The organism is Pseudarthrobacter sp. 1G09 (assembly GCF_050038305.1).
Lineage (GTDB): Bacteria > Actinomycetota > Actinomycetes > Actinomycetales > Micrococcaceae > Arthrobacter > Arthrobacter equi.
The window spans coordinates 676,902-787,472 of record NZ_CP188306.1 but is presented as its reverse complement, the minus strand read 5'-3'; the positions used below and the strand labels follow the sequence as shown (position 1 = coordinate 787,472).

Sequence of the window (110,571 nt, the reverse complement as noted above, 5' to 3'; positions counted from 1 at the left end):
GTCCACCCGGCTCAGGCTTGCTCCGCTGAGCTCGGTCACCGTGGCCAGGATGCGGGCCTTGGCCTGCACCGTACGCTGCCAGATGGAACCTCCCACCAAGTCAATCCGCCCCGGCTCCATCGCCGCCTGCAGCGGGGGGACCCTGATAGGCGTGACAAGGGACAAAGCCAGCAGCCCGTCGTCGTCCGCCCAGTCGGCACGGACGTCCTGGGCCTCAACGCCGAACTCGCGGGCCGCCGCGGCCTTGGCGAGGCTGGTCAGCGCCTGCGTGCTGATCCGGTTATGGCCGTTGAGCGCCTGCCCCGGCACTGCCGGCGCCGGCGCGCTCATGACGATGAACGCCGGCCCGTGATGGCGTCAAGGACGCCGCGCAGGTCCAGCTTCCCTTCGGCGGCACGGCCCAGGAGCGCTCCGATGGCCATGAAGAGCAAGGAGACCAGGAAGCCCCAGAGTCCGAACTGCAGGGACATGAAGGCAACAAAGGCACCCATCGCGATGCCTGCCACGGTGAGGTTCACAGCAATGCCTCCCTTTCCGGAGAGCCGGAGACTGCCGGTTTGACGGGCGGCGGCACGTAGACGTCGGTGACCTCCACGTTCACCTCAATGACCTGAAGCCCTACGAGTTCCTCCACGGCCCGGTAGACCGCGGCGCGGACCTGGTTGGCCAACGAATGCAGGGGCGTGCCATAACTGGCAACCAGGCTGATGTCGACAGCCACCTGCGTTTCGCCGACTTCCGCCCGGACTCCCGTGGCATGGTCGGTGCTGCCCACGGCGTCCCGGATGGCACCCAGCGCCCGGGACGGGCCCGAACCAAGGGAGTAGACACCGGGGACCGCCCTGGCGGCGATACCGGCAACCTTGGCCACGGCGGTTTCGGAAATGACGGTGCGGCCCGGCCCGGGCACCGCAGCGGGAACCGGCACGGCCCCGCGGTGGACACCCGGTGTGGGTTGTGGGTTCTGGTATTCCATCAGGCACTCCCCCTTCTTTTGTTTCCAACCCTATCCCCAGCCTGCGGTGCTGTGCTGGAATCGCTCCGCGACAGGTGCAGTGGAATCGCGGGGATGTCGGTGCGGGGCATGACAACAGTTGAGCGGGACAGTTAAATGGCCCAGGCGGGGAGGCCCCCAAGGACATCCCCGCCTGAGCGGTGCCGCCTGGATCAGGCGGCGGAAGCGGCAGGTGCCGCGGTCTTGTTACTTGTAGAGGCCTTCGCCGCCAATGCGCTTGTTGGTGGGCAGGTAGCCGAACGGGCCAAGGCCGTTCTGGCCGAAGCTGCGGTCCACCTGGGTCACGCCGTTCTTGAAGTTGATCTTGACGGTCGGGGACAGGGATCCGCCGCGGACGCCGTTGACGTTGTCGATGAACGACTGCACCAGGCCGTTGGGCTGGACGTAGTGCGAGTATGCCTGGAACTGCCGGCCATTCTGCTGGCCCGAGATACTTCCACTCGGGTTATTGGCCGGAAGGTTGAGGTCGGTGGGTGAGCCGAGCGCCAGGCCGCTGTTGTTGACCGGCTGGTAGTCGGAGCGGATTCCGTCGCCCACGAAGCCGTAGACGCCGTCGGGACCGCGCATGCCGTCCGCGTACGTGAACTGGTGGCTGATTGTGTACAGGTAGTACTTGTTCTTGCCGTTCTCGTTCTGGATGAAGATCTGCGGGCGCTCAGTCTGGTCGTTAACGCAGTTGGCGGACAGGATCGGCGGCAGGAAGGACCACTTGGTGAGGTCCTTATTGTCGGCCACGGCCAGGCCCACGTTGGCGGTCTGGTAGTGCGACCCGGTGTTCTGGACATCGGTCAGGCTCTCAGCGTGCGGATCGCCCGGCTGGTAGCCCAGGTCCTCGCCCTTGCACTGGTAGTCGCCGCGGTTTCCGGCGGTGTTGCCTTCAAAAACCATGTAGGTCTTGCCCGGGTGGGCCGGGTCAGCGAAGGTGTACGGGTCGCGGAAGGCGAAGCCCGGGTTCTGGGCTTTGTTCTGGTACAGCTTGCCGTCCGGTTCCAGCAGCTTGGTGTGCTGGAAGCCGTCGAACGTCACGCCGTTCTTATCGGCATGGATCTTGCCCAGTGCCTTGGCGATTGCGGCGTCGGGAGCGATTCCGCCACCACCGGCGTTGCGCTCTGCCACATCGTGGAACGTGGTGGCGGTGTAGAAGACGTTGACCTGGTTGCCCTGCATGAGGCGGGTGGAGCCGGACCATTCGGTGTTGCCGATGGACGTGTTGTCCAGGAACAGGTGTCCGCCGTAGTTCCACTTGTCTTTGGCCGGATCGGCGTTGGTCTTGCGGAAGAAGTATCCGATGCGGGCGTTCCAGTGGCGCTGGTCGAAGCCGTAGCCGGCGTGGCGGTCGGCCACCAGGGAGAAGATGACGTCGTAGCCCTTGTAGCTGATCTGGTTGGCGTTCTCATCCGTCAGGGACCAGGTGTCCCAGACCCAGACGTCGTCGTTCATGGCGGGGAAATCTTCAGGGATTTCCGGCATGGTGACGTCGGGGCTCATGGAGTTCTGGCCCGGTGCAACGGAAGTGTTGCTCTGCGCCATGATCTGCTTGGCGTCCGCACGGGTCCACTTCGAGGTGAAGTCCGACGCCGGGTCGACAGCCTGCTGCGTGTGCTTGGTGGGGAGGGGGAAGCCGGGCGTAGGCGACGGGAGCTGCTGGGCGGCCGGCGGGTCAGCGGGTTCGTTGGCCTGCGCCGAGGGGACGGCCAGGAAGGCCGAGGCCGCAACGGACGCCGCCAGGGCTGCGGCGGCGGTCCGCCACCGCAGCTTCCGGGGTGGTTGGGGGTGCTTGTGCATTTTTGCTCTTCTCGCGGAGTTCAAACTGTTCGTGGAAGGCGGGCGGATGCCCTGGTTCCCCACACTCCGGCGGATCCCCCGGCGGCACGGCAGGCGTCGTCGGGGACGCCTTTGTAACGGGGGGCGGGACTTGGGTGGAGTCCCGAAGCGGGCCCTGGCGACATCGGGGCGACGTCCGGGCCGGTGTCCACGCTAGGCAGCGCCGGGAGCACATTTCAAAACGTGTGTCGGCGCTCGAAAACCTAGTTCGACTCATATGTGCAAGCGCTTACGCAATCTAAGGCGCGCGCGTGCCACAACGATTTTTCACAGTCAAATGTTTCAGATGTCTGACAAATCCTTTTGCGGCTCCCCTGTCACAGGGGACTCGGCTGCCCCGGCGGACCGGGGCAGCAGGAGGGTCAATAGAGTGGTTCGGCGGCAAAGACAGGTAGCGGGCACTCATGCCGCATTAACCCAACAAATATATTTTGGGAGCAGTCGGCCAGCCAGAGGCTGGGATGGCAGACAGCAAACGCCCGTTCCGGTTTCGATCGGGCCATTCCGGGTAGGGGGTGGGCCGGCAAGCCGCTGTTCTGAATCGAGTTAATCGCATGGAACGATCAATGCAGCGCGCCCCGAAAGGCCAGCCCCTGCAAAAAGCCCCTCCACCGGCCAAAGGCCGCTGGAGCATCCCCACGTTTTCCGGGCGCCGGCTCCGGGGCACATTTAAAACCGGCCGGACCGCTGCCACCGCGGCGGGAACAGCTTTGCTGGTCCTGTCGACTTTTGTCAGCACTGTAGCCCTCGCCCCGGCCGCCCACGCTGCCGATCCCGTGGTGGTCACCCTGACCTTCGATGACGCGCATGCGGACCAGCTCGGTGCCGCGGCGTATATGAATGCCAAGGGCCTGAAGGGCACTTTCTATGTTCCCTCTGGCTTCCTCAATGCTGATGCCGCCTACATGTCAACGGCCCAGGCCCTGGCCCTGCAATCGGCCGGTAATGAGATCGGTGGCCACAGCGTCACCCATGCCGACCTTGCGTTCGCCGACACCGCTGAGGTCACCCGGCAGATCTGCAATGACCGGATCAGCCTGAGGGACCTGGGCTTCCGCATTACCAGCTTCGCCTATCCGTATGCCTCGTCGACCCCGGCCATCGAAGGCATCGTCAACACATGCGGCTACAACAGCGCCCGGGGCCTGGGCGACATCGCAAGCCACATCGCGGGAAGCGAAACGTTCCCGCTGGCCGAGACCATGCCTCCGGCAGACCCGTTCCTTACGAAGGCGCCGGACCAGATCGATAACACGTGGACCCTCCAGAACATGGAAGACCTGACCCTCAAGGCCCAACCGGGCGGCGGCTGGATCCAGTACACGTTCCACCACATCAATAAGCCTGAGGAGCCACTCAACGTCACCACTGCGAACTTCAACGCATTGATCGACTTCCTGGCGGCTGAGCAGAGCGCCGGGCGGGTCATCGTCAAGACGGTGGACCAAGTGATTGGCGGCGCTGTCAAGAACAACACCGCGGGGCCGCAGCCGCCGGCGCCCCTGACATCAGGGAATCTCATTCGAAACCCGGGTTTCGAAACAGCCGGCCCCATTGCGGGGGACGCCCCCTACTGCTGGGTTCCTGGTGGATTTGGAACCAACACCTACACCTACAGCACGGTGACGGCAGCCCACACAGGCACGGCCGCCCAGCAGGTGGTGGTGTCCTCCTACCAGAGCGGGAATGCCAAGATACTGCCCCCACAGGACACGGGTCAGTGCACCCCGACCGTGACACCGGGGCAGCGGTACTCAATGTCCGCCTGGTACACGTCAACGGCCAACACCCAGTTCGAGATCTACTACAGGACCGGCACGGGTAGCTGGCATTATTGGACATCGAGCCCATACTTCGGGCCGGCGTCCACGTTTACCCAAGCGACGTGGACTTCGCCGCCGGTCCCGGCAGGCGCCACCGCCATGACCCTGTCGCTGACGATGTTCAGCGCCGGGACACTCGTGACAGACGACTACAGCCTGACCAAGTATGTGCCTGAACCGGGGGCATTCCAGTCCATGACGCCGGTGCGCCTGCTCGACACCCGGTCCAGCGGCGGCCCCGTTGCTCCGAAGGGAACCGTGTCTTTCCAGGTTGGTGGTAACAGCGGCATCCCCGCGAACGTTGCAGCCGTGACCTTCAACCTGACCGTTACGAATCCAACGTCCAACGGCTTCGTCACGGCCTTCGCGTCGGGCACCACACGGCCCAATGCGTCCAACCTGAACTATGACACTGGGCAAACCGTTCCCAACAGTGTCACTGTGCCGGTCGGCGCCGACGGCAAGGTCACGCTTTACAGCGAGTCGACTGGCACCGCCAACCTGATTGCGGACGTTTCCGGCTACTACGCGGCAGGAACAGCTGTTGCAGGTGGAGCCTTCCGCCCAGTAGCCCCTGCGAGGTTCCTGGACACCCGGAACACGGGCACCCCCGTGGCACCGAAGGGCAGCGTGTCGTTTCAGGTGGGCGGCAACAGCGGCATCCCGGCAGGCGTTTCGGCAGTGACCTTCAACCTCACTGTTGCCAACTCCACCTCTAACGGATTTGTCACCGCTTATGCCTCCGGGACGTCCATTCCCACGGCATCCAACCTCAACTATGACAGGGGCCAGATTGTGCCCAACAGGGTCACGGTTCCGGTGGGAGCGGACGGAAAGGTGTCGCTGTACAACGAGTCCACCGGTACCGCGCACCTGATTGCGGACGTTTCCGGTTATTACATGTCAGGCCCGGTTACACTTCCCGGCATGTTCCAGCCGATAGCGCCCACCCGTTTCCTGGACACCAGGTCCGGCGGCCCGGTGGCTGCCAACGGAACCATCTCTGTCCAGATCGGCACGGTCAGCGGGGTTCCGGCAACGGCCTCGGCGACCATCTTCAACCTGACCGTGGCCAATCCGACCAGGAACGGCTTCGTCACGGCCTACCCGTCCGGCGCGTCCCTGCCGAACGCCTCCAACGTGAACTACGCCGCCGGGCAGATTGTCCCGAACAGCGTCACTGTTCCCCTCGGAGCGGATGGCAAGGTCAACCTCACGAACAGCTCAACCGGCACCACGCATCTGATCGCAGACGTCTCGGGATATTTCCTCTGACAGACGCAGGAAGCCAGCCACGCTGAGCATGTGAACTGCTCCTCGGCAGAACCTGATATCCAGGTTCAATTGCCGGGGAGCAGTCATGTTGAGGTGCACTGCCCGCTCCGGCGGCCACAAGTCACGCGCTTGTCCGCCAATCCTTCCGTTGAAAGCTCTGATGCGCGGACAAGGCCGGGACTGACTTCACAGCAGCTCCGGAAGTCCAGTTGCGAAACGGCGTTTGAAGGTGCGGTTAAAGAAGAAAAGCACCAGTTCATAAGAACTGATGCTTCCCAGTGGTGGCTCCGACCGGCGTCGATCCGGTGACCTTTCGATTTTCAGTCGAACGCTCTACCAACTGAGCTACAGAGCCTTGGTGACAAGTCACCATGACCGCCGAAATCTCTTCCGACAACCAGAGCGACCCTGACGGGACTTGAACCCGCGACCTCCGCCGTGACAGGGCGGCGCGCTAACCAACTGCGCTACAGGGCCTTGCTTTTCTTGCTTCACAGTATCTCTACTGCTTTTTTCAAGGCTTCCAGCCTACCAGACATTTTTTGTCTGTTTGACCAGTTCCTTGCGTACCCCCAACGGGATTCGAACCCGTGCCGCCGCCGTGAAAGGGCGGTGTCCTAGGCCGCTAGACGATGGGGGCCAGAACCTGTTCGGAACAAAATAAAAGGCGTAAAGCGAGGCTTTCCGTCTTTGTCCTTTGCGTTTCTCCGAACTGGACTCAACAACTATAGGGCCTACTCTGCGATTATCCAAAATCGGCCAAAAACCCGTGCCTGAACAGGAAGAACGGGTGAAGATGGACGGATGGATGCTGTCGCAGCGCTCAACGAGATCGCCTTCTGGCTGGAGCGCGGCCGCGCTGCCACCTTCAAGGTCCAGGCGTTCCGCAAGGCCGCCGCGGCCATCAGCGCCCTGCCGCCGGATCAAGTGGCTGCGCGGGCGCGGAACGGCCGGCTGAAGTCAATGAAAGGCATCGGTGACCGGACTTTCCAGGTGATCCAGCAGGCGGTGGACGGGGCCGTCCCGGACTACCTCGCTGACCTCCGCGAGAAAGGCGCACAACCGCTGGCCACCGGCGGAGCCGCCCTCCGAAAAGCCTTGCGCGGCGACCTGCACAGCCACAGCGAATGGTCCGACGGCGGCTCCCCCATCGACGTGATGGTTGCCGCCGCGGAGGTTCTGGGCCGGGAGTACCTGGCCCTGACCGACCACTCCCCCAACCTGACCATTGCCAACGGCCTTTCCGCCGAACGCCTGGCGAAGCAGCTCGACGTAGTCGCCGCCATCAACAACGGCAGCAAGGACGTCGGCCCGCACGAGAGCACGGTCCGGCTGCTGGCGGGCATCGAAGTGGACATCCTGGAATCCGGTGAGCTGGACCAGGACCCGGAGCTGCTGGACCGGCTGGACATCGTAGTGGCCAGCGTCCACTCGAAGCTTAGGGCAGACCGTAAAACCATGACCGCGCGGATGCTCGGCGGCATCCTGGCACCGCACACCAACGTCCTGGGCCACTGCACGGGCCGGCTGGTGGAAGGCTCGCGCGGCACCCGCCCCCAGTCCGACTTCGATGCCAAGGAAATATTCGCCGCCTGCGCCGAGAACAATGTTGCCGTCGAGATCAATTCCCGGCCGGAGCGGCAGGACCCGCCGGATGACCTGATCAAGCTGGCCCTGGAAGCAGGCTGCCTGTTCTCCATCGACAGCGACGCGCACGCGCCCGGGCAGCTGGATTTCCTCCAGTACGGGGCCGAGCGGGCCGAACGCAATGACGTGCCACTGGAGCGGATTATCACCACCTGGCCGGTGGACAAGCTCCTTGACTGGGCGGCCACGTAGATCCCTCCCAGTCAACTTGACGTCGGCGGCGCTGACGTGCTGCGTCTATTTGACGGCGTCGGCGAGTTTCTGCCGGAAATCGGCTTTGGTGGTGAGCGTCAGTTTCTCGCCGTTGAGGAAGAAGGTGGGCGTCCCATGGACGCCCACCGCCTCGCCGTCGGCAATGTCCGCCAGGACGCGCTCTTCGGTTTCCTGGTCAGCCACGGCTGCATCGAACTGCGCCAGGTCCAATCCGAGTTCCTCCGCGTACGTGCGGAACAAGGGGGCCTGTGACTGTTGCTGCCCGGCCCACTGCGGCTGGGTGTCGAACAACCTGTTGGCCATTTCCTGGTACTTGCCCTGCTGGCTTGCCGCCTCGGCAGCGAGCGCCGCCTGGCCGGAGTTGGCGTGGGCCGCCAGCGGGAAGTGCCTGTTCACGAAGGTAATCCTGTCGCCAAACTCGGCTTTGAGCTCTTCCACCACGGGATGGATGGACCCGCACGCTGGGCATTCGAAATCCAGGAACTCCACCAACTGCGCCTTTTCCACGGCCGGCGCGGTGAGGCGGTAGCTGTTCTCCCGGACGAGCTGTTCGGACCCCGATCCCGGCGCGGGCGGAGCCGCATCTTGCTCCTTGGTCGCGGCGAACACGGCGTACCAGGCCACTCCACCGATGACGGCGGCTGCCAGCACAATCCAGATCACTGTCCTGACGAGGCGTGCGGCATCACGGGGTGGGGCAGGGCTTGAGACCATGTTTCGCATCCTAGCCGAGGCCGGGAGTGGCCCCGCCCCTCGGCCAGCTCCACTTTGGCAGGAAGTTGGCCAGACGTGGCCGATTTCCGCCAGCCCGGGCCCGGCCTGCGCGACTAGATTGGGCTCATGCCTTCCACTACCCCTGTCAGCAGTCCCGCTTCGGCGTCATCGGCGGCCGCCCCGGTCAAGGCCCTGGGCATCGCTGCCATGGCGGTCACCGTGGTCCTGTGGGCTTCGGCGTTCGTGGGTATCCGCGCCATCGGCCCGCACTTCTCCCCCGGCTCCCTGACGCTGGGCAGGCTGGTGATTGCCGCCGTCGTACTCGCCGCCGTGGCGCTGCCGAAAATACTGAAGACCCGCCTCGTGCCGCGGGGCCGCGAGTGGTGGCCCATCCTGGCGTACGGGGTGATGTGGTTCGGAGGCTACAACGTGGCGCTGAACGCTGCCGAGCATGTCCTCGACGCAGGTACCAGCGCCTTGCTCATCAACGTCAATCCCATCCTGGTGGCCATCATGGCCGGCATCTTCCTTAAGGAAGGCTTTCCGCGCTGGTTGCTCATTGGCAGCACCATCGCTTTCGCCGGCGTCGCCCTTATCGCGCTGGGGTCCGGTGCACCCGGCCGGCCAGGGGAAAGCGCGACGGCGGACATGGCCGGCGTGCTGCTCTGCCTCCTTGCCGCGGTGCTCGCCGCAGTCAGCGTCATCATCCAGAAGCCGGTGCTGCGGAAGTTTCCCGCTGCCCAGGCCACGTGGTTCGGCATCCTGGTGGGCGCGGTATGCTGCCTCCCCTTCGCCGGGCAGCTGGTGTCCGAGGTGCAGGCCGCACCGCCTGCGGCAACCGCGGGGCTGGTATACCTGGGGATCTTTCCCACAGCCATTGCCTTCACCACCTGGGCCTACGCGCTGTCGCTGGTGGACGCAGGAAAGCTGGCGGCCACCACCTACCTGGTCCCCGGAACTACGGTGCTGATTTCATGGCTCCTGCTGGGCGAGATCCCCACGGCCTGGGGCCTGGTGGGCGGGCTGGTGTGCCTGGTGGGCGTCAGCCTGACGCGCCGCCGGACCCGCACCCGCCGCGGCGCTGCCGGTGGGGCTGCCGGGGATGTTTCATCGCAAAATCCGGCCGTCCCGGGGGACGATCGGGACTAAAGTCGAGGTATGCCTGAAAGCCTTCCGCCCGGTCTCCCCATCATCCCGGAGGGCCCGCACGAACCGCGGGGTTTCACCATGTCCCCGGACGAGTTCGAGGCCGCCGTCTCCGACGCCCTGGACAGCATCCCAACGAAGCTGGCGCGGGCCATGGACAACGTGGCCGTCTTCATTGAGGACGACTACGAACCGCGCCCGGGAGACGACCCCGACACCGTGCTGCTGGGCCTGTACGAGGGCGTGCCCCTGACCGAACGGGATTCCTGGTGGGACGCCGGATCACTGCCCGACCGGATCACGATATTCCGCGAACCCATCCTCGATATCTGCGATTCGCGCGGGGATGTCATCCACGAGGTGGCAGTGACGGTGGTCCACGAGATCGCACACCATTTCGGCATTTCGGACGAGCGGCTGCACGAGCTCGGCTGGGGCTAGCCTTGTAGGCATGGGACACGACCACAGCCACACGCACGGAATCACCGCCACCGGGCGGCACCGCAAACGGCTGGTGGGCGTCCTGGCGATCACGCTGAGCGTGGTACTGATCCAGGTGGCGGGCGCCTTCCTGTCCGGATCACTCGCCCTGCTGGCGGACGCAGGCCACATGCTGTCCGATGCCGCGGGCGTCACGATCGCCCTCCTGGCCGCCTGGATAGCCGGCCGGCCCGCCAGCGACCAACGGACCTACGGGTACCAGCGCGCCGAAGTCCTGGCCGCCCTGGCCAACGCGCTGATCCTGATTGTCATCTCTGTGGTGATCTTCACCGAGGCCATCCGGAGGATCGGATCCGCGCCTGAAGTCCACACCGACATCATGCTCTTCGCCGCCATCCTCGGCGCCATGGCCAACCTGGTCTCGCTGCTGATCCTCCGCGGCGCCCATCAGGAAAGCCTTAACGTCCGCGGCGCCTACCTGGAAGTCCTGGGGGATCTGCTGGGCTCCTTCGCCGTGATCATTGCGGCCGTGGTCATCATGTTCACCGGCTACCAGGCGGCCGATACGATCGCCTCGGTCATCATCGCCCTGATGATCCTGCCGCGCGCCTGGAGCCTGCTGCGGGACGTGGTGGACGTGCTGCTGGAGGCCAGCCCCAAGGGTGTGGAAGTGCAGATGATCCGCGAACACATCCTTTCCGTGGACGGCGTCACTGACGTACATGACATCCACATCTGGACCATCACCTCCGGAGTGCCGGTCTTTTCAGCCCATGTGGTGGTGGAGGACGGCGTTCTCAATGCCCGAGGCGCCGACCAGCTGCTGGACAAGCTTGTCACCTGCCTGGGTTCCCACTTTGACACCGACCACTGCACCTTCCAGCTTGAGCCGGCCAGCCACTCCGAACACGAGGAACGCCAGCACGCCTGACAACACGCCGCACAACCTGCGGCTGTAATGACACTGTTGTGATTATTGTTATTGATGTGACAGCTGTTGCTTCTGTGCAGTGGGTGACGTAGCCTCGGACTGCTGGCGAGCAGCCGAGGCGTACCTCCGTGTCACCATCAGGACCTCACTCCCAGCCCCAACTGCTGCGAGGTTCCAGTCCATGTCGAGGTTTCTGCCTGCATCGCTTTTGCCCGGGCTTCGGGCCGCGTCCTGCCGGAAAGCGGCAGTGCTGTGCGCCGCCGTCGTACTTCTTGGATCCGCAGGACTGCCAGCAGCAGCGGCCCCGGGCCCGCACCTGCCCGCCGCGCCGGTTCCGGCAGCGCCCGCCCTTCCCTCCCCTGAAGACATTGCTGCGGCGAAGGCCAGCGAGGCGGCAACAGCAGACCAGGTCGCCGCGATCGAACGCATTCTTGGGGACGCTTCGGACGCCCAGCAGGCGGCTTTTGCTGTGGCAATGCAGGCAAACAACTCCTACAGCGAAGCCCTGGTGGAGCTGCAGCAGCGGTCGGAGGCCGCGTCCGTGGCCGCCGCCCGGGCAGCAGCCGCGCAGGAGGAACAGGACAAGACCCGCAAGCAGGTGGGACAGCTGGCCGGTGACCTCTACCGGAACGGCGGCCTGAACCCAACGCTCGGGACCCTTGTCAGCGGCACCGGCGAGAGCCTGCAGCAGGCTGCAACGCTTCAGGCGCTGTCCGCCGGCCGCAGCCGCGCCTTCGAGGCGGCCGACGCTGCCGCCACCGCCTCGCAAACCCTGACGGCTGCGGCAGGAGACGCCACGAAGGCAGCGGATGAAGCGGCCCGGACCGCCGAAGCACGGAAAACCGGCGCCGAGCAGGCCAACGCCGCCCAGGCCGCGGCCGTGGCGGATGCCCGTGCCCGGCGGACCGTCCTGGTGGACCAGCTCGCGCAGCTGCGCAACACGACAGTGGAGCTCGAATCCGCCCGGGTGGACGGGCTCGAACGGCAGCGCGAGGAAGCGCGCCTGGCTGCCGTGACGGCCGCGGCCAACGCAGCGGCGGCCACCGCGAGTTCCCAAGGCAGTGACGCCCGGGCTGGTGAAACCCTAGCAAACCAGGGCGGATCAGCGGCCGCGCCCGCAGCCGTGGCTCCAGCTGCCCCGGCGCCGGCTCCTGCGGCACCGGCGCCCGCCCCCGCTGCTCCGGCTCCTGCTCCGGCTCCTGCTCCCGCTCCGGCCCCAGCCCCGGCGCCCGCACCTGCACCCGCTCCGGCCCCGGCGCCCGCCCCTCCTGCTCCTGCTCCCGCCCCAGCTCCCCCGACTACCGGCGGCGCCACCCTCGAAACAGCCATTTCTGTGGCCCTCAGCAAGGTGGGTTCGCCGTACTTCTACCAGTGGGGCGGCACGGGACCCACCGGCTTCGATTGCTCGGGGCTCGTGCAGACAGCCTTCGCTGCCGCCGGGAAGTACCTGCCGCGGACCGCCGGCCAGCAGTACGCTGCCGCTCCCGTCCATGTGCCCCTCTCGCAGGCCCGCCGCGGCGACCTCCTGGTGTGGGGCTCCGGACCGGATTTCTACCATGTGGCCATCTACCTGGGGAACGGCCAGGTGGTGCAGGCGCTCAACCCCCAGGAGGGAATCGGAGTCACCCAGCTCAGTTCCATGGCCGGGATGCAGCTGCACCCCTACGCGGCGAGGTACTGAGCACCCACGAAGGGATACCACTGCGTCAGCTGAGGACGTCCTTGGTGGTGAACCGGGCGTAAGCGAGCGCACCGAACACGGCAATGTAGCCGGCCTGCAGCAGCGCGTTGCTGCCGAGTGAATCCCAGAGGACCGGCTGCCGGAGCATGTCGCCAAAGCCCAGCCAGTAGTGGCTGAACAGCCACGGGTGCAGCCACTCCAGCTGCGGCAACTGGTCTGCTATCTGCGACACCACGGAAACCACTACCGTGGCCGCCATGGCCCCTACCGGAACCACCGTCAGCGTGGACAGGAACAGGCCGATGGCCGACAACCCGGCCAGGGACACCGCCATGTACGCCGCGATCAGCAGCATCCGCACCGCGGCCTCCGGAGGCTGGATCACATCACCGGACAGCAGGGTGACAGGCCCCACCGGGAACAGGGCGGCCCCGATCGCGGCACCGGCCAGCGCCACGGTCAGGGGCGCCACGATGCAGAACGCGAGTGCCGCCGCGTACTTGACCAGCAGCAGCCGCACGCGCCCGGCGGGAGCCACCAGCAGGTACCGCAGCGTGCCCATGTTCGCTTCGCCGGCAATGGTGTCGCCCGCCACGACGCCAACGGTAAGCGGCAGGAACAATGGCACGGAGACCAGCATGGCGGTGAAGGCAACAAACAGCCCGTTTTGCGTGATGCGGTCCAGGAATGCCGGGCCCCGGCCCGAAGGGACTCCGGAGGAGAGCCGTACGGCCACCGCGATCAGGATGGGAATTGCTGCCAGGGCCAGGAGGAGCGCCCACGTCCGCCGGCGGCCAAACAGGACCTTCAGTTCGGACTGCATCAATGAGAGCCCGGACCAGCGCGGCACGGCATCTTTCTGTGTTCGGGCCGAACCGGGGATGTCCGCCGGGATGCTACTGGGCAACGTCGAACCCCTCCCCTGTCAGTGCGACAAAACGGTCTTCCAGGCTTTCGCGTTCGACGGCGAATCCCCGGACCCGGACCCCGGCCGCCACCAGCTGCGCCACGATGTCCTCTGCAAGGATTTCCCCGGACTGGGCCTGCGGGGACCCGTCAATCCGTGCTGAGGAGGCACCGGAGGCAGGCACCAGGGCAGCCAGCAGGCTCTCCCCTCCAGGCTGGGCATCGCCGGCCTTGCAGTCCAACCCGAGGCCCGCCAGCACGTTCCGCGCCTGTCCCCCGTCCGGCGTGAGGAGGCGGACCCTGGCGCTGCCGGTCCGGCGGAGGTCGGCGAGGGAACCCTGGGCCACCAGCTTCCCGGAGCTCATGACGGCGGCATGCGTGCACATCTGGTCCACTTCGGCCAGCAGGTGGCTGGAGACGAAGACGGTGGTGCCGTTATGCGCCAGGGAGCGGACCAGGTGCCGGACTTCCCGGGTGCCCTGCGGGTCCAGCCCGTTGGTGGGCTCGTCCAGCACCAGCAGGTCCCGGTGCGAGAGCAGTGCGTTCGCAATTCCCAGGCGCTGCTTCATGCCCAGCGAATAGGCGTGCACCCGTTTGCTGGCAGCATGGGCCAGGCCCACCTGGTCGAGCGCACGCTCCACCCTCGCCCGGCGCGTTGCCGGCACCGTGTGTCGCGTGGCAGCGTCCAGCCGGTGCAGGTTCGCGGCCCCGGACAGGAAAGGGTAGAACGCCGGCCCTTCCACGAGTGCCCCCACGCGCGGCAGCACCTCGTGGAACCGGCCCGGCATTTCCATCCCCAGCAGGTTCACCGTCCCGGCTGAGGCCGACGCCAGGCCCAGCAGCATGCGGATGGTGGTGGTCTTCCCCGATCCGTTGGGCCCCAGGAAGCCGAACACGGAGCCCGGCGGCACTGCAAGGTCCACGCCGTCCACAGCCACTTGGTGGCCGAACTTCTTGGTCAGCCCATGGGTCTCAATGGTCAGCCCGTAGCTTCTTTCCGGGTCCGGAGGGCCCGGAGTCACGGGGCCGCCGAAGCAGCGGCCTGCAGCCTGTCCGGCGGAACCATACCCGCGAAAACGCGGCCGTCATCGGTGATGAGCACGTTGAGCAGCGCCGTGGACACCAGCCGCCCGCCGGGAACGACGACGGCGGCCTGGGCCAGCAACGGATCCTCCAGGAAGGAATTGGCGGCCGGTGCGCCCGCTGCCGCGGCAGGCAGCCGCAGGATGGTTCCCCAGCCCTGCCCGGTGACGGCCGGATGCTCAGGGCCCACGCCGTCGCCGGCATGGTCACCAAAGTTGTGACCGCCGTAGGTCTTCTGCCCGGGGTCAGGCACCTGCAGTTCCTTCACAGTGCTCCCCGGGGGCGGGGAGAACGTGAACAGGGAATCGTCCGGTGTGCCCAGGGACAGGGCGGTGAATCCCAGGCGGAAGGCGGGCGTTCCGGCACCGCGCGCTGTGACCTGGACAGCGAGCGGCATTCCGGTTTCGCCGTCCACAGCGATGGCCACCTGGCCCACCAGGGTGGCTTCGGACCGGGGCTCAAGCAGCAGGTTGTAGGCCGCCCGCCCGGCTACTTCCACGTCGGCTCCCACTGTCACGGCGGTGGTGGGGTCCACTTTCTCCAGCAATTGCCGGGCGAGGTCCTCCGGCGTCGGCATCATGGATTCCGACGGCGAACCGGGCTGCGCAGGGGCAGCGGGATCTTCACCCTGGGCCTGTGGCGCGGCAAGCGGCAGATCGGCGGCGCGGGCCGGCAGGGTCAGATGGGCGGCCGAGTTGTCCTTGGAGGAGTAGAACCAGACGTCGCTGTCCCGGCGGACGATATCGCGTTCGGCAAGCCTGTCCACCACCTGGATGCGGGCTTTGGCGGTGCCGTCCATGTAGACGCGGGCGGTGTGCTGTCCGGAAAGGAATTCGACCACGGACGCGGCGCCTCCTGCGGACGCGGGGTCGGAGGAAGCACCTGTGGAGGGCAGGGCGGGCAGCCCAAGGTCCGAGGACTGCTCAATGGTTCCGGAGAAGGCCTGGGTGTGGTGCGTGGCCGCCAGGGCCAGCACCTCTGCGGGCGTCTTTTGCGGGAGCGGGTCACCGGCGTTTGCGGGCAGGGTCCCTGCGAGCGCGGCGGCGGCGATCACCACCGGCACTGCAAGGGCAGGCAACCATCGCGGCCAGTTGCGGCCGCTGCGGCGGTTGCCGCGCAGTTGGAACGTTGAGTCGGTGCCCGTGGCGGATCCCGTGGTCTCGGAGCCCATAGCTCAAGGTTACGCCTGTCAGCGTCCCGCCACACGGGCTATCCGGGCCTGCTCCGGGAACGGACGCCACCGGCGCCGTACCGCGACCGAACCGGGCGGGAAAACTACGCGGGAACGATGGTTCCAGCGCCGCCGTCCACCGTAATTTCCTGCCCGGTCGAAATCCTGCCGGTGGCGTCCGGCACCCCCACTACCGCCGGGATCCCGTATTCGCGGGCCACCACGGCACCGTGCGAATTGGCGCCACCCATCTCCATCACCAGCCCGCCCGCGGTGAGGAACAGCGGGGTCCACCCGGGATCGGTGGACGGCGCCACCAGGATCTCGCCCGGTTCGAGGTGCGCCCCCACAGGGTCCAGGATGACCCTGGCAACTCCCGTGACCGTTCCGGCGGAGGCCGGGCTGCCCATCAGGGCACCTTCGGCGATGCCGCCGTCAGCCGTTTGTGCCGCCTCCGGCTCGGTCCCGTCAGAGAGCAGCACCCGGGGAATGTGCCGCCGCCCAAGCTCCCTGTCATAGTCAGCCCGGCGCTCCGCCACCAGTGCGCGCAACCGTTCCCTGGGCTGGCCAGGGCCGGTTCCGGCACCACCTCCGGCGGCCATGTCCAGGGCCTCGCTTACCTCAGCGAAGTCGAGGAAGAAGATGTCCCCAGCCTGGTCAAGGGTGCCTGCCGCCTCGAGTTCCGCCCCCACATGCTGCAGCTGCCGGCGTACCTCTGCCAGTCCCAGCACCAGGTGGTATTTGGGCAGTTCCCGGAGTCCCGCGAAAAGCCGGGCCCTGCGCAGCGCGGCGCGGACCAGGGCTTCCCGGATCCGCCCCCGGGTGCCTGCTTCGGCAGCCAGCCGTTCCACCTGGGCCTCGGCGGCTTCGGCGGCGTTGCTGAACTGGACCTCGGGTGCGAGGTCCGGGTCCTCCAGCCGGAGGTAGTTCGCCAGGACCCCCAGGATATGGGCGGGGTCGTCGGACCAGCGGGGCATGCCGACATCGATCTCGGCAACGGCGCGGTGCCCGTACCTGTCGAGGAACCGGCTGAGCCCGGCCTCCAGCCGTGGCGGAAGGCCGCCTTCCCGGTGGGCCGCTGCCAGCGCCGCCGTGCCCTTCCCTGCCAGGAATGCACGTGACCCAGGATCGTCCCGGATGGCCGCAGCCAGCCGCCAGAGCTCCAGGTCCATGTCCGTGGTGACGTTGTTGGGCAGCCCGCGGAGCACGCCCTGGAGGTCATCCCATCGGTTTCCGCCGAGCAGCTTGCCCGCCACTCCCAGCATGCCGAACCCCAGGGCCGCGAGGGGCAGGATGGCGGGAACGATGGTGAACAGCCGCCGCTGCAGGAGGCCCTCGGCATGCGCCAACCGATCCCTGGCTGAGGGCCCGCCCCCTGCTTGCGCCGTAGCCCCCAGGTCGAGTTCGAGGGCGGCTTCGAAGTCCCGGGTGAACCGGTCAAGGCGCCGGAGCGCGGCCTGCGGGCGGAAGATCCCGCGGAGGACTCCTTCGGGCACACGGGCCCGGGCTGCGGCGGGCAGGACGCGGCGCAGCAGCGGCACGGGCGTCCGCAGTGTGATAGCGAACGAGGGGTCGTCGAAGAGCCGCCGCATCACCGTCGCGGAGCGGGCTTCCATGACGTCGAACACCCGGGGAAGGATTGCCCGGCCCGCGGTGCTGCGGATGGGGGTGGTGAAGTCGATGAAGATCCGCTGCCCGGCATCGGCGTACACCGACGGCCCCTCACGGGGGTCTGTGACGGGAATTTTCGCGGTCCGTGCCACCGACGAAGCGATCTGCCGGATGGCGGCCCGGCCCATCGGAGTGATGGGCCGGGTCAGGCCCTGGGCGAGGCTGAAGCACAGGTACGCCCGGGTCCCGGGGGCACCGTCCCGGCGGCGGGGGACGGGGTACAGGGTGGTGATGGGCCGGGACTGCGTGAGCCACAGCGCGCCGCCGCGGCTGATGGCCCACTCGAGGTCCTGCGGCGTTCCGAAATGCTGCTCCGCTTTCAGGCCCAGCCGGGCCAGATCCACGGCTTGCCGGTCGGTGAGGCAGAAGCCGGTGTGGTCCGTGGCGTCCACAGTGTGGGTGCCGCCGCCCGGTACGGCGAGAACGGCGATCTTCTTGTCGCCTTGCCGCCGCTCCAGGACGCGACCGGCAGCCGGGTCCACCACAAAGTGGTCCGGATTGACTGCGCCTGACACCACGGCTTCCCCCAAGCCCGGGCTGGCATCGATGACGGCCTCGTTCCGGCAGCCCGTTATGGGGTTGGCGGTGAAAAGGACCCCGGCCGTCTCCACGTCCGCCATCCGCTGCACCACCACCGCCAGGGCCACCTCGGCAGGATCGATGCCCAGGCTTGCCCGATAGGTGGTTGCCCGGTCGGTCCACAGCGACGCCCAACAGTTCCGGACGGCTTCCAGTACCGCCGCGGCCCCAACGACATTCAAGTAGGTGTCCTGCTGCCCGGCGAAACTGGCAAAGGGCAGGTCTTCAGCGGTGGCTGACGAGCGGACGGCCACGGGCACGTCCGGCCCCATCTGCCCGTAGGCGCGTTCGACGGCGGCGCTCACCTCCGGCGGCAGCAGGGCGGACACGACGGCGGCACGGGCCTTCGCGGCCAAGGCGGGAATATCCAGTGCGGGAGTTTCCGGGGCTGCACTGTCCGGTTGGCTGAGCCCACCCTGGGCCGCCCGAAGGGCCGCATGGACGGCTGCCAGCTCCGGATTTACCGCGTCCGGCCCCCCGGTCACCAGCCGGTAAGCGTCCGTGGTGAGGCAGAAGCCTTCCGGCACAGGAAGCCCGGCGGACAGCAGTTCACCCAGGTTGGCGGCCTTGCCACCCACCTGCGCGAGCATTTCAGCGCTGAGTCGGCGCAGGTCCACCACCAGGTCCGCGCCGGACGCGGCAGCGGGCCCGCCGCCTTGGGAAGATTCCGGATGCTGCATGATCGCGCCTCCATGTGTCCGCAGCTGACGGGCCCGGCCGCGGCGGGATCAGGCGGCGTCGGCGTCGCCCAGGATGGGTCCGAACCTGGGCCTGTCGGCCAGGCGGGGATCCGCGTGGTCCGGGACCACCATGACCGGCCCCTTGGCGTGGTGCAGCACGCCGTCCGATGTGGAGCCCAGGAGCATGCCGGTGAATCCGCCGCGTCCACGGGTGCCGAGGACCACCAGTTCGACGTGCCGGCTCTCCCCCACCAGGACGTCCACGGGCGAACCGTCCTTCAGCTCGGATTCCGCGTCAAGGCCGGGATAGTGGCTGCGCAGCCAGGCCATGCCCGCGTCCAGCGTGACCTGGATTTCGGCAAACAGCGCCTTACGGTCCATGGGCGCTGGCACCCAGGCCAGCGAACCGCTGTACTGGGGAACGGCGCACACTACCCGCAGCTTTGCGCCGAGGCGTTCCGCCTGGTCCGCGGCGTCCAGGACCGCAACCCGGGCCTGCTCGGAACCGTCCACGCCCACCACCACCACGTTCTCCACGAGCTGGTGCCCGGACTTGGCCTGCTCGGCCAGGACGCGCCTGTCCTCGGTGGTTTCACCCAGCCGGTCCGAACAGATGAGGGGCACGGTGACGGTGGGGCACTTCGCGTGCGCGGGCAGGGCGCTGCTCACGGAACCCAGCAGCCGTCCCACAAAACCGCCACGGCCGCGGGTCCCGAAGACCAGGAGTTCGGCGGTTTCCGACATTTCCAGCAGCACGCCCGAGGCGTCGCCGTTCTCCACTGAGGCGCTGACATCGATGCCGTAACCCGCAACCTTCTCCATGGCCTGCTTCACGATGGCCTCCGCACCCTCCCGGATGACGGAATCGTCCACCGTGGCGTATCCGCCGTCCAGACCGGAGGCAGCAAAGATGGGCACCGAGTACGCGGTAACGATGTGCAGCGGACGACGGCGGCGCTGCGCCTCGCGCGCGGCCCACACGAGGGCGCACTGGCCATGGTCGGAGCCGTCCACGCCCACGACGATTCCTTCGGGTGCGGCGGACGTGCCACCATCCCGCGCCGGGTCCGGATGCAACTCTTGTGCGCCCATGGGGCCGCCTCCTTGCGCTACTGCCTGATGTTCCGGCCATTCTGCCAGAAAGTGGAACCCTCCCCGTGCACCCCCGGCCGCTGCCGGAACTGTGCGGGCAAGCACCGCTTCCAGTTCTCACTATTCCGCGTCCGAAGGACCATAGCAAGCCTGCTCAGGCGCGGGATCCACAGGTTATCCACAGTTTTTCCACACCCCTTGGGAAAGCGTGTTCTGCGGCTGAAGAATGTTTACGTTTTGGGCTATCCACGGCCGGATTTGTTCTGTAGTCTTCTGGACATTGTTGGTCCGGGACGCCGACAGTAACTTCCGTTCGACGGCTGCCCGGGACCACTGTGCGGCCTTGCATTTGGGGCAACGGGACCGCGCCCGCCGGCGATGACGCCAGCACCTGCAGAAATGTCGAAGGAGGGAAACAGCAGTGTCAAACGTGCCTGGAATTGCCGGAACCGAACAGACCACCACCGTGATCATTGGCACCGGGCTGTCCGGACTCGCTGTGGCGGCCGAGCTGCGCCGCAGGGGTATCGACTCCATCGTGGTTGACGGCCTGGACACCTTCGGGGCCACGCCGCCAGCGGTCACCACCTCGCTCCAGCGCATCGACACGGCGGATTCCGCGACGCTCCAGGAGCGCAACGAAATCCTGCGGCACCTCCGCAACTACGCCGCCAGCCACGACGTCGATATCCGCAGCACCCGGGCCGTGCAGCTGACCCAGGTGGACGGCAGACCGGAAAGCACAGCAAGCCCGCAGTGGGAAGTGCACACCCCCACCGGCGTGCTGTTGGCGGACCATATTGTCCTCACCCGCTGCGCGCAGAGCCAACTGCGGCGCATGATCAATGACTTTGGCATCGCTGTTGGCCGGAACCTCGCGGCAGCCATGCGTGCCATCGGCATCTACCTGGTGGGCGTGGGAGAGCTGATCACGCCGTCACCCAAGGAGGTGCTGCGCCAGGCAAAGACCGTGGGACAGGCCATCTCCGCCAAGGTCAAGCCGGACAGCCCGGCCTTCCCGGCGACGGGAAGCCTGGCCGTGCTGCCCTGCTAGCGGCCTGCAGAACGCGCCGGAAGCAGCAACCTCCCGGCAGCGGGGTTCTTACTCGCTGTCCGGTTCCTCATCGCCGCCGCCGGAAAGGCGGCGCCTGGCCAGGACCGCCAACGCAACCAGCAGGCCTACGGCCACCACGGCAAAGATGACGATGCTCCACTGGAACGGCTGCCCCGAGCTTGCCGGTTCGGCAGGCGCTGTGGCCCCGGGCTGGGCGGTGCCCGCCCCCGGTACGGCGCCGCCCGGCGTCGTACTGGCACCGCCTGTGGCTGCTCCGCCGGCCCCTTCCGCCGCCGCGGCCGCCGTGAACGTGAACGTCCCCTCGATGGGGTGGGAATCGGAGCTCACCACACGCCAGGCCACCGTGTACCCACCGGCCGGGCCGCCCGGGCGCAGCTTCTGCGACGCCACGTTGTCCACGATCTCCACCGCACCATCGGCCCATTCGGCGCCGGCGGCATCCTTGACCGAGATTGACGCCCCGATGCCCAGCGGCTTGTTGTTGAAGGTCACCGAAACCTTCCCGGGCGGCACCGGGACTGACGCGCCCTGGGCCGGGCTGCTGGATTCTGCGGCGTCGTGGGCGGCTGCCGGACCAGCCAGGCCCAGCGAGGCGGCCAGGACGGCGGCTCCCAGCAGAAGGGCGCGGAAATGGCGGAAGGGACGCATGGTGCACTGCTCCTTGTGTTGGCTTCCTTACAGACTAGGTGAAATTGGCGGCCGTCCCGCCGCCTCCCCAATAGGATGCAGGTAGCCCCACATCATTCCCCGGAGGACTAATGCTTAAGCAAGGCTCTGCCCTGGACCGGTATTTCAAGATCACCGAACGCGGTTCCAACCTCTCCCGCGAGATCCGCGGCGGGTTCGCCACCTTCTTCGCCATGAGCTACATCGTGGTGCTGAACCCCCTGATCCTGTCCGGCCCGGACTCCAGCGGCACCACGCTGGGCTTCACCGCGGTTGCTGCCGTGACCGCGCTGGTGGCAGGCATCCTCACCATCCTGATGGGGGCATGGGCACGGCATCCCTTCGCGCTGGCCACCGGCCTGGGCGTCAACGCATTCGTGGCGGTCACCGTCGCCACCAACCCTGGGCTGACGTGGCCGGACATGATGGGCCTGGTGGTGCTGTCCGGCGTGACCATGCTCATCCTGGTCCTCACGGGCTTCCGCACCGCGGTCTTCAAAGCCGTTCCGGACGGGCTCAAGACGGCGATCGTGGTGGGCATCGGCCTCTTCATCGCCCTGATCGGCCTCGTGAACGCGGGCTTCGTCCGCCGTATCCCCGACGTTGCCGGCACCACCGTCCCCGTGGGCCTGGGCTTCGACGGCAAGCTGCTTGGCTGGCCCACCGCGGTGTTCGTGTTCGGCCTGGTGCTCACCATCGCCCTGGTGGTCCGCAAGGTCAAGGGCGCCATCCTGATCGGCATCATTACCTCCACCGTGCTGGCCGTCATCCTGGAAATGACCCTGCACATCGGCCCCAGCGTGCAGCCGGACAAGCCGTTCAACCCGCAGGGCTGGTCCCTGGTTTCCCCCGCGTTCTCCGAGTGGGCCGCGCCGGACCTTTCCCTGATCGGCAAGGCCAACCCGTTCGGCGCCTTCGAGCACCTGGGCTTCGTGGCCGCCACGCTCCTGGCCTTCGTCATCCTGCTCAGCATCTTCTTCGACGCCATGGGCACCATGGTGGGCCTGGCGAACGAGGCCGGCACGGTGGACGAGCACGGCAACATTCCCGACGTCGACCGCGTCCTGCAGGTGGATGCCCTCGGCGCCATCATTGGTGGCGGCGCGTCCGTGTCCTCCAACCAGATCTACGTTGAAGCCGGCGCGGGCATCGGCGAAGGCGCCCGGACGGGCTTTGCCTCGATCGTCACCGGCCTGCTGTTCCTGGTGGCCATATTCTTCACGCCGCTGATCAACCTTGTTCCGTTCGAGGCAGTTGCCCCCGCCCTGGTGGTGGTCGGCTTCATGATGGTTTCGCAGGTAGGCAAGATCGACTGGCAGGACTGGGGCATCGCCATCCCGGCGTTCCTGACCTTCACCCTGATGCCCTTCACCTACTCGATCGCCAACGGCCTGGGTGCCGGCTTCATCAGCTTCGTGCTGATCCGGACCGTGCAGGGCAAGGCCAAGGAAATCCATCCCCTGATGTGGGCCGTGGCCGCAGCGTTCCTGCTGTTCTTCGCCATCGGTCCCATCGAGGCCGCCCTGGGCATGCACTAGCCCACCGGCCCTCAGACCGGCGTGTTGGGTGCCAGCCCTTCGTCGCCGGACACCGCACGGGCTTTCTTTTCCCGCAACCGGTCAAGCCGGTTCATCAGGGGCGAAGTGGTGGCGCCATGGATCACGATGGACATGGCCACCACCAGCCCAATGAAGCCCCACAGCCATTCCGCCTGCCCCGGGAAACTGCCCTTCCCGAGCGCGTAGGACAGGTAATACAGCGAACCGATTCCGCGGATGCCGAAGAAGGACAGGGCAATCCTTTCCCGGGGGCCGGTCTTCCCGCGCAGCAGGCTCAGCCAGCCCGCCAGCGGGCGGACCAGCAGCAGGAAAGCCAACGCCGCGAGCACCTCGGCCAGGCCCATACCGGACAGGAGTCCGCGGGCGATGGCCCCGCCCAGCAGGACCAGGATGACCACCGTCATGAGGCGCTCCAGCTGCTCCACGTATGAGTGCAGGACGCGGTGGTAGCCGTGCGTCCGTTCGGCGGCCCTGATGGTCACTGCGCAAACAAAGACGGCGATGAACCCGTAGCCCTCCACCATTTCGGTCAGCCCGTACGCCAGCAAAGTGGCGGCCAGGGCAACGAAACCCTCCGAGTGGTTGGACAGCCGCAGGCTTTCCTTCCGGGCTGAAAAGAAGAGGCGGGCCAGCAGCTTTCCGGTCAGGAACCCCGCCAGCAGGCCGATGGCCAGCCTCCACAGCACGTCCAGCCCGAACCATTGGGGAAACCACGCCGCCGGGTCCGCGCCGGCGACGCTGATGGCGATGGCGAGATAGACGAAAGGGAAGGCGAGGCCGTCGTTCAGCCCGGCCTCCGAGGTCAGGCCGAACCGCACCTCGTCCTCCTTTCCGGTGCCCTCCTCGTCGTCAGCCGGCTCCCCCACCTGCACTTCCGAAGCCAGCACCGGATCAGTGGGTGCCAGGCCAGCGGCCACGAGCAGCGCAGTTCCCAGGCCGAGCCCCAGGAACCACAGCCCCAGCAGCGTGAGCGCCACGATGCACAGTGGCATGGCAATGCCCAGGAGCCGCCACGTGGTTGACCATCCGCTGCGTCCCACGGGCCGGTCCAGGGCGAGCCCGGCACCCATCAGCGAAACGATCACGCAGATTTCCGAAAGGTGCAGGACAAACTCGCCGTGCGCTACGGGATCCGGGCTGGGCAGGGTGGGGATCAGGGCGAACGCCGCCATCCCGGCACCGAGGAAAACCATCGGCATGGAAAACGGCATGTTTCGCAGCAGCTTGGGCAGCACCGCGGCAACGAATACCGCCACTCCGGCTGCCGCGAAAAGGATGTCGGGGGCTTCAAACACGTGCAGTTCTCCGGCTGTTCGTGCGCCGGGCGGGCGCAGGCAACGTGGTGCGTCCCGGAAAGGGGATGCTCCACTTTAGCCCCTGCTGCCGGAGCGCCCTGTTTTCCACGCACCATACTTTCTGCCCCTGCCTGCACAGGCAGGCTTCTCGCATTCCAGACAGGACGACGGCGGTCCTGCTCGCTTTCGCGGCGGCCATGCGGTGAGCTTGGAGCATGGCTTCCTTGACCCCCGACGTCGATACCCCACCCAGCGCCTGGACCGGCAGGTTTGATGGCGACGGGCCGCAGCACCGGCGCTGGTGGCAGGCGGTGGAACCCTGCGCGGACGCGGCGGCCAGCGATACCAACGGCCAGGCCGGAGTTCTGGCCGACGGCCGGCCGGCGGTCCTGCTGGGGTTCTGCAGCGACGAAGGAGTCCGGCGAAACAAGGGCCGTCCGGGTGCGGCCGCCGCGCCCGCCGCGATCCGCAAGGCGCTGGGCCCGCTGGCTTTCCACCTGGCCCGGGCAGTGCAGGACGCCGGCGACGTCACGGTTCCGGGCCCTGACCTGGAAGGCGGCCAGGCCCGGCTGGGCAGCGCTGTGACGGCCCTGCTCGACGCCGGCCACCTGACGGTGGTGCTGGGCGGCGGCCACGAGACCGCCTACGCCAGCTACCTCGGCGTCAGCGGGTCCGGTGCCGTACGGAACGGCCGCCGGCTGGGCGTCCTGAACCTCGATGCCCACTTCGACCTGCGCGACGAACCCATTCCCAGTTCCGGGACCCCGTTCCTCCAGATGGCCCGCGCGGAAGCCCGTGCCGGCCGGGATTTCCGGTACGCCGTGGTGGGGATTTCCGAGGCGAACAACACCCGGGCCCTGTTCGACACCGCGGACCGCCTGGGGGTCCGCTACCTGCTGGACGAGGACTGCGAAGCGGACCGGGTGGAGGCGTTCGTGGCGTCCTTCCTCGACGGCGTCGATGTCCTGTACCTGACCATCGACCTGGACGTGCTTCCGGCGTCGGTGGCACCCGGCGTCAGCGCGCCCGCAGCATACGGCGTTCCGCTGCCGGTCATCAGCGCGGTGTGCCGGCAGGTTGCCCGGAGCGGGAAGCTCCTGCACTGCGACGTGGCGGAACTGAACCCGGAGTTCGACCTTGACCACCGCACCGCCCGCGTTGCGGCGCGGCTGGTGGACACGCTGCTCCGCTGACCAGCGGTCCCACAGCTCCGCGTTCCAAGACCGGGTTCGGGATCAGGCCTTGGGCAGGTACCTGCGTTCCGGCCGCCCCACCCCGTATTTCAGCCGCACTTCCAGCAGTCCTTCGTCGTGCAGGTACTCCAGGTAGCGGCGCGCGCTGACCCTTGACGTGCCCAACTGTTCGGCAACCTCGGCAGCCGACAGGTCGCCGTCGGCCCCTTTCAAGGCGCCTTCAACCAACTGCAAAGTCTCCACGCTGCACCCCTTGGGCAGCGGCCGCTGGGCGGCAGCGCTGTCCAGGCCGAAGACCTTGTTGACGTCCGACTGTTCGGCCACATCCTTGGACGAATCGAGGCCGTGGTAGGCGCTGCGGTAGTGGTCCAGCCGTTCCTGCAGGTCAGCCTGGGAGAAGGGCTTGATGAGGTAGTGCACGATCCCGCCGCGCAGCGCTTTGCGCACCGTTTCGACCTCGCGGGCGGCGCTGATCACCAGCACGTCAAGCTCCGGAGCCACCTCCCGCAGCCGGTGCATCAGGTCCAGGCCGTTGATGTCCGGAAGGTGGATGTCCAGCAGCACGAGGTCCGGCTGGAGGCGCTGGGTTTCGACGACGGCCTGGGCACCGGTGTGCGCGGCGCCCACCACTGTGAAGCCCGCGGTGCGTTGGATGAAGCCGGCGTGGACTTTGGCCACCATGAAGTCGTCATCGATGATCAGGACCTTGATCATGCGTGTGCACCTTTGTTGAAGCGGGCGGTGAAGACCGCCCCGTTGTCGTTGGCTACCGAGAGGTCCCCGCCGGACCTGCGGCACACCACTCGGGAGAGGGCCAGCCCGAAGCCGCGGCCGCCCTCCCGCCGGGCATCCTTGGTGGTGAAGCCCTGCCGGAAGATGTGGTCCGCGGCGTCGGCGGGAACCCCGTGGCCATTGTCCCGGACCGTCACCACCACCTGCCCCTCAGCGTCTTCCACCAGCACCCGGACGGCTGCCTGCGGGAGCCCGGAGACGGCGTCGAACGCGTTGTCCACCAGGTTCCCCGCCACTGTCACCAGGTCCCGCGACAGTTCCTCGTCCACAGGCAGCAATGACGACGCCGGATCGAGCTGGAGGGCGACGCCCCGCTCGGTGGCGAGGCTGGACTTGGCGATGAGCAGCGCGGCCAGTGCCGGGTCCTTGATCCTGCCCGTCACCTCGTCGCTGAGCCGGGTCCGTTCCACGGTTGCCCCGTTGACGAACTGGACCACGGAATCGTAATCGCCAATCTGGATCAGCCCCGAGATGACGTGCAGCTGGTTGGCGAACTCGTGCGCCTGCGCGCGGAGGGTGTCCGTGGCGGTCCGGGTGGCGCCCAATTCCCGCTCGAGCGCGGACAGCTCCGTCCGGTCTCGCAGGGTGGTGACCGATCCGATCCCGCGGCCCCGCGACTGGATGGGGACCCGGTTCAGGACCACCAGCCGCTCCCCTACCAGCACCAGCTGGTCCGGGTCCGGCTGGTCGCGGGTGAGCACAATCTTCAGTGCCGGGTCCACCGGGAGTGACGCCAATTTCCTGCCCACGCAGTCCGCGGGCAGGCCCAGCAATTCCCTGGCGCTGTCATTGGCCACGGTGATCCGCTCGTGCGGATCGAGCGCCACCACGCCTTCCTTCAAGCCATGCAGCATGGCCTCGCGGTTCTCCACCAGGCCGGTGATCTCACTCGGTTCCATGCCCAGCGTCTGCCGTTTGACCCTGCGGGACAGCAGGAAGGACCCTGCCACACCGAGGACGCTGGCCACCCCCACGTAGGTGAGGAGGTTGGGGACGGCATCGCCCAGCCGCTCCAACGTGGTGGGATAGTTGCGGCTGATGGAGGCGATCCCGATCATCTTGCCGTCATCGTCCAATACCGGAACATGCGCGGACAGCACAGCCGTTCCGTTGGTGGTCAGCACCCCGGTCCAGGCCCTGCCCTCCATGACCCGGCTTTCGCCGAGCGCCAGCTGTTGTCCCAGCAGGCTGGGATCCGACGCGGTCACCACGGTGCGGTCCTTCCGGGCCAGCGCCACCTGCGAGGAGCCGGAGACGATCCGCACCGACTCGGCCACGGCCGGGAGGGCTGAACCGCCCCGCGGTTCGGCCGCCGGAAGCAGCTCACGGACGGCAGGGTTGGCGCCGAGGGCTTCGGCCGCGGACAATGCCCGGCGGCCCTCCACGCGTTCGAAAGCTGCGGCGGACTGGGCCAGCGAGATGGCCACTACAGCCACCAGCACGGCCAACACGATCAGCAACTGCAGCACCAGGTACTGCCCCGCGAGGGACATGCCTCTTCGTCGAGTCACTGTGGTTGGTCCTTTTTTGGCTTCACGCGGCCACCGTTCCGGCCGCAATACGTGGGAACTATATCCCACCTGCCGCGCCACCGGAGCGCGGAAGAATGCGGAGTGGGACTTCGGAAACGTGAACGCAATGTACTTAACTTTCTCTGCGTACACAAGCGTGATCCCGGTCACGGGCACCCCTAGCATCGGAAGCACAAGTCAGCCGCTGCTGATCAGATTTGTTTTGAGAGAAGAGGAACACATGCGCCAGATCCGCGCATTGCGAATTGCCGCCGTCGCCGCCGGCATCGCCCTGATGGCCACCGGTTGCGGTGCCACCGGCAAGAGCTCCACCGGTACGGAAAGCACCGGCGGCGCCGCCGGACCTATCACCGGCCTGCAGATCATGGTCCCCAACACCCCCGGCGGCGGTTACGACACCACTGCCCGCGCCGCTGCCAAGGTCCTGGACGACGCAAAGATCTCCACCAACACCGAGGTCTTCAACCTGGCCGGCGCCGGCGGCACAGTGGGCCTGGCCCGGATTGTGAACGAAAAGGGCAACGGCGACCTGGCCATGCTCATGGGCCTGGGCGTGGTGGGCGCCAGCTACACCAACAAGTCCGAGTCCAAGCTGACCCAGACCACGCCGTTGGCCCGGCTCATCGAAGAGCCCGGCGCCATCATGGTGGGCAAGGATTCGCCATACAAGACCATCGATGACCTGGTGACGGCGTGGAAAGCCAATCCCGGTTCCATCGCCGTGGGCGGCGGCTCCAACCCCGGCGGCCCCGACCACCTGCTGCCCATGCAGCTGGCCGGCGCCGTGGGCATCGATGCCACCAAGGTCAACTACGTTGCCTACGACGGCGGCGGCGACCTCCTGCCTGCCATTCTCGGCAACAAGCTCGGCTTCGCCGCTTCCGGCGCCGGCGAGTACCTGCAGCAGATCCAGTCAGGCGAAGTGCGCGTCCTGGCCACCAGTGGTGAAAAGCGGCTCGACGGCGTCGACGCCCCAACGCTGAAGGAATCCAACATCGACCTCGTCTTCACCAACTGGCGCGGCATCGTGGCCCCTCCGGGCATCAGCGACGAGGACAAGTCCTCCCTGATCGCGGCACTGGAGAAGATGCACGGCACCGAGGGCTGGAAGGAAGCGCTGAAGACGCACAGCTGGACTGACGCATTCATCACCGGTGACGAATTCAAGTCCTTCCTCGGCGACCAGGACAAGCGGGTGGCAGACGTGCTCACCAAGCTTGGGTTGGCGTGAGCTCCCTGACAACAGGCCATAAAGGCCGCGCCGAGCTGGGGGTAGCCCTCCTGCTCGGCGCGGCCGGCGTCATTGTCTTCCTTGACGCCAGCCGCCTGGTCATCACGTATTCCCAAGCTGATCCGGTAGGGCCAAAGACTCTTCCCTACCTGGTGTCTGGCCTGCTGGTCACCTGCGCGGTCCTCCTGGCCATTAACGTCCTGCGCGGCGGCCAGGGCGAGGCGGAGGGCGGCGAAGACGTCGACCTCACCCATCCCGCCGACTGGAAGACCGTGCTGCCGCTGGCTGGGGCCTTCATCCTGAACATCCTGCTGATCGACTGGGCAGGCTGGGTCGTCTCAGGAACCGTCCTCTTCTGGGGCTGCACCTGGGCCTTGGGCAGCAGGCACTACGTCCGCGACGGCCTGATTGCCGTTGGCCTGTCCGTCCTCACCTTCTACGGCTTTTACCTCGGCCTGGGCATCCACCTCCCCGCTGGCCTCCTGGAAGGGATCTTGTAATGGACGTCTGGTCCTCCCTGATGGACGGTTTCGCCACCGCCCTGACTCCCATGAACCTCCTCTACGCCATGATCGGCGTCATCCTGGGTACCGCCGTCGGCGTCCTCCCGGGACTGGGCCCGGCCATGACAGTGGCTCTCTTGCTGCCCGTCACCCAGGTACTGGAACCCACCAGCGCATTCATTATGTTTGCCGGCATCTATTACGGCGGCATGTACGGCGGGTCCACTACTTCCATCCTCCTCAATACTCCCGGCGAATCCTCCTCCGTGATCACCGCGATAGAAGGAAACAAGATGGCCAAGGCCGGCAGGGCCGCCCAAGCCCTGGCGACTGCAGCGATCGGCTCCTTCGTGGCCGGCACCATTGGTACCTCCCTGCTGGCAATGTTCGCGCCGATCGTGGTGCAGTTCGCCGTCAGCCTCGGCTCCCCCAGCTACTTCGCGATTATGGTCCTGGCCCTGCTGGCGGTCACCGCCGTGCTGGGCTCCTCCCGGCTGCGCGGCTTCGCTGCCCTGGGCCTTGGCCTGGCCATTGGCCTGGTAGGCATGGGCTCCGGCCAGGCCCGCCTCACGTTCGGTATTCCGCTGCTGTCTGACGGCATCGACATTGTGGTGGTTGCCGTGGCGATTTTTGCCGTTGGTGAGGCCCTTTGGGTGGCCGCGCATTTGCGCCGCACTCCCCTGGAAGCCATTCCGGTGGGCCAGCCCTGGATGGGCAAGTCCGACTGGAAGCGTTCCTGGAAGCCCTGGCTCCGCGGAACCGCCTTCGGATTCCCTTTCGGCGCGCTGCCGGCCGGTGGTGCAGAGATTCCCACGTTCCTCTCCTACGTAACGGAGAAACGGCTCAGCAAACACCCTGAAGAGTTCGGCAAGGGCGCCATTGAAGGCGTCGCCGGGCCGGAAGCCGCAAACAACGCATCCGCTGCCGGCACGCTGACACCGATGCTGGCCCTGGGCCTGCCCACCAACGCCACTGCCGCCGTCATGCTGGCCGCGTTCACCGGATACGGCATCCAGCCTGGTCCCCAGCTCTTCGCCAGCCAGGGCCCCCTGGTGTGGGCGTTGATCGCCAGCCTCTTCATTGGCAACTTCCTCCTGCTGCTCATCAACCTGCCCTTGGCTCCCCTGTGGGCTAAGCTCCTGCAGATTCCCCGTCCCTACCTGTATGCCGGCATTCTGTTCTTCGCCACGCTTGGCGCCTATTCGGTAAACCTGCAGGCTTTCGACTTGGTGCTGCTGTTGGTTTTCGGCGCCTTGGGCTTCATGATGCGGCGCTTCGGCCTTCCGGTTCTGCCGCTGATCCTCGGCGTGATCCTCGGCCCGCGGCTGGAAGACCAACTGCGCAAGACCCTCAAACTCTCCGGCGGTGACCCGGCGGGGCTGTTCAACGAGCCGATCGCGATCGTTGTATACGTCATCGTCGGACTCATCCTGCTGTGGCCGCTGGTCTTCAAACTGATCCGACGGAGCCGCCCGGTTGCCGCCACCGGAACACCTGCGGCTCCGGCCGGCGGGTCTGCCACCCTTGCTTCCGAGGCCGACGATGAGGTCCACTCGAACCTGAATGCCTTCAGTCCCGACCATAAGGAGACACCATGACCATCGTGGTGGGATACGTCCCGACACCCGAAGGCGAAGCCGCCCTTACCCAGGCGATCGCCGAGGCCCGCAGGAACAGCACCACCCTGCTGGTCATCAACTCCTCCAAGGGTGACGCCCTGGTGGACAACCGCTACGCCCAGGAGCAGGAGATCCAAAGCATCGAGGACCGTCTTGCCACCCAGGGCATCGACCACGTGATCAAGCAGCCGGTCCGTGGCCACGATGCCGCAGCGGAAGTCCTCGACGCGGCCGAGGAGCACAACGCCGAGCTGATCGTGATCGGCCTGCGCCGCCGGACCCCGGTGGGCAAGCTGATCATGGGCAGCGTCTCGCAGCGGATCCTGCTGGAAGCCGACTGCCCCGTCCTGGCCGTCAAAGCGGGTTAGCCGGGCGGGCGGCTACGCACCCGCGCGGTACAGCTCCTGGCGCTGGCGGCCCAGCCCTTCCACCTCTACCTCCACCACATCCCCCGGCTGGAGGTAGGGGAAGCGGCCGCTCAGCGCCACCCCCTCCGGAGTCCCGGTGATGATCACATCACCGGGCTCCAGCCGCATGTACTGGCTGCAGTGGTGGACCAGCGTGGCCGGGCTGAAGATCAGTCCCCCCGTGTTCGAATCCTGGCGCACGTCCCCGTTGACCCAACTGCCCAAGGCCAGGTTTCCGGCGTCAACATCCCCTGCCGGAACCAGCCACGGCCCCAGCGGCGTGGACCCGGGCAGCGACTTGCCTTTGGTCCACTGGCCCGCCGCTCCGGGGATCTGGTATTCGCGTTCAGAAAGGTCGTTGGCCGTGACGTATCCGGCGATGCACTCCCGGGCCTCCTCCTCGGACGCGAGGTAGCTGGCCTCCTTGCCGATCACGATGCCGAGTTCCACTTCCCAGTCGTATTTCCGGGAGTGCGGCGGAATGGGGGCAGGATCGCAGGGTCCAGTGACAGTGTTGGCTGGCTTGAGGAACACCACGGGGATTTCCGGGGGCGCGGAGCCGGATTCGGCCGCGTGGGCGGCGTAATTCATGCCGATGCCCACCACCGAGCCCGGGCGGGCCAGCGGAGCACCAATACGGAGGTCCCCAGCATTCTCAAGAAGTGGCAGTTCCCCTGCCGCCAGGGCTTTCCGCACCCGGTCCAGGCCACCGGCGGCAAGGAATCCGCCGTCCACATCCGAGGTGAGCGGCAGCAGGCTGAAGTACCTGTCCGTGCCGTCCGCTGCGGGAACCAGTGCTGCCGGCTGCTCCTCGCCGGCGTTGCCCAGGCGCATGATTTTCATGGCGGATCTCCTTTGATGGCGGGTTGCGGGCCGGGTGCTCCGTGCCCCTCTCCATCGTCGCGGATTGCCGCCGTGCACCGTGAACCGGCGGTTTGTGACCGGCGTTTAGAAAACAGACATCTGACATCTGGGCAGCCAGGCGGTAAACTGTTGTAGCTTCACGCAAAAACACAGAAAGTTCAGCACATGAGTACAGCTACCTTGGAACGCCGTCCCGCCGCTTTTGGCCTTGCCGAAGCGGCCGCGCACCGGTCCATCGACTTGGAGTTCTCCAGTGCCAGCGAAGTCCATGCCGGACTGGAGCACGCAGTTGCCGAGCTGATCAGCGTGGCGGCACAGGATGCTTCCTGCGGCATCCTGGTGACCCGCCTCTACCCCGGGCGCTACACGGTTGCCCTGGACGAGTCGGTGCCGTTCGGCCAGACGTTCGAGGCCATCGCGGCCTGACACCGCCGTGGCCGCCACTGCGGGCAGACAACTTAAAAACGCGAAATCCCCGCCCTGCCATAAGGCAGTGGGCGGGGATTCCGTTTGGTCCGTTCCAGGGTGCGGGCCGTAGTGCTAGCTGCGGCGCACCTGCACGCCGTCTGACTTGAGGAAGAGCTGCTTCTCCGCCGGCCCGGCAGGTACAAGCCAGAGGACGTTTCCGCTCTGGGATACTTCCTCCACCTCACCGGCGGCTACCACATGCGCATGCTTCATGATCTCGACGTGGTCGCCAACCTGGAGTGATTTCCAGTCGGATACCGCGGCGGAATGGGCATGGCGCCTCGACAGGACTGCCCCACGTGCTTTCATTTGAACTACTACCCCTTTGTATGCGTTCTGCCGTCACAGCGTCTTCGATGTGACTTTCACTACACCTTCATTTCTACTACACTCCGCGTGCCACCGGCCGCTGTGTCGGCCAAAATTCCAACTGATGGACGCGGAGTGCGCAGACGCTGAAGATTCTTCGGTATCAGGTCAGCGATCCGACTGCGGATTCGGCTGCCCTGAGCACGTCGCCGGAGGAAACGAGGCGGTCAGCCGCTTCGAGTTCCGGCGAGAGGAAACGGTCCGTCCCCGGACCGTCTACCACGGTGCGCAACGCGGCCACGACGGCGGTGCCCGCCGGTCCCGGCGTGAGGGCGCCGCCGGACAGCTGCGTGCGCATATCCAACGCCCGGGCCGAGGTCACCAGCTCGATGGCCAGGACCCGGCGGAGGTTCTCCACAGCCTTGCGGAGCTTCCGGGCAGCGTGCCAGCCCATGGACACGTGGTCCTCCTGCATGGCGGAGCTGGGGATGGAGTCAACGGAGGCAGGCACTGCCAGCCGCTTGTTGTCCGAAACCAGGCCGGCCTGGGTGTACTGGGCGATCATCAGGCCGGAATCCACGCCTGGGTCCGCGGCGAGGAATGCGGGCAGACCGTGCGAACGCGCCGGGTCCAGCATCCGGTCCGTGCGGCGTTCGGCGATGGAGCTGAGGTCCGCCACGGCGATGGCCAGGTAGTCCAGGACGTAGGCCACCGGCGCGCCATGGAAGTTGCCGTTGGAGCTCACACGCCCGTCCGGCAGGACCACGGGGTTATCGATGGCCGCGGCGAGCTCGCGGGATGCCACCAGCTCGGCGTGGTCCACGGTGTCGCGGACGGCCCCGGCCACCTGGGGTGCGCAGCGCAGCGAGTAGGCGTCCTGGACTTTGGTGTCCCCCACCCGGTGGGATGCGACGATCGGGGAGTTGGAAAGGACCCGCAGCATGTTGTCCGCGCTGGCGGCCTGGCCCGGGTGCGGCCGCAGGGCTGCGTGCAGTTCGGGAAGGAACACCTGGTCGGTGCCCAGCAGCGCCTCGACGCTGAGCGCGGCGGTGATGTCCGCCGTCGTCAGCAGTTTGCGGAGGTCCGCGATGGCCATCAGCAGCATGCCCAGCATGCCCTCGGTGCCGTTGACCAGCGCCAGGCCTTCCTTCTCTGCGAGGATGACGGGCTCGATGCCGTGCTCTGCAAGCAGCCCAGCAACAGGTTCCTCACCCCGTCCGCCGTAGCGGACGCCGTCGGGCCCTTCCGCCTCGCCTTCGCCCATCAGCACCAGGGCGCAGTGGGAGAGGGGCGCGAGGTCGCCGGAGCAGCCGAGCGAGCCGAACTCGCGGACCACCGGCGTGATGCCGGCGTTGAGGACGTCCACCATGGTCTGCAGGACCACCGGGCGGACGCCCGTACGGCCGGATGCCAGGGTCTTGGCGCGCAGGAACATGATGCCGCGCACCACCTCCCGCTCAACGGCCGGGCCCATGCCGGCGGCGTGGCTGCGGATCAGCGACTTCTGCAGCTGGGTGCGGAGGTCGTTGGGGATGTGCCGGTTGGCCAGCGCCCCGAAGCCCGTGGAGATGCCGTAGGCCGGGATGTCGCTGGCGGCGAGGCCGTCAATGTGGGCGCGGACCTTGGCAACGGTGTCCAGGGCGTCCTGCGAGATGGTCACCTTGGCATTGTGGCGCGCGACGGCGAGCACATCCTCAGGCGTGACACCGGCGGATCCGAGGGTGACGGTCAGCGGTTCGTGGGTAATGGCGGTCATGGTTTCCTACTTCGGTGGTTACTCCCAACTAGGTAGCAGTTGATGTCGTTATGAGCCTTCAAAACGACATCAACTGCGACTCAGTTGGGTCAGCGGGATGATGGTTAGCGCGTCTCGGACATGGGGATGCGGACGCCGCGGTCCTTGGCGACCTCGGCGGCACGGTCGTAGCCGGCGTCGACGTGGCGGATGACGCCCATGCCGGGATCGTTGGTGAGGAGGCGTTCGAGCTTTTCCGCGGCGAGGTCGGTGCCGTCGGCCACGGAGACCTGGCCGGCGTGGATGGAGCGGCCGATGCCGACGCCGCCGCCGTGGTGGATCGACACCCAGGTGGCACCCGAGGAGGTGTTGAGCAGGGCGTTCAGCAGCGGCCAGTCGGCGATGGCGTCCGAGCCGTCGGCCATGGCTTCGGTTTCCCGGTACGGGGAGGCGACGGAGCCGGAGTCCAGGTGGTCACGGCCGATCACGATGGGAGCCTTGACCTTGCCTTCCTTGACCAGGCGGTTGAAGAGCAGCCCGGCCTTGGCGCGCTCGCCGTATCCCAGCCAGCAGATGCGGGCGGGCAGGCCTTCGAACTCGACGCGCTCCTGGGCGGCATTGATCCACTTGTGGAGGTGCTTGTTCTCGGGGAAGAGTTCCTTGATGGCTTCGTCGGTGACGCGGATGTCTTCCGGCTCGCCGGACAGTGCCACCCAGCGGAACGGGCCGAGGCCTTCGCAGAACAGGGGGCGTATGTAGGCGGGGACGAAGCCGGGGAATTCGAACGCCCGGGTATAGCCACCCTTGCGCGCTTCATCGCGGATGGAGTTTCCGTAGTCGAACACCTCGGCGCCGGCGTCCTGGAACTCCACCATTGCCTGCACCTGCCGGGCCATGGAGGCCTGTGCCTTTTTGGTGAACCCTTCGGGATCGGCCTCCGCCTCGGTGTGCCATTCCTCCACCGTGATGCCTTCGGGAAGGTAGGACAGGGGATCGTGGGCGCTGGTCTGGTCCGTGACGACGTCGATGGCCAGCTCGCCGGCCTGGTGGCGGCGGAGCAGCTCCGGGAACACCTCGGCGGCGTTGCCCACGTAGCCCACCGACCAGCCGCGGCGCTCTTCCTTGGCCTTGAGCACCTTGGCGATGGCGGCGTCGAGGTCTGTTTCAACCTCGTCCAGGTAGCGCTTGCCGGCGCGGCGGCGCAGGCGCGATTCGTCGACGTCGATGATCAGGCAGGCACCGTCGTTGAGGGTAACGGCCAGCGGCTGGGCGCCGCCCATGCCGCCGCAGCCGCCGGTCAGGGTCAGGGTTCCGGCGAGGGGTCCTTCGGTGGACCCTTCGCCGGCTGGCGCGGGGCGGCCGGCGGCGTCCTGCCGGGCGTCGGCGAGTTTGCGTCCGACGGCGGCGAAGGTTTCGTAGGTGCCCTGCAGGATGCCCTGCGTGCCGATGTAGATCCAGGAGCCGGCCGTCATCTGGCCGTACATCAGCAGGCCTTCGGCTTCGAGGCGGCGGAACTCGGGCCAGGTTGCCCAGTCGCCCACCAGGTTGGAGTTGGCCAGCAGCACCCGCGGCGCCCATTCGTGGGTGCGGAACACTCCCACCGGCTTGCCGGACTGGACCAGGAGGGTCTCGTCCTTTTCCATGGTTTCCAGGGTGCGGGTAATGGCGTCGAAGGCTGCCCAGGACCGGGCGGCGCGGCCGGTGCCGCCGTAGACCACGAGATCGTCCGGGCGTTCTGCCACCTCGGGGTCCAGGTTGTTCATCAGCATGCGCAGCGGCGCTTCGGTCTGCCAGGACTTGGCGGTGAGCTCAGTGCCGCGGGCTGCTTTGACCGGGCGGGCACCGGTGGTGAAATCGGCGGGTGCCATGGTGGCTCCTTTTCATTGTGTGTCTGGTTCTGCGGAAGTCCGGAATGGGAAAGTTCTTCTGTATCTACTAAAGCCCTTTGGGAACGGGCCTTACAGGGGTTTCAAGGCGGTGCTGTCCGGGATTCCAGACATGCCAACCGCCCGCGTTGCCCTATCACCTCGAGTCCCTGACAAACGGTTTTAGGGACCCGAAGTGATAGGGCAAGTGGTGCTATGTGGCGGGCCGCCCGTGGATGCGGACGGACAGTTCGTTGGCCACTTTTTGCACCCGGGCGGCCAGGACTGGCCAGGAGTCCGGGGCAAGCTTTTCCTCCAGGAAGGTGACAGCCACGGCGGCGGTGGGCCAGCCAAGGTGGTCGGTCACGGCTGCGGCGATGGAGCCGAAACCGGGGGTCACCTCGCCGTGTTCCGTGGCGTAGCCGCGCTGCCGCACCTGGTCCAGGTGCGAAGAAAGCGCCGAGTACTTCATGATGGGCGATTCAGTTTCGTGCCTCGCGGTGAACGCGGCGGCGTTCGGGTACAGAGCGCGGACCTGGGATTTCGGGAGGGCTGCGAGGATGGCCCGGCCACTGGCGGTGAGGTGGCTGGGAAGCCGGACGCCGACGTCGGTCACCAGCGACGGGCGGTTCTTGGCCCGCTCCTCCACGATGTACAGCACGTCCCGGCCGTGGAGGACAGCGAGGTGGGCACTCTCCCCCAACGCGTCCACCAGCGATGCCAGCAGGGGCCGGCCCAGTCGGGAAAGTGGCTCCTGCCTGGAGTACGCGGAGCTCAGCTCGAAGGCGCTGATCCCCAGGCCGTAGCGCTGCTCCTCATGCAGGTGCAGCACAAATCCGTTCGCCTCCATGACCCCGAGCAGGTGGTAGACACTGGATCGCGGCAGTCCCAGCGACGAGGCGATCTGGGAGGCGGCCATCGGGCCGCGGCGGGAGGCCAGCAGCTTGAGGATCCGGAGTGTGTTCTCGGCGGCCGGGACCTTCGACGCCGGCCTGGCATCCTGCGCCGGCTGTTCCGCTGCCCTCGGCATCGCCTCCATGGCAACCATCCGCACTCCCTTCACCGGGACCCGGCCGTGTCCGGGATCCCATACTCAAGCATGCACCGTCAGCGGGGCTGCAGAATGGCTGTTAGGAAGCCAGCTGTCTGGGATTCCGGATAAGCGGGATCCCAGACAGGGCATTCCGTGGCCTAGGCTGGCCAGCATGACCGACTACGACCCGCGCCTCGTAGATTTGTATGACCGGGACAATCCGGATGGGCCCGACCATGATTTCTACCGGACCCTGGCCAGCGAAGTGCGGGCCCGGAACATGGTGGACTTGGGGTGCGGCACCGGCATCCTCACTGTCACTCTTGCCTCCGCAGAACGCACGGTAGTGGGAGTTGACCCGTCAGCATCGATGATCGGCTTCGCCCGCAACAGGCTGGGCGCTGCACGCGTTGACTGGGTGGTGGGCGACAGCAGGAACATCACCGGGACGGGCTACGACTTCGCCGTCATGACCGGAAATGTTGTCCAGGCCATTCCGGGCGCCGACTGGCCCAGGACTCTTCGGGACCTCCGGCGGGCAATGGGACACGGCGGAACGCTGGCCTTCGAAAGCCGGAATCCGGCGGCGCGCGCCTGGGACAACTGGGCATTTGAGGACAAGCGGCGGGACAGCCAGCACGGGCCGTTGCTCGAGCGGAGGATTGTCTCCGCACCGGCACCGGGAGTCGTGGAGCTTCAGACGTCCACCACGTTTACCGCCACCGGTGAATGCGTCCACGAAACGCAGCTGCTGGCATTCCGCGACCGCAACTCCATAGCCGATGACCTCGTCGAAGCGGGCTTTGCCGTGGAGGCGACCTACGGCGACTGGGTCCGTACGCCCTATGCCGATGACGCGCCCATCATTGTTTTTGTCTGCCGCGCCGTGTGATGGGGTTGACGGTTTGCCGGCAAGGACCGCACCTGCCGTGGCTGGACGCCGATGCCCTCCCCGATGCGGACATGTGGGCATCCGCTGATGAGTCGCTCGCGGACATCCTCCAGCTGCACCGGTTCGCCGGCGAGCACAGCGATGCCACCATCGAGGCCCTGCCGCTGGATGCAGTGGGGTCGGTGCCATGGTGGCCCGAGGAACGTCGCCAGGTCACCCTGCACCAGATCCTGGTGCACATGGTGGCCGAGCGGGCGCACCATCTGGGCCACGCCGACATCCTTCGCGAACTGATCGACGGAACAGCCGGACAGCGGACCGGCGATCCCAACCTGACGTCCCGGACCCCGGAAGAGTGGAACACACACCGCGCTGACATCGAAACCGCAGCGCGGGCAGCATCAGCTGAAGGGCGGGAGTAGCCGACAAACCGCATGCGCCGGGCTCGCCACCCGAGCCGCCCGGACAGTCTGAGATCAAAGACACCAAGCCTGCGTGAGGCTCATCACGGCGTCCCCGGAAGTGGTCTGCTGGTTAGCGGCTCCCCTCCCAAAGACGAGAAGGTAAGTGTATGCAACAAGCACCATCCCCAACCCGGAACGAAAGCCGCGCCGGACAGCAGACCCCGGCAGCCGCCGTCGGAAGCGTTCTGAACCGCGGGCTGAACGTCCGCCATATCCGGTTCATGGCCCTGGGCTCGGCCATCGGCACCGGCCTGTTCTACGGCTCCGCTTCCGCCATCCAGAAGGCGGGCCCCGCCGTCCTGCTGGCCTACATCATCGGCGGCGCCGCGGTCTTCATGGTGATGCGGGCACTGGGCGAGATGGCCGTACGGCACCCGGTATCCGGCTCCTTCGGCCAGTACGCCAGCCGCTACCTCGGCCCCCTGGCCGGCTTCGTGACCGGCTGGACGTATGTGTTCGAGATGGCGATCGTGGCCATCGCCGACGTCACGGCTTTCAGTATCTACATGGGCTTCTGGTTTCCGCAGGTAGACCGCTGGATCTGGATCCTGGCCATCATTTGCTTCCTGGCCGCCCTGAACCTCCTCAGCGTCAAGGTCTTCGGCGAGCTCGAGTTCTGGTTCTCGCTGATCAAGGTTGCAGCCATCGTTGCGATGATCGCCGGCGGCGCCGCCATCATCGCCTTCGGTTTCCAGGCCGGCGGCTCCAGCGTGGCACCGGGCCTGGGCAACCTCGTGGAGCACGGCGGCCTGTTCCCCAACGGGTTTGGCGGGCTCCTGGCATCCTTTGCCGTGGTGATGTTCGCGTTCGGCGGCATCGAAACACTCGGCATCACCGCGGGCGAAGCGGCCGAGCCCAAGAAGGTCATCCCCAAGGCCGTTAACACCGTTCCGGTCCGCGTGCTGCTGTTCTATGTCCTCACCCTCGGCGTGCTCATGAGCCTCTTCCCCTGGAACGAGGTGGGAAGCAACGGCAGCCCCTTCGTCCAGATCTTCAGCGGGTTAGGCATACCGGCCGCGCCGCACATCCTGAACGCCGTGGTCATCACAGCAGCGCTTTCGGCCATCAACAGCGACATCTTCGGTGCCGGACGCATCCTCTTCGGACTCTCGCAGCAGGGCCATGCCCCCGCCGCCTTCGGCAAGGTCTCCCGGCACGGAGTTCCGTGGATGACGGTGGTCATGATGACCGCGATCCTCCTGGTGGGTGTGGTCCTGAATGCCGTCATCCCCGAGGACGTCTTCCTGGTCATCGCCTCGATCGCCACGTTCGCCACAGTGTGGGTGTGGGTCATGATCCTCGCGTCCCATGTGGCCATGAAGCGGGAAATCAAGCACAACGGACTCCCGGCGTCGGAGTTCCCCTCGCCGTGGTGGCCCGCGGCATCGGTGCTGACCATCGCCTTCATGGCACTGGTCATCGTGGTGCTCGGCGCCTTCGAGGACACCCGGATCGCCCTCTACGTCGGCGCAGCCTGGCTGGGACTGCTGGTCCTCGGCTACCGCCTGTGGGTCAAGGGTGACGGACGACGGCGGGCCCACCTTGAGGACGAAACGTCGCCGCTGCCGGTGGTGGAGCCGGCCGGGCGCACCCAGGCGGACTGAGCGCGACAACGCAGCGCCAGGGGCTCCTTCCGGGGCTAAGATCAGGCATGGTTCCTGCTTCCAGCCTCCTGGCGTTTGCACTGGCCTCGGTGGTGCTGATCGCCGTCCCCGGCCCCAGCGTCCTGTTCGTGATCGGCCGGTCCCTGGCCCTGGGCTGGAGGGGCGGCGTCCTTACAGTGCTGGGCAATGCCTGCGGCCAGCTGCTGCAGGTGGCTGCAGTGGCGCTGGGGGTAGGGGTGCTGGTGGCTCAGTCGGTACTGCTCTTCAGCGCAGTGAAATTCGCCGGGGCTGCCTACCTTGTCTACCTGGGCGTCCAGGCCATCAGGCATCGGAAAGTCCCCGCCGGTTCCGAAGGCCGCGCAGCCGCCACACGCCCGCGGCGGCTGGTGGCGGAAGGGGCGGTGGTAGGTGCCACCAATCCGAAGTCCGTGGTGTTCTTCGTGGCGGTACTCCCGCAGTTCGTCGACTATCCGTCGGGATCGATTCCCCTGCAGCTGGGGATCCTCGGCGCGGTGTTCCTCGTCATTGCAGTGGTTTCTGACAGCCTGTGGGCGGTGGCGGCCGGAACCGCCCGGGAATGGTTCGCCAGGTCGCCGCGCCGGGTTTCCAGCGTCAAGGCCACCGGCGGCGCGCTGATGATCGGCCTCGGCGGGACGCTGGCCCTGACGGGCAGCAAATCCTAGGAAGCACCCGCACCCCGGCAGGAAGCCTGGCTGCCGGTCCGGCCAGCCTGCCCCGCAGGGAAGCACAGCAAACACAGCAGCGCAGCTGACCTGAGACGAAACGGTGCCCGTCCCCTTGACAGGGACCGGGCACCGTTTGCGTTTGCTAGGCCGAAGCCGCGGCGGACCGGACCGCCTCGGCGAGGGACGTCGTCGGGCGTCCGATCAGCTTCTGCAGATCACCCGTACTGACCAGGAGATCGCCCCGGGCGATGCCCAGGTCCGAGTCTGCCAGGATCTCCGCGAATGCCTGCGGAACACCCACTTGGGCCAGGAGGCCTGCGTAGTCGCCGCTGGGCATGTTGTTGTAGCTGATATCGGTGCCCGTGGCCGCGGTGATTTCCGCGGCGAGGTCGGCCATGCTGAAGGCGTGGTCGCCGCCAAGCTCGTACACCTTGCCGGCCTGCCCGTCGGCCACCAGCACTGCTGCGGCCGCCTGGGCGTAATCCTGCCGCGACGCACCGCTGACCTTGCCGTCACCCGCGCTGCCGGCAATGGCACCCTGCGCAAGGGTCCCGGGCAGCTGCTCCGTGTAGTTCTCCAGGTACCAGCCGTTGCGCAGCAGCGCGAACGGTACGCCTGATTCACGCAGGAGTTCCTCCGTTACCTTGTGCTCGTCCGCCAGCTTCATGCCGCTGGTGTCCGCGTTGGCGATGCTGGTGTAAGCGAGGAGTTCCACGCCGCCCTCGGCCTTGGCGGCCTCGATGACGGTGCGGTGCTGCTCCACCCGCTGACCCACTTCGCTGCCGGAGATCAGCAGGACGCGGGTGGCACCCTTGAGGGCAGCTGCCACGGAGGCGGCGTCCGAGTAATCAACGGACACGACGCGGACGCCCTTGGCTGCGAAATCTGCCAGCTTGTCCACGGAACGTCCGGCGGCCACGATGTCACCGGCGGGAACGTTGCGCTCCAGCAGTGCTTCGAGGACGTGGCGGCCCAGGTGTCCGGTGGCTCCGGTAACGACGATGCTCATGGGTGGATCCTTTCGGGATATTTGCTCTGTCAAAGGTCACAACGGTGCCCCGATGAGATTGCTTCCCGAAAGAGAGTACGCACTTTGAAGTAAGGTACTCACCCGGCCGTAAGGTACTGACCCGGCGGTAAGCTGGTGCCATGGACGCAATCCTCCAGCCCGCTCCCCTTCCGCTCAGTTTTTCCGACGGCGTGTTCCCGGCCGGATGCCCCAGCCGGACCCTTTTGGACCACGTCACCAGTAAATGGGGGGTCCTGATCCTCATTGCCCTGTCCGAGGGGTCGCAGCGCTGGAGCGAACTGCGGCGAAGGGCAGAGGGCATCAGTGAGAAAATGCTGGCCCAGACCCTGAAAACCCTGGAACGGGACGGGCTGGTGAGCCGGGACGCGCAGCCTGTCATCCCGCCGCGGGTGGACTACAGCCTGACGGAAAAAGGCTATGAACTCAGCGCATTGCTGGTGCCCCTGGTGGCGTGGACCTTCGACAATGCCGAAGAGATCATCAACGGCAGGGCATGAAATACGGCACCGCCGCGGGTTGGCCTGCGTCCCCTACAGCCCGATTCCAAAAGGCCGCCAGGTTCCGTGACCTTCCCGTGTCCTCCTCCGGGTAGTGCTGCTTTCAAACCTGAGTACCTGTTACTGGTGTGACTGGTGTGATTAGCGCCTAGCTTTGCAGTAAGGTGCATGCCGGGATTACGAGGACCATCCTCTGCTGGGGAGCGTTCCGGCAGCAGGCACCGCGACTGAGCGGCAGGCTGCCGCCTGGGAGTTGGTACGCATGGATACGAGTGATGTCCAGGACCTGTCCGGCATGGGCCGTCCCATCAGCCTTGGCTCGGCGGTGGCGCTGGGATGGGGCAAGGCGGTTGAGGCACTGCGCCCCCGCAGCCCCTACCGGATCGGGGATGCCGTGCTGGGGGATGATCCCTTCAACGGCAGGCACGAAGGGACAGTGGTGACGCAGGAAGGAACCACCGTTGGCGTCAAAACCGTCCGCGGGCTCTTCTTCTACGACCACCGGCAACTGCGAAGGCTGGACTGACCGCCGGAGCGGCCAGCCCAGCCTGGCATGCAGTGGTTCGGGCACCGGTGCACAGGCAACGGATGCCCTACTTGGCCGACCAGCCGCCGTCCATGGTGTAGCTGGCACCGGTCACCATGCCGGCGTGGTCCGAGGCCAGCCATGCCACCAGGGACGCCACTTCCTCCGGCTCTACCAGCCGTTTGACGGCCGCCTCCGTGAGCATCACCTTGGCCAGGACCTCGGATTCGGGGATGCCGTGAACGGCCGCCTGGTCCGCGATCTGCTTTTCCACCAGCGGCGTCCGGACATAGCCGGGGTTGACGCAGTTGGACGTGACACCGTGCACCCCGCCCTCAAGCGCCGTCACCTTGCTCAGCCCCTCCAGGCCGTGCTTGGCGGACACGTACGCGCTCTTGAACGGGGAGGCGCGGAGCCCGTGGACCGAGGACAGGTTAATGATGCGGCCGAACTTGTTGGCGTACATGTGCGGCAGGGCGGCGCGGACCAGGAGGAACGGCGCTTCCAGCATCAGGGCCAGGATCCGGCGGAACTGCACCGGATCGAACTCCTCGATGGGGCTGATCCGCTGGATCCCGGCGTTGTTGACCAGGATGTCGCAGTCCAGGCTCAGGGTGGCGAGCGAGTCCACGTCCAGCAGATCCACAGCCCAGGACGTGCCGCCCACTTCGTCGGCGAGGGCGGCAGCCGCTGCCGCGTCGACGTCGGCCACCACCACTTTCGCCCCTCGGGCGGCCAGTTCCCGGACGCAGGCCGCGCCGATGCCGCCGGCACCGCCGGTGACAAGGGCCTTCCGGCCATTCAGTTCGTGTTCCATCTCAAAATCCCTTCGTACGCGCAAACTGTCGTGGGGCCGTGGCAGCTCAGCGCGCGGAGGCGTTGAGCAGGCCCTCGCGGGCGACGTCGGCCTTGTCCACGTCCTGCAGCGCAATCCCCTTCGTTTCACGCAGGCTCAGCACGGCGAACGCGGTGATGGCGCAGGCAACCACCAGGTAGATGGCCGTGGGGAGCCAGGAACCGGTGTCCTTGAGCCACTGGGTGGCCAGCAGCGGCGCCAGCGAACCGGCGAAGATTGACGTCACCTGGGATCCGAGAGAGACGCCGGCGTACCGCATCCGGGTGGGGAACAGCTCGGCCATGATGGCCGGCTGGCCGGCGTACATGAAGGCGTGCAGGCACAGGCCGATGGTCACGGCGAGCACGATGATCACGGCGTTGCGGGTATCGAACATCGGGAAGGCGAAGAACGGCCAGGTGGCGCCGGTGATGGCACCCACCAGGTAGACGGGCTTGCGGCCCCAGCGGTCCACCAGGCGGCCCACCTGCGGGATCACCAGGAAGTGGATGACGTGGGCGATCAACAGCGCCAGGAGCAGGGAGGAGGTGTCGTACTTGTGGACGCTCTTCAGGTACACGATGGCGAAGCTGACCACCAGGTAGTACATGATGTTCTCGGCGAAGCGGAGGCCCATGGCCTGCAGGATGCCCTTGGGGTACTTCCGGATGACCTCGCCCACGCCGTAACTGACGGCCTGTTCCTTCTCCACGAGCTCCTTGGCTTCGAGGAAGATGGGGGCTTCGGAGACGTGCCGGCGGATGTAGTAGCCCACGAACACGATCACGGCGGAGAGCCAGAATGCCACGCGCCAGCCCCAGCCGAGGAAGGCTTCGCTGCTGAGGGTGGAGGACATGATGTACAGGACCAGCGTGGCCAGCAGGTTGCCCACGGGCACCGCGGCCTGCGGCCAGCTCGACCAGAAGGCGCGGGTCTTGTTGGGGCTGTGTTCGGCCACGAGCAGGACGGCGCCGCCCCATTCACCACCGAGGGCAAAGCCCTGGATGAAGCGGAGGAACACCAGCAGGGCAGGAGCCAGGTACCCGATATCGGCAAAGCCGGGGAGGCAGCCCATCAGGAACGTCGAGACGCCGATGATCACGATGGTCAGCTGCAGGGTGGGCTTGCGGCCCAGCCGGTCGCCGATCTGGCCAAAGACAATGCCGCCCAGCGGACGGGCCACGAACCCCACCGCGTACGTGATGAAGGCCTGGATGATGCCGTCCAGCTCGTTCCCGGTGGAGGGGAAGAAGTACTTGCCAAAGACCAGGGTGGCGGCCGTGGCATAGAGGAAAAACTCATACCACTCCACCACGGTGCCCACCATGGAGGCGGCCACGATCTTCTTTAGTCCTCCACCCTTTGTGGGGGTCCCGGCGCCCTGGTTGGCCGGGCGTTCTCCTACGCTCACTGGTTTTCTCCTTTAGTGTCCACGTTGACACGTGCTGTGATCTCCAGCACAAGTGACTACCTTGAGTATTGCTGCACAAACTTGCGCCTTCAATGACCAAAGAGGCACCCGCTGTGTGCACAATTGCAGATATGAATGCCAACCCCGATGATCTTTTGGTCCTCCTTGAGGTGTCACGTTCGGCGAAATTCACGACGGCGGCGCAGGCCTTGGGCTTGAACCACACCACCGTTTCACGCAGGATCGCCGCGCTGGAGAAGTCGCTCGGCGGGCGCGTCCTGGCACGGGCGGCGGGCGGCTGGGAGCTCACCGAACTGGGCGAGCGGGCGGTGCGCGTGGCCGAGCAGGTGGAGGAGGTCCTGGCCACGCTGGGACCCGGCGGCCGCGCACCCGACCCCATTACCGGCGTCGTACGCATGACCGCGACGGACGGTTTCAGCGCGTACATTGCCGCGCCCGCGGTGGCCCGGCTCCGGCGCGCACACCCGGGGCTGAGCGTGGAGGTGGTCACCATGACCCGTCGTGCGCTGCAGCAGCGCTCCGGCCTTGACATCGAAGTGGTGGTGGGTGAGCCGCAGGTGCACCGCGCGGAGGCGGTCCGGCTGGGCGAGTACATGCTGGGGATGTATGCCTCGCGCGCGTACCTGGCGGAGCACGGCACACCCGCCACCGTGGCTGACCTCAACGGGCATCCGCTGGTCTACTTCGTGGATTCCATGCTGCAGGTGGACCTCCTGGACGCCCCGCGGCGCCTGGTTCCGGCCATGCGGGACGGGCTCACGTCCACCAACGTCTTCGTCCACGTTGAAGCGACCCGCGCCGGCGCGGGCATCGGCTTCCTTCCCTGCTTCATGGGCGATCTGCACGATGATCTGGTCCGGCTGCTCCCGGACCAGATCGCCGAACTGCTCCCCTACTGGATGGTCCTGCGGCCCGATTCGATGCGGCGCCCGGCCGTTGCCGCCGTGGTCCAGGCCCTGCGCGAACAGGTGACGATGCACCGGGAGAAGCTCCTGGGAAGGTGCTAATCCTCCGGCGGTGCCGGGGGGTCGTGGCGCACCGGGGTGCCTGCAGCGAAGGCGCGGACCTGGGCGTCGTCCCAGATGTGCGCCGGTACTGCGCCGCCCAGCAGCCTGCGGGCCAGTTTGGGATCGTCACCGAAGGGGACGTCGCTGCCGGCCATCACCATGTTCCCGTAGCGCCGCCCCTTGAGCATGGCGGGATCGGCGATGATCAGGGTGTGTTCGAAGGAAGCGGCGATCGTGGCGGCGTCCTCGCGGGCACTCTTCAGGTCCGGGGCGTCCCCGGAATTCACCACGTACACGCCGCCCGGGGCCAGGACCCGGCGGACATGCTGGTTGAACTCGGCGGTAGTCAGCGGCCGCGGCGTTAAAGCGCCGGCGAAGACATCCCGGATGATGAAGTCGCGGGTGTCCGCGGTGAGGGTTTCGGTCACCTCCCGGGCCTCCCCCACCCGGATCCTGAGCAGCGGCGCCTTGGGCAGGTCGAACCAGCCGCGGACGTACTCAGCGAGCTTGCCGTCGAGCTCCACCACCACCTGCCGCGCGTCCGGGTAGGCAGCGGCGAAGTACCGTGCGAGGGAGCAGGCTCCGCCGCCGAGGTGGAGGCCGCGCAACTTCCCCGGGTTATCGGCGGCCCCGCCCCGGGTGGACGAGGCGTCCGATGGCGGCCAGCGGGATTCGATGAGCGCGGCGATCCACCGCATGTATTCGAAGTCGAGGAACAGCGGGTCCGCGAGGTCGATGTGCGAGCTCATGACCCCGTTGATTTTCAGGAGCCAGCCGGTGGAGTTGTCCTGGTCCGCGATCAGCTCGCAGTCACCGGTATCAACGTAGTAGACGCCTTCCACCGGACCTTTGGACCCGGGACCAGGGCTTTCCACGACGCCGGCCGCAGCCCGTCCCCGGCCGCCCGACTTTCCGCGTTTCGCCATTACCCGTGCCCCGCCTCAGTCATGGATCCAACCCTAGTGGAACCGCGGCGGGGCTACTCCCCCGAGCCCTGCAGCGCCGTGGCAGCTCCCTGGCCGCCGCGGATGCGGTTGACCACTGCGGTGGTGGAACGTTCGGCCACGTAGTCCAGGATGGCCACCCGGCCACCCGACTCCTCAACTGCAGGTGTCTCCGCCAGCATTTCCGGCGTGTAGTCACCGCCCTTGGCGTAGACGTCGGGGCGGAGCTGCCGGATCAGCGGTTCGGCGGTGGGGGTGTCGAAAACGGTCACGTAGTCCACGCAGCTCAGGGCCGCTACCACTGCCGCGCGGTCCGCGACGGCGTTGATGGGCCGCCCCGGCCCCTTGAGGCGGCTGACGGAGTGGTCGCTGTTCAGCGCCACCACCAGGACATCGCCCAGCTGTTTGGCCTGGTTCAGGTAGCGGGTGTGGCCGCTGTGCAGGACGTCGAAGCAGCCGTTGGTCAGCACGATGCGCTGCCCCTCGGACCGGTGCAGGTCCAGTTGCTGTTGCAGCTCGTCAGCTCCCAGTGCGGTGTCCGCGAAGGCTGCCAGGTACCGGCTGAGCTGGCTGGTGCTGCACACCGAGGTTCCGGGCTGGTGCACCACGACGTCGGCGGCCGACTGGGCGAGGTCCAGGCTGGCCGTCAGCGGCAGCCCGGCAGAGCGCGCCAGTGTCAGCGCCGCCACGAAGGTATCGCCCGCACCGGAGGCCTGCTTCTCGGCAGCCGGGCGTGCCCAGGTGCGGTGGGTGGCGCCGTCGGGCCTGATGAGCACGGTGCCGTCCCGGTCCAGGGTGACCACCACCGCCGCGGCGCCGGTGGCTGCCAGCAGCGCCGGCGCCTGCCCGGTGACCGTGTCCGCCCGGTCCGGCCCGTCGGGGAGCCGGACATCGAGGAGCCGTGCGGCCTCCTGCGCATTGGGCGTGACCAGGTCCGGCCGCAGCGGTGCCCAGGGCCGAGGGTCATGGGAATCGACCACCACCAGCGGGCGTTTCCCGGCAGTCCCGGCACCGGCCAGCGCTGCCACCAGGCTTTCCTGCACCGGATCCGCGAGCACGCCGTTGCCGTAGTCGCACACCAGCACGGCATCCTGGCGTTCGACGGCGGCGCGCACCGAGGAGGCCAGCTCGGCGAGCGCTTCCGGGGGCACGGTCCGGGCGGCGTCGTCGATGCGCAGCATCACCTGGCCGCCGCTGCTGATCCGGATCTTGGTGGTGGTCACCATGTCCGGGTGGGAGTGCAGGCGCCGGACGTCGATGCCCGCTGCTTCGAGCTGGCGGCGCAGGTCCGCGCCGGCGTCGTCCGTGCCGATGATGCCGGCAACGGAGACCCGGGCGCCCAGGGCAGCCAGGTTCATGGCGGTGTTTGCCGCACCGCCGGGAAAGGAGTCCCGGACAGCGATGTCCACCACGGGCGCCGGAGCCTCCCTGCAGAGCCGCTCGATGGTGCCGCTCCACCAGCCGTCCAGCATGAGGTCACCGATCACCAGCACGCTCGGCTGCTCTGCCGCCAACCGTCCGGGCAGCCATTCGGCGAGCGCCCGCTGGATGGAAAGGTCGGCAGTTTCCGGGTCCAGGTTCATGGCCGGTCCTGTTCGGCGGAGGGCGCCGGTGGTGCGGAGATGTGGACCACCTTGACCTGGCTGAATTCGTCCAGCAGTTCAGGCCCGTAGCCGAACCCGGCTCCGCTGTCGCCGCGGGGCTGCGCTGCGCCGCCCGGGGCTCCGCCGAATACCGCGTTGACCTTGACCGTGCCCACCGGCAGCGCCGCCACAGCCTGCTGGATGTGGGCTATGTTGCTGCTCAGGACGGTGGCCGCGAGTCCGTACTTGCCGCTGCACGCGAGCCGCAGGCCGTCGTCGAACGAGTCCACCACCTGCACCGGGGCAACCGGGCCGAAGGTTTCCTCCGTCATCACCTGCATCTGTGCGGTGCAGCCAACCAGCACGGTGGCCGGGTAGAAGGATCCCGGCCCGTCCGGCAGGTCACCGCCCTCCACAGCAGTGGCGCCGGCCCCGAGGGCTTCGGTGACCTGCGCGTGGACCTCGTCGCGCATCCGCCCGTCCACCAGCGGGGCCACGGATCCGTTGCCGTTGCGCCGCGCGGCCTCCGCCTGGAGCGCCGCGGTGAATGGTTCCGCGATGTCCCGGTGGACGTAGATCCGTTCCACTGCCGTGCAGATCTGGCCGCTGTTGCTGAAAGCGCCGATGGCGGCCTGCTCCGCCGCCCAGGCGGGGTCCACGTCGCGGTCCACCAGGAGCGGATCGTTGCCGCCGTTCTCGCGAAGCACGTGTGCGCCGGTCAGGGCACCCGCCCGGGCAATCCTGGCGCCTGATGCGCTCGAGCCCACGTGCGCCAGTACGTCCACCCCGGCCTGGGACAGCAGGGCGCCAACCCCGGCACCGCCAGAAACGGTGAGGAACACTCCGGGCGGGAAGGCCGGCGCCAGGACCTCGCCGAGCGCCTCGCCCAGCCGCGGGCAGCGTTCGCTCGGCTTGTGGATGACGGTGTTGCCCGTGGCCAGGGCGGCACCGATCAGGCCGCAGGCCACTGCCACGGGGTCGTTCCACGGAGTCAGGAGGACCGCGACTCCGCGCGGCTCGGCCACGGTGTAGTCGGCGGCGAGCCGGTTGCCCCGGAGGCTGTGGCCCCGATGCACCGGGGCCAGTTCGGCGTACTGCTCAAGGGTGGAAACAGCCGCTGCGATGCCGGCCAGCGCTTCCCCCACTGGCCGCCCGGTTTCGCTGGCGTTGAGCCCTGCCAGCTCCTGCGCGGCGGAATCCAGGGCACGGGCCGCAGCCTTGAGGGCGGCCCCGCGGTCCGCAGGAGCGGTGGCAGCCCATTCCGGTGCTGCCCTGCGGGCCACCTCCACGGCACGGTTCACCGCTTCCGGCCCCGCCTCAGGGACTGTCCAAAGGACCTCGCCGGTGCGCGGGTCCGTGATGGTGATGCCGCCGGATTCGGCCGTGTCCCGGCCTGCTGGTGTGTGGATCGCTGTGGTGGGCATGGGGGGTTCCTCCCGTCGTGTGCGGACGTGGTATCTGGCCGGGCTTAGGGCCGGCTTTAGGGCCAGGACCCTTCTTCCTCATGGCAGATCAGCATTTCGCGGACCTCGCAGCCCCGGGGCTGGTTCAATGCGAACAGGATGGCCTGGGCGGTGTTGGCGGGATCGTTCAGGCGTGAATCGTCCTGCGGCTTGTACTGCTCGGTGCGGTCATCGAAGAACCGGGTCTTCATACCGCCGGGGATGATGGTGGTTACGCCGATCTCGCCCCCCGTTTCCGCCGCGAGGGCGTGGCTGAAGCCCACCACACCGAACTTTGAGGCGCAGTAGGCGGTGGCATCGGCCACCGCGCGTTTGCCCAGCGTGGAGGCGACAGTGATGACGCGGCCGTGGTTGGCCTTCAGGTAGGGCAGCGCAGCGCGGACCACGGAGACGGTGCCCATCAGGTTCACCCCGATGACCTTCTCCCATTCCGTGGCCTCCACGTCGGCAAGCTTGCCGCAGCGGTCGATGCCGGCCGCTGTGACCACGCCATCCAGGCCGCCCACCGTTTCAGCCGCCTCACGGACCGCCGCTTCCACGGCCAGCCGGTCCGCCACGTCCACTTCGAACGCCTTCACACCGGACACGCTGCTGATATCGCGGTCCAGCACCACGGGCGTTCCGCCTGCCTTCAGGACGGCTTCGACGACGGCGGCACCCAGTCCGGAAGCGCCTCCGGTAACCAGTACGCGCCCGGGGTTGTTGGCATCTGCAGTCATGGTGTTCCTTTCAATGGAAAATCAAATCGTCGGGTGTTGTGCGGTTGATCAGTTTCGTGCGGCATTGGGTGGATAGAGGAAGTCAGCCCACCTTGGCGAGAGCATCGGCCAAGCCGGTGGTGGACCGTGCCGGGTGGTAGGGAACAGTCACGCACCGGCCGCCCCAGCTCTCCACAAGCTCCGCTTCGGGCAGCCGGGAACCTCTGTAGTCGCCGCCCTTGACCCAAATGTCAGGGCGCAGCCGGTCCAGGGCAGCTTCCGGAGTGTCCTCGTCGAACACCATCACGGCGTCCACGCACTCCATGGCCAGCAGGAGTTCAGCCCGGTCCTGCTGGCCGATGATGGGGCGTTCCGCCCCTTTGAGCCGCCGGACCGAGCTGTCCGAATTCAGGCAGACGATGAGGCAGTCGCCGAGTTCGCGGGCGGCGGCCAGCGAGCGCACGTGGCCGGCGTGCAGCAGGTCGAAGCAGCCGCCCGTAGCCACCACCGTTCCACCGTTGCTGCGGACGCCGCGGGCCAGCAGCAGCGGTTCGGTGGCGCGCCGGAGCGGTGTGGGTCCATCCGCCGGCCGTTCCACCGACGCACCGGTTGGTGCCGATGCGTCCCCGCCGTCGTCCTGGGTCCCGCCGTGGTCCGCGCTCAGGTCCGGCAAGGCAGAGACACCACCGGCGCCCAGGAAGTCGGCGGCATCGTTGACTGCCAGCTCCGCCGCCTCGGGCAGGGCGCTGCCGGCCAGGAGGTGGACTGCCAGGCCTGCAACCAGGCGGTCGCCGGCCCCGCAGGGATCCCGGGCTTCCACCCGCGGCGCCGGAACATCCAGTGGGGCCACGCTGTCCCGCAGGACCAGCACGGCCCCGTCCGAGCCCTTGGTCACCAGGACCGCGTTGCTCTGCCAGCGTTCAACCAGGATGCGTCCGACGACGGCGGCCGGGTCGCCGGGCGCGCCGTTACCTGAAGCGGGGCTTGCGTAAGCGGCGGCGGCTTTGGTGGCCTCCGCCAGGTTGGGCGTTACCACGGCAACTCCCGGTACCGGTTCCGGCCCGGACGGATGCGGGTCCCAGATGACGGGCACCTCGGCCGTGAGCCTGGCAAGCAGGCGGCGCAGCTCCGGGCTGGCCGCTACTCCCCTGCCGTAATCGGCCACGATGATGGCACCGGCTTCCTCCACGGCGCAAAGCATGGCGGGCGACATCTCCGGTACCGGTGGCTTGCCGCATCCCTGGTCGAACCGGACCACCGCATGGGAGCCGGCCCGGACCCGGGTTTTTACCGGTGTGGGGTGGCCGCTGGGGCCGGACACCAGCCGCACGCCGGCGAGCTGGCCGCGGAGTTGCCGCCCGGCGTCGTCATCGCCGAACACCGCCACAAGGGTGACGGGCCAGCCTTCCGCGGCCAGCATCCGCGCCACCAGGCCGGCGCCGCCGGCGCGGCTGCGGATCCCGGAAACGTCCACCACCGGGACGGGTGCATCCGGGCTCAACCGGGTTGCCTCGCCGGAGAGATCCACGTCCAGCATCACGTCGCCCACCACCACGATCCTCATGGCCGGCCTCCCTGCTGCAGGATGGCGGGGCTGTGGCGGGCCACCTCGAGGTCAAAGGCCCGGCAGACGGCGTGCAGGGCGATCAGGTGGCCCTCCTGGGCGTTCGCGTTGAGGGCATCGATCATCACGGCTTCATCGCAGGCGGTGGCCAGGGGGTTTGGCCCTGCACCTGTCAGCGCCCAGGTGGTGATGTTCAAGCGGGACGCGGCCTCCGCGGCGCGCAGCAGGTTGGGGCTTTTGCCGCTGGTGGACAGCAGGACCAGCACGTCGCCGGAGCGGCCGTGGGCCCGCACCTGGCGGGCGAAGACGTCGTCATACCCGTAGTCGTTGGCGATGGCCGTCATGGCGGATGTTTCCGCGTGCAGGGAGATGGCGGAGAACGGGACCCGCTCGCCGTCGAACCGTCCCACCAGTTCGGCGGTGAGGTGCTGGGCTTCGGCGGCGGACCCGCCGTTTCCGGCTGCCAGCAGCCGCTGCCCGCGGAGCATCCGCTGCGCCAGTTCCACACCCCAGGCGGCGAGCCGGCCGCACTGGCTGCGCAGGGATTCCAGGGCGGGAACCACGTTGTCCAGGTGCAGCCTGACGGCGTCGGCGCTGGCGGAATCCACGTACGCAGCGCCGGGCAGCACCGCCGGAAGGGCCGGTGCCATGGCCAGATGCGCCAGGTCGATGTCGCGGAGGGACGATTCAGCAGTCACAGTGCCGCTCCTTCCATGGGGATGGCTGCCGGGCGGGCGGCGGCACCGGCCACCGCCAGCTTGTAGGCCTTTTCGGATTCCGCGGCCACCCGGTCCCACGAATAGCGAACACGCGCGCGGCGCTGGCCGGCATGACCGAGTTCGGTCCGCAGGGAGGGGTTGCCCAACAGCATGGCCAGTGCCGACGCGATGGCTTCCGGGTCGCGGGGCGGGACGTGCAGGCCGGTGGCATGGTCCACCACGGTGTCCCGCAGCCCACCCACGGCCGCGGCCACCACCGGCACGCCGCACGCCATGGCTTCGAGCGGAACGATGCCGAACGGCTCGTACCAGGGGGCACAGACCACGGCATCGGCACTGCGGAAGATGCCGGGCATGTCCCCGCGGGGCACCTGGCCTTCCAACACCACCTGATCCTGGACGCCGAGTTCTGCGGCGAGGTCCAGCAGCCGGCGCACCTCGGGGTCTGAGTGAAGGGCACCCGAGTCCCCGCCGCCGCCAACGATGAGGAGTTCGACGTCGGCAAAGCCCGCCGCGCGCAGGTGCGGCAGGGCGCGGATCACCAGGTCCACACCCTTGCGCGGCACCAGCCTGCCCACGGAAAGGATGCGGTGAGACCGGGGCTTGGCGTCCACCGGACCATCCGGCCCGAAGACATCCAGGTCCACGCCGCAGGGTGCGATGGAAATCTTTCCCGTGTCGATGCCCATGGCTTTGAGTTCGAACACCTCGTCCGAGCAGGTGGCAATGATCCGGTCCGCGGACCGCCCGACGCCGGGTTCAAGCCAGCGGCGCTCGTGTGGGCTGGTGTCCTCGGCACCCTGGTGCCGGCGCTTGACCGTGCCCAGTGCGTGGAAGGTCTGGATGACGGGGACCCGGTAGCCAGTGCCGGCCCGGCGGGCGGCGTCCAGGGCGGCCAGGCCGGACATCCAGAAGTGTCCATGGACCACATCCGGGGGCCGCTGGTCCCAGTCCCGGGCCACGCCGTCGGCCAGTTCACCCATGAACGGCAGCAGCTCGTCCTTGGGAACGTGCCGGGGAGGGCCGGCGTCTACATGGACCACTTCGAAATCGGGCCCTACCTTTACGCGGGCGGGAAGCTCCGTCGCGTCCCTGCGGGTGTACACGGTGACCTGGTGTCCGCGCCTTGCCAGCGCTTCGGACAGTGCGGCCACGTGGACGTTCTGCCCGCCGGCGTCCACCCCGCCCAGGGCTGCCAGCGGGCTGGCGTGTTCGGAAATCATCGCGATCTTCATGCGGTCTTCCTTTCTTGCGCCGGAACAAAGATCTGCCCGTCCGGCCGATGGCGGGCAGAGGGGCTGCGCCCGAGATCCGCCAGGAGCCCGTCCCAGCTGTCCTGGAATTTGCCCAGGCCGTAGCGGGCCAGTGCGGCCTCGCGCGCGGCGACGCCCCGCCGTCGTGCTTCATCCGGGTTGGCGACCAGCCTGCGGGCGCACCGGAGCAGCTCGTCGATGTCCGCGGACACTGCTCCGGCCTCCGGCGGGACTGCCCGGGGAGCTTCGGTGGCGGCCAGGACCACCACGGGCATGCCCAGGTGCATGGCCTCCAGCAGGGACAGGCCCAGGGAAGTCCAGCGCATGGGGTGCAGGTAGACGCGGCAGCGTGCCAGCTCACGGTGGAGTTCCTGCGTTCTCAGGTCGCCGCGCGGGGTGAGCCGGTCCGTTCCGATGCCGGCGGCAGCTGCCAGGCCCTCGGTCTTCATCCCGAACACCTGCAGGGGCGCCACGTCGGCGAAGGCGGGCAGCAGGTCCGTGCCCGTCACCCGGCCGCGGCGCACGGGTTCATTGACCACCACGCCCAGGTCCGGCAGTTCCCCCGTATAGAGCTGCCCGGGGTCGGGGATGCCGTGTTCGATGACTTTGGACAGTGCTGATCCGTTGTCCCACGCGAGCCGGTTGAAGTGGGTCACGTGCACCAGGGGGATGGTGTTCTGGTCCGCCAGCGGGTGCCGGGTGAAGGGGAAATCACCCTTGGGCGTGTTGTGCTCCACGAAGACCGCGGGCAGGTCCACCCCGGGTGTCCGGCCCAGGACCCGGGAGACTTCACTGATTTCTTCCGGCCGTTGAAGCACGACGGCGTCAATGGAACCTGCGTCCAGCGTCGCCAGGTCCACCTCCCGCACTGAGTCCGGCCAGTCCCTGCCGGCGCGGCCCAGGCCCCACGGCCCGCCTTCGGGCAGGACGGGGAGCAGGTACTCGTGCCTGCCGCGGACGAAGGCGTCCGTCCAGGATCCGTGGACATGCCAGAGCAGGATTCTCATCTGTTGCGGGCCTTTCTACGGGTACTGACGTGGGTGCTGAAGGAGCTCACTCCCCCGATCAGGCGTTCAACGGCTGCCACCACTTCTTCGGGAGATACGGCGTCCAGGCAGGGGTGGCCGGGGACGGGACAGATGCGGGCGCGGGTCATCCGGCAAGCCGCGTTCTGGTCTCCCAGCAGCTCCAGCGGCACCCCATACGGTGCCCAGCGGATGGCCGGGACCACGGGGGAAAAGAGGCAGGCCACCGGCGTGCCCACCGCTGCTGCCAGGTGGGCGGGGCCGGTGTTTCCGGTGACCACAGCATCGGCGCCGGCCATGACGCCCGCGAGTGTGTGCACATCGGTCCGGCCGCCGAGGTCCAGCGCGGAAGGACCGGCCACGGTTGCCGTCAACGAGGTTTCGCCGGGCCCGCCGGTCACCACCACGCGGTGGCCGGCGCCCTCGAGGAGTTCGACGGCGGCGGCATGGTGGAGCGGAGGCCACGCCCTGGCCGGCACGGCAGCGCCCGGGTGGACCACCACGTACGGCCCGTCGCCTACGAGGTCATGGACATCCGGGCCGGGATTGATGTGGAGCTTGCCGTCGTCGCCTTGGGGAAGCCTGAATCCCGCGGCTTCGGCGATGCCCAGCGCACGTTCGGCTTCCGGCTGGTCTTCGGGAAAATCCTCGCCGGGTTTGAGCCGCACATCGAGCAGGGAACCGGCATAGTCCGTGGAGGCGCCCGTGATCCGCTCGACCCCGGCCAGCCGGAGCAGGAGTGCCAGCGGCAGCGGGGACTGGTGGAACGACGTGAGAATGACGGCTTCGGTAATCCTGGAGTTGCGGACATACTCGATGAGGCGGTCCGCGTGGGGGCCCGTCATTTTGGGTGCCGGGTTCATGATCCACGGGCTGTCCCAGCTGTAGACCTCGGCGGCGCCGGGCAGGAGTCCCGCAGCAGCCTCACCCTGCCGGCCGCACAGCATCACCACATGGTTCGCGCCGCTGCCGTCCGGGATCCGGCCGTTGGCGACTGCCCGCACAGCGGGTCCGGCCAGGAGGACATCTCCCATGCTGTCCAGCCGCGCCACCAGCACCCGCCCCATTACGGTGCCTCCCGGAGCAGGACGACGGCGCCGGCCAGGTCATGTGCCACCAGCCGGGCGGCAGCCACTTCCTCTGCCCTGGTCACCGGGGTGGGTACCAGGACTCCGGTGGCTCCCGCAGCCTCGGCGGCCAGGACGTCTGCGCCGATGTCGCCGATCAGGGCAGCTTCGGATTCGTCAATGCCCAGCTTCCTGCAGGCGCTGTGAACCATTCCCGGAGCGGGTTTACGGCAGGCACAGCTGTCCTGCTCCGAATGAGGGCAGACTTCCCACACGTCGAAAGGGCCCAGAAGTTCCTCCACCCTGGCGTTGACGCTGGCCACGTCGTCCTCGCTGATGAGTCCGCGGGCGATGCCGGACTGGTTGCTGACCACGCCCGTGGCGATGCCGTCCGCCCGCAGGCTATCCAGCACTTCCCTCGCCCCGGGCATGGGCCGTACCAGGGCCGGGTTCCCGTTGTAGGGGACATCGACCACCAGGGTTCCGTCCCGGTCGAACAGGACGGCGCGGATCTTGTGAGTTGCGGAGCTTCCCATGTCAGTCCTGTTCCCTCCTGCTGCTGCTCCTAAACAGGCCATCGTTGTTTCGGGCGCCGGACAACGATGTGTCCGGCCCGCTGAACAGGCAAGATAGGAAATCTGTGGCGTGGCGCGCCCCGGCCGTGGCAGGGCCCGAAGTCAGTGCGGTCCAGTCACTGCGCCGGCGGCCGGCCAGATCCGCGGCGCCGGGCAGGTTCCCGATGGGAGAGTCCGGCTCGTTGGGTCTGCACCCGCCGCCCGGAGGTTGCAGTGCCGGGGCATTCGCCGGACGGCTGGTCGAGCCGGGAGCTGTTCTCGAGGCGGCGCTGGAGTTCCACCAGCACCCGGGCCAGCCGGCGTGAAACCTGCATTTGCGACATGCCCAGGCGCTTGCCCAGTTGCACCTGGGTTTCCTCGCAGAAGTAGCGGCGGTAGAGGAGCTCCCTGTCCGCCGGGTCAAGGTCAAGCATGGCATCGCGCAGGCAGGCCAATTCCTCCAGCCGTTCGAAGGGTGTGTCCGGGCAGGCGAGCATCTCACCGATGGACGGCGCGTCCGAATTCGGATTGACCGCATCCAGGGAGTCCGGGTGCATGCTGCTGGACGCCGACATGGCTTCCTGCACCGCTGCGGGGTCTGTCTCCAGTTCCCCGGCGAGCTCCTCCACGCTGGGAGTCCTGCCCAGCGCCTGGGTCAGTTCCGGTTCGGCCCTGAACATCCGGGTGCGCAGGTCCTGGATGTTCCGCGGCGGCCGGACCACCCAGGTCCGGTCACGCAGGTACCTCTTCAGCTCCCCGGTGATGGTGGGGGCGGCGTACGCGGGAAAGCTCTCGCCCTTGGACCTGTCGAAACCACGGGCGGCCTTGACCAGTCCCAGGTAGGCCACCTGGTTCAGGTCCGCCCGCTCGCGGCCGCGGGCTTCGAAGCGCGCAGCCAGTGCTTCGGCGAGGTCCAGGTAGCCCAGGACCAGGTCGTTTTCGAACGTTTCCCGCAACTGCCCCGATCTGGCGGGCGGATCGTGGCGCGAAGCGGGTGTTTGCGTCGGCGTGGACTGGGGGGCGTGGACGAATGGAGCGTCCATGGCAACTGGAGAGAAAGATTCTGGCATTGACGTTGGTTCCCTCGGGGATGGTTCCGAAAGCCTGCGGCAAGACTTAGAAGCAGCAAATCATAAGCTTGCTTATAAAACAATCCTTCTCGGCGATAGGCTCGTCTGGTACGCAGTTCTGTCCACCTTGCGTCAGGAGCACCCTCATGCGGATCGTCATCACCGGAGCCAGTGGAAACGCCGGCACGGCCCTCCTGCGGAACCTCCAGGGCCGGCTCGCCAGGAAACCGGGGAGCCTCCAGCTGGCCGGAATCAGCCGCCGCCCGCCGGATACCAGCCAGGCTCCCTACGCAGGGGTGGACTGGCACACCCTCGATGTGGGGCTGGAGCAGGACCGCCAAAAACTGGAAGCAGCGCTGGAAGGAGCTGACGCCGTCGTCCATCTGGCCTGGCAGATCCAGCCAAATCGGGACCTGGAGCAGCTGTACCGGACGAACGTCGTCGGGACCAGGCACGTGCTGGACGCAGCCAGGGCCGCGGGTGTGAAGCAAGTGGTCTGCGCGTCCTCGGTGGGCGCTTACAGCAAGTCGTCCAAGGACGGGCGCAGGGACGAATCCTGGCCCGCCCAAGGGATGCAGGGCTCCCACTACAGCCGGCACAAGGCTGAACAGGAAGCACTGCTGGACCGGTTCGCCGAGTCCGAGCCCGGCGTTGCCGTGGCCAGGCTCCGCCCGGGCCTGATCTTCCAGGGCGACGCCGGCAGCGAAATCGGCCGGTACTTCCTTGGCCCGGTGATTCCGCGGCTGCTGCCCGGCAAGCTGCGGATTCCGCTGCTGCCCGCACCGGACGACCTGGTGTTCCAGGCGGTCCATGCCGATGACGTGGCCGAGGCTTACTGGCGCGTGGTGGACCAGCGGGCCAGCGGAGCCTTCAACATCGCTGCCGAACCGGTCCTGGATCCCCAGGAGCTGGGCCGGATCCTTGGCGCCAAGAGAATCCTCCCCGTGCCCATGTGGCTGCTTCACCGGGCCGCCGGGCTGGCGTGGCGGCTGCGGCTTCAACCCACCGATTCGGGGTGGGTGGAGATGGCCGCCGGAGCGCCCGTCATGGACACCCGGCGGGCACAGCGGATTTTGGGGTGGGAGCCAAAGACCTCGGCTGTGGACGCAGTCCGGGAAGTGCTGGAGGGCATGGGTACGGGGAAGGGAGTAGCTCCCTCCCCCGTTCTGAAACCGCGAAGCGGCACGTAGCCGCGACGGTTCCCCCGCTGCCTAGATTCCGTCGCGCGGATTACGCTCCCCGTGCCGGATTTCGTCTACGCCGGCGTCGCCGGGCTGCCGGTCCCGTTCGTCCAGGCGCGGATCCCGCTCGCCTGGGCGCCGCTCATCACCAAGGGTCCGGCCGTCGGCATCGGCTTGCCCGCTCGCCGGCGCTCGATCGTCAGCCTCGCGGCTGCTTCCCGCGTGGTCGCCGTACACCGGGTCGCCGTGCGTGTGGTCACCAGGCCCGCCGGGCGCGTCTGACTGGCGTGGGCGCTGCTCGCCGTCATCGGCCCTGCGCGCCCGCCGGCCGGCGTCGTTCGTGACGTCGGGATCGATTTCGTCAGCCTTGCGTGTGTGATCGTCTACCTCGCTGCGGAGCGAACCTGCCTCGCGGGCTTTCTCGTCGGCTTCCTGGCGAAGGCGTGCGGCGTTGACCTGAGCCTGCTCGGCGTCAGCGCGTGCGCGGGCAGCCTTGGCCTCACGTTCGCGGGCATCGATTTCCTTGGTTTCCGCCTCCCTGCGGATTTCTGCTGCTTTTTCGCGGTGCTCCTGCTCGCGCTTTTGCTGCACGGCCTTCCGGCGCCGCCCACTCATCAGCAAGACAACAATCAGCAACACCACAACGACGGCAATGATTATCCAAATCCATGGAGCTGTTTCCACGCTACCCACCACTTTCCACTTCAGTTACGACCGGGCAGGCCCTCGCCGTCCGGCTGACTTTTCGGGTTCGGTTATAACTCGTTTACGAAGGGTACTTACCTTTCATTAGTAATCATGCTTATCATTTTACGGCCAGTATTGCTGGTTCTTGATCAACAACCGGCCTTCTTGGAAAGAGAGATGGAAGATGACAGAGAACCAATGGCCCGAGGACCCCAACGCGGTTCCCACGGCCAATACAGGAATTCCCGGCGAGCGGGCTGCAACCACCTTCCCCGCCACAACGACTCCACAGACGTCTGTACCCGGGACGGGTGGCTACCAGCCAGGTGGTTACCAAGCGGGCGCGCCGTCAGGCGGTTCGAAAACCGACGCGGCAAAGGCAGAGGCCTCAGACGTGGCAGGGCAGGCAACGTCTGCGGCCAAGGATGTGGCACATACGGCGAAGGAAGAAGCCTCCAACGTCGCAGCCGAGGCAAAGACCAACGCCAAAGACCTGATGAACCAGGCGAAGACCGGCCTGACCAGCGAGGCAGGCGCCCAACAGCAGAAGGCCGCGCAGGGGATCCGCAACATCTCTGACCAGCTGCACAGCATGGCCACCGCGCCCGAGCAGCAGGGTATGGCGAGTGACCTTATCCGGCAGGCAGCCGAACGCGGAGACTCCGTTGCGTCCTGGCTGGAGAACCGCGAGCCGGGCGACCTGCTCGGCGACGTGCAGCGGTTCGCCCGCAACAAGCCCGGGACGTTCCTGCTGCTCGCGGCCGGCGCTGGCCTGCTGGCGGGTCGCCTGACCCGAAGCCTCACCGCAGGCGCCCCGGAGGCATCCTCCGGCACCGGCACGTCCGGCACCCCGGGCAGGCACTCCGGGGGAGTCCAGTTCTCGGGAACCGGATATGGCGATCAGTACAGCGAGTCCTACCCACCAGCCGGTGGTACTGTCCCGCCTCCGCCGGTGCAGCTGCCCGGTCCGGCGACCACCACGGCAGGGTACGACGGCGGCGCTCCCGGCAGCGGGTATCCGGAACCTGCGCGGCCGGCCAGTGGGCTGGACAGCCCCCAGTTGGTGGAGGAGCCCTGGTCCGGAAACCAGATCGCCGAAGACCCCGTCTATGACCGCGAGCTGGCGGATGACCCCATGGCTAACGATCCACGCACCCGCGACCGGTCCGCGGACGGCGAGTCCGGCAGGTTCTGATGAGTAGCCAGATTCCTGAGTCGCCGGGCGTGGCGCACCAGAAAGCAGAGACCACGTCGCTGGGTGACCTGCTCGGCGATGTCACCCGGGACCTGTCCACCCTGATGCGCCAGGAAGTCGACCTCGCCAAAGCCGAACTCAAACAATCCGCCACCCGGGCCGGTAAAGGCGGCGGCATGCTCGCCGGCGCCGGCGTCGCAGGCCATTTCGTCCTGCTCTTCCTGTCCCTGGCCCTGATGTTCGGCCTCGGCGCCCTCATGCCCCTGGGCTGGGCCGCCGTGATCGTCGCCGCCATCTGGGCCATCGCAGCCGCGGTCCTGGCAAGCATCGGCCGCAAAGAACTCAAAGAAATCAAAGGCCTGCCCCAAACCGGCGAAACCCTCGCCGAAATCCCCCCGACCCTCAAACCAGGTGAGGTAAACCGATGAGCGAGAACCCCGACGCAATCCGAGCAGACATCGAAGCCACCCGCGCACGCCTCGGCACCAACGTCGACGCCGTCGCGGACAAGGTCACACCGTCCAACATCGTCCACCGCCAAACCGACAAGGTCAAAGACGCGGTATCAGGGGTCAAGGAGAAAATCATGGGAGCAGCAGACCACACCACCAGCCGAGTCCACGACACCGCGCACTCCGGGGCCGGGCACACCACCAACGCCCTGCACAGCACCGGCGACACCCTCCACGACGCCAAGGACAACGTCGCCTCCACCCTCTCCGACGCCGGCCACACCGTCGCCGCAGCACCGGACCGGGTCAAAGCCAAAACCCAGGGCAACCCCCTCGCCGCCGGCCTCATCGCCTTCGGCGCAGGCATGCTGATCTCCTCCCTGATCCCCGCCAGTGACAAGGAACGCCAGGCAGCAGACCAGCTCAAAACCGCCGCCGAACCCCTCACCACCGAACTCACCGACGCCGCCAAAGGCATGGTCCAGGACCTCAAAGAACCAGCCCAACACGCCATGGACAACGTCAAAACTACCGCCACCGACGGCATCGACCACGTCAAAACCGACAGCCAAGACGCCGCCACCGACGTCAAAGACCGCGCCACCACCGCCAAAGACACCATCCAAAACACCTAGGCAGCGGCAACTGCACGTCATTCCGTAGGCAACTGCATTACACGACAGGCCGGCCCCGCCCACCCGCGGAGCCGGCCTGTCTGGTTGGCCGCCTGACCGAGAGGACACCCCCATGGCAACTCACGACGCATCCGAAACCAGCACCGCGAAAGCGGGGCCGGCACCGGATCCAAACGACTCCAGGAAACCTGACAGCCCCAAAGAGCTGGTCAAGCCGAACTGGAAATACATCGCCAGGAAGACATTGCGCGAGTTCAGCAAGGACCAGTGCCCCGACCTCGCCGCTTCCCTGACCTACTACGCGGTCCTGTCCTTGTTCCCGGCCATCCTGGCCCTGGTGTCCCTGATCGGGCTGTTCGGCGATCCGCAGAAGACCACGGACGCGCTCCTGCAGATCGTCAGCGGGTTTGTCCCGGGCGAGACCGTGGACACCATCGGTGGGGTGGTGAAAGACCTGGCCAACGCCCCGGCGGCAGGATTCACCCTGGTCATCGGCCTGGCAACCGCGCTCTGGTCGGCTTCAGGGTACGTGGGTGCTTTCGGCCGTGCCATGAACCGCGTGTATGAAGTGGACGAGGGACGCGCGTTCGTCAAGCTGCGCGGCACCATGCTGGCCGTGACCGTGCTCGCGATTGCCATCATCGCCATCCTCGCCGGCATGCTGGTCCTGAGCGGCCCCGTGGCGGAAGCGGTCGGCGGCTTTATTGGGCTCAGCGGGGTTTTCCTCGCTGTCTGGAACATTGCCAAGTGGCCCGTGATGGTGGCGCTGATCATCGTCATTATCGCCGTCCTCTACTACGCCACACCCAACGTCAGGCAGCCAAAGTTCAAGTGGATGAGCATGGGCTCGGGCATCGCCTTGGTCGTTTTCCTGCTGGCCTCGCTGGGATTTGGCTTCTACGTGGGGAACTTCGGCAATTACAACAAGACCTATGGCGCCCTGGGCGGCGTGATCGTTATGCTGCTGTGGCTCTGGATCCTGAACATGTCGCTGCTCTTCGGAGCCGAGTTCGACGCCGAGACAGAACGCGGCCGCCAGCTCCAGGCCGGCATCAAGGCAGAGGAAACCATCCAGCTGCCGCCGCGCGACACCAAGAAGAGCGAAAAACTGCAGGCCCAGGAGGAAGAAGACATCAAGCACGGCCGCGAACTGCGTGAGAAATATGCCGCGGAGAACGGAGGCAGCGGTGACGCCGAAGCCACCGGCGCCGGGGAGGACGCTCCCTCTGAACCGCACCGGGAACGGGTCCGGGACAAGGTCCGCGACCGGGCCGGGAACGGCACGCCGGAAGAAGGGGACCGGGGAAATCAAAGGCACTAGGCAGAGGCCCCAAATTGGTAGAAGATTAATCAGGTCCTGAAGAGTTCCCGGGTGCATGAAGCCCGGGGTTAGGCGGGGCCGGCGGTGAGATGGCCTCTTCTGAGACCGAGGCCAGTCCCCCCAGTCGCCGTCGGCCCCCTGGACGGATTCCGTCCGGGCGGATCTCCCACGTGACCTGGCCATATGCCGTAGCGGGCAAGCCTCGCATAACTGGACAAAATGCCCGCGCTGAAATACCTTCATGTTTACCCTGCTGGCCTAACCTGGCAGGGCCGCTGAAGCAGACACGGCGGACATCACGGCCAACTTTGTGAGCGGATATGCCTGCCAACCATTTTGAAGATTTTCTTGCCGACGCAGTTGTTCCGGCAAAGGAACCCGGTCTCGGCCTCGGCCGCGACGAACTCTACGGGCTGTACACCAGCTGGTGCCTGATCCATAAGGTCCAGCTCCAACCGCCGGAAGAGCTGTGGGAGGCCCTGAAGCTGAAGGGTATCGATCCGGACAGCAACAACCTCTCCATGACCGGCCCCGCGGCAGCTGACTACATTATTGCCAGCGCACCAGACCTGGTCTGACCGCTATCTGAAAGGGCTGCCACGGCTTTTTCCGTGGCAGCCCTTTCGTGTCTCCCCAGTTCCTCCGCTCAGCCCTCTGCGCCACGCGGGTCCAGGGCAAGGGCAAGGAGGTAACCGGCGAACCCGCGGGGAGCACGCGCCTCCAACCTGCCGGAGGTGATGACGCGGTTGCTGTCGGTAGCTGCGATCACCGCGCCTCCGCTGCGGAGCTTCCTGACAAGGCTCCTGTCCTCCCCGGATTCTGCGGCGGGAAATCCTCCGGCTGCCAGGTAGGCGGATGCGCGGACACCGAGGTTGGCGCCGTAGACATGGTGGTGGTTGTCCTGTAGACGGTGCCGTGCATGCCACCGTTGCAGCAGCCCCGTGTCCATCCCGGCAGAGTCCGGTTCCACGGAACCCAGCACAGCGTCGGCGCCGGCATCAGCCAGTTCCAGTTGCCGGGTGAGCCAGTGCGCAGGAACGCGGGAATCGGCATCGGTGTTGGCAATCCAGATTTCCCCTGCGGGAACGCCCAAGGCGCCGGCTTCGGCCAGGACCATCCGGTTCCCTTCGCGCCTGCTCCGCCCAACGCTGCGGAAATCAGCTGCCAGGACGTTGAACTGGGGATCTGCCCCAGCAAACCGACCAGCCACGGACGCTGACAGGTCGGTGCAGGCGTCCAGGACCACCAGCACGCGGACGCACAGTCCGGGGCGCTGCACCTGAAGGACGCCGACGGCGGTGCGGACAGCCTCAAGTGCGGCGCCCAGGTGCCGCTCTTCGTTGTGGGCGGGGACCACCACGCCAAGATGGCTGACACGATGGCCGGTTGGAGCTGTCATTCCGGGGCCGTCCTTGCCGGAACGGGAGCCACGAGGACCTCCAGGAGGAAATCCCGTTCGCGGTACATCCCTGCCTGCCGCCAGCTCAGCCGCTCCCTGGCGAGGGCGTGGACGGATTCGCCATCAAGCTCCCAGCCCGCCACCGGGTGCCTCCAATGGCAGAGCACCAGCGTCCCGCCGGGCTGCATGGCCGCCTCCACCCGATCCCACATGCCGGCAAGCTCATCGCGGGCCAGGTAGTAGCCCACCTCGGACACCACGATGAGGTCGAAGGAGCCCTCCGGCCAGGCAGCCGGAAGCACGGCCTGCTCCACCGTGACGTGGTGCGCCCCTGCCAGCCGCTGTCTCGCGTGTTCCACGGCCACCCCGCTCGCGTCCACCCCAAGCAGGCTCCGGCACCGGGGAGCCAGGTCCGCCGTCAGGGTGCCGATAGAGCAGCCGATTTCCAGTCCTGCCCCGTAGGAGGCCTCCGGCAAGGCTGCCAGCGTCAGGGCACGCTTGCGCTGTTCGTACCAGCTGGAACCGTAATTCCAGGGGTCCTCGGTGCGCTGATGCACGCGGTCAAAAATCTCCGTGGCCTCACCGCTGCGATGCGATGGTTCCGCCGGTTTCCGCGGCGGTGTCCAGGCAAACATCTCGTAGCCCCTGGCGAAGTGCCGCAGGAAGCCCTCGCTGAGCAGCGCTTCGTCACCGGGGCCAGGCGACAGCGGCAGGACCTGCGTGGCATGCGCGGCCATTGCACGGTCCTTGGCTTGCCGGGCGGGCGGGTCCAGGTGGAACCTCATCCAGTCCCGCCAGTCCGAATGGTCCGGGCCGGCCCAGTGCCAGTACCAGATGGGATATTCGAGGAGGCCGTGGCCGCCCTCCGCCGCAACGTCCGCCGCCACTGCACCCAAGGCGTCGTGGTCGGCGTGGCCGTCCGCCCGGTACGGCGCCACGACCACCACGTCCCGGCGTTTCCCATCGGCGCCGGCGAGCCTGGCCGCGGCGTGCCGGACCGCATCAGCGATGGCATCCGAGTGCAGGCCCAGTCCGCGGTCCGGCATGCCAAGGAAATGCCACCGGCCCTCCAGCCCCAGCGCCGTTAGGGCTGCCGCGAACTCCTCCAGCCGTGCCGCGGCGAGCCGTTCGGGCGTGTGCGTTACGGATTCCGGGTGGGAGCCCTCGCCTGCCGTGCAGAGCAGCACTTCCACGGCCGCCCCCAGCTCGCGCAGGCTTGCTGCCAGCCCTCCTGCGCCAAGGGTTTCGTCGTCGGGGTGGGCGGCGAGGACCACGAAGCCCCGGGCGGCCAACTCGCCGCTGTCCAGGGGCAGCTCAGGGGCGGCGGACAATCCGGCTGCCATCCATACGTGTTCGGCTGTGCCCAGGTCCGCGTGGGAGAAGGTCACCATGGACAGTCTCCTTTGAGGGTCAGCGCGCCCAACTGGGCGTCGTCCCGGTGCCCGTGGTGCTGCCTGACATAGAGGGCCAGATCAGCCACCCTCTTGGCATACGCGGCGTCGAACGCCAGTGGCCCGGGCCCGCGGTTGGCCGTCACCAGTTGGAGGACGCGGTCGACGGCGGAGGCAACAGTTCCGCGGACACGCTGGGCCTCGCTCCAGTCGCTGCTGCTCCCGGCCGCGGTTCCAGCGGCGTCCACCCGTTCGGCGGCTCTGGCCAGGTACTGCAGTGCCGAAACGAGGACCCGGTCCGTTTCGCCCAGCGCAGCGAGCGCCAGCTGGTCCGGCTCACGGCCCGTTTCGGCGCCTTTCCGCAGGCCGTCCCGGAAGTCGCGGGCAACACCCACCGCTCCCCCGAGCCAGCAGGCGGCGACCCCCATACCGCCCCACGCGAAGCCGGGACGGCTGTGGTACCAGCCGCTGCCGCCCACAGCCGCAGCAGGTACGTGTTCGAAGGTCACCGTACCGCTGGGGATCTCGCGAAGTCCCCGGGCAATCCATTCCGGTTCCTCAGCCCTAACCCCGGCGTGGTGGAGGTCGACGGCGAACGCCGCCCGGCCGCCGTCGTCCGTGTGCGCGGTGATGACCGCATGGTCCAGCTGGCCTGCCAGGGAGCACCAGGGCTTTGACCCGTTCAGGACGTACCCGCCGCCGTTGGCCGTGGCCTGGAGTGGAAGCCCCGGGCCTTCGGCCGCGAAGACACCCCAGGAGCCTTCGCCCGCGTCGGCCGCTGCCGCTGCCTGCTTCAGGATTGCCGCGGCGTCGAGGTGCGGTTCGAAGACCCGGGCGGCAGCGACGTCCACGGCGGCCACGGAAGCGAGGAGCTCCCACAGCTGTGCGGTCCGGCCTTCGCCCGGCAACGGCCAGGAGCGTCCGGCCGCGACGGCGAGCTGAAGCAGAGCCGGCACATCCCCCGCTGCGCCGCCCACAGCCGCAAGACCGGGGGCAAGCCGCGCGAGCTCTTCCGCCGTGGAACTGAGAAGCACGGGCCGGACGGGGCTGCCGCCGGTTTCCGGGTTTACTTGCAGTCCGCCCCGACCGCTGTCCGGGCTGTCCCCCGCTGCCACCTACTTGCTGGCCGGCTCGGTCACCGCGGCGGTGGGCGCCATGGTTTCGGCGTTGACCATCCAGGCCAGCTGCTCCAGCAGTTCGATGATCTTGTGCAGCAGGTCTGCGCTGGTGGGGTCCTCATCGTCCACGTCGTCGTGGACATCACGCATGCTCTTCACGGTCCGCTCCAGCCGGGCGGTGATGAGCTTGACGGTGTCCTTCGTGGACGTCAGGCCCGCCGGGAATTCAGCCAGGCGGTTGTCCGCTGTGACCGTGCTGCTGCGGCCGTCCGGCAGGGCGTGCAGGGCCCGCATGCGCTCGGCGACCTCATCGGCGAACAGCCGTGCCGCCGTGACGATTTCATCCAGTTGCAAATGCAGGTCCCGGAAGTTGGTGCCCACGAGGTTCCAGTGGGCCTGCTTTCCCTGCAGGTGCAGCTCAATCAGGTCCGTGAGGACCATCTGCAGGTTGCTGGCAAGGGTGGGTGATGCCTTCATCGTTTTCCTCCATTGCGGCCTGTCCGGCTGCCCGCCAGCCGGACGCTTATTCTAAGCATACTTATCAATGGAGGTGCGGCGGGCGCTGGCGGGCGTTGTCAGGTGATGCGGGCCAGGGCGAAACCATCCCAGCCCTTGGAGCCCACGGTCTGGATGACGGTGGCATCCAGGCGGGGATGCTCCCCCAGCAGGGTGAGTGCGTCGATAATGCCGGGGGCGTTCACGGGATCCATCTCCGGATCCAGGACGGCACCTTCCCAGATGGTGTTGTCCAGCACCACGGTGGCGCCACGCCTGCCCAGCCGGACCGCCCAGTCAAGGTAGCGGCTGTTGTTCTCCTTGTCCGCGTCGATGAAGATGAAGTCGAACGGCTCGCGGCCCTCTTCCTCCAGCGCGGCCAGCGTCTCAAGCGCCGGGCCCAGCCGGATTTCAACCTTCTGGCCCAGTCCGGCGAAGTCGATGTTGGCCCACGCCACTTCGGCGTGCTTGGGGAGGAACTCGCAGGTAACCAGCGTGCCGTTGGCGGGCAGTCCGCGGCCCAACCAGATGGTGCTGAAGCCGGCAAGCGTACCAATTTCCAGGATCCGCCGGGCACCGGAGAGCTGCACCAGGAGCATCAGCAGCTTGCCGGCGTTGGGTGCCACCTCAATGGCCGGCATGCCCGCTTCGGCCGCGGACCGGATGGCCTGCTCCAGCGCGGGGTCCGGGTGGACCACCACCCGCGAGAGGAACTCTTCGGTGGCGATCCATTCCGGCCGGGGCTTGTGCTCGAACATGGGCACAGTTTGGCACGCGGCGATCAGCCGGTCCAGAGGCTACCGGCGGCCGGGACATCGACCGCCCCCACAGCGGAGGGTGACGGCAAAGCGCGGTTCAGGAGCCCTCCGCGAGCGCTTCTTCCAGCCGGTCCACCTTGGCCGTCAGTTCACCCGTGTAGCCAGGCCGGATATCGGCCTTGATCACCAGGGAAACGCGGCTGCCGTAGCGCCCTACGGCCTCGGTGGCCCGTTTGACGACGTCGAACACCTCATCCCATTCGCCTTCGATGGTGGTAAACATCGAATCGGTTGTGTTGGGCAGGCCAGAGTCGCGGACGATCTTTACTGCGGCAGCAACGGCGTCATGCACGGAGGCATCTCCGGGGCGTGAACCTTCGGTTGGAGTACCTGACGGGGCAACTGAAAAGGCAAGGAGCATGGGGCAAGTCTGCCACTGCACGCCACCAGGCAAAATCCGTCCGAACAGGGCCGGCGTCACAATGAGCCCCTACCCCTCAGTAACGGTGATGGGCTGACCCTCCATTGCTAACCTCATGGCATGAGCCTCGCAGTCGCCCGCAAGCCCCTCCGCGCCGACGCCGCGCGGAATGTGGACAAGATCATCACCGCGGCGCGGCAGTGCTTCCGGGAGTTCGGCCCCGAGGTTCCGCTGCAGACCATCGCTTCCACCGCCGGCGTTGGACCGGCCACCCTTTTCCGGAATTTTGCCGACAAGGAAGAACTGGTCCTCGCCGCACTGAACCGGCAGCTTCGGATCTCGGTTGACCCCGTGGTTGACGGCGCCCTGGCGGACATTGATGCCGCCAACGGGCTGTTCCGGGTGCTGGAGTCCCTGATGGACGCCGCCAGCGCCGACGCCAACCTGCTCGGTGCCGTGGCCGGGCGCCGCGGGCTCCTGACCGGCATCACAGGTTCCCTCATGGATTCCCTCAGCATCCTGCTGGTCCGCGGGCAAGGCCAAGGCAGCCTGCGGCAGGACATTTCCATGACGGACATGTTCCGTCTCCTGGCCATGCTGATCTCCGTGGTGGACACCATGGAACCCGGATCGGACGCCTGGCGGCGTCCACTGGCCCTGATGGAGGACGCCATCAGGTCAACACGTCCGGCACGTGCGCTTCCCGCGCACGTACCGGTGCCTGCACCCGCGGCACCTTAGCCGGCGCCACCACCCCGAAGGCCGCCCGCCCCGTCGGAACTAAGACCGGCCCGCCCTGCCTGTATGCCGCCAAAGGTACCGTTGTCCAGCTCTGTCTCCTGTTTTAGAATTCAAGAGGGTTACGCAGCCAGCCCACGACCTTCGGTACTGGAGCGATCCATGACACAGTTCTTGTCCATCCAGGGAACAAAGTCCGCAGCACGATGAAGAATCCACAGCTGATCCAGTATTTGGACGACCCCCGCGAGCCGGATGAGGTCCTGGCCGGACTGCCAGCGGATGAACTGGCTACTTTGCTTGACATCCTGTTCCAGGAGCTGGACACCGAGGACCCTGAATACGGGGCGCATGCGTGGTACGACCTCGCATGCGAAGAAAGCTGCCGCCGTTCGGTGTCGCCGGACGGGGTGGCGCACGGCGTGGCGTAACCGCCCCCGTCCGCCCGGCCGCTAGGCCCCGTCTGTATCCCGTTGACCTGAACCTGGATCCCCTGCATCTGCTGTGCCTGCATCAGCCCCGCCGGCATAAGGGGCAGTGCCCTCTTCCCCGGCATCGGTGGCGGGAGGTTCGTTGTACTCGTTGGGAACGTGATCCCTGGCTTCGAGGAGATGCTGCTGCAGTTTCTCTTCGGAGTCCCTGCGGCGGCGGGCAGTGTCCCGCATTTCCCTGGTGGATTCCGAGCCGCGGGGTGACTTGTCGTTCATCGCGGGTCCTCCTTCTGGCGGAGCCAGGCGTAGGTTTTCGCCGCCGCCGTGTGGCGGGCGGCCTGCTTACAGTTCACCACAGGCGTTAAGCGGCCGGCCGGGGAGGAGCTATCCCGCTGCGGCATCCGCGCGGCGCCGGATTTCCCGGTGGACGGCGGCATGCAGCGCCGGGACGGGTGAGCCAGGCTGCAGATCCAGTCCGTTCCTTAGGCTGCCTGCCAGTAACTCCAAGTCCGCGGCAGGGACATCGGAGAGCCCGGCGAAGCGGGTGATGAAGTGTTTGGCCGGGAGACCGGCCCGGCGCCGGGGGTTCTTGCGGTGGGATCTGCCGGCTCTTTCGCCGGCGTGCTGCTGATTTTCCATGGTGGCCGTTCACACGTAATCCAACGGCCAACTGCATAGCCGAGATTATGATACCGCCAGCCCCGCCCATTTCATGTGAGCCAGATCACATCAGTTCCAGCCGGCCATCCTGAGCATGGCGGCGGTGCCGGCGCCAACAATGACCACCAGGAGGAAGGGCGCCCGCAGTGCAAGAGCTATGGCTGCCGCGGCAAGCGCCCCCAGCCGGGCGTCTGCCGCAAGTGCCTGCCCGGTGGCCGCGGCGTTCACCACGGTCAGTGAGGCGAGCAGCCCGATGGTCATGGTGCCCGCGATCCTGGACATCCGGGGGTTTTCCAGGAACCGGGCGGGCACGAAGTAGCCCACCAGCTTCCAGGCGTAGGCCAACACGCAGGACACGAGGATCCAGAACCAGAGATTCACCGGCCGGCCTCCGCAGCGTCGCCGGGCCCGTGCCGGTGGTGGCCGCCGTACGGTTCCACATCGGGTTCGAGGCCCTCATCGCTGCGGCCGTGGCTGAACCAGCCGATCAGGGCAGCCACCAGCGCGGCCACCAGGATGGGCACTCCCGCGGGAACGAACGGCACGGCCAGCACGGTGGCCACGGCGCAGACGACGGCGATGGCCACCGGTTCCCGGCCCTTCAGGCGCGGCCAGAGCAACGCCAGGAAGGCGGCCACCGCGGCACCGTCGAGCCCCCACTGCTTGGGATCGCCGAGTCCGCTGCCGGCCAACGCACCTGCTGCGGTGAAGAGGTTCCAGAGCACATAGATACCGACGCCGGCCGCCCAGAAGCCACGGCGTTGCTCGGCAGGATCAGCCTGGCCGGTGCTCGTGGCCGTGGACTCGTCGATGGTCAGCTGGGCGCCGACGTATTTGCGCCATCCTTCCGGCCGCAAGAGGGCATTGAGTTGCATGCCGTAGATCCCGTTGCGCATGCCCAGGAGGGTGGCGGCACTCATGGCGGCAATGCCGGAACCGCCGCCGCCCACCACGCCGATGAACGCGAACTGGGAGCCGCCGCTGAACAGCAGCAGGCTCAGGGCGATGGTCTGCCAGAAATCCAGGCCGGAGGTGACGGACAGGGCACCGAAGGACACGCCGTAAAGGCCAGTGGCAATGCTGATGGAGATCCCCACCCGCACGGCGGGGGACGCCATGAGCTTCACCGCCGGCCGTCCGGGCCAGTGTTGCGGAGGCTCCAGGCCCAGGCGATGAGGGGTGCCTGCAGCGGCAGTCGGACCGTGTGGATGCGCCGCTGGAGCCGTGTCCCTTCCGGGCTGTAGGCGCGCCGGAGCGCGTCAACGTGGCCGGCGAGGAACGCCGTGAACATCGCGGCCACGGCAGTGGCGGTGACCTTGCGGGTGGCCGGGATGAGGAGCCCGACGGCGGCCGCAGCCTCGATCAGGCCGGATGCGGCGATCCATTCCTCGCGTGAGAGGACGGCGAAGGGTCCGCTGGCGCCGGTGGGCACGGTGCCGGGGGCGGGGTCTTCACGGCAGAGGTAGTCGGGAACCACCTGGCGGTAGAAGCCGGGGCTTCGGAAGTGCTTGCCGGCGCTGGCCAGGAGCAGGGCGCTCATCGCAGCAGCGGACAGGTTTCGTGCAGCCCGGCCGGAGCTGGGGAAAGGCATGGCTCCACTCAATCACAGCGCGGGCAGCGGCAGAAACCACCGCGCACCCCCCCTTGTTGTGGGGATGCTGTCAATGGGCGGCGGCCGGATGCTCAGTCTCCGCCCGGCGCCCATTCCATGGCGGAGCTGCCGTAGGGCGGTGGCGGGCCGGGGTAGTCCAGCGGCTGCCCCTCCACCAGCAGCGGTGGCCGGACGTACCGCAGCTCGCCGTAGGAGCTGGCAACGGTGCGGGATTCCGGCGATGGCAGGGCCTGCAATCCGTGCGGGTTCGGCGGAAGCCCGAAGAGTTCCTCCGCTGTCCGGGCGAGTGACAGTCGGGCCGATCCACCGGTGCCGCTTTCCCGTTGCCGGGCGAGGAGGGTTACCGCCGCGGCCGCTGCCCCGTAGCCTGTGGCGTGGTCCAGGGCCTGGACCGGCAGGGCACCCGGCCGCCAACCGGCGTCGTCCGTCATTCCGTACAGGTGGGCAATCCCACTGGCGGCCTGGACGATGCTGTCGAAGCCGCGCAGCCTGCTCCATGGCCCGCCAGTCCCCCAGCTGTTCAGTGTGACCACCGCAAGGTCCGGCCGGGTGGACAGCAGGGACGCCGCGTCAAGGCCGAAGCGGTCCAGGGAGCCGCCGCGGTAGCCGGTGATCACGACGTCGGCCCCGGCCACCAGGCGTTCCAGCGCGGCGCGGGTGCCGGGCCGGGCGAGGTCGGCCACGGCGCTGCGTTTGCCGAAGGCGGTGTCCACGAACTGGTCGGAAAGTTCGGGCAGCGCCGGCGGGTCGATCCGGAGTACGTCGGCTCCCAGCGCCGCCAGCAGCCGCGTGGACACCGGGCCCGCGATGACCCGGGTGAGGTCCAGGACACGCACTCCCGCCAGCGGCCGGCGCGGATTGCCGCCCCGCTGCGGGATGTCCCGGCGGCCGTTGCCCTGCGTGGCTGCGCCAGCAGCCTGGCCGTCCGGAACCTGCGGGTCAAGGACGATCCACGGTCCGGCAGCTGCTGCCCGGCCCATGTCCGAGGCCTGCCACTCAGCGCGGGTCCGGACGGCCGCCGCCACTGCGCCCCGCGCTTGGATGGCGGACTCGGCCTCGAGGGAATCCATGCCGCGCAGGGCAGCTTCGGCTTCCTCCGCCGTCGTGGCATCCAAGGCCTGCAGGAGGCGCTGCCGGTGGTGCGGGTAGTTGGCATGCAGCCGGATCCAGCCGTCCCGGGTGCGGCGGAAGCCCGAGAGCGGAGCAAATCCCTGCAAGGGGCGGCCGGCGATCCTCAGGTGCCCCGAGGAGTCGAACGCGGCGGCGGTCAGTTCCGGGGCGGCGGTGTACCTGCCGGCCGCTCCCGTGTACCGGTCCAACGCGGCGGCTGCGGCACCCACCGCAGACAGGGCGAGGCCTTCTACATCCAGCGGCCCGCCCCACCAGTTGCGCAGACCCGCAGTATCCGCCCCCGCCACAGTTACCGTCCCTGCGAGGGGGCCACCTGCAGCTGCGAAAGCACCCGGGCCGGGACGTTTGTGGTGACTTCATGGATCCCCAGCTTCCTGCACAACGCTACGTCTTCCGGCGAATCCACGGTCCACACCCGGAAGCGCCGCCCGGCCTCCAGCCACCGCCGGATGGTGTCCGGGCGTTCACGGACGTAGTCGATGCCCGGCCCGGCAAGCCCCACCAAGCCGGCGTCGAGGATCCGTTCGCCTTCCAGCTGGGTGGCCTTCATGAGGTTGGCGACGGCACCGCCGGTGATCAGGCCAAGGCCCAGGCCGCCGCGGATTTCATGGACGGTGAGGTCGTCGACCAGCTGGCAGATGTACTGCGCCGGTACGGACTGCAGCAGGTGCCGGACCGAATCCGGGCTGAAGCTCATGAACGTCACCGCCACGTTGTCCACCGTGGAGCTTCCCGGGTCCCAGCCTTCGCCGCGCAGGACCTCCAGCACGCGGTCCTCCAGTTTGAGCTGGTAGGGGCTGGGGTGTTTGAGCTCGATGGCCAGCTTCACCGGCCGGCCAGCGCCGCGGAGGACATCCAGGAGTTCCGGGAGCGTGAGGAACTGCTCGGACCGGGCTCCGTAGGTTTCCGGGATGCGGGCGCCCTTCCAGGAGGAGAAGTCCAGCTGCCGCAGTTCGCGGAGGGTCCGCTCGGCCACCGGGCCGGTGCCGTCGGAGGTACGGTCCAGGTTGGCATCATGCAGCAGGACGACATGCTGGTCGCGGGTGAGGTGGACGTCGCATTCCACACCGTCAGCTCCGTCCGCCAGTGCCTGCAGGTAGGCGGCGCGGGTGTGCTCGGCGAAGGCGGCGCTCGAGCCGCGGTGGGCAAAGACCAGCGGCCGCTGCGCCGGCCCGTCCGGAGTGGCCCCGTTCAGAGTGGTTCCCTCAGCTGCGGTCCCATTAGCCGCGGTCCTGCCGCGTGTCGGCTCGTCAGGTGTCATGGGGACACGGTAGCCGACCCGGTCCGGTCAGCGGGGCTAGGCTTGGCACATGCAGGTGAACTCTGAGCCAACTGCCCGGGAATCCCCTCCCCGCACCGCTGCTCCGGTGCCCGAAGGCGCGAAACCGCAGGCCGCCGTCGTCGGTCATCAACTCAGCGCGGGAGACGCCGAAAAGGCGGCAGCGCTGCGGAAAATGAAGATGCTGGCCCTGAGCCTGCTCATCGCCATGGCCGTGGTCTTCGTTTTCGCCTTTGCGCTGCAGGAGGAGTATCCGTGGCTGCAGTACGTGCGCGCCGCCGCGGAAGGCGGCATGGTGGGTGCGCTGGCTGACTGGTTCGCCGTCACCGCACTGTTCAAGTACCCCATGGGCATCAAGATTCCGCACACCGCCATCATTCCGCGCCGGAAAGACCAGATCGGCGCGTCCCTGGGCGAGTTCGTGGAGACCAACTTCCTCTCCGAGCAGGTGGTCCAGGACAAGCTGGCCAGCGTGAATATTGCCCGCCGTGCCGGCGAATGGCTCGCCGCGCCCGGCGGCGCGGACCGGGTGGCCAAGGAAGGTGCGGCAGTCATCCGGGGCGCCTTCAAGGTCCTGAACGACGACGATGTCCAGGCTGTCATTGAGGGCATGGTCCGCAAACACCTGCTCACGCCGCCGTGGGGACCGCCGGTGGGCAGGCTCGCAGAGCGGATCTTCCACGACGGGCACCACCACACCCTGGTGGACCTGCTGGTGGACCGCGCCGCCGACTGGGTGGACGAGAACCACGAGACTGTCTCGCGGCTGGTGTCCGACCGTTCCCCCACCTGGGTACCCCAGTTCGTGGATGGCCTGGTGGGCGACAAGGTTTACGTTGAGATCCTCAAGTTCGCCCGTGCCGTGCAGTCCGACCCCAACCACCAGGTGCGGCAACAGATCGACAAGTACCTCAACGACCTGGCGCAGGACCTGCAGCACGACCCCAAAATGATTGCGCGCGCCGAGGACGTCAAGGCCCAGGTCCTGGGTGATCCCGAGGTCCGGGAGCTGGCCTCGCGGACCTGGGGCACCGTCAAGAACGCCCTGCTCGGCGCCGTGGACGATCCGAACAGCGAACTGACCGTCAAGTTCAAGGCGGCGGTCCGCGACTTCGGTTCGCGGCTGGTCAACGATCCCGAACTCGCCGGCAAGGTCAACACCTGGATCGGCGACGCCGCCGGCTACCTGGTGAAGACGTACCGGTCAGATATCGCCGGCGTCATCACGGATACCGTGGCGCGCTGGGATGCGGAAGAGACCTCGCAGAAGATCGAACTCCAGGTGGGCAAGGACCTGCAGTTCATCCGGATCAACGGCACGGTGGTGGGATCGCTGGCCGGGCTGCTGATCTTCACGGTGGCGCACCTGATCTTCGGCTGAACACCGGCCGGGTCGCGCCCGGGCCCGGGTCAGGCGAAGGACTCGAGGCTGACGCCTGCAGCTTCCAGGCCTGCCCGGACACCGGCGGCCATTTCCACGGCCCCCGGGGTGTCTCCGTGGATACACAGGGAATCGGGCCGGACCTGGACCACTGTGCCGTCGGTGGCCACGACTTCGCCCTTCGTGGCCAGCCGGACGGCCCGCTCAACGATCGCGTCGACGTCGTGCAGCACGGCACCCTCCTCGGACCGCGGCACCAGCGTCCCGTCAGCCCGGTAGGCGCGGTCCACGAAGGCTTCGACGAACACCGGGTGCCCGGCTTCCTGCGCCTGCTTGAGCAGCTCGGAACCGGGGAGGCCCAGGATCGGCAGCCCGGGGTCGTAGGCGTTGACGGCCGCCACCACGGCGGAGGCCTGCTCGGCGTCGTGCACCAAACGGTTGTAGAGGGCCCCGTGCGGCTTCACGTAGTCCACTGACGCACCCACCGCATGGGCCACGCCGTCGAGTGCGCCCAGCTGGTACAGCACGTCGCCGAAGAGCTCATCGAAACTCGTGTCCAGGGACCGCCGGCCGAAGCCCGCCAGGTCCCGGTACCCCACGTGCGCACCGACGGTCACGTCCAGTTCGTAGGCCGCACGGCAGCTGTCCAGCATGGTGACGGGATCTCCGGCGTGGAAGCCGCAGGCCACGTTGGCGCTGGTGACCAGCTGGAACATCCGGGCGTCATCGCCCATGGTCCACGAGCCGAATGATTCGCCGAGGTCAGCGTTGAGATCCAAAAGTGTTGCCTTCCAGCTGGTTGTCCGTGGTCCCGGCTGCCGTGAGCTCGCCGGGCAGGCTGTCCGGCATGGGTCCAAACGCCTCCTTGGCGTTGGCCACCACCGCACGGCCCATCACGAGGTTACCGGCTCCGCCCACCACGGCACCGATCCCGAACGGCAGGGCCCGGCCCAGGAGCGCAGTTCCCTGGCGTTTGAGGAGGTTCCTGAGGAAGGCCTTCTGGATGCGGTTGCGGATGGTGCTGAAGCCCGGCATCGGCATCGACTTGGAGAGCACGCTGCCCCACTGCTTGGTGGCTCCAGCGCCGTTGCCGGCCATTTGTCCGCTGAGGGTGCCCAGCAGGGCGGTGCCTTCCTCGCCCAGCATGATGGCCATGACCATGGTGCTGGCCTTCTCCGGGTTGGTCAGGCGGATGCCGTGGAGCTCTGCGAGGGAGGTGGCGTACAGGGCAGTTGCTTCGAGGAAGCCCACCGTGGCGGCTGCCGAGAGTCCCAGCGACGCGACGGTCCCCACGCCGGGCACGACGGCGGTGGCCCCCACGATTGCGCCGCCGCCGGTGACGGCGCGGAGGTAGTCGCGCTCCAGGATGCCGGCCAACTGGGCTGCCGTGGCTTGGGGGTGCTTCTTCTGCAGCCGGCGGATATAGGCCAGCACCAGCGGCCGCTGGATCTCCACGGCTTTGAGGAGCATGTTGTGGATGCCGGGCTTGGGCTTGCCGTCCTTGTCGAAGACTGCGTTGTGGGCAGTTTCCTGGGCGATCCGTACTGCTGGGTTGCTGCGCTTAGCCATGGTCACCTTCGTTTCACGTCGAGCTGCAGCGGGTGGCTGCCGTGCTTCTCCATCCTAGATGCAGAAACACTAAGCATGCTGAACTTTGACGCCGGCGCCCCTGCACCTCCGGCCGCAGACAGCACTGCGGCGGGACCCGGCGTGGGTCCCACCGCAGCGTTGCAGTCAGGAGCTTATTCGCTGGCCCGTACCTTGACGGCCCGGATCCGCGAAGAAGCCTAGGAGCGGGAGCCCCGGGCGGCCTCCTCCTGTGCGGACCTTTCGCGGTCCTGCCCGGCGCCGGCCGCCGCCTGCTCATCGGCGCGCAGCTCGGCCCGGAAGACCTCGAAGCGGGCAAGGTGGGCGGGGCGGCGGCGGAGGATGGCCCAGGCCACGCCAAGGACGAGGAACCAGATGGGGGTCACCAGCAGGGCTGCCAGGGTGTCCGGCTGGGTGGTCAGGGCCCAGAGGACGAACGCAAAGAACGCGTAGACCACCCACACAACGGGGATGCCGCCGGGCATCTTGAACTTCGAGTCCTCGTGCAGGTGCGGGCGGCGCTTGCGGAAGGCGATGTAGCTGGCCAGGATGACCGACCAGACAAAGATGAAGCACACTGCGGAGACGGTGGTCACCATCTCGAAGGCCTTGCCAACATCCTGGCCGGCGTACATGAGAACGACGCCGGAGAGCAGCAGTACGCAGGAAAGGAACAGCGCGTTGCTGGGCACCTTCCTCGAGGACAGGCGGCTGAAGATGCCCGGGGCGTCGCCCTCCTGTGCGAGGCCGAACACCATGCGCGAGGTGGAGTAGATGCCGGAGTTGGCCGAGGACATGGCCGAGGTGAGGACCACCAGGTTGACCACTGTGGCTGCAGCGCCCAGCCCGGCGAGGGAGAACATACCGATGAAGGGGCTGTGGCCGGCCGCGAACTGGGTCCACGGGGTGACGGCCATGAGGATGATCAGGGCGCCCACGTAGAAGAGCAGTACGCGCACGGGGATGGCGTTGATGGCCTTGGGCAGCGTCCGCTCCGGGTTCTTGGCCTCGGCGGCTGTGGTTCCCACCAGTTCGATGCCGACGAAGGCGAAAACGGCGATCTGGAAGCCGGCCACGAAGCCCATGAACTCATTGGGGAAGAAGCCGCCGTGGCTCCAGAGGTTGGTGAAGCTGGCGGTTCCGGCGTCGCTCTGGAAACCGGTGAAGATCATGAAGAGGCCCACGATGATCAGCGCTGCGATGGCCACGATCTTGATGAGGGCAAACCAGAACTCGGTTTCGCCGAAGGCCTTGACCGTGGCGAGGTTCAGCAGCAGCAGGATGGCCACAGTGGCAAGCCCTGGGATCCAGAGCGGCAGTCCCGGCCAGAGTTCCTTGGAGTAGCCGGCAATGGCGATGACGTCTGCGATGCCGGTGATCACCCAGCAGAACCAGTAGGTCCAGCCGGTGAAGAACCCCGCCCACGGGCCCAGGAGGTCGGCCGCGAAGTCGCTGAAGGATTTGTAGTTCAGGTTGCTCAGGAGCAGTTCGCCCATGGCACGCATGACGAAGAAGAGCATGAACCCGATGATCATGTACACGAAGATCACGGACGGGCCGGCCGCGGAGATGGTCTTGCCGGAGCCCATGAAGAGGCCGGTGCCGATGGCACCGCCAATGGCAATGAGCTGGATGTGCCGGTTGGTGAGCTGCCGCTCCAGGTGGGGAGGCTCGCTGCGGGCGGCGCTGCCCGCAGGAGGGTTGCTGCGGGGCGGCTCGCCGTTGGACGTGGGGGGATGAATCGCCATGGGAACTCCATCGATAAAGCGGCATTTTTGGGTGCCGCAGAAGTTGGGTTCCTCCCCGCTCTGTAGTGAACCTGAGAGTTTCCGCGGCCCAAGCCGCTTGCACCGCCGGTGAGCCGGAACGGGTCCGGCTGCTTTCCAGAGTTGCCTGTCCGCGGCGGTACATGGGCCTGAGAGTTTCCTGGGGAGGGTTTGCTCCTACGGCGCCTGCTAAATGTACCGGCAGGACTCTCCCGCCGCAGGTCGAAGGCATGTTCAGTTAGGCATGCTCAGCGGCCGCACCCTTCCGGGGCAACGTTGGCCCGGGCTGCTCCGATGAGTTGAGCCAGCCGGACACGGTGCTGATCACCGGACCCAGTGTGGTGCGGGTCACGATCGAATGTCAAACCCCATTTTTCCGCCACCGCAACAAGGCAGCCGCCGCCCACCGTGTGACGATCAGATTTGTTTTCCTTTCAACCAACCTGTACGGTGTGAGGCGAATCACCCACAGTTGAATAGCCTTTCGAGCTGTGACGGGAGAGTCCTCCCGGCACCACCGGGCAGGCGCCGTAGGAGCAAATCCTCCCCAGGAATCTCTCAGGCCCCCGTACCGTCACGGCGAGGCAACTCTGGAAAGTAACCCGGCTTCGGCCAGGTTCACCGACGGTGCAAGCGAACCCGCCACGCAGGGTTCCGCGGAATCTCTCAGGTCCAATACAGAGCGGGGAGGAACCCATCCCATGCCGTGCCACCCTGGCCGGCCAGACCTGGAGTTCCTCATGACGATTCAATCCCTTCCAACCACGTTCGTTGACCGCCATATCGGCGCGCGCCGGCAGGCCGACGTCGGCACCATGCTCAAGGCTGTGGGCTACGACAGCGTTGATGGCCTGGTGGACGTGGCTGTTCCGGCGTCGATCCGCCAGCAAACGGCGCTGAAGCTGCAGGACGCCCTCAGCGAGGTTGAGGTCCTCACCGAGCTGCGCCGGTTGGCGGGCAAGAACAAAACCGCGGTGCAGATGATCGGCCAGGGCTACTACGACACCATCACCCCCGCCGTGATCCGGCGCAACATCCTTGAGGCGCCGGCCTGGTACACCGCCTACACGCCGTACCAGCCAGAGATCTCGCAGGGCAGGCTGGAGGCGCTGCTGAACTTCCAGACCATGGTCCAGGACCTCACCGCCCTCCCCGTGGCCAACGCGTCACTCCTCGATGAAGCCACCGCTGTGGCCGAGGCTGTACTGCTGATGCGCCGCGCGAACAAAAATAAGGACGCCAAGGACGGCAAAACCGTCCTGGATGCCGACTGCCTCCCGCAGACCATCGCCATCGTGCTGGGCCGCGCCGAAGCGCTCGGCTTCGAGGTGGAGGTTGCTGACCTCTCCGCAGGCCTGCCCGAGGGTGCCATCAACGGCATCGTGCTCCAGCAGCCGGGCGTGTCCGGCCGGGTGTGGGACCAGAGCGCCGTTATCGCCGAGGCCAAGGAGCGCGGTGCGCTGGTCACTGTTGCCGCTGACCTGCTGGCGCTGACGCTGATCACTCCTCCGGGCGAGCAGGGCGCGGACATCGCCGTCGGCTCCACCCAGCGTTTCGGTGTGCCGCTGTTCTTCGGCGGCCCGCACGCCGCCTACATGGCCGTACAGAAGGGCATGGAACGCACCCTCCCCGGCAGGATCGTGGGTGTCTCCAAGGACAACGCGGGCGCTCCGGCGTACCGCCTGGCCCTGCAGACCCGCGAGCAGCACATCCGGCGCGAGAAGGCCACATCCAACATCTGTACCGCGCAGGCGCTGCTGGCCATCGTGTCCTCCTTCTACGCCGTTTACCACGGCCCGGACGGGTTGAAGGCCATCGCAGAAACCGCCCACCACAACGCCCGGATCCTGGCCACGGCCCTCACCGCCATGGGCCGCGAACTGGTGACCGACTCCTTCTTCGACACCCTTACCGTGCGCGTACCGGGCAAGGCCGCCAAGGTCATCAATGCCGCCGAAGCGCGCGGCATCAACCTCCGCTTCGTCGACGCGGACACGGTGGGCGTCTCCATCGATGAGACCACGACGGCGGCAACGCTGTCCGCGGTGGCCGTCGCCTTTGGCGCCGGCCCGGCAGGGGACGCCCAGGGTTTCGAGCTGCCCGAGTCCGTGCTGCGCACCTCCGGTTACCTGGAGCACCCGGTGTTCAACACGCACCGGTCAGAGACCCAGTTGTTGCGTTACATCCGTCGCCTGTCCGATCGTGACCTGGCGCTGGACCGGACCATGATTCCGTTGGGGTCGTGCACTATGAAGCTGAACGCCACCGCCGAGATGGAAGCGATTTCCTGGCCGGAGTTCGCCTCGATCCACCCGTTCGCCCCGGATTCCCAGACCGAGGGCTGGCGTGAGCTGATCACCGGGCTGGAGGCTGACCTGACCGAGATCACCGGCTATGACCAGGTTTCCATCCAGCCGAACGCCGGCTCCCAGGGCGAGCTCGCCGGGCTGCTGGCGATCCGGGGCTACCACCACTCCCGCGGCGATCAGCAGCGCAACGTCTGCCTGATCCCGGCATCGGCGCACGGCACCAACGCCGCCTCCGCCGTCCTGGCCGGCATGAAAGTGGTTGTCGTGGCCACCGCAGCAGATGGCACCATCGACCATGCCGACCTTTCCGCGAAGATCGAGGCGAACCGGGACGCCCTGTCCTGCATCATGATCACCTACCCGTCCACCCACGGCGTCTACGACGGCGACGTGACCGAAGTCTGTGACGCGGTCCACGCCGCAGGCGGGCAGGTGTACGTGGACGGCGCGAACCTGAACGCCCTGGTGGGCCTGGCCCAGCCGGGCAAGTTCGGCGGCGACGTCTCGCACCTGAACCTGCACAAGACCTTCTGCATCCCGCACGGCGGCGGCGGACCCGGCGTCGGCCCGGTCGCTGCCAAGGCGCACCTGGCACCATTCATGCCCGGTGATGCCAACAAGGCCGCGCACGAGGCCGGCCACGGGGTCGCGATCTCGGCTTCCCGGTTCGGGTCCGCCGGGGTGCTGCCGATCTCCTGGGCGTACGTGAAGCTGATGGGCGGTGCGGGCCTGACCGAGGCCACCAAGTCCGCGCTGCTGGCCGCCAATTATGTTGCTGCCCGGCTGAACGAGTTCTACCCCGTGCTCTACACCGGCGAGGGCGGGCTGGTGGCGCACGAGTGCATCCTGGACCTGCGCGAACTGACCGCACGGACCGGCGTGACCGCTGAGGACGTGGCCAAGCGCCTGATCGACTTCGGCTTCCACGCCCCCACCCTGGCCTTCCCGGTGGCCGGGACCCTGATGGTGGAGCCCACCGAGTCCGAGGACCTGGCAGAGATCGACCGCTTCATCGACGCCATGATCACCATCCACGCCGAGATCGAGCAGGTGGCAGCCGGCGACTTCTCCCTGGAAGCATCGCCGGTGCGCAACGCACCGCACACAGCTGCCGCCGTGGTCAGCTCCGACTGGGACCGCGCCTACCCGCGCGAGCAGGCCGCGTTCCCCGCACACCACAAGCAGGACAAGTACTTCCCGCCCGTGGGACGCATCGACGGCGCGGCCGGCGACCGCAACCTGGTCTGCTCCTGCCCGCCCCTCGAAGCCTTCGAGGACAACACCGCCTTCGAGAACTAAGGACTTCCCATGACTGAGAACTACACCGCTCTCTACGAGCAGCACAAGAAAGCCGGCGCCTCCTTCACCGATTTCGGTGGTTGGCAGATGCCCCTCAAGTACGATTCCGAACTCGCCGAGCACCACGCCGTGCGCAACGCCGCCGGCCTGTTCGACCTCTCCCACATGGGCGAAGTCTGGGTCACCGGCCCGGACGCCGCAGCATTCCTGGACTACGCCCTGGCAGGCAAGCTGTCAGCCATCGCGGTGGGCAAGGCGAAGTACTCGCTGATCTGTGACACCGACGGCGGCATCATCGACGACCTCATCACCTACCGCCTCCCCGCGGCTGCGGACGGAACAGCCAAGTACCTGGTAGTGCCGAACGCAGGCAACGCCAAGGTAGTGGCCCAGGCCCTGCAGGAACGCGCCGCCGGCTTCGACGTCACCGTGCAGGACGCCTCCGCCGAGACTTCCCTGATCGCTGTCCAGGGCCCCGCCGCCGAGGCCATCCTGCTGGCGCTCGTCCCGGCCGACCAGCACTCCCTGGTCACGGAGCTGAAGTACTACGCCGCCGTCGAGGTGGGCATCGCGGTCAACGGCGCCGTCCGGGACCTGCTGGTGGCCCGCACCGGCTACACCGGCGAAGACGGCTTCGAGATCTACATCGGCAACCTGGAGGCAGCCGCCCTGTGGGAGGCCCTGCTCGCGGCCGGCGAAGGTTCCGGCCTCATCCCCGCAGGCCTCGCCGCCCGCGACTCGCTCCGCCTCGAAGCCGGCATGCCCCTCTACGGCAACGAACTCTCCCGCCGCGTCAACGCCTACGCCGCCGGGCTGGGTCCCGTCGTCGCGCTGTCCAAGGAAAGCGACTTCGTGGGCAAGGAGGCCCTGGCAGCCATCAAGGCCGCCGGCGTCGGATCCACCGTGGGCCAGAAGCTCGTGGGCCTCAAAGGCACCGGGCGCCGCGCCGCCCGCGGCCACTACCCGGTCCTCAAGGACGGCTCACTCATCGGCGAAGTCACCTCCGGCCAGCCCTCCCCCACCCTCGGTTACCCGGTGGCTCTTGCGTACGTCGACGTTGAGTTCGCCGAAGCCGGCACCATCGTCGACGTGGACCTCCGCGGCAAGCCGGAACGCTTCGAAGTAGTGGCACTGCCGTTCTACAAGCGAACCCGCTAAAGCCCGCGTGGTCAGCCTCGGGACCGGCGGACCGGACATTTTCACGCGTGCTGCTCCTTCGTCGCTTTGACGCACGCTTTCGAAAAGTCCGGCCCCGCCGGCCCTTGACGCCCGCTCACTTTTGGCGGGTATGTGCCCGACGCCCGCTCACTTCTGGTGGGTTTGGCGCAGACGCCCTCTCACTTTCATCATCTAAACCTAAGGAAACAGACAATGAGCAAAGTTGCAGCTGAACTGAAGTACTCCGCCGAGCATGAGTGGATCGCTGTTGACGGGTCCGGCCCTGCCGGGATCGGTATCTCCGCCGTTGCCGCCGATGCGCTGGGCGACATCGTCTACGTTGACCTGCCCGAGGTTGGCTCCATCGTGACCGCCGGCGAAACCTGCGGCGAAGTGGAGTCCACCAAGTCCGTTTCGGACCTCTACTCCCCCGTCACCGGCGAAGTCACCGAGATCAATGACGGCGTGGTGTCCGACCCCGCCCTCATCAACAGCGACCCGTACGGGGCTGGCTGGCTGTTCAAGGTGTCCGTCACGGAAGAAGGCCCGCTGCTGTCCGCCGAGGAATACGCCGCAGCGAACGGTGGCGAACTGTGAGCGCGGCAGCAGGCACGGCCGTCAACGAAACCGTTGCCTTCCACCAGGTTGAATCCCCCAGCCTGAACGCGGACCTGTCCGTCCTGGACCCGGAGATTGCGGCCAAGATCGACGACGAACTGGGCCGCCAGCGCGACGGCCTGGAAATGATCGCTTCCGAGAACCACACCGCCGCCGCCGTCATGCAGGCGCAGGGCTCGGTGCTGACCAACAAGTACGCCGAAGGCTACCCGGGCAAGCGCTACTACGGCGGCTGCGAACACGTGGACGTCATCGAGCAGCTCGCTATCGACCGGGTCAAGGCCCTGTTCGGTGCCGAATTCGCCAACGTCCAGCCGCACTCCGGCGCACAGGCCAACGCCTCGGTGATGCACGCGCTGATCAAGCCCGGCGACACCATCATGGGCCTGAACCTCGCCCACGGCGGACACCTGACGCACGGCATGAAGATCAACTTCTCCGGCAAGCTCTACAACGTGGTGCCGTACCAGGTCCGCGAAGACACCCACACCATCGACATGGCAGAGGTGGAGCGCCTGGCGCTGGAAACGAAGCCGCAGCTGATCGTTGCCGGCTGGTCCGCGTACGCACGCCAACTGGACTTCGCCGAGTTCCGCCGGATCGCCGACCTGGTGGGCGCCTACCTGATGGTGGACATGGCCCACTTCGCCGGCCTCGTCGCTGCGGGCCTGCACCCCAGCCCGGTCCCTCACGCGCACGTCACCACCTCCACCACGCACAAGACCCTCGCCGGTCCGCGCGGCGGCATCATTCTGTCGAACGACGCCGATATCGCCAAGAAGATCAACTCGGCTGTGTTCCCGGGCCAGCAGGGCGGGCCGCTGGAGCACGTCATCGCCGGCAAGGCTGTGGCCTTCAAGATCGCCGCCTCGGCTGAGTTCAAGGAACGGCAGGAACGCGTCCTCGCCGGCTCCAGGATCCTGGCCGAACGCCTGGTCCAGCCGGACGTCACCGCCAAGGGCATCAACGTCATCTCCGGCGGCACGGACGTCCACCTGGTCTTGGTTGACCTCCGCAACTGCGAACTCAACGGCCAGCAGGCCGAAGACCGCCTGGCCGCGATTGACATCACCGTCAACCGCAACGCCGTGCCCTTCGACCCGCGCCCGCCCATGGTGACCTCCGGCCTGCGCATCGGCACCCCGGCTTTGGCGACCCGCGGGTTCGGCGAAGCCGCCTTCCGCGAAGTTGCAGACATCATCGCCGAAGCATTGACGGCCGACGCCGATGCAGACCTTTCCGGCCTGCGTCACCGCGTCGAAGCACTCGCCGCAGCCCACCCGCTCTACCCGGGGCTGTAGTCCCCTTCGGGACCGGCGGGACCGGACATTTTCACGCGTGCCCTGGGCCCACGCCGTCAGGGTTCCCTGGCCGAGCTTGCGAGGCTAGGGAGACGGTGGGGAGCACGCTTTCGAAAAGTCCGGCTCCGCCGGCCCCTCGTGCGCACGTCGCCTTTGTGACGCACTGCCCACCGATTAAATATCCAGTTAGGAACACACCGTGGCCGTTGGCGTCTTCGACCTTTTCTCTGTCGGTATTGGGCCGTCGAGCTCTCATACTGTGGGGCCGATGCGGGCTGCTGCGGTGTTTGCGGAGGAGTTGGTGGGTGCCGGGGTGTTGTCCCGGGTGGCTTCGTTGCGGGTGGATCTGTATGGGTCGTTGGCTGCGACGGGGCATGGGCACGGGACGATGACGGCGGTCCTTCTGGGTTTGGAGGCGTTCCACCCCGAAAGGATCCTGCCGGTTGAGGTGGAGGAGCGGTTGGCCGCGATCGCCGAGACCGGGACGCTGCACCTGGCCGGGGCCGGGAGCGGGGGTGGCGTGAAGCTGCCGTATGGGGTGAAGGACATGGTGTTGCGGCCGTTGACGGTGTTGCCGCGGCACACGAACGGGATGACGTTCACCGTTTCGGACGATACCGGTGAGGAGCTCCACCGGGCCACGTTCTTCTCCGTGGGCGGCGGGTTCATTGTCCGCGAGGGCGAGGAGGACGCCGCGCAGCAGGAACTCGATGAGTCCAAGAAGGAGCTCCCGCTGCCGTTCCGGACCGCCGCGGAGCTCCTGAACCATTGCGCGGATACCGGGTTGGGGATCAGCGACGTGATGCTGGTCAACGAGAAGTCCTCCCGGACCGAGGAGGAGATCCGGGCGGGGCTGCTGCACATCTGGTCCGTGATGGAGGCGTGCGTGGCGACCTCGCTCAAGCGTGACGGGGTGTTGCCGGGCGGGTTGAAGGTCCGCCGCCGCGCCCCGGACTGGTTCGACCGGCTGAAGAAGGAATGCGCCCGCCCGGGCGTGGACAGCCAGGACCTGGACTTTACGGACCAGGATTTCCATGATCCCCGGTACTGGCAGGAGTGGGTGAACCTGGTGGCCCTGGCGGTGAACGAGGAGAACGCCTCCGGCGGGAGGGTGGTCACCGCCCCCACGAACGGGGCGGCCGGGATCATTCCCGCGGTCCTGTACTACGCGCTGCATTTCGCCCCGGGCATGGACCAGGCAACGCAGGAGGACCGCGACGGCGTGGTGGCCAGGTTCCTGCTCGCCGCCGGTGCCGTGGGGGTGCTCTACAAGGAACAGGCGTCCATTTCCGGTGCCGAGGTGGGCTGCCAGGGCGAGGTGGGGTCGGCGTCGTCGATGGCGGCGGCGGGCCTTGCTGAGGTGATGGGCGGCACCCCGGCGCAGGTGGAGAACGCCGCGGAAATCGCGATGGAACACAACCTGGGCCTGACGTGTGATCCGATCGGCGGGCTGGTGCAGGTTCCCTGTATCGAGCGGAACGCGATCGCCGCGGCGAAGGCCATCAACGCGGCGAAAATGGCGCTCTGGGGCGACGGCACCCACCGGGTCTCCCTCGACGAAGTCATCATCACCATGCGCGAAACCGGCAAGGACATGTCCTCCAAATACAAGGAAACCGCCATGGGCGGCCTCGCCGTCAACGTCGTCGAATGCTGACCCACGGTTTCGACGAGCTCAACTAACGCCGCCCCGCCGGCACCCACCACAAACAAAGGAAATCGATCATGACATTGGCACCCGAAGGCCGGAAGTTGCTGCGGATCGAGCAGCGCAACGCGGCCACCCCGGTGGAACGCAAACCGGAATGGATCAAGGCCAAAGTCCAGATGGGCCCGGAGTTCGTCCAGCTCAAGAACCTGGTCAAAAAAGAAGGCCTGCACACCGTCTGCGAAGAGGCCGGTTGCCCCAACATCTTCGAATGCTGGGAAGACAAGGAAGCCACCTTCCTGATCGGCGGCTCCGAATGCACCCGCCGCTGCGACTTCTGCCAGATCGACACCGGCAAACCCTCCCCCGTGGACAGGTTCGAACCCACCAAAGTGGCCCGCTCCGTCCAATCCATGCAGCTCCGCTACGCCACCGTCACCGGCGTGGCCCGCGACGACCTCGAAGACGAAGGCGTCTGGCTCTACGCCGAAACCGTCCGCAAAATCCACGAACTGAACCCCGGCACCGGCGTCGAACTCCTCATCCCCGACTTCTCCGGCAACCCCGACCACATCGCCGCGATCTGCGACTCCGCCCCCGAAGTCTTCGCCCACAACGTCGAAACCGTCCCCCGGATCTTCAAAAGGATCCGCCCCGCCTTCCGCTACGAACGCTCCCTCGACGTCATCACCCAAGGCCGGAACCTGGGCATGGTCACCAAATCCAACCTCATCCTCGGCATGGGCGAAACCCGCGAAGAAATCAGCGAAGCACTCCGCGACCTCCACACCGCCGGCTGCGACCTGATCACCATCACCCAATACCTCCGCCCCTCCGAACGCCACCTCCCCGTGGACCGCTGGGTCAAACCCCAGGAATTCGTCGACCTCCAAAACGAAGCCGAAGAAATCGGCTTCCTCGGCGTCATGTCCGGCCCCCTGGTCCGCTCCTCCTACCGCGCCGGCCGCCTCTGGGCCACCGCCATGCGCAAAAAAGGCCGCGACATCCCCGCCGAACTCGCCCACATCGCCGACGGCATCCAGGACTCCGGCACCACCCGCCAGGAAGCTGCCACCCTCCTGGCCGGATAGATTCCGCCAGGAACGCGTGGGCAACATCCGGGTCGACATATACCGGACGGATTCACTATTGGCGGCCGGCCTGATGCTGGTTGGGGGGCAGCAGGGCGGCCGCCGTCCGGGCTTAAACTGGGGCTTATGCCCGCCCCCAAAGCCTTGCGCCCGTTCATCCACCGCGAGTACCGGGTCCTGATTGCAGCGCTGGCTATCTCGATCTTCGGTTCCGGCATGTGGGCCGTAGCCATGGTCTACCAGGTAATCCACCTGGGCGGCGGTCCGCTGGAGCTCTCGCTGGTGGCCGCCGCCGGAAGCGTGGGACTGGTGGCCTTTGTCCTGGCCGGCGGGATCGCGGCCGACAGGGTCCCGCAGCGGCGCCTGATCATCGCCGTCGAGGGCGCCAACCTGGCAGTCATCGCCGCGATCAGCGGCCTGGCGATGGCCGGCTGGCTGCAGCTGTGGCATGTGGCTGCGGGTGCGTTCGTGCTGGGCGTTGGCGCGGCCTTCTTCTTCCCTGCCTACTCCGCCATCCTGCCGCGCATCCTTCCGGCTGAGGACCTGCTGGCCGCCAACGGCATGGAGGGGACCATGCGTCCCGTCCTCCAGCAGGCGGCGGGACCGGCGGTGGCCGGCATCCTGGTGGCAGCCCTCTCGCCGTCGCATGCGGTGACCGGGGTGGCTGCGTGCCACCTGCTGGCCTTCATTGTCCTGAACTTCCTGGGCCAGCACGCCCTGGCCACACGCCCTAAAGAGGCCGGCCACGAGGACGCACACCGGAAATCGTCCTTCGTCCAGGACCTGCGCGAAGGAGTCAGCTACACCATCAGGACCCCATGGCTGCTCTGGACGCTGATCTGGGCCTGCATTTCGGTGCTGTTCCTGATCGGCCCCATCGAGGTCCTGCTGCCATTCCTGGTGCGGGACCAGCTGGGCGGGGATTCGAGCATGTTCGGTTTCCTGCTGGCGGTCATGGGGGTGGGCGCAGCCCTGGGCTCCCTGGTGACGGCGTCACTCCGCCTGCCCCGCCGCTACCTCACGGTAATGATGGTGTCCTGGGGCGTGGGCAGCCTGCCGATCGCCGCCGTCGGCCTCATGGACAACTTCTGGCTGATGGCCGCAGCTCTGTTTATCTGGGGCGCCACCGGGAGCGTGGGCATGGTCATCTGGGGCACACTGCTCCAGCGCCGCGTCCCGTCCCACCTGCTGGGCCGCATCTCAAGCCTGGACTTTTTCGTGTCCCTGGCGCTGATGCCGGTGTCCATGGCGCTGGCCGGACCGACGGCTGAGGTGCTGCCCATCTGGCTGATTTTCATGGTGGCGGGCGTGGTCTGCCCCGTCATGGCCGTCATCGCATCCGCCGCCGCTAGGATGCCCCGCGACGAACTGGCCCACCCGCTGGACGCGGCGCCCGAAGCCGCCGCGTCCTGACTTCGGGGCACATCAGCCGTTGGCGAGGACCACCGGAATGCTCGCCGTCGGAAGTCCGCTGGGGAAGACAGTGGGTTCCGGTTCCGCGATGGGCTCCAGCTCCACCCTGACGGGATCGGAGCCTACGGCCAGCACCTGGCCCCGCACGTTGACGTCGAGCGGGTTCCCTTCCTGGACGGAGAGCGTGATGGCGCCGGAGGAGAGCCGGACCAGCAGCAGCCGGCCGCTGATCCTGAGGTGGAAGGTCAGTCCGTCCCATTCCTCCGGCAGGCGCGGATCGAAGTACGGCACCGGGCCCTGGTCGCGCAGGCCCGCAAAACCGCACACCAGGGAGCTCCACACCCCTCCGGTGGAGGCAATGTGCACGCCGTCAATGGTGTTGCCGTGGGTGTCGTCCAGGTCGATGAACACCGCATTGGTGAAGTGCTTCAGGGCCTCCCCGGAGTACCCCACCTCGGCAGCCATGATGCCCTGCACGCATGCAGACAGGGTGGAGTCGCCGGTGGTGATGGGATCGTAGAAATCGAAGGCGCGCTGCTTCTCGCCCGCAGTGAAGTCCTGCCATTGCAGGAACATGGCAAGGACGGTGTCCGCCTGCTTGAGCACCTGGTGGCGGTAAATCACCAGCGGGTGGAAATGCAGCAGGAGCGGGTACTTGGACCGCGGCGTGGTCCAGTCCCATGATTCCAAGGTCATGAAGTCGTTGTCCTGGGAGTGGACCTGCATGCGGCTGTCGAACGGCAGGTGCATCAGGTTGGCTGCCGCCGCCCACAGCTGCCGCTCTTCCTGGGCAACGCCCGGGTGGTCCAGCGCTGCGGCGGCCCGCAGGTTAAACCGGGCCATGACGTTGGTGTAGAGGTTGTCATTGACCACGGCGGTGTACTCGTCCGGGCCGGTGACACCGTGGATGTGGAACAGGCCATCCTTGCCGAAGAAGCCCAGCGAGACCCACATGCGCGCGGTTTCCATCAGCAGCTCAGCCCCCATGCCCTCCCGGAACGCGGAATCACCGGTGGCCCACAGGTAGCGGTTGGTGGCGAACGCGATGGCTGCCGCGATGTGGAACTGCGCGGTGCCGGCGGCGTAGTAGGCGCTGGCTTCAAGGCCGTTGATGGTCCGCCACGGGAACAGGGCGCCATCCACGCTGAGTTCCTTGGCCCGGACCTTGGCTTCGGGCAGCATTGCGTGGCGGAACTCCAGGACCTGCCGGGCGCCGTCCGGGTTGGTGTACGTCAGGTACGGCAGCAGGTACACCTCCTGGTCCCAGAAATAGTGGCCCTCATAGCCGGATCCGGTGACGCCCTTGGCCGGGATGCCGGCCACGTTGGCACGGGCCGTGGCCTGGGCCAGCTGGAACAGGTTCCAGCGGATGGCCTGCTGCAGCTCCGGCTCGCCACCGTCCACCACGATGTCGGACGTTGCCCAATAGCCGCGGTAGTGCGCCTCGCTTTCGGCGAAGATGTCCCCGACGGGGCGCAGGCCTGCTTCGGCCAGGGCTGCGGCATCGACGCCCTCGTCCTGCACGGTCCGGCCGGCGGCGTAGCTGACGCTTTTCTCGAGCCGGAAGGGTTCGCCGGCGCTGACGGCCAGCACGTAGCGGACGCTGCTGTCGTCCTGGTCCACCAGGGTTTCGAAAGGCTGGTGCCCGGCAGAGGTCCAGTGGTCCACGGCCAGGCCCACGCGCTGCTTGGATTCGGCGGCTTCCCAGGAGAGCCGCAGTGATCCGTCGCCGCCATCGAGCCGCAGCGGCAGCAGGACCCGGCCGGCATGACGGCCGGCGCGGCGGGGATCGTGGGCGGAGTGGTCCTCTACGGGCTGGTCCTGCCGGTTGATTACGGACGACGTGACGTCGAGCGAAATATCGCGGTCCGCCGCAATCTCGAGGGAAAGGCCCAGGCTGCCCCGGGATTCGTACCCCACCGCACGCCGTTCGGTGGTGGTGACCACGGATCCGGACCGGCACTGCCAGGTGATGCGGCACTCGTAGATGCCGGTGGAGAAGTCAACGCTCCGCCGGTAGTCCAGCACCTCCGATTCGGCAAGGCCCAGGGACTCCCCGTCCACCACGACGGTGAAGTTGTTGGCGTCCGGGATGTAGAGGATACGCTGGCCGGTCCGCGCGAATCCGAAGGCGTTCTCGGCGTGCTTGATGTCCCAGATTTCATGCAGCCCGTTGATGAAGCTGCCGGGAAGTTCGGCATCCGCCGCTGCCCAGTGGGCGCCGCGGATTCCCAGGTGGCCGTTACCCAGGGAAAAGAGCGTTTCAAGCGTCCCTGCGTTTCCCGGTTCGTGGCGGGTCTCCACCAGTTGCCAGGGAGTATTGGGGAACCTTTCGCGGTCCGCAGAGATGATAGCCATGGTGTTGGGTCCTTTTAGGCATGCTGTGCACCGGCACAAGTCCGGCACAGGGGATTCGAAGTGAAAGCTTGCCCGGATGTGTGCTGCCCGGGGGTGGCAGTGTCTCCGGTGTGGAACGGGGCTCCCGTCAGGGCAGGAGCTCTCCAAGGTCGTTGACCACCAGGGTTGCCCCGGCAGCCAGGAGGGTTTCGCGTCCTGCACCGCGGTCCACGCCGATGACGGAATGGAACTGTCCTGCCTGGCCGGCCTGGACGCCGGAGACCGCATCCTCCACCACTACGCACTCCTCGGTGGGCAGTTCCAGCAGCCGGGCTGCATAGGTATACGTCGCCGGGCTGGGCTTGCCGGGGATTCCTTCGCGGGCCGCCACCACACCGTCCACCACGACGGGGAAGTGGTGGCTGAGGCCAGCGGCGGCCAGTACTGCGGGGGCGTTGCGGGAAGACGAGACGACGGCGACCTTCAGTCCGCGGTCCAGCGCGGCTTCGAGGAAACGCACCGAGCCTTCGAACGGCGCGACGCCGGTGCTGACGATGTCGTTGAAGATCCGGTTCTTGCGGTTCCCCAGGCCCTGGACCGTGATGTTCGCGGGATCGTCGTCCAGCGGCCCTTCGGGAAGCTCGATGCTGCGTGAGGCGAGGAAGTCCCGCACACCGTCGAAGCGCGGCTTGCCGTCGATGTGGTCGAAGTAGTCGCTTTCGCGGTAGCCCTGGACCTCGGGGTGCCCGGCAAGGAAGCCTTCGAAGAGTTCCTTCCAGGCCTGCTCATGCACAGTGGCCGTGGGGGTCAGCACGCCGTCCAGGTCGAACAGGATGGCGGACGCGCCCGTCCAGGCGGCGTTACCCGCTGCAGTTTGTTGTGTCATCGGCAGTACGGTGTCCTCTCGGTTTACGGACTGCCGGCCCCGCCGGGACAGCCTGAAGGCGGCGCTGCTGCGCAACATGCACACAGCATCGCCCCCTTGTCCGCCCACTGCAGGACCGATCATGGCCGTAGACGAGTGTAAGCGCTTGCAAATTTGACTTGCAAATGTTTTTTCGCCGGATCGGCAACCGCCTGCAGGTCAAGCCAACACGTAATGCCGAAGGAACGCACCAACATCCGCCATCTCGGCTTTCGACATGGCATGCCCCATTCCGGGATACGTCCGTGCGGTCAGCAGCGTGTGCGCCTCAAGCCATTCACCCGTGTAGGCGGTGGCATCCTCGTTGATCACCAGGTCCGCCTTGTCGCGCCCCCAGAAGAACGGCGGCCTGGCCTCAAACTCATCAGTGAGTGCCAGGAGGTCGTTATCCAGCACAAAGCCGGAAAGGCCCACAACGGCGGCGTAGTCGCGGGGGTGGAGGCGCAGGAGGGTGCTGGCCATGGCCATGCCCTGCGAGTAGCCCATCAGGCTCACGCTGGTGTGCTGGCCGCGGACGGAGTTGATCCAACCATGCACGGTGCCGGTGACGGAGATGACGTCGGCAAAGTCGTTGGCAAGGAAATAGTCCAGCAGGAACCAGCCATAGTGGTCTCCGATGGGCATCGGCGCCCGGAGGGCCGCGAAGGTGAACTCCGGAGGCAGGTACTCGAACAGCCGGACCATGCGGGATTCATCCGTGCCGTAGCCGTGCATCATCACCAGCAGGGGCGTCCCGGCGCGCTGGTCCTCAGGCTTGGACCACACAACTGTTTCCATCGGACCAGACTAGCGAGGCAACGCGGCACCCACGCCACGACGGCGATGAACCCATGCGCCCCGGCAATCACAGCAGCACCGCAGAAATTCCCGGCAACGACTCGGCATCATTCATTGAATCGGCTATGGGTGCACTGTAGCGTGACGCCTACTATCAGCATGCTGACCAGTGGCTTTACAAGCAGTTAGAAAGACAGAGCAGCATCAAAGCAGCGCAGTGACCTAACCGCAATACCGCGCACCGCCCCACAGGAGCCGCAACCCGCGGCCAGCAGAAGGAGCAAGTCATGAGAATCGGCTCGTCAATCTTCCTTATCGCCCTCGGCGCCATCCTCGCCTGGGCGGTGGCCCCGGGACTCATCCCCTTCGTGGACCAGGCCCTGGTGGGCTACATCCTGATGGCCGTAGGCGTCATCGGCCTGATCGCCTCCCTGGTCCTGGCCTCCCCGGGCCGTACGCGGCGGGTCAGCGAGACCCGTTCCGTTGTGGATCCGAACACGGGTGAGCGGATCACCCGGAACGAAAGCCGCGACGGAACCATCTAGCCAAACCGACTGCGGTCAGCCAGGACCTCGGCAGACCATGAACCCGGGAAGCCGGGCCGGACAACAGCGTCCGGCCCGGCTTTCGCATCCCCGGAGGCATTCTCCAGGCGAAGAAAACCCCATATTGTTTCGTGTTGGTTTCCGTTGACAAACCAACATAATCAAAGATAAAGTCAAGTAACTCAACATCATGTGATGCCAGTCACGCCGAACAGGGCGCCGGACACCACAGCACCAGCAAGCTACGCAACGGAGGGTACGTGTTCGCCGAGGAACGCCAGCAGAAGATTGCCGAGCTTGTTGCCGGCAGCGGCCGGGTCAGCGTGACCCTGCTGGCTGAGCGCTTCCGCATCACCACCGAAACCGTCCGCCGGGACCTCGCCGCCCTCGAGAGCGCCGGCACCGTCCGCCGCGTGCACGGCGGGGCGGTTGCGGCAGACCGCTTCAGCACCACCGAGGAAAGCGTCACCGAACGTGCCATCCGCCAGCCGGACCAGAAGAGCCGCATCGCCGAGGCCGCCCTCGCGCTCATCCCCCGCAACTCCCCCGGCAGCGTCCTGATCGACGGCGGAACCACCACCGAAGTCCTGGCCGACATGCTGGCCCGGCGCACGGCCGCCGAACTTTCCGAATCCGGTGCCGCCGGCACCGAACTGGTGGCCATCACCCACGCCGTACCCATTGCCGGCAAGCTCTCCAGCGTCCCCGGCATCGCGCTGCACATCCTGGGCGGCCGGGTCCGCGGCATCACCCAGGTGGCCGTCGGCCAGGCCACGGTGGACGCAGCGGCTCGGATCCGCCCGGATATTGCCTTCGTGGGGACCAACGGCATCCACCCCACCTTTGGACTCAGCACTCCCGATCCTGAAGAAGCCGCAGTGAAGGCTGCCTTCGTCCACTCGGCACGCCGCATCGTGGTGCTGGCCGATTCCTCCAAACTGGACGCGGAGACGCTGGTCCAGTTCGCCTCCCTGAAAGACCTGGACACCTTGATTACAGACAGCGAACCCAGCCCCGAACTCGCCGCAGCCTTGGAAGAGGCCGATGTTGACGTGGTGATCGCATGATCGTCACGTTCACGGCCAACCCCAGCCTGGACCGCACCGTCGCCCTGCCCGGACCCCTGGAGCGCGGCGAAGTGCAGCGCGCTGTGTCCGTCACCCAGGAATCGGGCGGCAAGGGCGTCAACGTGTCCCGGGCGCTGGTGGCCTCCGGCCTCGAGTCCCTGGCCGTCCTGCCCGGCGCGGACAGCGATCCCGTACTGGCCGGCCTGCGCGCCGGCGCCGTGCCCTTCGTGTCGCTGCCCATTGACGAACCGCTGCGCACCAACGTTGCCCTCACCGAACCCGGCGGGGTCACCACCAAGATCAACGAACCCGGGCCCGTCCTCGATGACAACCAGCAGGAGGCGCTGCTGAAGCTGCTGCTGGAAAGCTCCCGGGGTGCCGGCTGGGTGGTCCTGGCAGGTTCGCTGCCGCCGGGCTTCCCATCAGATTTTTACGCGACGGCGGCCCGCCGCCTGCGTTCAGCTGCCGACGGCGAGCCCTCAGGGCACATGCCACTGATCGCCGTCGACTCGTCCGGCCAGCCACTCGCCGCCGCCCTGACCGGCGGCGCGGAGGGCATGCCGGATCTTTTGAAGCCCAACGCCGAGGAACTGGCGGAACTGGCTGCTGCAGCCGGGTTCGCCACGGCCGCCGCTGACGAACTGGAAGCGGACCCGGCGGCTGCCGCCGAGGCCGCGTCCGCCGTCGTGCGTTCCGGTGTGGGTGCTGTGCTGGCAACTCTCGGTTCCAAGGGAGCTGTCCTCGTAACGGCCGAGGGCGCGTGGCTGGCCACGCATCCGCCGGTCGCCGCAGTGAGCACGGTGGGTGCGGGAGATTCCGCACTGGCCGGCTACCTGCTCGCCCACAGCCAGGGCGCCGCCCCGGCTGACTGCCTGCGTCAGGCGGTGGCCCATGGAGCCGCCGCCGCCTCCCTGCCCGGTTCAACGGTTCCGGCAGTGCACCAAACCACCCCGGAAGCCGTAACCATCACGGCCCTTCGAAAGGATTGACAGTGACTCAGCTCATCACCACGGAACTGGTCGAGCTCGACCGGAACCTGGGCAACGACCCCGAGGCGGTGATCCGGCACCTGGCAAGCAAGGTTGCTGCCACCGGACGCGCAACAGAGGTTGAAGGCCTCTTTGCCGACGCCTACGCCCGCGAACAGAAGACCGCCACCGGCATTCCCGGCGGCATCGCCATCCCGCACTGCCGCTCCGCTGCGGTGGTCGAGCCCACCCTGGCCATGGCCCGCCTGTCTCCCAAGGTGGACTTCGGCGCCAAGGACGGCCCCGCGGACCTCGTGTTCTTCATCGCCGCTCCGGACGGCGCCGACCAGGCCCACCTGAAGCTGCTCTCCAAGCTGGCCCGGTCCCTCATTAAAAAGGACTTCACGGCTGCACTCCGCAACGCCTCCTCCGAGGCAGAGATCGTGGAACTGGTGGACGGCGCCCTCGCCGACAAGCCGGCCGCACACGCTGCTGCACCGGCTGAAACGGTCGCCGCGGGCGCTGCTGCAAGCTCGGTTCCGGCCGGCTCAGCCACCGCTTCCGCAGGCTCAACCGCCCGCACCCGCCGCATCGTGGCCGTCACCGCCTGCCCCACCGGCATCGCCCACACCTACATGGCGGCCGATTCCCTCGTGGCTGCCGCCCAGGAAGCCGGCGTGGACCTGCAGGTGGAAACCCAGGGTTCTTCCGGTGCCAAGCCGCTGGACCCCGCCGTCATCGCAGCAGCAGACGCCGTGATCTTCGCCGTCGACGTGGACGTCCGCGGCAAGGAGCGCTTCGCCGGCAAGCCGGTGATCAACGCCCCCGTCAAGCGCGGCATCGACGAGCCCGCCAAGATGGTCCAGGAAGCCCTGGCCGCCGCGGACGATCCCCACGCACGCCGCGTTCCGCACTACGGTGCCGAGGAACAGGCCGAGCAGGCGGCCGCCGAAAAAGGCGAGCACATCGGCCAGAAGCTGAAGCGGGCACTCCTCACCGGCGTCAGCTACATGATCCCGTTCGTTGCCGGCGGTGGCCTGCTGATCGCCCTCGGGTTCCTGCTGGGCGGCTACGACATCACCGGCGTGGCGGACAAGGTGGTGCTGGAAAACAGCTTCGCCAACCTCCCCGAAGGCGGCCTGGCCATTTACCTGGGCGCTGTATTCTTCAAGATCGGCGCCCTGTCCATGGGCTTCCTGGTCCCTGCGCTGGCCGGCTACATCGCCTACGCCATCGCTGACCGCCCGGGCATCGCACCCGGTTTCGTGGCTGGCGCAGTTTCCGGATTCATGGGCGCCGGGTTCCTCGGCGGCATCGTGGGCGGCCTGCTGGCCGGCTACATCGCGCACCTGATCGGCACCTGGCAGGTGGCCCGCTGGCTGCGTGGCCTCATGCCGGTGGTCATCATCCCGCTGCTGGCTTCCATCGTGGCTTCGGGCCTCATGTTCCTGGTCCTCGGCGGACCCATCGCGGGCCTCACCACCGCACTCAACAGCTGGCTGTCCGGCATGACCGGTGCTTCCGCTGTGGTCCTGGGCATCATCCTGGGCCTCATGATGTGCTTCGACCTGGGCGGCCCGGTCAACAAGGTGGCTTACGCGTTCGCCGTTGCCGGCCTGAGCGCCGGCAGCGCCACCAACCAGGCACCGTGGCAGATCATGGCCACCGTCATGGCAGCGGGCATGGTTCCGCCGCTGGCGATGGCCCTGGCCACCGTCCTGGACAAGAAACTCTTCAGCCTGGCTGAACGCGAAAACGGCAAGGCAGCCTGGCTGCTGGGCGCTTCCTTCATCTCCGAAGGCGCCATCCCGTTCGCCGCTGCCGACCCGCTGCGGGTCATCCCCGCCAGCATGCTGGGCGGTGCACTCACCGGTGCCCTCACCATGGCCTTCAACGTCACGTCGCAGGCACCCCACGGCGGTATCTTCGTGTTCTTCGCCATCGGCAATGTGCTGATGTTCATCGTTTCGATCATCGCCGGCACGGTGGTCAGTGCACTGGCTGTGGTGGCGCTGAAGCGCTGGGCAGTGAAGAAGTCGGTTGATACGGTTGAACCGGTTCCCGTAACCGTCTGATCCGGCCCACCGACACAAACTCACGGCGCTGAACTGTCAGCTCGCCGAAAGACAAAGGAGCAACAATGCCAGAACGCACCGCCACCGTCGCCAGCCGCGTGGGCCTGCACGCCCGTCCCGCCGCCATCTTTGCCGAGGCAGCCGGCGAGTTCGACCTGGACATCACCATCGCCCGTGAAGGCGAGCCCGCCGACGAGGCCATGGATGCGGCCAGCATCCTGTCCCTCATGAGCCTGGGCGCCTCACACGGCGACGTCGTGGTGCTCCGCGCCGAGGGTGCAGGCGCCGACGACGCCCTGGAACGCCTGGTGCAGATCCTGGAAACGGACCACGACGCCGAGTAGCAAGCAGGCTGCCCGGCAGCCGGACTAAGCTAAGCGGCCGCCGTCGCGCCTTCCCCTCGAGGGAACGGCACGACGGCGGCCGCTGGCTTTAATCGTCAGGGTCACCCCCGTTCGGCGATGGATTTCACGTCGGCCACGAGCTTGTCCCACATGCCCTTCGAGTGGCTTGCCGCCTCTTCGCTCGGGTTGTTGTCCTGGGTAAGCGTGAGGTGGGTCCCGCCGTCGCGGTCCTGCAGCGTCCAGGTCAGTGTGTGGTAGTTCTCCGGGACGTCCTCCCCGCCGCTGAGGGCGCTGAAGTGGGTGTGCACCAGTTTCCGGCCAGGAACCGCCTCCAGCACCTTGCCCTTGTCCTGGTACGGTTTGCCTTCCCATTCGCCGCTCCAGGTGATGGGGCTTCCCTCTGCCCAGTCTGTTTCCAGTACTGCCCCGAGCATGAATTCCCTGGCCGCCGCCGGGTCCGTGATGACGTTCCAGACGCGGTCCGGCGGGGCGTCTATGGTGGTGCTGGATGTTGCCGTGAAGTCTCCTGGCATGTCAGGCCTTCCTCGCGGTGAACAGCAGGTATTCCCACTCCATTTGGAACGGGGTGTCGCCGTGGGCGTCGCCAAATGAGTCGGCGAGGTCAGTCAGCGCCTGGTCCAGTTCCCTGACTTTGTCCGCGTCGGCGCCGATGTACTTGTAGACGGCGATGGTGGGGCCGTAGTGGGATTTGAAGTAGCGGACAAAGTCGCCGGGCTGGTGGAAACTCCGCACCGCCAGGGCCTGCTTGCGGACTGTCACGTCGGTGACCCTGTCCCCCAGCAGTTCGCGGACGTGCTCTTCGTTCCCCCAGAGCGGTGCCGGCTGGGCCCCTGGCGGTGGCGGCGGGGCGAAGGGCTTCATGGTGGCGAACATCCGGCCCACGAAACCCTCCGGGGTCCAGCTGAGCAGCCCGATATTCCCGCCGGGTTTGCAGACGCGGAGCATCTCATCCGCCGCCGCCTGGTGCCGCGGCGCGAACATGGTACCCAGGCAGGACATTACGACGTCGAACGCGGCGTCGTCGAACGGCAGCGCCTCGGCGTCGGCTTCTTTCCATTCCAGGCTGACGCCACGGTTGCCGGCTTCGCGCCGTCCGGCTTCGAAGAGCTCCGGCGTGAGGTCCGAGGCCACCACCTTGGCACCCATCATGGCCGCGGGGATAGCCGCGTTCCCTGACCCGGCGGCCACGTCCAGCACCCGGTGGCGGGAACGGACGCCGCATGCTTCCACCAGGATGGCGCCCAACTCCAGGAGTAATTCATCCGCCAGCGCCGGGTAGTCGCCGGACGCCCACATGGCACGGTGCTTCTGTTTAAGCGCCCGGTCCGCCTCGGCCGCATCGGTCTGGTCATTCATGGTCCGCGCTCCTCATCGAGCCGTTGGGTTCAGCGCGCTGCGGGCACAGCGGGCGCTGCGATGCGACTCATTCTGGCCGCGCGGGCACCGGCTGTAAAGGTGGTCCGGCTATTTGCAGGGGCGGCGGCTACGGCCCCGCGCCTGCCTACGCTGGCTTGCGTGCCCTGGTGGTGGCCTTAGCGGCGGGTTTTTCGGTGCTCTTGGACGCGGCCGCCTTGCTCCCGGTGGATTTGGCGGCGGCTGTCTTTGCAGCAGTGCCCGTGGACTTCGCTGCGGTGCTCCGGGTTGAAGTGCCCTTGGCTGCAGTGCTCTTGGACGCCGTGGCCTTGGACGTTGATGTCTTCGAAGCGGCGGCAGTCTCCGTTCCTGACGACCGTGAGCCGGAGGACCTCCGCGCGGGCCTGGCGGGCTTATCCCCATCCTCCGACCCGCCGTCGTCGGAGTCTTCCTCCTGGGAATCGGCTCCGCCCGTGGCCGCTGCCGCCCCGCCGCGTTTCCGGTCGAGGCTGCGCTTCAGGGCCTCCATCAGGTCGATGACCTCGCCCTTGCCGCCGTCGCCCGCTTCCACGCCGAACGTTTCATCAGTGTCCAGGGACTCGCCCTGCTCCAGCTTTGCGTCGATCAGCTTCCGCAGCTGCACCTGGTAGTCGTCGGTAAAGGACTCCGGTTCAAAGTCCGCGGCCATCGATTCGACCAGCGCTGCGGACATGTCGCGTTCCTGGGCCGAGATTTTGATGGCGGTATCCAGCGCGGGGAAGTTCGCCTCACGCACCTCGTCCGGCCATAGCAGGGACTGCAGCACCAGGACGTCATCCTTGATCCGCAGCGCCCCCAGGCGGGTCTTCTCGCGCAGGGCGTACTGGACGATGGCCACCCTGTCAGTGTCCTCGAGGGCCCTGCGCAGCAGCACGTAGGCTTTGGGCGACTTGGAGTCCGGTTCCAGGTAATAGCTCTTCTCGAACATCATCGGTTCGAGCTGCTCGGAGGGGACGAACTGCACCACTTCGATTTCGTGGCTGTTCTCCGCCGGGATGGCCTTGAGCTCATCCTTGGACAGCACCACCGTGCGGCCGTCCTCCTCAAAGGCCTTCTCGATGTCCGAGTAGTCGATCACCTGCCCGCAGACCTCGCAACGGCGCTGGTAGCGGATCCTTCCACCGTCGGCGTTGTGGACCTGGTGCAGACTGATGTCATGATCCTCTGTGGCGCTGTAGACCTTGACGGGCACGTTGACCAGCCCAAATGCGATGGCACCCTTCCAGATGGCTCTCATCACTACAGTCAACAGCACACCGGGCCGGAGGTGAAGACCCATGGCTTCTAAGGAACGTGTCCGCGTGGCCGGGCGGGAGCTGACGCTGACCAACCTGGACAAAATCATCTACCCGGAAACCGGAACCACCAAGGCAGATGTGCTGGCCTACTACGCCGCGGTGGCCCATGTCCTCATCCCCGCCGCGGCCAACCGGCCCGCCACCCGGAAACGGTGGGTCAACGGCGTCGGCACCGCAGGGAAGCCCGGCGAAGTCTTCTTCCAAAAGAACCTGGAGGACTCGGCCCCGGAATGGCTTCCCCGCGCTGCCATCACCCACAAGGACCGGACCATCCACTACCCGATGGTCAACGACCCCGCCGTCCTCACCTGGTTCGGGCAGATCAACTCCCTCGAAATCCACGTGCCCCAGTGGCGGGTGGATGCGCAGGGCCACCAGCTGAACCCGGACCGGCTGGTCCTTGACCTGGACCCCGGCGATGGCGCCGGCCTCGCCGAATGCCGTGAAGTGGCGTTGCTGGCCCGCGCCATCCTGCAGGACGTGGGCCTGGACCCGGTCCCCGTCACCAGCGGCAGCAAGGGCATCCACTTATACGCGCCCCTGGATGGCACGCAGACCTCGGACCAGATCTCCGAGTTCGCCCGGGAACTGGCGCGCGCCCTGGAATCCGACCACCCGGACCTCGCCGTCAGCGACATGAAGAAGACCCTCCGCAAGGGCAAGGTCCTGGTGGACTGGAGCCAGAATAACGCCGCGAAAACCACCATCGTGCCTTACTCCCTGCGCGGCCGGCCCACCCCCATGGTTGCGGCGCCGCGGACGTGGCGGGAAATCAGCTCCCCCAGGCTCAAGCACCTCGACTACCGCGAGGTGCTGCGTCGGGTGCAGGAGGGCAAGGACCCGTTCGCCGCCGTCGTCCGCGCAGCCGGAACGCTGGACGACAGCGAGCGCGGCGCAGGCACAGCTCAGGACCGCACGCACCACGGCGGGAATCCCCGCCTGGTGAAGTACCGTGCGATGCGCGACCCCGCAGCCACGCCTGAGCCGTTCAGTGGCGCCCCGCGCGGCGGCGATGCCTTCGTGATTCAGGAACACCACGCCAGCCGCCTGCACTGGGACCTCAGGCTGGAGCACGAGGGTGTCCTGGCATCCTGGGCGCTGCCCAAGGGTGTGCCGGAGTCGGGCGGCAAGAACCACCTGGCCGTCCAGACCGAGGACCACCCAATGGACTACCTCACCTTCCACGGCACCATTCCCAAGGGCGAGTACGGTGCCGGCGAGATGACCATCTGGGACACCGGCACCTATGAGCTGCACAAGTGGATCAACGGTAAGGAGGTGATCGTTACCCTCACCGGCTCCGAGGACGGCGGGCTGGGCGGCACCAGGAAAGTAGCCCTCATCCATACCGGCCGCGGCCAGGGCAGCGACGCCGAGAAGCAGTGGCTGATCCACCTGATGGACAAGGAGGACCAGGGCGCACGACGGCGGCACGCGCCTTCGCCAGCGGAGCCTGCGGACAGTGCCGAAGAAGTGGGCAGTGCCGAGCATGTTTCCCCCGACGAATTCGGCCCCATGATGGCCACCGCCGGGGTGCCTGCAGACCTCATGGGCAGCGACTGGCAGGTTGAACTCAAATGGGACGGGGTACGCGCCATCCTCGTGGCAGATGAGGCCACGGTGCGGATCTTCAGCCGCAACGGCAACGACGTCACCAAGACTTACCCCGAGCTAACGGACCGACGGTGCTGGCCGGAGCAGCCGTTCGTGGCCGACGGTGAGATCATCGCCGTCGGGCCATCCGGCAGGCCGGACTTCGGCCTGCTGCAGGGCAGGATGAAACTCACCCGGGCCGCCGACGTCGCCAAAGCGCAGGAAACCATTCCCGTCCGGCTGATGCTTTTCGACCTCCTGTACAACGGCGGCACAGATCTCCGGCGGCTACCGCTCAGCAAGCGGCGCGAACGGCTTGAAGAGTTCTTCCGGCCCTCGGACTGCCCAGTGGAACTGTCCATGGTGCTGGAGGATCCCGTGGAACACATCATGGACAGCGCACGGGAGCTGGGGCTCGAGGGCGTGATGGCCAAGCGCACGGACAGCCGTTACGTCAGCGGACAGCGCACCCGGACCTGGATCAAGCTCAAGACGGAGCGCACCCAGGAAGTGGTGGTGGGCGGCTGGCGCCCGGGCAAGGGCGGCCGCCAGGAAACCGTGGGATCGCTGCTGGTGGGCATCCCCGACGGCAACAAACTCCAGTATGTAGGCCGGGTGGGCAGTGGGTTCAGTGGCCGCGAACTGGCCGAACTGCGGCAGACCGTGGAGCAGTTGGCACGGAAAACGTCGCCTTTCCACGAGGTCCCCCGGCCTGACTCCTCGGACGCGCACTGGGTCACGCCGCAACTCGTGGGTGAGGTGACCTACGGGGAGTGGACAGGCCCGGGACGGTTGCGGCATCCCCGGTGGCGGGGATGGCGGCTGGACAAGGACCCGTCAGAGGTTGTCCGGGAGGGCTGACGGGTCCTTTGCCAGCTGGTGCGGTAGCTCCCGTGGTTCGCAGCTAGGACGAGTGCGGCATCTGCGGCTTCCCGGTCCGGTGCACAGCGGCCACGGAGGCTTCGTGGCCCATCCGCCCGTGGCCGGATCCCCGGTCCTTCGGGTGGCGGCGCTTGCCGTTGCCGTCCGGCCAGGAGTTTTGCTGCGGCATGGCGCCAGCAGCGGTGGTGGCCGCTGCGGGCATGTCCGGAGTGTCCATTGCAGCCGCCAGATGGTCCGCCATCTCCGGATTGAGACGGGATTTGCGGTTTTCGTCAGCCATTTTTCTTCCTTTCCACGGTGAAATGAAGTCCTGTGAAGAGGCACCTGGGCCTCCGTGATAGTCGGGAATGCCGGCACATTCGTGAGGTCGGCGCTGTGAGGCACAGCAGCGCCGGCGTGACTGGTTCGGTGTCGGGCAGCGGGGACTTCCCGGCCGCACGCGTCCGCCTATTCGAAGAGCAGTGTGTCCATTGATCAACCATAGGCACCGGTCCGGCGCCTGTGAACCCCCCGGGCGCCGCCTGCGGTCGGCAAAATCGCCACCGGAAACCTCCGCCGCAGCAGTGTCCGCCCTCACATCCGGCGCCGGATTACGGCCGAAACGGTGCTCCAACGAACGGTTGCGGAAAAAGATTCAGTGACGGTGGACACAATCAGCATGCTTCCCAGTATTCATAAGGGAAAACCAGGGAAATCAGCCCGTAAAAGTTGGTCTGAAACGTACCCAAAGGGGTAGACAGTACGGCATCAAACGGGCGAACGCTACAAAATCGGCGTAAAATTGAAGGCCTGCCCGGAGCGGGGCAGCAAGTAGTCGCAAGCAAATGACCTCCACAGGAGCTGACCAAATGCCCACAGACCAAAGCAACACCGACTCTTCAGCAGGCGCCAGGAACGCCCGCGGAACAGACCCAGCAGCAATGAAAACCGCCAAGAAGCCCAAGCTCCTTCCGCGGCGCCGGCTGAAGGAATCCGACGTCAACGTGGTTGACCAGCCGATGCTTAAGAAGGCCCTCGGCGGCACCATCGTCGGCAACACCATGGAATGGTATGACGTAGGTGTCTTCGGCTACCTCATCACCACCATGGGCCCGGTCTTCCTGCCGGAATCCGATCCCACTACGCGCAACCTGTTCCTGTTGGGCACGTTCGCTGCAACCTTCATTGCCCGCCCGCTTGGCGGCGTGGTGTTCGGCTGGTTGGGCGACAAGGTTGGCCGGCAAAAGATCCTTGCCACCACGCTGATGATCATGGCCGCCAGCACGTTCGCTGTCGGCCTGTTGCCGGGCTACGCGCAAATCGGATTGTGGGCGGCCGCACTGCTGGTGCTGCTCAAGGTGATCCAGGGCTTCTCCACCGGTGGCGAGTACGCCGGTGCTACCACGTTCGTCAGCGAGTACGCCGCCGACAAGCGCCGCGGCTTCTTCGCGAGCTTCCTTGATCTGGGCAGCTACATGGGCTTTGCCATGGGCGCCGCCCTGGTTTCGGTCCTGCAGCTGACCCTGGGCCAGGACACCATGGAGCAGTGGGGCTGGCGCATCCCGTTCCTCTTGGCAGGTCCGCTGGGCCTCATCGCGGTGTACTTCCGGAGCAAGATCGAGGAATCCCCGCAGTTCCAGGCCACCCTGGACGCCCAGGAAGAGAACGCCAAGAACGCCACCGAGGGCGACACCTCCGCCGCCAAGGGCCCGGTGGGAATCGTCAAGGCCTACTGGCGGCCCATCGTGGTTGCCATGGTGGTGGTGGCTGCAGCCAACACCGCCGGCTACGCTCTGACGTCCTACATGCCCACATACCTCACCACGTCCAAGGGCTACGACGAAGTACACGGCACGCTGCTGACCATCCCGGTTCTGGTAATCATGAGCCTCTGCATTCCGCTGACCGGTAAGTTGTCGGACCGCATCGGCCGCCGTCCCGTGCTGTGGGTTGGCGCGGTGAGCACCATTGTCCTGGCCACCCCGGCCTTCCTGCTGATCGGCATTGGCGAAGTGTGGTCCACCCTTGCCGGGCTGGCCCTGGTGGCCTTCCCCGTCACGTTCTACGTGGCCAACCTGGCGTCCTCCCTGCCGGCCCAGTTCCCCACGTCCAGCCGGTACGGTGCCATGGGCATTGCCTACAACTTCGCCGTGGCTATCTTCGGCGGCACCACCCCATTCATTGTGGAACTGCTGATCAAGTCAACCGGCAACGACATGATGCCCGCCTACTACCTGATGGCCACCTCCCTGGTGGGCGCCGTGGCCATCTACTTCCTGAAGGAATCGGCCAACCGTCCGCTTCCGGGATCCATGCCCAGCGTGGACACGGAGGCGGAGGCCCGCGAGCTGGTCAAGACCCAGGACGAGAACCCGCTGATCAACGTTGACGAGCTGCCGTTCGACACTCATCCGCAGGACGGCGGCAAGGCCCCGGTCAACGCCTAACCGGCCAACTGTTCCGCTCCGTTACATGGACCGCCGCACCCATACCGGGTGCGGCGGTCCGAGCGTTTAAGGTTGAGTCGTCCGCAAAGCGGCCGGAAGCAAGGAGGAGGTGGCACGGCATGGAACGCGTCCTGCACCACGTGCGCGCCCTCCACCGGCTGGAGCCCGCCAACGCGGACCAGCTCGCCGCGCTGCGGGTTGCCCTCAGCGTGGCCGTCCCGTCCCTGCTCCTGCTTGCCGCGGGCCGGGCGGACCTCATTATCTACGCCGTCTTCGGTGCCCTGACCGGAATGTACGGCCGGTCCGAACCTCACCAGCTGCGGATCCTCCACCAGTCCCAGGCAGCCCTGGTGCTCCTGGGCGGCGTCTCGGTGGGCGTGTTCCTGTCCGTCAACCACATCCATTCGTGGGCGCTGGTGGCCATCGAGGCTGCGCTGGCGGGACTGGGCTCGATCTACTCCGACCGCGTGCGGCTCAAGCCCAACGGCCCGTTCTTCGGCATCCTGGCCCTGGGCGCCTGCGCGTCGGTGCCCATGGCTGTCCCCTGGTACACCGCAGTGCTGATCGCGGCGGGTTCAGCGGCGTTCGCCGCCGTGGTTGGCTTCGCCGGGTGGGTCCGCCGGCGCCGGTGGCAGCGGGGGGCCGTCCGCATCCCCGCCGCGTCGCAGCCGCTGGACCACCGCGCCATGCTGATCCACGCCGCCCGCTACGTGCTGGCCGTCGGTGCCGCCGGAACCATCGGCGTCCTCACCGGCAGCGGGCACCCGCACTGGGCCATGGCTGCCGCGGCTGTTCCGCTGGCCGGCGCGGACCTCCCCAGCAGCGTCCGCCGCGGTATCCACCGCATCGTGGGGACGTTCGTGGGGCTGGCCGTGACCGCCGTCGTGATCCTCCCCGCCCCCTGGACCCTGCCCGGACTGTTCCCCGGGCAGCAGGCAGTGGTTCTGGCGCTGCTGGTGGTCCTGTTCCAGTTCACCACCGAGCTGTTCATGACGCGGCACTACGGCCTGGCCATGGTGTCCTTCACTCCGGTCATCCTGTTGATGACCCAGCTCGCGGCACCCGCGGACCCCGGCGTCCTGATCCTGGAGCGCGCCATCGAGACCCTGGTGGGCGCGCTGATGGGCATCGCCGTTGTGGTGGCCGTCCGCCGGCGGGGTTCACGCTCCCCCGCCCTCCTCCTGGGGCTTGCGCGGCGGCCCCGCCATTAGCCTGGGCGGAGCGATCCGGGCCAGGGCTGCCACCACCTTGTAGCGCTTGGACGGGATGGAGACGGCTTTGCCCCTGGCGTTGTCCGCGAGCCCCTCCCGAACCACCCGCTCGGCCGCCAGCCAGGTCCACTTCGGTGCCACGGACTTGTCCATCCCCATCCGGTCGTGGAACTCGGTGTGCGTGAAGCCCGGGCACACCGCCGTCACTTTGATGCCGCGGGTCCGGTAGGCCAGGTTCGCCCAGCGGCTAAAGCTCAGCAGCCATGCCTTGGCCGCCGAATAAGTTCCGCGCGGGAGGAAGGCGGCGATGCTGGCCACGTTGATGATCCGGCCTTCGCCACGGTCCAGCATGCCCTTGAGCGCCGCGTGCGAAAGAACCAAGGCGGTTTCAGCGTGCAGCTTCAGGTGCCTCTTCTCCTCCTCCACGGGGTTGTCCTCGAAATTGTGCAGCAGCCCGATGCCCGCGTTGTTGACCAGGATGCCCACGGGGCGCTCCGGATCGGACAGGCGTTCGACGACGGCGGCCACGTCGGCGTCGTCCGTCAGGTCGGCGGGGAGAACCTCAGCGGTGGTTCCGTAGCGCCGTTCCAGCTCCGCGGCGGCCTCCTCGAGGCGGCTCCTGTTGCGGGCCACCAGCACCAGGTGGCAGCCCTCGGCGGCGAGTTGGCGGGCAAACTCGGCGCCCAGGCCTGCGCTGGCGCCGGTCACCAGGGCAGTTGTCCGTGAAGGGGTCTGTGTCATTCAGCCAGCCTAGCCACCGCTGCCCCTGCTTGGCTCTGTTTTTCCCCCGGCTTCGCCTGTGGGTTCACCTGCGAAGCGTGCCAGCGGATTGGCCAGGCGGCCGGCCATCTGCAGGCCTCCTGACGGATCCGTAAGGTCCAGCATCTGCTGGTTGTTCCGCAGCTGCAGCCGGTTCAGGCAGGACAGCTCAAAGTCCGCAGCGAACAGATCGTGCCGGGCGAACTGTCCGGCCAGCCCGGGGTGCTGTGCCTGGTAGTCCCGGACGGCGGCGGCGGCGGTACGCCAGAAGGCTTCCTGCGGAAGCGTCCCGTCGTCGAGCAGTGCAGCGAGGAAGCGGAAGATGCAGTCGAAAATGTCGGTGAAGATGGCCAGCACTTTCTCGCCGTCGGGGATGTCCGCCCGGATCCGGGCAACCTCCTCGGGGAGGTCCAGCCGGTCCCCCATCACCACGATCTCTTCGGCGATGTCCTTCATGATGGCACGCACTGGAACACCCTCCTCGAGCACCAGGATGACGTTTTCGCCGTGGGGCATGAAGGCGAG

The 110,571-nt window shown here is 67.2% G+C and carries 105 protein-coding genes, 3 tRNA genes and 3 riboswitches (2 of these 111 running past the window's edge); of the genes, 46 read left to right on the top strand and 62 right to left on the bottom strand.

Going from position 1 to position 110,571, the window contains the following annotated elements; genetic code table 11:
• The 4 genes from ACP3TD_RS03720 to ACP3TD_RS03705 all read right to left on the bottom strand — a co-directional run.
• Positions 1–330 carry the 5' portion of a hypothetical protein gene (locus tag ACP3TD_RS03720; RefSeq protein WP_426765539.1) on the bottom strand. Its footprint begins 48 nt before the window's first position, so 330 of the gene's 378 nt are visible here — the first part of the coding sequence; its start codon is at positions 328–330; the stop codon falls past the left edge of the window.
• Positions 327–518, bottom strand: coding sequence for a hypothetical protein (locus ACP3TD_RS03715; RefSeq protein WP_056076947.1), 192 nt, complete (start codon positions 516–518; stop codon positions 327–329). The genes ACP3TD_RS03720 and ACP3TD_RS03715 overlap by 4 nt, the downstream gene beginning before the upstream one ends.
• Positions 515–976: an Asp23/Gls24 family envelope stress response protein gene (locus ACP3TD_RS03710; RefSeq protein ID WP_091717909.1), complete on the bottom strand. Its 462-nt coding sequence runs from the start codon at positions 974–976 to the stop codon at positions 515–517. The genes ACP3TD_RS03715 and ACP3TD_RS03710 overlap by 4 nt, the downstream gene beginning before the upstream one ends.
• Positions 977–1,201: 225 nt before the next feature.
• Entirely contained in the window at positions 1,202–2,800 is a 1,599-nt protein-coding gene (locus tag ACP3TD_RS03705) for a glycoside hydrolase family 68 protein (RefSeq protein ID WP_426765536.1), read from the bottom strand.
• Positions 2,801–3,393: 593 nt separating this feature from the next.
• Here ACP3TD_RS03705 and ACP3TD_RS03700 point away from each other — a divergent pair.
• Complete coding sequence (locus ACP3TD_RS03700; protein WP_426765534.1) at positions 3,394–5,937, top strand: polysaccharide deacetylase family protein; 2,544 nt, start codon at positions 3,394–3,396, stop codon at positions 5,935–5,937.
• A 279-nt stretch (positions 5,938–6,216) separates the two neighbouring features.
• On the opposite strand, the gene ACP3TD_RS03695 is transcribed toward ACP3TD_RS03700, so the two are convergent.
• The 3 genes from ACP3TD_RS03695 to ACP3TD_RS03685 form a co-directional block, all read right to left on the bottom strand.
• Positions 6,217–6,292 (bottom strand) — tRNA-Phe (locus ACP3TD_RS03695).
• Between the two features lie 48 nt (positions 6,293–6,340).
• Positions 6,341–6,414: transfer RNA gene (locus ACP3TD_RS03690), tRNA-Asp, on the bottom strand.
• Positions 6,415–6,504: 90 nt separating this feature from the next.
• Positions 6,505–6,577: transfer RNA gene (locus ACP3TD_RS03685), tRNA-Glu, on the bottom strand.
• A 164-nt stretch (positions 6,578–6,741) separates the two neighbouring features.
• Between ACP3TD_RS03685 and ACP3TD_RS03680 the strand changes: the two genes are divergently transcribed.
• Complete coding sequence (locus ACP3TD_RS03680) at positions 6,742–7,776, top strand: PHP domain-containing protein (RefSeq protein WP_426765532.1); 1,035 nt, start codon at positions 6,742–6,744, stop codon at positions 7,774–7,776.
• A gap of 45 nt (positions 7,777–7,821) precedes the next feature.
• Here the strand turns inward: ACP3TD_RS03680 and ACP3TD_RS03675 are convergent, their stop codons facing one another.
• Complete coding sequence (locus ACP3TD_RS03675) at positions 7,822–8,511, bottom strand: DsbA family protein (RefSeq protein ID WP_426765530.1); 690 nt, start codon at positions 8,509–8,511, stop codon at positions 7,822–7,824.
• A 126-nt stretch (positions 8,512–8,637) separates the two neighbouring features.
• On the opposite strand from ACP3TD_RS03675, the gene ACP3TD_RS03670 reads away from it, so the two are divergent.
• The 4 genes from ACP3TD_RS03670 to ACP3TD_RS03655 all read left to right on the top strand — a co-directional run bounded on the left by ACP3TD_RS03670 (position 8,638) and on the right by ACP3TD_RS03655 (position 12,710).
• On the top strand, positions 8,638–9,660 hold the full coding sequence (locus ACP3TD_RS03670) for a DMT family transporter (RefSeq protein ID WP_426765528.1): 1,023 nt from the start codon (positions 8,638–8,640) through the stop codon (positions 9,658–9,660).
• Positions 9,661–9,669: 9 nt separating this feature from the next.
• Entirely contained in the window at positions 9,670–10,098 is a 429-nt protein-coding gene (locus ACP3TD_RS03665) for a metallopeptidase family protein (protein ID WP_426765526.1), read from the top strand.
• A 10-nt stretch (positions 10,099–10,108) separates the two neighbouring features.
• Positions 10,109–11,029: a cation diffusion facilitator family transporter gene (locus tag ACP3TD_RS03660; RefSeq protein ID WP_426765525.1), complete on the top strand. Its 921-nt coding sequence runs from the start codon at positions 10,109–10,111 to the stop codon at positions 11,027–11,029.
• 181 nt (positions 11,030–11,210) lie between these two features.
• Positions 11,211–12,710 (top strand): C40 family peptidase, encoded by a 1,500-nt coding sequence (locus tag ACP3TD_RS03655; protein ID WP_426765523.1) that lies wholly within the window; start codon positions 11,211–11,213, stop codon positions 12,708–12,710.
• A 25-nt stretch (positions 12,711–12,735) separates the two neighbouring features.
• Here ACP3TD_RS03655 and ACP3TD_RS03650 read toward each other — a convergent pair whose 3' ends face one another.
• The 5 genes from ACP3TD_RS03650 to ACP3TD_RS03630 form a co-directional block, all read right to left on the bottom strand.
• Positions 12,736–13,533, bottom strand: coding sequence for an ABC transporter permease (locus ACP3TD_RS03650; RefSeq protein WP_426767123.1), 798 nt, complete (start codon positions 13,531–13,533; stop codon positions 12,736–12,738).
• A 73-nt stretch (positions 13,534–13,606) separates the two neighbouring features.
• Entirely contained in the window at positions 13,607–14,638 is a 1,032-nt protein-coding gene (locus ACP3TD_RS03645; protein ID WP_426765521.1) for an ABC transporter ATP-binding protein, read from the bottom strand.
• On the bottom strand, positions 14,635–15,870 hold the full coding sequence (locus ACP3TD_RS03640) for a LolA family protein (protein ID WP_426765519.1): 1,236 nt from the start codon (positions 15,868–15,870) through the stop codon (positions 14,635–14,637). The genes ACP3TD_RS03645 and ACP3TD_RS03640 overlap by 4 nt, the downstream gene beginning before the upstream one ends.
• Positions 15,871–15,974: 104 nt before the next feature.
• Positions 15,975–18,800, bottom strand: a complete 2,826-nt coding sequence (locus ACP3TD_RS03635; protein ID WP_426765517.1) for a PEP/pyruvate-binding domain-containing protein — start codon at positions 18,798–18,800, stop codon at positions 15,975–15,977.
• A gap of 48 nt (positions 18,801–18,848) precedes the next feature.
• Entirely contained in the window at positions 18,849–19,892 is a 1,044-nt protein-coding gene (locus ACP3TD_RS03630; RefSeq protein WP_426765515.1) for a universal stress protein, read from the bottom strand.
• A 430-nt stretch (positions 19,893–20,322) separates the two neighbouring features.
• Here ACP3TD_RS03630 and ACP3TD_RS03625 point away from each other — a divergent pair, with 430 nt between their 5' ends.
• Positions 20,323–20,946, top strand: coding sequence for an FAD-dependent monooxygenase (locus ACP3TD_RS03625; protein WP_426767121.1), 624 nt, complete (start codon positions 20,323–20,325; stop codon positions 20,944–20,946).
• Between the two features lie 48 nt (positions 20,947–20,994).
• Here ACP3TD_RS03625 and ACP3TD_RS03620 read toward each other — a convergent pair whose 3' ends face one another.
• Positions 20,995–21,615 (bottom strand): copper resistance CopC family protein, encoded by a 621-nt coding sequence (locus ACP3TD_RS03620; protein WP_426765513.1) that lies wholly within the window; start codon positions 21,613–21,615, stop codon positions 20,995–20,997.
• A gap of 110 nt (positions 21,616–21,725) precedes the next feature.
• Between ACP3TD_RS03620 and ACP3TD_RS03615 the strand changes: the two genes are divergently transcribed.
• Complete coding sequence (locus tag ACP3TD_RS03615; RefSeq protein WP_426765511.1) at positions 21,726–23,171, top strand: NCS2 family permease; 1,446 nt, start codon at positions 21,726–21,728, stop codon at positions 23,169–23,171.
• 11 nt (positions 23,172–23,182) lie between these two features.
• On the opposite strand, the gene ACP3TD_RS03610 is transcribed toward ACP3TD_RS03615, so the two are convergent.
• Positions 23,183–24,487 (bottom strand): cation:proton antiporter, encoded by a 1,305-nt coding sequence (locus ACP3TD_RS03610; protein ID WP_426765509.1) that lies wholly within the window; start codon positions 24,485–24,487, stop codon positions 23,183–23,185.
• A 215-nt stretch (positions 24,488–24,702) separates the two neighbouring features.
• Here ACP3TD_RS03610 and hutG point away from each other — a divergent pair, with 215 nt between their 5' ends.
• Entirely contained in the window at positions 24,703–25,680 is a 978-nt protein-coding gene (gene hutG, locus ACP3TD_RS03605; protein ID WP_426765507.1) for a formimidoylglutamase, read from the top strand.
• A 42-nt stretch (positions 25,681–25,722) separates the two neighbouring features.
• Here hutG and ACP3TD_RS03600 read toward each other — a convergent pair whose 3' ends face one another.
• Positions 25,723–26,394, bottom strand: a complete 672-nt coding sequence (locus ACP3TD_RS03600) for a response regulator (protein WP_426765505.1) — start codon at positions 26,392–26,394, stop codon at positions 25,723–25,725.
• Entirely contained in the window at positions 26,391–27,965 is a 1,575-nt protein-coding gene (locus ACP3TD_RS03595) for a sensor histidine kinase (RefSeq protein ID WP_426767119.1), read from the bottom strand. Before ACP3TD_RS03595 ends, ACP3TD_RS03600 begins: the two co-directional genes overlap by 4 nt.
• Before the next feature lie 259 nt (positions 27,966–28,224).
• On the opposite strand from ACP3TD_RS03595, the gene ACP3TD_RS03590 reads away from it, so the two are divergent.
• From ACP3TD_RS03590 to ACP3TD_RS03575, 4 genes are read left to right on the top strand one after another with little or no spacing between them, the layout of a single operon-like run.
• Positions 28,225–29,235 (top strand): Bug family tripartite tricarboxylate transporter substrate binding protein, encoded by a 1,011-nt coding sequence (locus ACP3TD_RS03590; RefSeq protein WP_426765503.1) that lies wholly within the window; start codon positions 28,225–28,227, stop codon positions 29,233–29,235.
• Positions 29,232–29,735 (top strand): tripartite tricarboxylate transporter TctB family protein, encoded by a 504-nt coding sequence (locus tag ACP3TD_RS03585; protein WP_426765501.1) that lies wholly within the window; start codon positions 29,232–29,234, stop codon positions 29,733–29,735. The genes ACP3TD_RS03590 and ACP3TD_RS03585 overlap by 4 nt, the downstream gene beginning before the upstream one ends.
• Positions 29,735–31,336, top strand: coding sequence for a tripartite tricarboxylate transporter permease (locus tag ACP3TD_RS03580; RefSeq protein ID WP_426765499.1), 1,602 nt, complete (start codon positions 29,735–29,737; stop codon positions 31,334–31,336). The genes ACP3TD_RS03585 and ACP3TD_RS03580 overlap by 1 nt, the downstream gene beginning before the upstream one ends.
• On the top strand, positions 31,333–31,725 hold the full coding sequence (locus ACP3TD_RS03575) for a universal stress protein (RefSeq protein ID WP_091717866.1): 393 nt from the start codon (positions 31,333–31,335) through the stop codon (positions 31,723–31,725). The genes ACP3TD_RS03580 and ACP3TD_RS03575 overlap by 4 nt, the downstream gene beginning before the upstream one ends.
• Before the next feature lie 12 nt (positions 31,726–31,737).
• On the opposite strand, the gene ACP3TD_RS03570 is transcribed toward ACP3TD_RS03575, so the two are convergent.
• Entirely contained in the window at positions 31,738–32,607 is an 870-nt protein-coding gene (locus ACP3TD_RS03570) for a fumarylacetoacetate hydrolase family protein (protein WP_426765497.1), read from the bottom strand.
• A 186-nt stretch (positions 32,608–32,793) separates the two neighbouring features.
• On the opposite strand from ACP3TD_RS03570, the gene ACP3TD_RS03565 reads away from it, so the two are divergent.
• Positions 32,794–33,054, top strand: coding sequence for a hypothetical protein (locus tag ACP3TD_RS03565; RefSeq protein ID WP_426765495.1), 261 nt, complete (start codon positions 32,794–32,796; stop codon positions 33,052–33,054).
• Positions 33,055–33,168: 114 nt separating this feature from the next.
• Here ACP3TD_RS03565 and ACP3TD_RS03560 read toward each other — a convergent pair whose 3' ends face one another.
• The 4 genes from ACP3TD_RS03560 to ACP3TD_RS03545 all read right to left on the bottom strand — a co-directional run bounded on the left by ACP3TD_RS03560 (position 33,169) and on the right by ACP3TD_RS03545 (position 38,044).
• The gene (locus ACP3TD_RS03560; protein WP_045732783.1) at positions 33,169–33,405 is read right to left on the bottom strand and encodes a hypothetical protein; all 237 of its coding nucleotides are present in this window, start codon (positions 33,403–33,405) and stop codon (positions 33,169–33,171) included.
• A 163-nt stretch (positions 33,406–33,568) separates the two neighbouring features.
• Positions 33,569–35,161 carry a histidine ammonia-lyase gene (gene hutH, locus ACP3TD_RS03555; RefSeq protein ID WP_426765492.1) on the bottom strand — a complete coding sequence of 531 codons (1,593 nt, stop codon included), beginning with the start codon at positions 35,159–35,161 and terminating at the stop codon, positions 33,569–33,571.
• Positions 35,162–35,265: 104 nt separating this feature from the next.
• A complete protein-coding gene (locus ACP3TD_RS03550) occupies positions 35,266–37,008 on the bottom strand; it encodes a urocanate hydratase (protein ID WP_426765490.1) in 1,743 nt (580 codons plus the stop codon).
• A gap of 211 nt (positions 37,009–37,219) precedes the next feature.
• Positions 37,220–38,044, bottom strand: a complete 825-nt coding sequence (locus ACP3TD_RS03545) for an IclR family transcriptional regulator (protein WP_426767117.1) — start codon at positions 38,042–38,044, stop codon at positions 37,220–37,222.
• A gap of 166 nt (positions 38,045–38,210) precedes the next feature.
• Between ACP3TD_RS03545 and ACP3TD_RS03540 the strand changes: the two genes are divergently transcribed.
• The 4 genes from ACP3TD_RS03540 to ACP3TD_RS03525 all read left to right on the top strand — a co-directional run bounded on the left by ACP3TD_RS03540 (position 38,211) and on the right by ACP3TD_RS03525 (position 41,681).
• Positions 38,211–38,930 (top strand): class I SAM-dependent methyltransferase, encoded by a 720-nt coding sequence (locus ACP3TD_RS03540; RefSeq protein ID WP_426765488.1) that lies wholly within the window; start codon positions 38,211–38,213, stop codon positions 38,928–38,930.
• Positions 38,930–39,352 (top strand): DUF664 domain-containing protein, encoded by a 423-nt coding sequence (locus ACP3TD_RS03535; protein ID WP_426767115.1) that lies wholly within the window; start codon positions 38,930–38,932, stop codon positions 39,350–39,352. The genes ACP3TD_RS03540 and ACP3TD_RS03535 overlap by 1 nt, the downstream gene beginning before the upstream one ends.
• Before the next feature lie 149 nt (positions 39,353–39,501).
• Positions 39,502–40,998, top strand: coding sequence for an amino acid permease (locus tag ACP3TD_RS03530; RefSeq protein ID WP_426765486.1), 1,497 nt, complete (start codon positions 39,502–39,504; stop codon positions 40,996–40,998).
• A 47-nt stretch (positions 40,999–41,045) separates the two neighbouring features.
• Positions 41,046–41,681: a LysE family translocator gene (locus tag ACP3TD_RS03525; protein WP_426765484.1), complete on the top strand. Its 636-nt coding sequence runs from the start codon at positions 41,046–41,048 to the stop codon at positions 41,679–41,681.
• 145 nt (positions 41,682–41,826) lie between these two features.
• Here ACP3TD_RS03525 and ACP3TD_RS03520 read toward each other — a convergent pair whose 3' ends face one another.
• Entirely contained in the window at positions 41,827–42,693 is an 867-nt protein-coding gene (locus ACP3TD_RS03520) for an SDR family oxidoreductase (protein WP_426765482.1), read from the bottom strand.
• Between the two features lie 140 nt (positions 42,694–42,833).
• Here ACP3TD_RS03520 and ACP3TD_RS03515 point away from each other — a divergent pair, with 140 nt between their 5' ends.
• Together ACP3TD_RS03515 and ACP3TD_RS03510 are read left to right on the top strand one after the other, a co-directional pair.
• Positions 42,834–43,211 carry a winged helix-turn-helix transcriptional regulator gene (locus tag ACP3TD_RS03515; RefSeq protein WP_426765480.1) on the top strand — a complete coding sequence of 126 codons (378 nt, stop codon included), beginning with the start codon at positions 42,834–42,836 and terminating at the stop codon, positions 43,209–43,211.
• A gap of 262 nt (positions 43,212–43,473) precedes the next feature.
• On the top strand, positions 43,474–43,737 hold the full coding sequence (locus tag ACP3TD_RS03510; RefSeq protein WP_426765478.1) for a hypothetical protein: 264 nt from the start codon (positions 43,474–43,476) through the stop codon (positions 43,735–43,737).
• A gap of 67 nt (positions 43,738–43,804) precedes the next feature.
• On the opposite strand, the gene ACP3TD_RS03505 is transcribed toward ACP3TD_RS03510, so the two are convergent.
• Positions 43,805–44,554 (bottom strand): 3-hydroxybutyrate dehydrogenase, encoded by a 750-nt coding sequence (locus ACP3TD_RS03505; RefSeq protein WP_426765476.1) that lies wholly within the window; start codon positions 44,552–44,554, stop codon positions 43,805–43,807.
• Between the two features lie 46 nt (positions 44,555–44,600).
• Positions 44,601–45,983: an MFS transporter gene (locus ACP3TD_RS03500; protein WP_426765474.1), complete on the bottom strand. Its 1,383-nt coding sequence runs from the start codon at positions 45,981–45,983 to the stop codon at positions 44,601–44,603.
• 131 nt (positions 45,984–46,114) lie between these two features.
• On the opposite strand from ACP3TD_RS03500, the gene ACP3TD_RS03495 reads away from it, so the two are divergent.
• The gene (locus tag ACP3TD_RS03495) at positions 46,115–47,011 is read left to right on the top strand and encodes a LysR family transcriptional regulator (RefSeq protein WP_426765472.1); all 897 of its coding nucleotides are present in this window, start codon (positions 46,115–46,117) and stop codon (positions 47,009–47,011) included.
• Here the strand turns inward: ACP3TD_RS03495 and ACP3TD_RS03490 are convergent.
• From ACP3TD_RS03490 to ACP3TD_RS03440, 11 genes are all read right to left on the bottom strand, one after another.
• On the bottom strand, positions 47,008–47,937 hold the full coding sequence (locus ACP3TD_RS03490) for a spermidine synthase (RefSeq protein WP_426765470.1): 930 nt from the start codon (positions 47,935–47,937) through the stop codon (positions 47,008–47,010). The genes ACP3TD_RS03495 and ACP3TD_RS03490 overlap by 4 nt on opposite strands.
• Before the next feature lie 53 nt (positions 47,938–47,990).
• On the bottom strand, positions 47,991–49,538 hold the full coding sequence (rfaE2, locus tag ACP3TD_RS03485) for a D-glycero-beta-D-manno-heptose 1-phosphate adenylyltransferase (protein WP_426765468.1): 1,548 nt from the start codon (positions 49,536–49,538) through the stop codon (positions 47,991–47,993).
• Complete coding sequence (locus tag ACP3TD_RS03480) at positions 49,535–50,962, bottom strand: aldehyde dehydrogenase family protein (RefSeq protein ID WP_426765466.1); 1,428 nt, start codon at positions 50,960–50,962, stop codon at positions 49,535–49,537. Before ACP3TD_RS03480 ends, rfaE2 begins: the two co-directional genes overlap by 4 nt.
• A gap of 56 nt (positions 50,963–51,018) precedes the next feature.
• Positions 51,019–51,720 (bottom strand): SDR family oxidoreductase, encoded by a 702-nt coding sequence (locus tag ACP3TD_RS03475; protein ID WP_426765464.1) that lies wholly within the window; start codon positions 51,718–51,720, stop codon positions 51,019–51,021.
• 82 nt (positions 51,721–51,802) lie between these two features.
• The gene (locus ACP3TD_RS03470; protein ID WP_426765462.1) at positions 51,803–53,263 is read right to left on the bottom strand and encodes a PfkB family carbohydrate kinase; all 1,461 of its coding nucleotides are present in this window, start codon (positions 53,261–53,263) and stop codon (positions 51,803–51,805) included.
• The gene (locus tag ACP3TD_RS03465; protein WP_426765460.1) at positions 53,260–53,961 is read right to left on the bottom strand and encodes a D-sedoheptulose-7-phosphate isomerase; all 702 of its coding nucleotides are present in this window, start codon (positions 53,959–53,961) and stop codon (positions 53,260–53,262) included. The genes ACP3TD_RS03470 and ACP3TD_RS03465 overlap by 4 nt, the downstream gene beginning before the upstream one ends.
• Positions 53,958–55,217 carry a glycosyltransferase gene (locus tag ACP3TD_RS03460; protein WP_426765458.1) on the bottom strand — a complete coding sequence of 420 codons (1,260 nt, stop codon included), beginning with the start codon at positions 55,215–55,217 and terminating at the stop codon, positions 53,958–53,960. The genes ACP3TD_RS03465 and ACP3TD_RS03460 overlap by 4 nt, the downstream gene beginning before the upstream one ends.
• Positions 55,214–56,242 carry a glycosyltransferase gene (locus tag ACP3TD_RS03455; RefSeq protein WP_426765456.1) on the bottom strand — a complete coding sequence of 343 codons (1,029 nt, stop codon included), beginning with the start codon at positions 56,240–56,242 and terminating at the stop codon, positions 55,214–55,216. The genes ACP3TD_RS03460 and ACP3TD_RS03455 overlap by 4 nt, the downstream gene beginning before the upstream one ends.
• Entirely contained in the window at positions 56,239–57,327 is a 1,089-nt protein-coding gene (locus ACP3TD_RS03450; protein ID WP_426765454.1) for a glycosyltransferase family 9 protein, read from the bottom strand. Before ACP3TD_RS03450 ends, ACP3TD_RS03455 begins: the two co-directional genes overlap by 4 nt.
• Complete coding sequence (locus tag ACP3TD_RS03445; RefSeq protein WP_426765452.1) at positions 57,327–57,863, bottom strand: D-glycero-alpha-D-manno-heptose-1,7-bisphosphate 7-phosphatase; 537 nt, start codon at positions 57,861–57,863, stop codon at positions 57,327–57,329. Before ACP3TD_RS03445 ends, ACP3TD_RS03450 begins: the two co-directional genes overlap by 1 nt.
• Positions 57,864–58,018: 155 nt before the next feature.
• Complete coding sequence (locus ACP3TD_RS03440; protein WP_426765450.1) at positions 58,019–58,951, bottom strand: sigma-70 family RNA polymerase sigma factor; 933 nt, start codon at positions 58,949–58,951, stop codon at positions 58,019–58,021.
• Between the two features lie 146 nt (positions 58,952–59,097).
• Here ACP3TD_RS03440 and ACP3TD_RS03435 point away from each other — a divergent pair, with 146 nt between their 5' ends.
• Complete coding sequence (locus ACP3TD_RS03435; protein ID WP_426765448.1) at positions 59,098–60,141, top strand: NAD-dependent epimerase/dehydratase family protein; 1,044 nt, start codon at positions 59,098–59,100, stop codon at positions 60,139–60,141.
• A gap of 21 nt (positions 60,142–60,162) precedes the next feature.
• Here the strand turns inward: ACP3TD_RS03435 and ACP3TD_RS03430 are convergent, their stop codons facing one another.
• Positions 60,163–60,747: a hypothetical protein gene (locus ACP3TD_RS03430; RefSeq protein WP_426765446.1), complete on the bottom strand. Its 585-nt coding sequence runs from the start codon at positions 60,745–60,747 to the stop codon at positions 60,163–60,165.
• A gap of 256 nt (positions 60,748–61,003) precedes the next feature.
• Between ACP3TD_RS03430 and ACP3TD_RS03425 the strand changes: the two genes are divergently transcribed.
• The 5 genes from ACP3TD_RS03425 (at position 61,004) to ACP3TD_RS03405 (ending at position 65,000) form a co-directional block, all read left to right on the top strand.
• Positions 61,004–62,014, top strand: a complete 1,011-nt coding sequence (locus ACP3TD_RS03425) for a hypothetical protein (protein WP_426765444.1) — start codon at positions 61,004–61,006, stop codon at positions 62,012–62,014.
• Entirely contained in the window at positions 62,014–62,442 is a 429-nt protein-coding gene (locus ACP3TD_RS03420) for a phage holin family protein (protein ID WP_426765442.1), read from the top strand. The genes ACP3TD_RS03425 and ACP3TD_RS03420 overlap by 1 nt, the downstream gene beginning before the upstream one ends.
• Positions 62,439–63,101, top strand: coding sequence for a DUF3618 domain-containing protein (locus tag ACP3TD_RS03415; RefSeq protein WP_426765440.1), 663 nt, complete (start codon positions 62,439–62,441; stop codon positions 63,099–63,101). The genes ACP3TD_RS03420 and ACP3TD_RS03415 overlap by 4 nt, the downstream gene beginning before the upstream one ends.
• Before the next feature lie 112 nt (positions 63,102–63,213).
• The gene (locus ACP3TD_RS03410) at positions 63,214–64,422 is read left to right on the top strand and encodes a YihY/virulence factor BrkB family protein (protein WP_426765438.1); all 1,209 of its coding nucleotides are present in this window, start codon (positions 63,214–63,216) and stop codon (positions 64,420–64,422) included.
• Positions 64,423–64,742: 320 nt separating this feature from the next.
• Positions 64,743–65,000, top strand: a complete 258-nt coding sequence (locus ACP3TD_RS03405) for a hypothetical protein (protein WP_426765436.1) — start codon at positions 64,743–64,745, stop codon at positions 64,998–65,000.
• A gap of 68 nt (positions 65,001–65,068) precedes the next feature.
• Here the strand turns inward: ACP3TD_RS03405 and ACP3TD_RS03400 are convergent, their stop codons facing one another.
• The 6 genes from ACP3TD_RS03400 to ACP3TD_RS03375 all read right to left on the bottom strand — a co-directional run bounded on the left by ACP3TD_RS03400 (position 65,069) and on the right by ACP3TD_RS03375 (position 70,004).
• Positions 65,069–65,821 carry a glycosyltransferase gene (locus ACP3TD_RS03400; RefSeq protein WP_426765434.1) on the bottom strand — a complete coding sequence of 251 codons (753 nt, stop codon included), beginning with the start codon at positions 65,819–65,821 and terminating at the stop codon, positions 65,069–65,071.
• A complete protein-coding gene (locus ACP3TD_RS03395; protein ID WP_426765432.1) occupies positions 65,818–67,212 on the bottom strand; it encodes a bifunctional PIG-L family deacetylase/class I SAM-dependent methyltransferase in 1,395 nt (464 codons plus the stop codon). Before ACP3TD_RS03395 ends, ACP3TD_RS03400 begins: the two co-directional genes overlap by 4 nt.
• Positions 67,206–68,246 carry an acyl-CoA dehydrogenase family protein gene (locus ACP3TD_RS03390; protein WP_426765430.1) on the bottom strand — a complete coding sequence of 347 codons (1,041 nt, stop codon included), beginning with the start codon at positions 68,244–68,246 and terminating at the stop codon, positions 67,206–67,208. Before ACP3TD_RS03390 ends, ACP3TD_RS03395 begins: the two co-directional genes overlap by 7 nt.
• 81 nt (positions 68,247–68,327) lie before the next feature.
• Positions 68,328–68,807, bottom strand: coding sequence for a Dps family protein (locus ACP3TD_RS03385; RefSeq protein ID WP_426765428.1), 480 nt, complete (start codon positions 68,805–68,807; stop codon positions 68,328–68,330).
• Between the two features lie 98 nt (positions 68,808–68,905).
• Positions 68,906–69,583 (bottom strand): O-methyltransferase, encoded by a 678-nt coding sequence (locus ACP3TD_RS03380; RefSeq protein WP_426765426.1) that lies wholly within the window; start codon positions 69,581–69,583, stop codon positions 68,906–68,908.
• Between the two features lie 97 nt (positions 69,584–69,680).
• Positions 69,681–70,004, bottom strand: coding sequence for a thiamine-binding protein (locus ACP3TD_RS03375; RefSeq protein ID WP_426765424.1), 324 nt, complete (start codon positions 70,002–70,004; stop codon positions 69,681–69,683).
• A 120-nt stretch (positions 70,005–70,124) separates the two neighbouring features.
• On the opposite strand from ACP3TD_RS03375, the gene ACP3TD_RS03370 reads away from it, so the two are divergent.
• Positions 70,125–70,745 carry a TetR/AcrR family transcriptional regulator gene (locus ACP3TD_RS03370; RefSeq protein WP_426765422.1) on the top strand — a complete coding sequence of 207 codons (621 nt, stop codon included), beginning with the start codon at positions 70,125–70,127 and terminating at the stop codon, positions 70,743–70,745.
• Between the two features lie 203 nt (positions 70,746–70,948).
• Entirely contained in the window at positions 70,949–71,173 is a 225-nt protein-coding gene (locus tag ACP3TD_RS03365; protein ID WP_426765420.1) for a hypothetical protein, read from the top strand.
• Between the two features lie 21 nt (positions 71,174–71,194).
• Here ACP3TD_RS03365 and ACP3TD_RS03360 read toward each other — a convergent pair whose 3' ends face one another.
• The 7 genes from ACP3TD_RS03360 to ACP3TD_RS03330 all read right to left on the bottom strand — a co-directional run bounded on the left by ACP3TD_RS03360 (position 71,195) and on the right by ACP3TD_RS03330 (position 75,837).
• Complete coding sequence (locus tag ACP3TD_RS03360) at positions 71,195–71,449, bottom strand: hypothetical protein (RefSeq protein ID WP_426765418.1); 255 nt, start codon at positions 71,447–71,449, stop codon at positions 71,195–71,197.
• Positions 71,450–71,557: 108 nt separating this feature from the next.
• A complete protein-coding gene (locus ACP3TD_RS03355; RefSeq protein ID WP_091717788.1) occupies positions 71,558–71,812 on the bottom strand; it encodes a hypothetical protein in 255 nt (84 codons plus the stop codon).
• A gap of 90 nt (positions 71,813–71,902) precedes the next feature.
• Positions 71,903–72,214: an AzlD domain-containing protein gene (locus tag ACP3TD_RS03350; RefSeq protein WP_426765415.1), complete on the bottom strand. Its 312-nt coding sequence runs from the start codon at positions 72,212–72,214 to the stop codon at positions 71,903–71,905.
• Positions 72,211–72,951 carry an AzlC family ABC transporter permease gene (locus tag ACP3TD_RS03345; protein WP_426765413.1) on the bottom strand — a complete coding sequence of 247 codons (741 nt, stop codon included), beginning with the start codon at positions 72,949–72,951 and terminating at the stop codon, positions 72,211–72,213. Before ACP3TD_RS03345 ends, ACP3TD_RS03350 begins: the two co-directional genes overlap by 4 nt.
• Before the next feature lie 5 nt (positions 72,952–72,956).
• Positions 72,957–73,424 (bottom strand): DoxX family protein, encoded by a 468-nt coding sequence (locus ACP3TD_RS03340; RefSeq protein ID WP_426765411.1) that lies wholly within the window; start codon positions 73,422–73,424, stop codon positions 72,957–72,959.
• A 92-nt stretch (positions 73,425–73,516) separates the two neighbouring features.
• Positions 73,517–74,863 carry a CoA transferase gene (locus tag ACP3TD_RS03335; protein WP_426765409.1) on the bottom strand — a complete coding sequence of 449 codons (1,347 nt, stop codon included), beginning with the start codon at positions 74,861–74,863 and terminating at the stop codon, positions 73,517–73,519.
• A 2-nt stretch (positions 74,864–74,865) separates the two neighbouring features.
• A complete protein-coding gene (locus ACP3TD_RS03330) occupies positions 74,866–75,837 on the bottom strand; it encodes a glycerophosphodiester phosphodiesterase (protein WP_426765407.1) in 972 nt (323 codons plus the stop codon).
• A 49-nt stretch (positions 75,838–75,886) separates the two neighbouring features.
• On the opposite strand from ACP3TD_RS03330, the gene ACP3TD_RS03325 reads away from it, so the two are divergent.
• Positions 75,887–77,236, top strand: coding sequence for a DUF445 domain-containing protein (locus ACP3TD_RS03325; protein ID WP_426765405.1), 1,350 nt, complete (start codon positions 75,887–75,889; stop codon positions 77,234–77,236).
• A 29-nt stretch (positions 77,237–77,265) separates the two neighbouring features.
• On the opposite strand, the gene ACP3TD_RS03320 is transcribed toward ACP3TD_RS03325, so the two are convergent.
• Positions 77,266–78,015 carry a LamB/YcsF family protein gene (locus tag ACP3TD_RS03320; RefSeq protein ID WP_045732844.1) on the bottom strand — a complete coding sequence of 250 codons (750 nt, stop codon included), beginning with the start codon at positions 78,013–78,015 and terminating at the stop codon, positions 77,266–77,268.
• Positions 77,999–78,805: a hypothetical protein gene (locus ACP3TD_RS03315; protein WP_426765402.1), complete on the bottom strand. Its 807-nt coding sequence runs from the start codon at positions 78,803–78,805 to the stop codon at positions 77,999–78,001. The genes ACP3TD_RS03320 and ACP3TD_RS03315 overlap by 17 nt, the downstream gene beginning before the upstream one ends.
• Positions 78,806–78,880: 75 nt before the next feature.
• Here ACP3TD_RS03315 and ACP3TD_RS03310 point away from each other — a divergent pair, with 75 nt between their 5' ends.
• Positions 78,881–79,027, top strand: coding sequence for a hypothetical protein (locus tag ACP3TD_RS03310; protein ID WP_426765400.1), 147 nt, complete (start codon positions 78,881–78,883; stop codon positions 79,025–79,027).
• On the opposite strand, the gene cycA is transcribed toward ACP3TD_RS03310, so the two are convergent.
• Positions 79,024–80,571, bottom strand: a complete 1,548-nt coding sequence (gene cycA, locus ACP3TD_RS03305) for a D-serine/D-alanine/glycine transporter (protein WP_426765398.1) — start codon at positions 80,569–80,571, stop codon at positions 79,024–79,026. The genes ACP3TD_RS03310 and cycA overlap by 4 nt on opposite strands.
• Before the next feature lie 50 nt (positions 80,572–80,621).
• Positions 80,622–80,716: riboswitch (glycine riboswitch) on the bottom strand.
• Positions 80,717–80,814, bottom strand: a riboswitch (glycine riboswitch).
• A 260-nt stretch (positions 80,815–81,074) separates the two neighbouring features.
• Positions 81,075–81,173: riboswitch (glycine riboswitch) on the top strand.
• Between the two features lie 156 nt (positions 81,174–81,329).
• On the opposite strand from cycA, the gene gcvP reads away from it, so the two are divergent.
• The 7 genes from gcvP to ACP3TD_RS03270 all read left to right on the top strand — a co-directional run bounded on the left by gcvP (position 81,330) and on the right by ACP3TD_RS03270 (position 91,426).
• On the top strand, positions 81,330–84,197 hold the full coding sequence (gene gcvP / locus ACP3TD_RS03300; protein ID WP_426765396.1) for an aminomethyl-transferring glycine dehydrogenase: 2,868 nt from the start codon (positions 81,330–81,332) through the stop codon (positions 84,195–84,197).
• 9 nt (positions 84,198–84,206) lie between these two features.
• Entirely contained in the window at positions 84,207–85,355 is a 1,149-nt protein-coding gene (gene gcvT / locus ACP3TD_RS03295) for a glycine cleavage system aminomethyltransferase GcvT (protein WP_426765394.1), read from the top strand.
• Between the two features lie 213 nt (positions 85,356–85,568).
• Positions 85,569–85,952: a glycine cleavage system protein GcvH gene (gene gcvH, locus ACP3TD_RS03290; RefSeq protein ID WP_015935762.1), complete on the top strand. Its 384-nt coding sequence runs from the start codon at positions 85,569–85,571 to the stop codon at positions 85,950–85,952.
• A complete protein-coding gene (gene glyA, locus ACP3TD_RS03285) occupies positions 85,949–87,274 on the top strand; it encodes a serine hydroxymethyltransferase (RefSeq protein WP_426765392.1) in 1,326 nt (441 codons plus the stop codon). Before gcvH ends, glyA begins: the two co-directional genes overlap by 4 nt.
• Positions 87,275–87,473: 199 nt before the next feature.
• Complete coding sequence (locus ACP3TD_RS03280; protein WP_426765390.1) at positions 87,474–88,931, top strand: L-serine ammonia-lyase; 1,458 nt, start codon at positions 87,474–87,476, stop codon at positions 88,929–88,931.
• Between the two features lie 68 nt (positions 88,932–88,999).
• Complete coding sequence (lipA, locus tag ACP3TD_RS03275) at positions 89,000–90,013, top strand: lipoyl synthase (RefSeq protein ID WP_426765388.1); 1,014 nt, start codon at positions 89,000–89,002, stop codon at positions 90,011–90,013.
• 126 nt (positions 90,014–90,139) lie between these two features.
• On the top strand, positions 90,140–91,426 hold the full coding sequence (locus ACP3TD_RS03270; protein WP_426765386.1) for an MFS transporter: 1,287 nt from the start codon (positions 90,140–90,142) through the stop codon (positions 91,424–91,426).
• Positions 91,427–91,438: 12 nt separating this feature from the next.
• Here ACP3TD_RS03270 and ACP3TD_RS03265 read toward each other — a convergent pair whose 3' ends face one another.
• From ACP3TD_RS03265 to ACP3TD_RS03255, 3 genes are all read right to left on the bottom strand, one after another.
• Entirely contained in the window at positions 91,439–93,784 is a 2,346-nt protein-coding gene (locus ACP3TD_RS03265; RefSeq protein WP_426765384.1) for a glycoside hydrolase family 65 protein, read from the bottom strand.
• Between the two features lie 127 nt (positions 93,785–93,911).
• Positions 93,912–94,649 carry an HAD family hydrolase gene (locus tag ACP3TD_RS03260; RefSeq protein ID WP_426765382.1) on the bottom strand — a complete coding sequence of 246 codons (738 nt, stop codon included), beginning with the start codon at positions 94,647–94,649 and terminating at the stop codon, positions 93,912–93,914.
• A gap of 198 nt (positions 94,650–94,847) precedes the next feature.
• Complete coding sequence (locus ACP3TD_RS03255; RefSeq protein ID WP_426765380.1) at positions 94,848–95,465, bottom strand: alpha/beta hydrolase; 618 nt, start codon at positions 95,463–95,465, stop codon at positions 94,848–94,850.
• Positions 95,466–95,752: 287 nt separating this feature from the next.
• Between ACP3TD_RS03255 and ACP3TD_RS03250 the strand changes: the two genes are divergently transcribed.
• The 5 genes from ACP3TD_RS03250 to ACP3TD_RS03230 all read left to right on the top strand — a co-directional run bounded on the left by ACP3TD_RS03250 (position 95,753) and on the right by ACP3TD_RS03230 (position 100,464).
• A complete protein-coding gene (locus tag ACP3TD_RS03250; RefSeq protein ID WP_045732066.1) occupies positions 95,753–96,010 on the top strand; it encodes a DUF6458 family protein in 258 nt (85 codons plus the stop codon).
• Between the two features lie 260 nt (positions 96,011–96,270).
• Positions 96,271–97,077 carry a DeoR/GlpR family DNA-binding transcription regulator gene (locus tag ACP3TD_RS03245; protein WP_426765378.1) on the top strand — a complete coding sequence of 269 codons (807 nt, stop codon included), beginning with the start codon at positions 96,271–96,273 and terminating at the stop codon, positions 97,075–97,077.
• Positions 97,074–98,066, top strand: a complete 993-nt coding sequence (locus ACP3TD_RS03240; RefSeq protein WP_426765376.1) for a 1-phosphofructokinase family hexose kinase — start codon at positions 97,074–97,076, stop codon at positions 98,064–98,066. The genes ACP3TD_RS03245 and ACP3TD_RS03240 overlap by 4 nt, the downstream gene beginning before the upstream one ends.
• A gap of 2 nt (positions 98,067–98,068) precedes the next feature.
• A complete protein-coding gene (locus ACP3TD_RS03235; protein WP_426765374.1) occupies positions 98,069–100,120 on the top strand; it encodes a PTS fructose transporter subunit IIABC in 2,052 nt (683 codons plus the stop codon).
• 65 nt (positions 100,121–100,185) lie between these two features.
• On the top strand, positions 100,186–100,464 hold the full coding sequence (locus ACP3TD_RS03230) for an HPr family phosphocarrier protein (protein ID WP_015935750.1): 279 nt from the start codon (positions 100,186–100,188) through the stop codon (positions 100,462–100,464).
• Positions 100,465–100,565: 101 nt separating this feature from the next.
• Here ACP3TD_RS03230 and ACP3TD_RS03225 read toward each other — a convergent pair whose 3' ends face one another.
• The 3 genes from ACP3TD_RS03225 to ACP3TD_RS03215 all read right to left on the bottom strand — a co-directional run bounded on the left by ACP3TD_RS03225 (position 100,566) and on the right by ACP3TD_RS03215 (position 103,114).
• A complete protein-coding gene (locus tag ACP3TD_RS03225) occupies positions 100,566–100,997 on the bottom strand; it encodes an SRPBCC family protein (RefSeq protein WP_426765371.1) in 432 nt (143 codons plus the stop codon).
• Position 100,998: 1 nt separating this feature from the next.
• The gene (locus ACP3TD_RS03220) at positions 100,999–101,841 is read right to left on the bottom strand and encodes a class I SAM-dependent methyltransferase (RefSeq protein WP_426765369.1); all 843 of its coding nucleotides are present in this window, start codon (positions 101,839–101,841) and stop codon (positions 100,999–101,001) included.
• 145 nt (positions 101,842–101,986) lie between these two features.
• The gene (locus ACP3TD_RS03215; protein WP_426765367.1) at positions 101,987–103,114 is read right to left on the bottom strand and encodes a Ku protein; all 1,128 of its coding nucleotides are present in this window, start codon (positions 103,112–103,114) and stop codon (positions 101,987–101,989) included.
• A gap of 40 nt (positions 103,115–103,154) precedes the next feature.
• Here ACP3TD_RS03215 and ACP3TD_RS03210 point away from each other — a divergent pair, with 40 nt between their 5' ends.
• Positions 103,155–105,629: an ATP-dependent DNA ligase gene (locus ACP3TD_RS03210; RefSeq protein WP_426765365.1), complete on the top strand. Its 2,475-nt coding sequence runs from the start codon at positions 103,155–103,157 to the stop codon at positions 105,627–105,629.
• Positions 105,630–105,672: 43 nt separating this feature from the next.
• Here the strand turns inward: ACP3TD_RS03210 and ACP3TD_RS03205 are convergent, their stop codons facing one another.
• Positions 105,673–105,930, bottom strand: a complete 258-nt coding sequence (locus ACP3TD_RS03205) for a hypothetical protein (protein ID WP_426765363.1) — start codon at positions 105,928–105,930, stop codon at positions 105,673–105,675.
• 568 nt (positions 105,931–106,498) lie between these two features.
• Here ACP3TD_RS03205 and ACP3TD_RS03200 point away from each other — a divergent pair.
• Both ACP3TD_RS03200 and ACP3TD_RS03195 read left to right on the top strand, forming a co-directional pair.
• A complete protein-coding gene (locus ACP3TD_RS03200) occupies positions 106,499–108,076 on the top strand; it encodes an MFS transporter (RefSeq protein WP_426765361.1) in 1,578 nt (525 codons plus the stop codon).
• Positions 108,077–108,195: 119 nt separating this feature from the next.
• A complete protein-coding gene (locus ACP3TD_RS03195; protein ID WP_426765359.1) occupies positions 108,196–109,287 on the top strand; it encodes an FUSC family protein in 1,092 nt (363 codons plus the stop codon).
• On the opposite strand, the gene ACP3TD_RS03190 is transcribed toward ACP3TD_RS03195, so the two are convergent.
• The gene (locus ACP3TD_RS03190; protein ID WP_426765357.1) at positions 109,237–110,028 is read right to left on the bottom strand and encodes an SDR family NAD(P)-dependent oxidoreductase; all 792 of its coding nucleotides are present in this window, start codon (positions 110,026–110,028) and stop codon (positions 109,237–109,239) included. The genes ACP3TD_RS03195 and ACP3TD_RS03190 overlap by 51 nt on opposite strands.
• A gap of 9 nt (positions 110,029–110,037) precedes the next feature.
• Positions 110,038–110,571, bottom strand: the final stretch of a protein-coding gene (locus tag ACP3TD_RS03185; RefSeq protein WP_426765355.1) for an IucA/IucC family protein. 1,356 nt of this gene lie beyond the right edge of the window; 534 of the gene's 1,890 nt are visible here — the last part of the coding sequence; its start codon lies beyond the right edge, outside the window; it ends in the stop codon at positions 110,038–110,040.

Excerpts from the sequence above, each read along its gene's own strand:
- ACP3TD_RS03255 (WP_426765380.1), bottom strand. The coding sequence starts at position 95,465 with ATGGAAACAGTTGTGTGGTCCAAGCCTGAGGACCAGCGCGCCGGGACG.
- ACP3TD_RS03635 (WP_426765517.1), bottom strand. The coding sequence starts at position 18,800 with ATGCAGCATCCGGAATCTTCCCAAGGCGGCGGGCCCGCTGCCGCGTCC.
- ACP3TD_RS03265 (WP_426765384.1), bottom strand. The coding sequence starts at position 93,784 with ATGGCTATCATCTCTGCGGACCGCGAAAGGTTCCCCAATACTCCCTGG.
- ACP3TD_RS03375 (WP_426765424.1), bottom strand. The coding sequence starts at position 70,004 with ATGCTCCTTGCCTTTTCAGTTGCCCCGTCAGGTACTCCAACCGAAGGT.
- ACP3TD_RS03440 (WP_426765450.1), bottom strand. The coding sequence starts at position 58,951 with ATGCCAGAATCTTTCTCTCCAGTTGCCATGGACGCTCCATTCGTCCAC.
- ACP3TD_RS03565 (WP_426765495.1), top strand. The coding sequence starts at position 32,794 with ATGAGTACAGCTACCTTGGAACGCCGTCCCGCCGCTTTTGGCCTTGCC.
- ACP3TD_RS03435 (WP_426765448.1), top strand. The coding sequence starts at position 59,098 with ATGCGGATCGTCATCACCGGAGCCAGTGGAAACGCCGGCACGGCCCTC.
- ACP3TD_RS03670 (WP_426765528.1), top strand. The coding sequence starts at position 8,638 with ATGCCTTCCACTACCCCTGTCAGCAGTCCCGCTTCGGCGTCATCGGCG.
- ACP3TD_RS03355 (WP_091717788.1), bottom strand. The coding sequence starts at position 71,812 with ATGGAAAATCAGCAGCACGCCGGCGAAAGAGCCGGCAGATCCCACCGC.
- ACP3TD_RS03345 (WP_426765413.1), bottom strand. The coding sequence starts at position 72,951 with ATGGCGTCCCCCGCCGTGCGGGTGGGGATCTCCATCAGCATTGCCACT.
- ACP3TD_RS03560 (WP_045732783.1), bottom strand. The coding sequence starts at position 33,405 with ATGAAAGCACGTGGGGCAGTCCTGTCGAGGCGCCATGCCCATTCCGCC.
- ACP3TD_RS03640 (WP_426765519.1), bottom strand. The coding sequence starts at position 15,870 with ATGGGCTCCGAGACCACGGGATCCGCCACGGGCACCGACTCAACGTTC.
- gcvH (WP_015935762.1), top strand. The coding sequence starts at position 85,569 with ATGAGCAAAGTTGCAGCTGAACTGAAGTACTCCGCCGAGCATGAGTGG.
- ACP3TD_RS03240 (WP_426765376.1), top strand. The coding sequence starts at position 97,074 with ATGATCGTCACGTTCACGGCCAACCCCAGCCTGGACCGCACCGTCGCC.
- gcvP (WP_426765396.1), top strand. The coding sequence starts at position 81,330 with ATGACGATTCAATCCCTTCCAACCACGTTCGTTGACCGCCATATCGGC.
- ACP3TD_RS03570 (WP_426765497.1), bottom strand. The coding sequence starts at position 32,607 with ATGAAAATCATGCGCCTGGGCAACGCCGGCGAGGAGCAGCCGGCAGCA.
- ACP3TD_RS03425 (WP_426765444.1), top strand. The coding sequence starts at position 61,004 with ATGACAGAGAACCAATGGCCCGAGGACCCCAACGCGGTTCCCACGGCC.
- ACP3TD_RS03395 (WP_426765432.1), bottom strand. The coding sequence starts at position 67,212 with ATGGTGACCTTCTCCCACGCGGACCTGGGCACAGCCGAACACGTATGG.
- ACP3TD_RS03530 (WP_426765486.1), top strand. The coding sequence starts at position 39,502 with ATGCAACAAGCACCATCCCCAACCCGGAACGAAAGCCGCGCCGGACAG.
- ACP3TD_RS03405 (WP_426765436.1), top strand. The coding sequence starts at position 64,743 with ATGCCTGCCAACCATTTTGAAGATTTTCTTGCCGACGCAGTTGTTCCG.
- ACP3TD_RS03470 (WP_426765462.1), bottom strand. The coding sequence starts at position 53,263 with ATGAGGATCGTGGTGGTGGGCGACGTGATGCTGGACGTGGATCTCTCC.
- ACP3TD_RS03365 (WP_426765420.1), top strand. The coding sequence starts at position 70,949 with ATGAAGAATCCACAGCTGATCCAGTATTTGGACGACCCCCGCGAGCCG.
- ACP3TD_RS03600 (WP_426765505.1), bottom strand. The coding sequence starts at position 26,394 with ATGATCAAGGTCCTGATCATCGATGACGACTTCATGGTGGCCAAAGTC.
- ACP3TD_RS03575 (WP_091717866.1), top strand. The coding sequence starts at position 31,333 with ATGACCATCGTGGTGGGATACGTCCCGACACCCGAAGGCGAAGCCGCC.
- ACP3TD_RS03615 (WP_426765511.1), top strand. The coding sequence starts at position 21,726 with ATGCTTAAGCAAGGCTCTGCCCTGGACCGGTATTTCAAGATCACCGAA.
- ACP3TD_RS03510 (WP_426765478.1), top strand. The coding sequence starts at position 43,474 with ATGGATACGAGTGATGTCCAGGACCTGTCCGGCATGGGCCGTCCCATC.
- ACP3TD_RS03450 (WP_426765454.1), bottom strand. The coding sequence starts at position 57,327 with ATGGGGCGGGTGCTGGTGGCGCGGCTGGACAGCATGGGAGATGTCCTC.
- ACP3TD_RS03535 (WP_426767115.1), top strand. The coding sequence starts at position 38,930 with ATGGGGTTGACGGTTTGCCGGCAAGGACCGCACCTGCCGTGGCTGGAC.
- ACP3TD_RS03660 (WP_426765525.1), top strand. The coding sequence starts at position 10,109 with ATGGGACACGACCACAGCCACACGCACGGAATCACCGCCACCGGGCGG.
- ACP3TD_RS03590 (WP_426765503.1), top strand. The coding sequence starts at position 28,225 with ATGCGCCAGATCCGCGCATTGCGAATTGCCGCCGTCGCCGCCGGCATC.
- ACP3TD_RS03515 (WP_426765480.1), top strand. The coding sequence starts at position 42,834 with ATGGACGCAATCCTCCAGCCCGCTCCCCTTCCGCTCAGTTTTTCCGAC.
- ACP3TD_RS03310 (WP_426765400.1), top strand. The coding sequence starts at position 78,881 with ATGCTGAACTTTGACGCCGGCGCCCCTGCACCTCCGGCCGCAGACAGC.
- ACP3TD_RS03455 (WP_426765456.1), bottom strand. The coding sequence starts at position 56,242 with ATGAGAATCCTGCTCTGGCATGTCCACGGATCCTGGACGGACGCCTTC.
- ACP3TD_RS03710 (WP_091717909.1), bottom strand. The coding sequence starts at position 976 with ATGGAATACCAGAACCCACAACCCACACCGGGTGTCCACCGCGGGGCC.
- ACP3TD_RS03480 (WP_426765466.1), bottom strand. The coding sequence starts at position 50,962 with ATGCCCACCACAGCGATCCACACACCAGCAGGCCGGGACACGGCCGAA.
- rfaE2 (WP_426765468.1), bottom strand. The coding sequence starts at position 49,538 with ATGAACCTGGACCCGGAAACTGCCGACCTTTCCATCCAGCGGGCGCTC.
- ACP3TD_RS03210 (WP_426765365.1), top strand. The coding sequence starts at position 103,155 with ATGGCTTCTAAGGAACGTGTCCGCGTGGCCGGGCGGGAGCTGACGCTG.
- lipA (WP_426765388.1), top strand. The coding sequence starts at position 89,000 with ATGACATTGGCACCCGAAGGCCGGAAGTTGCTGCGGATCGAGCAGCGC.
- hutG (WP_426765507.1), top strand. The coding sequence starts at position 24,703 with ATGGCTTCCTTGACCCCCGACGTCGATACCCCACCCAGCGCCTGGACC.
- ACP3TD_RS03380 (WP_426765426.1), bottom strand. The coding sequence starts at position 69,583 with ATGTTCGAGCACAAGCCCCGGCCGGAATGGATCGCCACCGAAGAGTTC.
- ACP3TD_RS03315 (WP_426765402.1), bottom strand. The coding sequence starts at position 78,805 with ATGGCTAAGCGCAGCAACCCAGCAGTACGGATCGCCCAGGAAACTGCC.
- hutH (WP_426765492.1), bottom strand. The coding sequence starts at position 35,161 with ATGACCGCCATTACCCACGAACCGCTGACCGTCACCCTCGGATCCGCC.
- ACP3TD_RS03340 (WP_426765411.1), bottom strand. The coding sequence starts at position 73,424 with ATGCCTTTCCCCAGCTCCGGCCGGGCTGCACGAAACCTGTCCGCTGCT.
- ACP3TD_RS03420 (WP_426765442.1), top strand. The coding sequence starts at position 62,014 with ATGAGTAGCCAGATTCCTGAGTCGCCGGGCGTGGCGCACCAGAAAGCA.
- ACP3TD_RS03445 (WP_426765452.1), bottom strand. The coding sequence starts at position 57,863 with ATGGGAAGCTCCGCAACTCACAAGATCCGCGCCGTCCTGTTCGACCGG.
- ACP3TD_RS03360 (WP_426765418.1), bottom strand. The coding sequence starts at position 71,449 with ATGAACGACAAGTCACCCCGCGGCTCGGAATCCACCAGGGAAATGCGG.
- ACP3TD_RS03415 (WP_426765440.1), top strand. The coding sequence starts at position 62,439 with ATGAGCGAGAACCCCGACGCAATCCGAGCAGACATCGAAGCCACCCGC.
- ACP3TD_RS03230 (WP_015935750.1), top strand. The coding sequence starts at position 100,186 with ATGCCAGAACGCACCGCCACCGTCGCCAGCCGCGTGGGCCTGCACGCC.
- ACP3TD_RS03215 (WP_426765367.1), bottom strand. The coding sequence starts at position 103,114 with ATGAGAGCCATCTGGAAGGGTGCCATCGCATTTGGGCTGGTCAACGTG.
- ACP3TD_RS03195 (WP_426765359.1), top strand. The coding sequence starts at position 108,196 with ATGGAACGCGTCCTGCACCACGTGCGCGCCCTCCACCGGCTGGAGCCC.
- ACP3TD_RS03495 (WP_426765472.1), top strand. The coding sequence starts at position 46,115 with ATGAATGCCAACCCCGATGATCTTTTGGTCCTCCTTGAGGTGTCACGT.
- ACP3TD_RS03665 (WP_426765526.1), top strand. The coding sequence starts at position 9,670 with ATGCCTGAAAGCCTTCCGCCCGGTCTCCCCATCATCCCGGAGGGCCCG.
- ACP3TD_RS03505 (WP_426765476.1), bottom strand. The coding sequence starts at position 44,554 with ATGGAACACGAACTGAATGGCCGGAAGGCCCTTGTCACCGGCGGTGCC.
- ACP3TD_RS03270 (WP_426765386.1), top strand. The coding sequence starts at position 90,140 with ATGCCCGCCCCCAAAGCCTTGCGCCCGTTCATCCACCGCGAGTACCGG.
- gcvT (WP_426765394.1), top strand. The coding sequence starts at position 84,207 with ATGACTGAGAACTACACCGCTCTCTACGAGCAGCACAAGAAAGCCGGC.
- ACP3TD_RS03385 (WP_426765428.1), bottom strand. The coding sequence starts at position 68,807 with ATGAAGGCATCACCCACCCTTGCCAGCAACCTGCAGATGGTCCTCACG.
- ACP3TD_RS03545 (WP_426767117.1), bottom strand. The coding sequence starts at position 38,044 with ATGGAGGCGATGCCGAGGGCAGCGGAACAGCCGGCGCAGGATGCCAGG.
- ACP3TD_RS03675 (WP_426765530.1), bottom strand. The coding sequence starts at position 8,511 with ATGGTCTCAAGCCCTGCCCCACCCCGTGATGCCGCACGCCTCGTCAGG.
- ACP3TD_RS03205 (WP_426765363.1), bottom strand. The coding sequence starts at position 105,930 with ATGGCTGACGAAAACCGCAAATCCCGTCTCAATCCGGAGATGGCGGAC.
- cycA (WP_426765398.1), bottom strand. The coding sequence starts at position 80,571 with ATGGCGATTCATCCCCCCACGTCCAACGGCGAGCCGCCCCGCAGCAAC.
- ACP3TD_RS03190 (WP_426765357.1), bottom strand. The coding sequence starts at position 110,028 with ATGACACAGACCCCTTCACGGACAACTGCCCTGGTGACCGGCGCCAGC.
- ACP3TD_RS03225 (WP_426765371.1), bottom strand. The coding sequence starts at position 100,997 with ATGCCAGGAGACTTCACGGCAACATCCAGCACCACCATAGACGCCCCG.
- ACP3TD_RS03705 (WP_426765536.1), bottom strand. The coding sequence starts at position 2,800 with ATGCACAAGCACCCCCAACCACCCCGGAAGCTGCGGTGGCGGACCGCC.
- ACP3TD_RS03595 (WP_426767119.1), bottom strand. The coding sequence starts at position 27,965 with ATGTCCCTCGCGGGGCAGTACCTGGTGCTGCAGTTGCTGATCGTGTTG.
- ACP3TD_RS03410 (WP_426765438.1), top strand. The coding sequence starts at position 63,214 with ATGGCAACTCACGACGCATCCGAAACCAGCACCGCGAAAGCGGGGCCG.
- ACP3TD_RS03550 (WP_426765490.1), bottom strand. The coding sequence starts at position 37,008 with ATGGCACCCGCCGATTTCACCACCGGTGCCCGCCCGGTCAAAGCAGCC.
- ACP3TD_RS03400 (WP_426765434.1), bottom strand. The coding sequence starts at position 65,821 with ATGACAGCTCCAACCGGCCATCGTGTCAGCCATCTTGGCGTGGTGGTC.
- ACP3TD_RS03325 (WP_426765405.1), top strand. The coding sequence starts at position 75,887 with ATGCAGGTGAACTCTGAGCCAACTGCCCGGGAATCCCCTCCCCGCACC.
- ACP3TD_RS03200 (WP_426765361.1), top strand. The coding sequence starts at position 106,499 with ATGCCCACAGACCAAAGCAACACCGACTCTTCAGCAGGCGCCAGGAAC.
- ACP3TD_RS03330 (WP_426765407.1), bottom strand. The coding sequence starts at position 75,837 with ATGACACCTGACGAGCCGACACGCGGCAGGACCGCGGCTAATGGGACC.
- ACP3TD_RS03580 (WP_426765499.1), top strand. The coding sequence starts at position 29,735 with ATGGACGTCTGGTCCTCCCTGATGGACGGTTTCGCCACCGCCCTGACT.
- ACP3TD_RS03620 (WP_426765513.1), bottom strand. The coding sequence starts at position 21,615 with ATGCGTCCCTTCCGCCATTTCCGCGCCCTTCTGCTGGGAGCCGCCGTC.
- ACP3TD_RS03250 (WP_045732066.1), top strand. The coding sequence starts at position 95,753 with ATGAGAATCGGCTCGTCAATCTTCCTTATCGCCCTCGGCGCCATCCTC.
- ACP3TD_RS03260 (WP_426765382.1), bottom strand. The coding sequence starts at position 94,649 with ATGACACAACAAACTGCAGCGGGTAACGCCGCCTGGACGGGCGCGTCC.
- ACP3TD_RS03220 (WP_426765369.1), bottom strand. The coding sequence starts at position 101,841 with ATGAATGACCAGACCGATGCGGCCGAGGCGGACCGGGCGCTTAAACAG.
- ACP3TD_RS03475 (WP_426765464.1), bottom strand. The coding sequence starts at position 51,720 with ATGACTGCAGATGCCAACAACCCCGGGCGCGTACTGGTTACCGGAGGC.
- ACP3TD_RS03370 (WP_426765422.1), top strand. The coding sequence starts at position 70,125 with ATGAGCCTCGCAGTCGCCCGCAAGCCCCTCCGCGCCGACGCCGCGCGG.
- ACP3TD_RS03680 (WP_426765532.1), top strand. The coding sequence starts at position 6,742 with ATGGATGCTGTCGCAGCGCTCAACGAGATCGCCTTCTGGCTGGAGCGC.
- ACP3TD_RS03655 (WP_426765523.1), top strand. The coding sequence starts at position 11,211 with ATGTCGAGGTTTCTGCCTGCATCGCTTTTGCCCGGGCTTCGGGCCGCG.
- ACP3TD_RS03540 (WP_426765488.1), top strand. The coding sequence starts at position 38,211 with ATGACCGACTACGACCCGCGCCTCGTAGATTTGTATGACCGGGACAAT.
- ACP3TD_RS03650 (WP_426767123.1), bottom strand. The coding sequence starts at position 13,533 with ATGCAGTCCGAACTGAAGGTCCTGTTTGGCCGCCGGCGGACGTGGGCG.
- ACP3TD_RS03520 (WP_426765482.1), bottom strand. The coding sequence starts at position 42,693 with ATGAGCATCGTCGTTACCGGAGCCACCGGACACCTGGGCCGCCACGTC.
- ACP3TD_RS03700 (WP_426765534.1), top strand. The coding sequence starts at position 3,394 with ATGGAACGATCAATGCAGCGCGCCCCGAAAGGCCAGCCCCTGCAAAAA.
- ACP3TD_RS03630 (WP_426765515.1), bottom strand. The coding sequence starts at position 19,892 with ATGGGCGCACAAGAGTTGCATCCGGACCCGGCGCGGGATGGTGGCACG.
- ACP3TD_RS03490 (WP_426765470.1), bottom strand. The coding sequence starts at position 47,937 with ATGGCGAAACGCGGAAAGTCGGGCGGCCGGGGACGGGCTGCGGCCGGC.
- ACP3TD_RS03460 (WP_426765458.1), bottom strand. The coding sequence starts at position 55,217 with ATGAAGATCGCGATGATTTCCGAACACGCCAGCCCGCTGGCAGCCCTG.
- ACP3TD_RS03430 (WP_426765446.1), bottom strand. The coding sequence starts at position 60,747 with ATGAGTGGGCGGCGCCGGAAGGCCGTGCAGCAAAAGCGCGAGCAGGAG.
- ACP3TD_RS03525 (WP_426765484.1), top strand. The coding sequence starts at position 41,046 with ATGGTTCCTGCTTCCAGCCTCCTGGCGTTTGCACTGGCCTCGGTGGTG.